The sequence below is a fragment of the Mesorhizobium sp. dw_380 genome (assembly GCF_018588885.1).
GTDB lineage: Bacteria > Pseudomonadota > Alphaproteobacteria > Rhizobiales > Rhizobiaceae > Mesorhizobium.
In genome coordinates this window covers 113,310-228,652 of record NZ_JAFFIW010000002.1, presented here as the reverse complement: position 1 = coordinate 228,652, position 115,343 = coordinate 113,310, and the positions used below count along the sequence as shown (strand labels likewise).

General features: G+C 63.7%; 102 protein-coding genes and 1 pseudogene (2 of these 103 cut by a window edge). 66 read left to right on the top strand and 37 right to left on the bottom strand.

From position 1 onward, the window contains the following. The 9 genes from JT360_RS02715 to JT360_RS02675 all read left to right on the top strand — a co-directional run. Window positions 1–357, top strand: the 3' end of a protein-coding gene (locus JT360_RS02715) for a Gfo/Idh/MocA family protein (protein ID WP_214469965.1). It extends 732 nt beyond the left edge of the window; 357 of the gene's 1,089 nt are visible here — the last part of the coding sequence; the start codon falls outside the window, past its left edge; it ends in the stop codon at window positions 355–357. Window positions 358–393: 36 nt separating this feature from the next. Then, the gene (locus tag JT360_RS02710; RefSeq protein WP_214469964.1) at window positions 394–1,308 is read left to right on the top strand and encodes a sugar phosphate isomerase/epimerase family protein; all 915 of its coding nucleotides are present in this window, start codon (window positions 394–396) and stop codon (window positions 1,306–1,308) included. A gap of 55 nt (window positions 1,309–1,363) precedes the next feature. Then, window positions 1,364–2,308 (top strand): sugar ABC transporter substrate-binding protein, encoded by a 945-nt coding sequence (locus JT360_RS02705; protein ID WP_214469962.1) that lies wholly within the window; start codon window positions 1,364–1,366, stop codon window positions 2,306–2,308. Between the two features lie 84 nt (window positions 2,309–2,392). After that, window positions 2,393–3,373: an ABC transporter permease gene (locus tag JT360_RS02700; protein WP_250888575.1), complete on the top strand. Its 981-nt coding sequence runs from the start codon at window positions 2,393–2,395 to the stop codon at window positions 3,371–3,373. Continuing rightward, on the top strand, window positions 3,370–4,152 hold the full coding sequence (locus JT360_RS02695) for an ATP-binding cassette domain-containing protein (protein ID WP_214470109.1): 783 nt from the start codon (window positions 3,370–3,372) through the stop codon (window positions 4,150–4,152). The genes JT360_RS02700 and JT360_RS02695 overlap by 4 nt, the downstream gene beginning before the upstream one ends. 10 nt (window positions 4,153–4,162) lie before the next feature. Next, window positions 4,163–5,338 (top strand): aldose 1-epimerase family protein, encoded by a 1,176-nt coding sequence (locus JT360_RS02690; protein ID WP_214469958.1) that lies wholly within the window; start codon window positions 4,163–4,165, stop codon window positions 5,336–5,338. A 10-nt stretch (window positions 5,339–5,348) separates the two neighbouring features. Then, window positions 5,349–6,470, top strand: coding sequence for a fatty acid desaturase family protein (locus JT360_RS02685; protein ID WP_250888574.1), 1,122 nt, complete (start codon window positions 5,349–5,351; stop codon window positions 6,468–6,470). 28 nt (window positions 6,471–6,498) lie between these two features. Beyond that, complete coding sequence (locus JT360_RS02680) at window positions 6,499–6,810, top strand: MocE family 2Fe-2S type ferredoxin (RefSeq protein ID WP_214469957.1); 312 nt, start codon at window positions 6,499–6,501, stop codon at window positions 6,808–6,810. Window positions 6,811–6,857: 47 nt separating this feature from the next. After that, entirely contained in the window at window positions 6,858–7,658 is an 801-nt protein-coding gene (locus JT360_RS02675; RefSeq protein ID WP_214469956.1) for a 3-methyl-2-oxobutanoate hydroxymethyltransferase, read from the top strand. Here JT360_RS02675 and JT360_RS02670 read toward each other — a convergent pair. Together JT360_RS02670 and JT360_RS02665 are read right to left on the bottom strand one after the other, a co-directional pair. Then, window positions 7,623–9,146: an HAL/PAL/TAL family ammonia-lyase gene (locus JT360_RS02670; protein WP_214469955.1), complete on the bottom strand. Its 1,524-nt coding sequence runs from the start codon at window positions 9,144–9,146 to the stop codon at window positions 7,623–7,625. The two genes, JT360_RS02675 and JT360_RS02670, sit on opposite strands and share 36 nt — an antisense overlap. Next, the gene (locus tag JT360_RS02665; RefSeq protein ID WP_214469953.1) at window positions 9,143–10,144 is read right to left on the bottom strand and encodes an ornithine cyclodeaminase family protein; all 1,002 of its coding nucleotides are present in this window, start codon (window positions 10,142–10,144) and stop codon (window positions 9,143–9,145) included. The genes JT360_RS02670 and JT360_RS02665 overlap by 4 nt, the downstream gene beginning before the upstream one ends. Window positions 10,145–10,266: 122 nt before the next feature. Here JT360_RS02665 and JT360_RS02660 point away from each other — a divergent pair, with 122 nt between their 5' ends. The 7 genes from JT360_RS02660 to JT360_RS02630 all read left to right on the top strand — a co-directional run bounded on the left by JT360_RS02660 (window position 10,267) and on the right by JT360_RS02630 (window position 19,409). After that, window positions 10,267–11,721, top strand: a complete 1,455-nt coding sequence (locus JT360_RS02660) for a DHA2 family efflux MFS transporter permease subunit (protein WP_214469951.1) — start codon at window positions 10,267–10,269, stop codon at window positions 11,719–11,721. A 249-nt stretch (window positions 11,722–11,970) separates the two neighbouring features. Then, window positions 11,971–12,957 (top strand): ABC transporter permease, encoded by a 987-nt coding sequence (locus JT360_RS02655; RefSeq protein ID WP_214469949.1) that lies wholly within the window; start codon window positions 11,971–11,973, stop codon window positions 12,955–12,957. 60 nt (window positions 12,958–13,017) lie between these two features. Then, window positions 13,018–14,043: a sugar ABC transporter substrate-binding protein gene (locus JT360_RS02650; protein WP_214469948.1), complete on the top strand. Its 1,026-nt coding sequence runs from the start codon at window positions 13,018–13,020 to the stop codon at window positions 14,041–14,043. 74 nt (window positions 14,044–14,117) lie between these two features. Beyond that, window positions 14,118–16,241, top strand: a complete 2,124-nt coding sequence (locus JT360_RS02645) for an ABC transporter permease (protein WP_214469946.1) — start codon at window positions 14,118–14,120, stop codon at window positions 16,239–16,241. Further along, window positions 16,238–17,287, top strand: coding sequence for an SMP-30/gluconolactonase/LRE family protein (locus JT360_RS02640; RefSeq protein ID WP_214469945.1), 1,050 nt, complete (start codon window positions 16,238–16,240; stop codon window positions 17,285–17,287). The genes JT360_RS02645 and JT360_RS02640 overlap by 4 nt, the downstream gene beginning before the upstream one ends. Further along, a complete protein-coding gene (locus JT360_RS02635; RefSeq protein ID WP_214469942.1) occupies window positions 17,287–18,783 on the top strand; it encodes a sugar ABC transporter ATP-binding protein in 1,497 nt (498 codons plus the stop codon). The genes JT360_RS02640 and JT360_RS02635 overlap by 1 nt, the downstream gene beginning before the upstream one ends. Before the next feature lie 218 nt (window positions 18,784–19,001). Beyond that, the gene (locus JT360_RS02630) at window positions 19,002–19,409 is read left to right on the top strand and encodes a carboxymuconolactone decarboxylase family protein (protein ID WP_214469940.1); all 408 of its coding nucleotides are present in this window, start codon (window positions 19,002–19,004) and stop codon (window positions 19,407–19,409) included. 15 nt (window positions 19,410–19,424) lie between these two features. Here JT360_RS02630 and JT360_RS02625 read toward each other — a convergent pair whose 3' ends face one another. The 11 genes from JT360_RS02625 to JT360_RS02575 form a co-directional block, all read right to left on the bottom strand. Then, window positions 19,425–20,312 carry an amidohydrolase family protein gene (locus tag JT360_RS02625; RefSeq protein ID WP_214470106.1) on the bottom strand — a complete coding sequence of 296 codons (888 nt, stop codon included), beginning with the start codon at window positions 20,310–20,312 and terminating at the stop codon, window positions 19,425–19,427. Next, on the bottom strand, window positions 20,312–21,430 hold the full coding sequence (locus JT360_RS02620; RefSeq protein ID WP_502845453.1) for a vWA domain-containing protein: 1,119 nt from the start codon (window positions 21,428–21,430) through the stop codon (window positions 20,312–20,314). The genes JT360_RS02625 and JT360_RS02620 overlap by 1 nt, the downstream gene beginning before the upstream one ends. A 182-nt stretch (window positions 21,431–21,612) precedes the next feature. Beyond that, window positions 21,613–22,494 (bottom strand): AAA family ATPase, encoded by an 882-nt coding sequence (locus JT360_RS02615; protein ID WP_214469939.1) that lies wholly within the window; start codon window positions 22,492–22,494, stop codon window positions 21,613–21,615. Between the two features lies 1 nt (window position 22,495). After that, window positions 22,496–23,500, bottom strand: coding sequence for a xanthine dehydrogenase family protein molybdopterin-binding subunit (locus tag JT360_RS02610; protein WP_214469937.1), 1,005 nt, complete (start codon window positions 23,498–23,500; stop codon window positions 22,496–22,498). 1 nt (window position 23,501) lies between these two features. After that, window positions 23,502–24,869 carry a xanthine dehydrogenase family protein molybdopterin-binding subunit gene (locus JT360_RS02605; RefSeq protein ID WP_214469935.1) on the bottom strand — a complete coding sequence of 456 codons (1,368 nt, stop codon included), beginning with the start codon at window positions 24,867–24,869 and terminating at the stop codon, window positions 23,502–23,504. A gap of 13 nt (window positions 24,870–24,882) precedes the next feature. Next, window positions 24,883–25,365, bottom strand: a complete 483-nt coding sequence (locus tag JT360_RS02600; RefSeq protein ID WP_214469933.1) for a (2Fe-2S)-binding protein — start codon at window positions 25,363–25,365, stop codon at window positions 24,883–24,885. 112 nt (window positions 25,366–25,477) lie between these two features. Continuing rightward, window positions 25,478–26,272: an FAD binding domain-containing protein gene (locus JT360_RS02595; protein WP_214469931.1), complete on the bottom strand. Its 795-nt coding sequence runs from the start codon at window positions 26,270–26,272 to the stop codon at window positions 25,478–25,480. A gap of 11 nt (window positions 26,273–26,283) precedes the next feature. Continuing rightward, window positions 26,284–26,727: an SRPBCC family protein gene (locus JT360_RS02590; RefSeq protein WP_214469929.1), complete on the bottom strand. Its 444-nt coding sequence runs from the start codon at window positions 26,725–26,727 to the stop codon at window positions 26,284–26,286. Between the two features lie 121 nt (window positions 26,728–26,848). Continuing rightward, window positions 26,849–27,676, bottom strand: coding sequence for an AraC family transcriptional regulator (locus tag JT360_RS02585; RefSeq protein WP_214469928.1), 828 nt, complete (start codon window positions 27,674–27,676; stop codon window positions 26,849–26,851). 179 nt (window positions 27,677–27,855) lie between these two features. Continuing rightward, entirely contained in the window at window positions 27,856–28,854 is a 999-nt protein-coding gene (locus JT360_RS02580) for an ABC transporter permease (protein ID WP_214469926.1), read from the bottom strand. Between the two features lie 58 nt (window positions 28,855–28,912). Then, window positions 28,913–29,656, bottom strand: coding sequence for an ATP-binding cassette domain-containing protein (locus JT360_RS02575; protein ID WP_214469924.1), 744 nt, complete (start codon window positions 29,654–29,656; stop codon window positions 28,913–28,915). Between the two features lie 472 nt (window positions 29,657–30,128). On the opposite strand from JT360_RS02575, the gene JT360_RS02570 reads away from it, so the two are divergent. Beyond that, window positions 30,129–31,118, top strand: coding sequence for a sugar-binding protein (locus JT360_RS02570; RefSeq protein WP_214469923.1), 990 nt, complete (start codon window positions 30,129–30,131; stop codon window positions 31,116–31,118). A 181-nt stretch (window positions 31,119–31,299) separates the two neighbouring features. Next, window positions 31,300–32,097 carry a FadR/GntR family transcriptional regulator gene (locus JT360_RS02565; RefSeq protein WP_214469921.1) on the top strand — a complete coding sequence of 266 codons (798 nt, stop codon included), beginning with the start codon at window positions 31,300–31,302 and terminating at the stop codon, window positions 32,095–32,097. 355 nt (window positions 32,098–32,452) lie between these two features. Here JT360_RS02565 and JT360_RS02560 read toward each other — a convergent pair whose 3' ends face one another. Beyond that, window positions 32,453–33,391 (bottom strand): NAD(P)-dependent oxidoreductase, encoded by a 939-nt coding sequence (locus JT360_RS02560; protein ID WP_214469920.1) that lies wholly within the window; start codon window positions 33,389–33,391, stop codon window positions 32,453–32,455. Between the two features lie 120 nt (window positions 33,392–33,511). On the opposite strand from JT360_RS02560, the gene JT360_RS02555 reads away from it, so the two are divergent. Both JT360_RS02555 and JT360_RS02550 read left to right on the top strand, forming a co-directional pair. Then, window positions 33,512–34,408, top strand: a complete 897-nt coding sequence (locus tag JT360_RS02555) for an NAD-dependent epimerase/dehydratase family protein (protein ID WP_214469917.1) — start codon at window positions 33,512–33,514, stop codon at window positions 34,406–34,408. A 102-nt stretch (window positions 34,409–34,510) separates the two neighbouring features. Then, window positions 34,511–35,287: a FadR/GntR family transcriptional regulator gene (locus tag JT360_RS02550; protein WP_214469915.1), complete on the top strand. Its 777-nt coding sequence runs from the start codon at window positions 34,511–34,513 to the stop codon at window positions 35,285–35,287. Window positions 35,288–35,350: 63 nt separating this feature from the next. On the opposite strand, the gene JT360_RS02545 is transcribed toward JT360_RS02550, so the two are convergent. After that, window positions 35,351–35,641, bottom strand: coding sequence for a DUF3175 domain-containing protein (locus tag JT360_RS02545; RefSeq protein WP_214469913.1), 291 nt, complete (start codon window positions 35,639–35,641; stop codon window positions 35,351–35,353). Between the two features lie 180 nt (window positions 35,642–35,821). Between JT360_RS02545 and JT360_RS02540 the strand changes: the two genes are divergently transcribed. From JT360_RS02540 to JT360_RS02510, 7 genes are all read left to right on the top strand, one after another. Then, entirely contained in the window at window positions 35,822–37,051 is a 1,230-nt protein-coding gene (locus tag JT360_RS02540) for an MFS transporter (RefSeq protein ID WP_214469911.1), read from the top strand. Between the two features lie 163 nt (window positions 37,052–37,214). Continuing rightward, a complete protein-coding gene (gene gntR, locus JT360_RS02535; RefSeq protein ID WP_214469910.1) occupies window positions 37,215–38,243 on the top strand; it encodes an HTH-type transcriptional regulator GntR in 1,029 nt (342 codons plus the stop codon). A gap of 301 nt (window positions 38,244–38,544) precedes the next feature. Further along, the gene (locus JT360_RS02530; protein ID WP_214469909.1) at window positions 38,545–39,672 is read left to right on the top strand and encodes a sugar ABC transporter substrate-binding protein; all 1,128 of its coding nucleotides are present in this window, start codon (window positions 38,545–38,547) and stop codon (window positions 39,670–39,672) included. Between the two features lie 79 nt (window positions 39,673–39,751). After that, the gene (locus JT360_RS02525) at window positions 39,752–41,299 is read left to right on the top strand and encodes a sugar ABC transporter ATP-binding protein (protein WP_214469908.1); all 1,548 of its coding nucleotides are present in this window, start codon (window positions 39,752–39,754) and stop codon (window positions 41,297–41,299) included. Then, entirely contained in the window at window positions 41,296–42,276 is a 981-nt protein-coding gene (locus tag JT360_RS02520; RefSeq protein WP_214469907.1) for an ABC transporter permease, read from the top strand. The genes JT360_RS02525 and JT360_RS02520 overlap by 4 nt, the downstream gene beginning before the upstream one ends. Then, window positions 42,273–43,259: an ABC transporter permease gene (locus tag JT360_RS02515; protein WP_214469906.1), complete on the top strand. Its 987-nt coding sequence runs from the start codon at window positions 42,273–42,275 to the stop codon at window positions 43,257–43,259. The genes JT360_RS02520 and JT360_RS02515 overlap by 4 nt, the downstream gene beginning before the upstream one ends. Window positions 43,260–43,261: 2 nt before the next feature. Next, a complete protein-coding gene (locus JT360_RS02510) occupies window positions 43,262–43,810 on the top strand; it encodes a gluconokinase (RefSeq protein ID WP_214469905.1) in 549 nt (182 codons plus the stop codon). Here JT360_RS02510 and JT360_RS02505 read toward each other — a convergent pair. The 3 genes from JT360_RS02505 to JT360_RS02495 all read right to left on the bottom strand — a co-directional run bounded on the left by JT360_RS02505 (window position 43,805) and on the right by JT360_RS02495 (window position 46,717). Then, window positions 43,805–44,950, bottom strand: coding sequence for a hypothetical protein (locus tag JT360_RS02505; protein ID WP_214469904.1), 1,146 nt, complete (start codon window positions 44,948–44,950; stop codon window positions 43,805–43,807). The two genes, JT360_RS02510 and JT360_RS02505, sit on opposite strands and share 6 nt — an antisense overlap. Window positions 44,951–45,032: 82 nt before the next feature. Beyond that, entirely contained in the window at window positions 45,033–45,482 is a 450-nt protein-coding gene (locus JT360_RS02500; protein ID WP_023768256.1) for an RrF2 family transcriptional regulator, read from the bottom strand. Between the two features lie 248 nt (window positions 45,483–45,730). Beyond that, window positions 45,731–46,717: a sulfate ABC transporter substrate-binding protein gene (locus JT360_RS02495; RefSeq protein WP_214469903.1), complete on the bottom strand. Its 987-nt coding sequence runs from the start codon at window positions 46,715–46,717 to the stop codon at window positions 45,731–45,733. Between the two features lie 259 nt (window positions 46,718–46,976). Between JT360_RS02495 and JT360_RS02490 the strand changes: the two genes are divergently transcribed. From JT360_RS02490 to JT360_RS02475, 4 genes are all read left to right on the top strand, one after another. After that, a complete protein-coding gene (locus JT360_RS02490; RefSeq protein WP_214469902.1) occupies window positions 46,977–47,258 on the top strand; it encodes a type II toxin-antitoxin system TacA family antitoxin in 282 nt (93 codons plus the stop codon). Further along, complete coding sequence (locus tag JT360_RS02485; protein ID WP_214469901.1) at window positions 47,258–47,743, top strand: GNAT family N-acetyltransferase; 486 nt, start codon at window positions 47,258–47,260, stop codon at window positions 47,741–47,743. The genes JT360_RS02490 and JT360_RS02485 overlap by 1 nt, the downstream gene beginning before the upstream one ends. Window positions 47,744–47,858: 115 nt before the next feature. Beyond that, window positions 47,859–48,131: an antitoxin gene (locus JT360_RS02480; RefSeq protein ID WP_214469900.1), complete on the top strand. Its 273-nt coding sequence runs from the start codon at window positions 47,859–47,861 to the stop codon at window positions 48,129–48,131. An 8-nt stretch (window positions 48,132–48,139) separates the two neighbouring features. Further along, entirely contained in the window at window positions 48,140–48,529 is a 390-nt protein-coding gene (locus JT360_RS02475; RefSeq protein ID WP_214469899.1) for a type II toxin-antitoxin system VapC family toxin, read from the top strand. Between the two features lie 15 nt (window positions 48,530–48,544). Here JT360_RS02475 and JT360_RS02470 read toward each other — a convergent pair whose 3' ends face one another. From JT360_RS02470 to JT360_RS02440, 7 genes are all read right to left on the bottom strand, one after another. Beyond that, a complete protein-coding gene (locus JT360_RS02470) occupies window positions 48,545–49,585 on the bottom strand; it encodes a sulfate/molybdate ABC transporter ATP-binding protein (protein ID WP_214469898.1) in 1,041 nt (346 codons plus the stop codon). 12 nt (window positions 49,586–49,597) lie between these two features. After that, window positions 49,598–50,482: a sulfate ABC transporter permease subunit CysW gene (gene cysW / locus JT360_RS02465; protein WP_214469897.1), complete on the bottom strand. Its 885-nt coding sequence runs from the start codon at window positions 50,480–50,482 to the stop codon at window positions 49,598–49,600. Next, window positions 50,475–51,326: a sulfate ABC transporter permease subunit CysT gene (cysT, locus tag JT360_RS02460; protein WP_214469896.1), complete on the bottom strand. Its 852-nt coding sequence runs from the start codon at window positions 51,324–51,326 to the stop codon at window positions 50,475–50,477. Before cysT ends, cysW begins: the two co-directional genes overlap by 8 nt. 21 nt (window positions 51,327–51,347) lie before the next feature. After that, window positions 51,348–52,376: a sulfate ABC transporter substrate-binding protein gene (locus JT360_RS02455; RefSeq protein WP_214469895.1), complete on the bottom strand. Its 1,029-nt coding sequence runs from the start codon at window positions 52,374–52,376 to the stop codon at window positions 51,348–51,350. A 225-nt stretch (window positions 52,377–52,601) separates the two neighbouring features. Continuing rightward, entirely contained in the window at window positions 52,602–53,327 is a 726-nt protein-coding gene (locus JT360_RS02450) for a M15 family metallopeptidase (protein WP_352126983.1), read from the bottom strand. A gap of 236 nt (window positions 53,328–53,563) precedes the next feature. Further along, complete coding sequence (pbpC, locus tag JT360_RS02445) at window positions 53,564–55,654, bottom strand: penicillin-binding protein 1C (protein WP_250888573.1); 2,091 nt, start codon at window positions 55,652–55,654, stop codon at window positions 53,564–53,566. 212 nt (window positions 55,655–55,866) lie between these two features. Beyond that, a complete protein-coding gene (locus JT360_RS02440; protein ID WP_214469892.1) occupies window positions 55,867–61,347 on the bottom strand; it encodes an alpha-2-macroglobulin family protein in 5,481 nt (1,826 codons plus the stop codon). A 280-nt stretch (window positions 61,348–61,627) separates the two neighbouring features. On the opposite strand from JT360_RS02440, the gene JT360_RS02435 reads away from it, so the two are divergent. The 7 genes and pseudogenes from JT360_RS02435 (at window position 61,628) to JT360_RS34200 (ending at window position 76,663) form a co-directional block, all read left to right on the top strand. Continuing rightward, entirely contained in the window at window positions 61,628–63,556 is a 1,929-nt protein-coding gene (locus tag JT360_RS02435; RefSeq protein ID WP_214469891.1) for an autotransporter assembly complex protein TamA, read from the top strand. Between the two features lie 2 nt (window positions 63,557–63,558). Beyond that, entirely contained in the window at window positions 63,559–69,612 is a 6,054-nt protein-coding gene (locus JT360_RS02430) for a translocation/assembly module TamB domain-containing protein (RefSeq protein WP_214469890.1), read from the top strand. Window positions 69,613–69,864: 252 nt separating this feature from the next. Next, on the top strand, window positions 69,865–71,523 hold the full coding sequence (locus JT360_RS02425; RefSeq protein WP_214469889.1) for an ABC transporter substrate-binding protein: 1,659 nt from the start codon (window positions 69,865–69,867) through the stop codon (window positions 71,521–71,523). 148 nt (window positions 71,524–71,671) lie between these two features. Then, entirely contained in the window at window positions 71,672–72,706 is a 1,035-nt protein-coding gene (locus JT360_RS02420; protein ID WP_214469888.1) for an ABC transporter permease, read from the top strand. Window positions 72,707–72,717: 11 nt separating this feature from the next. Continuing rightward, complete coding sequence (locus JT360_RS02415) at window positions 72,718–73,875, top strand: ABC transporter permease (RefSeq protein WP_214469887.1); 1,158 nt, start codon at window positions 72,718–72,720, stop codon at window positions 73,873–73,875. Window positions 73,876–73,924: 49 nt separating this feature from the next. Then, a pseudogene (locus JT360_RS02410) lies at window positions 73,925–76,129 on the top strand (dipeptide ABC transporter ATP-binding protein); the annotation flags it as partial. A 24-nt stretch (window positions 76,130–76,153) separates the two neighbouring features. Next, window positions 76,154–76,663, top strand: a complete 510-nt coding sequence (locus tag JT360_RS34200; RefSeq protein WP_502845452.1) for a helix-hairpin-helix domain-containing protein — start codon at window positions 76,154–76,156, stop codon at window positions 76,661–76,663. Between the two features lie 299 nt (window positions 76,664–76,962). Here the strand turns inward: JT360_RS34200 and JT360_RS02405 are convergent, their stop codons facing one another. After that, window positions 76,963–77,553 carry a transglycosylase SLT domain-containing protein gene (locus JT360_RS02405; RefSeq protein ID WP_214469885.1) on the bottom strand — a complete coding sequence of 197 codons (591 nt, stop codon included), beginning with the start codon at window positions 77,551–77,553 and terminating at the stop codon, window positions 76,963–76,965. Between the two features lie 211 nt (window positions 77,554–77,764). Here JT360_RS02405 and JT360_RS02400 point away from each other — a divergent pair, with 211 nt between their 5' ends. Continuing rightward, window positions 77,765–79,303 (top strand): trimethylamine methyltransferase family protein, encoded by a 1,539-nt coding sequence (locus JT360_RS02400; RefSeq protein WP_214469884.1) that lies wholly within the window; start codon window positions 77,765–77,767, stop codon window positions 79,301–79,303. Between the two features lie 57 nt (window positions 79,304–79,360). Continuing rightward, entirely contained in the window at window positions 79,361–81,787 is a 2,427-nt protein-coding gene (locus JT360_RS02395; RefSeq protein ID WP_214469883.1) for a GcvT family protein, read from the top strand. 16 nt (window positions 81,788–81,803) lie between these two features. Here JT360_RS02395 and JT360_RS02390 read toward each other — a convergent pair whose 3' ends face one another. Beyond that, window positions 81,804–82,196, bottom strand: a complete 393-nt coding sequence (locus JT360_RS02390) for a DoxX family protein (RefSeq protein WP_214469882.1) — start codon at window positions 82,194–82,196, stop codon at window positions 81,804–81,806. Between the two features lie 202 nt (window positions 82,197–82,398). Between JT360_RS02390 and JT360_RS02385 the strand changes: the two genes are divergently transcribed. Next, complete coding sequence (locus JT360_RS02385; RefSeq protein WP_214469881.1) at window positions 82,399–82,887, top strand: hypothetical protein; 489 nt, start codon at window positions 82,399–82,401, stop codon at window positions 82,885–82,887. A gap of 85 nt (window positions 82,888–82,972) precedes the next feature. Here JT360_RS02385 and JT360_RS02380 read toward each other — a convergent pair whose 3' ends face one another. Further along, complete coding sequence (locus JT360_RS02380) at window positions 82,973–83,749, bottom strand: VOC family protein (RefSeq protein ID WP_214469880.1); 777 nt, start codon at window positions 83,747–83,749, stop codon at window positions 82,973–82,975. A 177-nt stretch (window positions 83,750–83,926) separates the two neighbouring features. Here JT360_RS02380 and JT360_RS02375 point away from each other — a divergent pair, with 177 nt between their 5' ends. From JT360_RS02375 to JT360_RS02345, 7 genes are all read left to right on the top strand, one after another. Continuing rightward, entirely contained in the window at window positions 83,927–84,664 is a 738-nt protein-coding gene (locus JT360_RS02375; protein ID WP_214469879.1) for a gamma-glutamylcyclotransferase, read from the top strand. Window positions 84,665–84,786: 122 nt separating this feature from the next. Beyond that, on the top strand, window positions 84,787–86,142 hold the full coding sequence (locus JT360_RS02370) for an NAD(P)-dependent oxidoreductase (RefSeq protein ID WP_214469878.1): 1,356 nt from the start codon (window positions 84,787–84,789) through the stop codon (window positions 86,140–86,142). A gap of 5 nt (window positions 86,143–86,147) precedes the next feature. Beyond that, window positions 86,148–86,990 (top strand): class I SAM-dependent methyltransferase, encoded by an 843-nt coding sequence (locus tag JT360_RS02365; RefSeq protein ID WP_214469877.1) that lies wholly within the window; start codon window positions 86,148–86,150, stop codon window positions 86,988–86,990. Window positions 86,991–87,002: 12 nt separating this feature from the next. After that, complete coding sequence (preA, locus tag JT360_RS02360; protein ID WP_214469876.1) at window positions 87,003–88,316, top strand: NAD-dependent dihydropyrimidine dehydrogenase subunit PreA; 1,314 nt, start codon at window positions 87,003–87,005, stop codon at window positions 88,314–88,316. A gap of 112 nt (window positions 88,317–88,428) precedes the next feature. After that, window positions 88,429–88,947, top strand: coding sequence for an RrF2 family transcriptional regulator (locus tag JT360_RS02355; protein ID WP_214469875.1), 519 nt, complete (start codon window positions 88,429–88,431; stop codon window positions 88,945–88,947). Between the two features lie 28 nt (window positions 88,948–88,975). Further along, entirely contained in the window at window positions 88,976–89,434 is a 459-nt protein-coding gene (locus JT360_RS02350; protein WP_214469874.1) for a carboxymuconolactone decarboxylase family protein, read from the top strand. Window positions 89,435–89,502: 68 nt separating this feature from the next. Continuing rightward, window positions 89,503–89,880, top strand: a complete 378-nt coding sequence (locus JT360_RS02345; RefSeq protein WP_214469873.1) for a DoxX family protein — start codon at window positions 89,503–89,505, stop codon at window positions 89,878–89,880. Between the two features lie 10 nt (window positions 89,881–89,890). On the opposite strand, the gene JT360_RS02340 is transcribed toward JT360_RS02345, so the two are convergent. Together JT360_RS02340 and JT360_RS02335 are read right to left on the bottom strand one after the other, a co-directional pair. Beyond that, the gene (locus JT360_RS02340) at window positions 89,891–90,613 is read right to left on the bottom strand and encodes an SDR family oxidoreductase (RefSeq protein WP_214469872.1); all 723 of its coding nucleotides are present in this window, start codon (window positions 90,611–90,613) and stop codon (window positions 89,891–89,893) included. Beyond that, complete coding sequence (locus JT360_RS02335) at window positions 90,610–91,455, bottom strand: SDR family NAD(P)-dependent oxidoreductase (RefSeq protein ID WP_214469871.1); 846 nt, start codon at window positions 91,453–91,455, stop codon at window positions 90,610–90,612. The genes JT360_RS02340 and JT360_RS02335 overlap by 4 nt, the downstream gene beginning before the upstream one ends. Window positions 91,456–91,559: 104 nt before the next feature. On the opposite strand from JT360_RS02335, the gene JT360_RS02330 reads away from it, so the two are divergent. Next, window positions 91,560–92,432: a helix-turn-helix transcriptional regulator gene (locus JT360_RS02330; RefSeq protein WP_214469870.1), complete on the top strand. Its 873-nt coding sequence runs from the start codon at window positions 91,560–91,562 to the stop codon at window positions 92,430–92,432. Between the two features lie 11 nt (window positions 92,433–92,443). Here JT360_RS02330 and JT360_RS02325 read toward each other — a convergent pair whose 3' ends face one another. Further along, window positions 92,444–93,079 (bottom strand): TetR family transcriptional regulator C-terminal domain-containing protein, encoded by a 636-nt coding sequence (locus tag JT360_RS02325; RefSeq protein ID WP_214469869.1) that lies wholly within the window; start codon window positions 93,077–93,079, stop codon window positions 92,444–92,446. A gap of 242 nt (window positions 93,080–93,321) precedes the next feature. Between JT360_RS02325 and aptA the strand changes: the two genes are divergently transcribed. The 6 genes from aptA (at window position 93,322) to JT360_RS02295 (ending at window position 98,889) form a co-directional block, all read left to right on the top strand. Next, window positions 93,322–94,650: an omega-aminotransferase AptA gene (gene aptA, locus JT360_RS02320; RefSeq protein WP_214469868.1), complete on the top strand. Its 1,329-nt coding sequence runs from the start codon at window positions 93,322–93,324 to the stop codon at window positions 94,648–94,650. A gap of 112 nt (window positions 94,651–94,762) precedes the next feature. After that, on the top strand, window positions 94,763–95,203 hold the full coding sequence (locus JT360_RS02315; RefSeq protein WP_214469867.1) for an endonuclease domain-containing protein: 441 nt from the start codon (window positions 94,763–94,765) through the stop codon (window positions 95,201–95,203). Continuing rightward, window positions 95,204–96,454, top strand: coding sequence for a Zn-dependent hydrolase (locus JT360_RS02310; protein WP_214469866.1), 1,251 nt, complete (start codon window positions 95,204–95,206; stop codon window positions 96,452–96,454). A 159-nt stretch (window positions 96,455–96,613) separates the two neighbouring features. Continuing rightward, window positions 96,614–96,979, top strand: coding sequence for an endonuclease domain-containing protein (locus JT360_RS02305; protein WP_214469865.1), 366 nt, complete (start codon window positions 96,614–96,616; stop codon window positions 96,977–96,979). Between the two features lie 78 nt (window positions 96,980–97,057). Then, window positions 97,058–98,509 carry a dihydropyrimidinase gene (gene hydA / locus JT360_RS02300; protein WP_214469864.1) on the top strand — a complete coding sequence of 484 codons (1,452 nt, stop codon included), beginning with the start codon at window positions 97,058–97,060 and terminating at the stop codon, window positions 98,507–98,509. 2 nt (window positions 98,510–98,511) lie between these two features. Beyond that, on the top strand, window positions 98,512–98,889 hold the full coding sequence (locus JT360_RS02295; RefSeq protein ID WP_214469863.1) for a hypothetical protein: 378 nt from the start codon (window positions 98,512–98,514) through the stop codon (window positions 98,887–98,889). Between the two features lie 26 nt (window positions 98,890–98,915). Here the strand turns inward: JT360_RS02295 and JT360_RS02290 are convergent, their stop codons facing one another. Next, the gene (locus JT360_RS02290) at window positions 98,916–99,320 is read right to left on the bottom strand and encodes a cupin domain-containing protein (RefSeq protein ID WP_015317160.1); all 405 of its coding nucleotides are present in this window, start codon (window positions 99,318–99,320) and stop codon (window positions 98,916–98,918) included. Window positions 99,321–99,450: 130 nt separating this feature from the next. On the opposite strand from JT360_RS02290, the gene JT360_RS02285 reads away from it, so the two are divergent. The 4 genes from JT360_RS02285 to JT360_RS02270 all read left to right on the top strand — a co-directional run bounded on the left by JT360_RS02285 (window position 99,451) and on the right by JT360_RS02270 (window position 103,346). Then, window positions 99,451–100,242: an ABC transporter ATP-binding protein gene (locus JT360_RS02285; RefSeq protein WP_214469862.1), complete on the top strand. Its 792-nt coding sequence runs from the start codon at window positions 99,451–99,453 to the stop codon at window positions 100,240–100,242. Between the two features lie 61 nt (window positions 100,243–100,303). Further along, entirely contained in the window at window positions 100,304–101,182 is an 879-nt protein-coding gene (locus JT360_RS02280; protein ID WP_214469861.1) for an ABC transporter permease, read from the top strand. Beyond that, window positions 101,179–102,333 (top strand): ABC transporter permease, encoded by a 1,155-nt coding sequence (locus JT360_RS02275; protein ID WP_214469860.1) that lies wholly within the window; start codon window positions 101,179–101,181, stop codon window positions 102,331–102,333. The genes JT360_RS02280 and JT360_RS02275 overlap by 4 nt, the downstream gene beginning before the upstream one ends. A gap of 41 nt (window positions 102,334–102,374) precedes the next feature. Beyond that, the gene (locus JT360_RS02270) at window positions 102,375–103,346 is read left to right on the top strand and encodes an ABC transporter substrate-binding protein (RefSeq protein ID WP_214469859.1); all 972 of its coding nucleotides are present in this window, start codon (window positions 102,375–102,377) and stop codon (window positions 103,344–103,346) included. Window positions 103,347–103,383: 37 nt separating this feature from the next. On the opposite strand, the gene JT360_RS02265 is transcribed toward JT360_RS02270, so the two are convergent. Further along, on the bottom strand, window positions 103,384–103,842 hold the full coding sequence (locus tag JT360_RS02265) for an Lrp/AsnC family transcriptional regulator (RefSeq protein ID WP_214470105.1): 459 nt from the start codon (window positions 103,840–103,842) through the stop codon (window positions 103,384–103,386). A 122-nt stretch (window positions 103,843–103,964) separates the two neighbouring features. Between JT360_RS02265 and JT360_RS02260 the strand changes: the two genes are divergently transcribed. Next, window positions 103,965–105,248, top strand: a complete 1,284-nt coding sequence (locus JT360_RS02260) for a cystathionine gamma-synthase family protein (RefSeq protein WP_214469858.1) — start codon at window positions 103,965–103,967, stop codon at window positions 105,246–105,248. A 160-nt stretch (window positions 105,249–105,408) separates the two neighbouring features. After that, a complete protein-coding gene (locus JT360_RS02255) occupies window positions 105,409–105,852 on the top strand; it encodes a CHRD domain-containing protein (protein ID WP_214469857.1) in 444 nt (147 codons plus the stop codon). Window positions 105,853–105,887: 35 nt separating this feature from the next. Here JT360_RS02255 and JT360_RS02250 read toward each other — a convergent pair whose 3' ends face one another. The 3 genes from JT360_RS02250 to JT360_RS02240 form a co-directional block, all read right to left on the bottom strand. Further along, window positions 105,888–107,537, bottom strand: coding sequence for a thiamine pyrophosphate-binding protein (locus tag JT360_RS02250; RefSeq protein ID WP_214469856.1), 1,650 nt, complete (start codon window positions 107,535–107,537; stop codon window positions 105,888–105,890). Further along, window positions 107,534–108,709 carry a CaiB/BaiF CoA transferase family protein gene (locus JT360_RS02245; RefSeq protein WP_214469855.1) on the bottom strand — a complete coding sequence of 392 codons (1,176 nt, stop codon included), beginning with the start codon at window positions 108,707–108,709 and terminating at the stop codon, window positions 107,534–107,536. The genes JT360_RS02250 and JT360_RS02245 overlap by 4 nt, the downstream gene beginning before the upstream one ends. A gap of 100 nt (window positions 108,710–108,809) precedes the next feature. Next, entirely contained in the window at window positions 108,810–109,742 is a 933-nt protein-coding gene (locus JT360_RS02240; protein ID WP_214469854.1) for an alpha/beta fold hydrolase, read from the bottom strand. A 187-nt stretch (window positions 109,743–109,929) separates the two neighbouring features. On the opposite strand from JT360_RS02240, the gene JT360_RS02235 reads away from it, so the two are divergent. Next, window positions 109,930–110,937, top strand: a complete 1,008-nt coding sequence (locus JT360_RS02235; RefSeq protein ID WP_214469853.1) for a ribonuclease T2 family protein — start codon at window positions 109,930–109,932, stop codon at window positions 110,935–110,937. A gap of 46 nt (window positions 110,938–110,983) precedes the next feature. Here the strand turns inward: JT360_RS02235 and JT360_RS02230 are convergent, their stop codons facing one another. Continuing rightward, entirely contained in the window at window positions 110,984–111,190 is a 207-nt protein-coding gene (locus JT360_RS02230) for a hypothetical protein (protein WP_250888571.1), read from the bottom strand. Window positions 111,191–111,310: 120 nt separating this feature from the next. On the opposite strand from JT360_RS02230, the gene ettA reads away from it, so the two are divergent. The 4 genes from ettA to JT360_RS02210 all read left to right on the top strand — a co-directional run. Next, on the top strand, window positions 111,311–112,960 hold the full coding sequence (gene ettA / locus JT360_RS02225; protein WP_214469852.1) for an energy-dependent translational throttle protein EttA: 1,650 nt from the start codon (window positions 111,311–111,313) through the stop codon (window positions 112,958–112,960). Between the two features lie 66 nt (window positions 112,961–113,026). Then, window positions 113,027–113,797 (top strand): trans-aconitate 2-methyltransferase, encoded by a 771-nt coding sequence (gene tam / locus JT360_RS02220; protein WP_214469851.1) that lies wholly within the window; start codon window positions 113,027–113,029, stop codon window positions 113,795–113,797. A gap of 107 nt (window positions 113,798–113,904) precedes the next feature. Beyond that, the gene (locus tag JT360_RS02215; RefSeq protein WP_214469850.1) at window positions 113,905–114,240 is read left to right on the top strand and encodes a hypothetical protein; all 336 of its coding nucleotides are present in this window, start codon (window positions 113,905–113,907) and stop codon (window positions 114,238–114,240) included. A 125-nt stretch (window positions 114,241–114,365) separates the two neighbouring features. Beyond that, window positions 114,366–115,343, top strand: the 5' portion of a protein-coding gene (locus JT360_RS02210; RefSeq protein WP_214469849.1) for a beta-ketoacyl-ACP synthase III. The gene runs 144 nt beyond the window's last position; only the first 978 of its 1,122 coding nucleotides appear in the window; the start codon lies at window positions 114,366–114,368; its stop codon lies beyond the right edge, outside the window.

Here is a 115,343-nt window from a genome sequence, read left to right as displayed (position 1 = left end):
TGGTCCGGTCCGCGGCAGGACGGCTACAAGGACGACCAGCATATCAACTGGCGCGTCGACGGCACTAAGGGCGTCGCCAAGGGCACGATCGGCTGGCCGACAGGCGCCGCCTCGACGCTGACCTACGCCTCGACCGAGACCACTGGCGGCGAGTGGGTCAGCCCGAGCTGGAACACGATGTGGTTCCCGCATGCCTTCATCGGCGTCATGGAACAGCTGCAGCACGCGGTGAAGACAGGCACGCCGCCGGCGCTGTCGGTCGCCGACAACGTCAAGACCATGGCGCTGGTCGAGGCGGGCTACCGCTCGATCGACGAGGGCCGCACGGTCAAGCTTTCCGAAATCGCGACAAACTGAATCAACTGAATCGCTTACAGGGAGGAATTCAAGATCATGATGCAGGCTGGTATTTTCACGGGCTATTTCCCGTACGGTCTCGAAGAGACGGCGAAGAAGATCCGCGGGCTTGGTTTCAACACGGTGCAGCTCGACCTGCACTTCAGGGATGTCGACCTGTCGTCCGGCCAGATCACCAAGGACAAGGCGAAGACGGTGCGCGACGTCTTCCGCGACCACAACCTGCCGGTCTGCTGCGTGTCGGGCTACACCAACATCATCCATCCCGACAAGGCCGAGCGCGACAAGCGCGTCGGCTATCTCAAGGAGATCATCCGCAACGCCCGCCATTTCGGCTCGCCTTACGTGATCTCGGAAACCGGCACCTACAACACCGAATCCGACTGGGTGCACCACCCCAAGAACAAGACCGAGGAAGGTTTTGAGGAATGCCGCAAGGTCATCGCCGACCTCGCGCAGACAGCCTATGACCACGGCGCGGTCTTCCTGCTTGAAACCTATGTCAACAACGTCGTCGGCTCGGTCGAGGAGACGGTGAGGATGTTCGCGCAGGTCGACCATCCCGGCCTTGGCCTTTTGATGGACCCGACCAACTATTTCGAGACGCACAACATCGACCGTATGGATCAGATCCTGAACCAGGTGTTCGACACGCTGACCGACAAAATCAAGATCGCCCACGCCAAGGACGTCAAGCGCTCGGGCAGCGACAAGTCGGAGAAGCATGCCGATATCGGTGATGAGGACGCGATGGAAAGCCACACTTTCCGCGGCGTCGGCGAAATCGAACTGCCGGCGCCCGGTCTCGGCTCGCTCAACTACGATCTCTATCTGCAGCGGCTGGCGGAAAAGCATCCGAACATTCCGGTCATCATCGAGCATTTGTCGGAAGATGACGTGCCGCGCGCCAAGAAGTTCCTCGACGGGAAGTTCCGCGCCAACGGCCTGTGATGGCCGGCCACGCCGCCGCTGCATGGCGGCGCGGCTCCAAACAAGGGAGGAAAGAATGTTGAAATTCGCTGGGAAATTGGCGGCCGCCGCGACAGTGCTCGCCGGCGTCGCCTTCGGTACGACCGCGCAGGCGCAGGATGGCCAGAAGACCTTCTATCTCTTGTCGCATGGTGGCCCGTCGGATGCGTTCTGGATCGACTGGAACGCCGGCGCGACCAAGGCTTGCGACCAGCTCAAGGTGACCTGCAAGATCTCCTTCAGCGGCGGCGACATGGCGGCACAGAAGGAGGCCTTCAACTCGGCCCTTGCCGCCAAGCCCGATGGCATCGCCACCACATCGGCGCAGCCCGGCCTGTGGACCGAGGAGGTGAAGGCCGCCAAGGCGGCCGGCATCCCGATCGTGTTCTTCAACACCGATGATCCGGCGACGGGACGCCAGGCCTATGTCGGGGCCGACCTCAAGGAGGCCGGCGCGGTCTGGGCCAAATATCTCGTCGACCACAAGATGGTGAAGCAGGGCGACAAGGTGTTCCTGCCAGTCGAGGTTCCCGGCGCCAGCTATCAGCAACTGGAAACCGAAGGCATCGCCAGCGTGTTCGACCCGCTCGGCATCAAATATGACGTGGTCGATTGCGGCACCGATCCGGCCGGCATCATCGCCAAGATGACCGATTACATGGTCGCCAACAATCCGCCGGCGATCATCGCGCTCGGCGATTCCGTGGCGGCCAGCGTCAAGCGGGTCTTCGACGGCGCCGGCATCGCGGCCGGCAAGATCCCGGTCGTCGGCTGGGGCAACTCCAAGGAGACGGCGCAGGGGGTCAAGGACGGCTTCGTCAATGCAGCCGCCTGGCAATACCCGTCTGCGCAGGGCTTCATGCCGGTGGCGCTGCTCGGGCTCGCCGCCTCGGGCGAACCGATCGGCTACGACATCCACACTTTCGGTCTCTACGACGCCTCAAGCGTCGACCCGATCCTGAAGCTCTACGACAAGAAATGAGAAAGGCAGCGCCCGCCGCCTAGTGCAGCGGGCGCCATTTCAAGCATGGTTCAAACAGTCTTGACGATCGCCGCGGAAGACGAAATGCCTGTCGGGAAACGCAGATCGAGTTTGATACGCTCGCCGCAATTCTCCTCCTTCATCATCCTCGTCGTATTGCTGGCGGTGTTCGCGGTCGCCGACGCCAATTTCCTGTCGCCGCTCAACATCTCCAACATGATGGCGTTCCTGCCCGAGCTCGGCATCATCGCTCTCGGCATGACGCTGCTCTTGACGGCGGGCGAGTTCGACCTGTCAGTCGGCGCCGTGTTCGGGCTGGCGCCGGTGGTGGTGATGCTCCTGGTGCAGAATGGCGGCGTGGATATCGGCGTCGCCCTTATGGCCGGGCTTGTGCTCTGCATCGCGATCGGCGCGATCAACGGGCTGATCGTCACCAAGATCGGCATCTCGTCCTTCCTCGTGACGCTGTCGATGCTGCTCGTCGTGCGCGGCGCAGCGCTTTACATCACGCAGGGCTTTCCGCTGAAATCGTGGGACCAGCCCGGCTTCTTCGTGACGCTGCTTGCCGGCAGCTTCAACATCGGCTCGTTCCGCTTCTACACCTCGCTGTGGTGGTTCATCGGCCTGTCGCTGTTTGCCATCTACATCCTGCGTTACGCCAAGCTCGGCAACTGGATCAGCGCCATCGGGTCCAACCGCAACGCGGCGGTGGCGCGCGGCGTGCCCGCGGACGCCGTCAAGATCTGGCTGTTCATCGCGACCTCGGTGCTGGCCGGTCTTGCCGGCATGATCAGCGCCTTCCGCATCTCGGCCGCCTCGCCGGTGGCCGGCACCGGCTATGAATTGGAAGTGATCGCCATGGTGGTGGTCGGCGGCACGGCCCTGACCGGCGGGCGTGGCACTATCCTGGGCACCATCGTCGGCGCGCTGATGCTGCGCGCCATCCGCAACGGCATCGTGCTGGTCGGCGTACCGGGGCTCGCCTACAACATTTTCGTCGGCCTCATCATCCTCGCCATGCTCATCCTGCACGCTCTGCTGCAGAAGAACGCCGCAAGGAGCTGACGATGGAAGTGCTTCGGCTGCAGAATCTGCAAAAATCCTTCGGCAGCGTACGCGCGCTGAAGAATGCCTCGCTGACGCTGAGGGAGGGCGAGGTGGTGGCGCTGCTCGGCGACAATGGCGCCGGCAAATCGACGCTGATCAAGGCGATCTCGGGCGTGTTCCCGGTCGACCGCGGCGACATCTTCGTGCGCGGCGAAAAGGTTTCGATCCGCTCGACCCGCGATGCGATGGACCTCGGCATCGAGACCATCCACCAGGACACCTCGCTGGCGCCGGATCTCAGTATCGCGCGCAATCTTTTCCTCGGCCGCGAGCCGGTCAGTTTCGGGTGGCTCGGCGTGTTCGCGCCGCTCGATCTTGCGAAGTTGCGCAAGGCCGCTTCCGAACTGCTCAAGCGTGTCGGTATCTCGAAGAAGCTCGACGCCGATGCGCTGGTCTCGACGCTGTCGGGCGGCGAACGGCAATCGATCGCCATCTCACGCGCCATGCAGTTCGCCGCCAAGGTGATCATCCTGGACGAGCCGACCAACAATCTCGGCGTCGAGGAGACTCATGGTGTGCTGCGCTTCGTCAAGGAGGTGCGCGATGCCGGCCATTCGGTGCTGCTCATCACCCACAATATCCACCATGTGTTCCAGGTCGCCGACCGCATCGTCGTCATGCGGCGCGGCGAGATCGTCGCCGAACAGACGGTCGCCGACACCGACCTTTTGACCGTGGAAAGCATCATCACCGGCGCCGACATGTCGGCCTTGCTCAAGGAGGCGAGGGCAAAGTGAAGGACGTCGCATGGTAGAGCTCTACGGCAAGACGCTGTCGCGAAGGCAAGTCGCCGAGCGGTCCGGCATGCTGTCGCAGTTCGCAGGCGTGCGGCTGATGACGCTCGGCGACGGGGTGGAGCGCGGCATCCGAATGCTGGAGTTCCGCACCGGCTCGGGCCTGCGTTTCACCGCGCTGGTCGACCGGGCGCTCGACATCGCCGATTGCGACTTCAAGGGCCAGGCGATCGGCTGGCATTCGCCGAGCGGTTTTCGCAACCCTGGTCTTCACGACTATGAAGGGGAGAGCGGGCTGGCCTGGGCGCGTTCCTTTTCCGGCCTGCTTGTCACTTGCGGCCTCGACCACATATTGGGCCGGGAAGAGGTGCCGGCAGAGAGCTACAATTACCCCGGCAAGAAGACCGTGATCCATTCGCTGCATGGCCGCATCGGCACGATCCCGGCGCGGCTGACCGGTTACGGCGAGGCGTGGGATGGCGACCGCTGCGTGTTGTGGGCCGAAGGCGTCGTTCAGCAATCGACGGTGTTCGGCGAGGATTTGCATCTCATCCGGCGCATCGAGGCCGATGTCGGCGGCAACGAGATCCGGCTCTCCGACCGTGTCGTCAATCACGGCTTCAACCGCACGCCGCACATGTATTTCTACCACGTCAATGTCAGCCATCCCCTGCTCGATGGGGGTTCGCGCTATCTGGCGCCGATCCGCGACGTGGTGTGGGCCGGCCATGCCGGCGAGCGCTACGAGGCGCAAGAGGTCGGCTACCGCACCGTGCCGGAACCGCAAATGGGGTTCAGCGAGCAGGTCTGGCAGCACGAAATGGACGCTGACGGAAACGGCGAAGTGCCGGTGGCGGTGGTCAACGACCGGCTCGGTCTCGGTTTCGAAATGGTGACGCGCAAGGACCAACTGCCTTGCGCCTATCAATGGCAGAATTTCCAGGCCGGGCAGTATGCGCTGGGCATCGAGCCCTCGACCCATCACGTGCTCGGCGATCTCGCCGCGCGGGAACGCGGCGAGATGATCTGGCTGGAGCATGGGGAAAGCCGGGTCTACGATGCGGTGTTTCGGGTCCTCGATGGCGCCGGTGAGATTGCCGCGGCGCAAGAGAGGATCGCCGCGATCGTCGCGCAGCCGCAGCAGGATTTTCCGCGGCCATCAGGCAATTTTCCGAGATTGGGGGCATGATGAGAGATGAATGCTCCGGCTGGCGGGCCGGAAACCGGAGGTCGGCGTGATGGGCAAAAAACGCGACTACAGCCTGGTCGGCGAAAGCACCCGGCTCGCGATCGAGACCGGCCTGGCCTCGGCCGAGTGGTACCACACCGACGTGCCGCGCAAGGCGATGAAGGAGTTGATGCAGCGCTTGGACGGTCCGGCGATCCGCGACACGGTGATCTGGATATCAGCCATTCTGGGCTCGGCCGCCGGCATCGTCTGGTTCTGGGGCTCGTGGTGGGTGGTGCCGTTCCTGTTCGTCTATGGCGTGCTCTACGGTTCGTCGAGCGACTCACGCTGGCATGAATGCGGCCACGGCACGGCCTTCCGCACGCGCTGGATGAACGACGTCGTCTACCACATCGCCTCCTTCATGCTGATGCGCAATCCCGTGCAATGGCGCTGGAGCCATGCCCGCCACCACACCGACACCATCATCGTCGGCCGCGACGCCGAGATCGCCGTCATGCGTCCGCCGGACCTGTTGAAGGCGGCGCTCGCCTTCACTGGCATTCTCGACTTCCGCTATTCGCTGCCGACGTTGGTGCGTCAGGCCTTTGGCACGCTATCGGACGAAGAAAAGAGCTATGTCCCCGAGATGGAGCAGCACAAGGCCGTGGTTGCCGCCCGCTGGCATGTCGCCATCTATGTCGCGACGATCGCTCTTGCGATCGCACTGAAATCATGGCTTCCGCTGGTGCTGATCGGCCTGCCGCGTCTCTACGGCACCTGGCACATGGTGACGACCGGCCTGCTGCAGCATATCGGCCTTGCCGACAATGTCGTCGACCACCGGCTCAACAGCCGCACGGTCTACATGAACCCGATCAGCCGGTTCATCTATTGGAACATGAACTACCATGTGGAGCACCACATGTTCCCGATGGTGCCTTATCACGCGCTGCCCAGGCTGCACGAACTGATCAAGCACGACCTGCCCGAACCGAACCCGTCGATGTGGCATGCCTATCGCGAGGTCTGGCCGGTCCTGCTCAGGCAGCTGAAATACGAGGACTATTACCTCAAGCGCGAATTGCCGCCGACGGCCAGGCCCTATCGCGGCGAGTTCCATGAGGTCGATATGTCGGCGGCGGCCGAATAGCGATCGCGAATGTCCTAAGGAGACCGAGATGGCCGACTGGGTTGAAGCATGCGCGGTGGACGACATCGAAGAAGAGGATGTCATCCGCTTCGATCATGGCGGCCGCACCTTTGCGGTCTACCGCTCGCCGGATGACGAGTTCTTCGCCACCGACGGCTATTGCACGCACGAGAAGGCGCATCTGGCCGATGGGCTGGTGATGGACGACATCATCGAATGCCCCAAGCACAATGGCCGCTTCAATTACAAGACCGGCCAGGCCAAGGGCGCGCCGGTCTGCGTCAATCTCGCGACCTATCCGGTGAAGGTCGAGGCCGGTAAGGTGATGATCCAGATCTGAGGCGCGGCAAGCGATCCGCGGCAAGCAAGCAACAGAGGGACGTTTTAATGAGCCGAAAGAGACCGACCGTCGCCGATCTGCGTGCGATGAAGGGCAAGCGGCAGCTGACCATGCTGCGCGTGCTGACCCTGGACGAGGCGGAGGCCGCCGAACGGGCAGGGGTCGACATCGTCTCGGTGCCGCCCGAACTGGTGCTCAACCCGCAATACCGCGATGCAGCACCCAGTCTGTTCACCATGCCGGGCGAGAATTTCTTCGAGGTCGGCACGGCGGATGATTTCGTCCGCTGGGCCTTCCGGCTCTACAAGGCAAGCGCCGACGCGGTCTATTGCAGCGCCGGCTACGCCACGATCAAGCGGATGGCGGACGACGCCATTCCCGTCATCGGCCATGTCGGCCTCATTCCCTCCCGCGCGACCTGGACCGGCGGCTTCAAGGCGGTCGGCAAGACCGCCGATACCGCCATCCAGGTGTTCGAAGCGGTGAAGCAACTGGAGGCGGCCGGTGCCATCGGCGCCGAGATCGAAGTGGTGCCGGTCGAGGTGGCCAAGGCGATTTCGGAACGCACCTCGCTGATCATGCTGTCAATGGGCGCGGGTACGGGCTGCGACGCGCAATATCTGTTCGCCGACGATATTCTTGGCCAGAACCGGGGCCACATGCCGCGTCATTCCAAGGTCTATCGCAACTTTGCCGCCGAATATGACCGGCTGCAGGCGGAGCGAGTGGCGGCATTCTCCGAATATGTCGCCGACGTCAACACCGGCGCCTATCCCGAGGACAGGCACGTCGTGCACATGGATCCGACCGAGCTACGCCTGTTCCTGGACAAGGTTGGCCGGGGCTAGACCCGGCTGCCAATGCCCGCCGGCGAGCGCGGCATGGAGGGCTTCGGCGTCGATGCCGAGCGGCCGGTCTTCCCTAAGGGCAGGGACGAGCGTGCGTATCGCAGCATGCACAGCGGCGGCGTGTGGCCCCGGCGTGAACCCGTCGCGCAGGTCTATTGCCTGCGCAGCTGCCATTAATTCGAAAGCGATCAGCCGCCGCCACAGCGCGATCATGGCGGCGCATTTCGAAACGGCGAGGGGTGACTGGGTCGCGTGATCCTCGACGCCTTCCGAAACCGGGAGAAAATCGAGCATCACCGGATTGGCTTTGTGGCGGATGGCGGCCAGGATCGATGTCGCCGTCTTCTGCAGCGGCACGAAGCCAGCCGACGCGCCGCCGATGGGCGACAGATATTTGGGCAAGCCGTTGCGGCCCGAACCGGTGAGCTGGATGAAGCGGGCGACGCTCGCCGCGGCGCATTGCGCGACCGCCAGGCCGAGCGTCTCGAAGGCGAGCGAGAGCCCAGCTGTGTGGAAATTGCCGGTCGACATCACCACGCCGTCTTCACCCAGCACCAGCGGGTTGTCAGCGGCGGCGTTGAGCTCGATCTCGACGGCGCGCTTTGCCTGGCCGATCGCCTCGATCAGCGCGCCATGGATCGACGGCATGCAACGGATCGACAGTGGGTCCTGTATAGTGGTCGGTGCCGGTGCCTCATCGCGGGCGAGCAGATCGTGCAGCGCCTTGGCAGCCTCCTGCTGACCGGCGGCCGGGCGCGCCATATGCAGGCGCGGATCGAGAATGGTGCGGTTGGCGCCGATGCCTTCCATGGTCAGCGCGCCCGCCTGCTGCTGTTGGGCCAGCGCCGACAGCGCATCCGTCACCGCAAGCGCGCCGCTGCCGGCCGATGCCGCCGAGGCGTTGATCAGCGACAGGCCGTCCTTGGGGGCCAGGCTGACCGGCGCAAGGCGCGCCATCATCAGCGCCTTGGCCGCCGGCATGCGCCGGCCCTGATAGTCGGCCTCGCCTTCACCGATCAGCAGACGCGCGAGCCCCGTCATCAGCACCAGGTCGCCGGCGCCGATCGAGCCGAGCGACGGCATCACCGGATGGACGCCGGCGTTGAGCGCGTCGACCAAAGCGACATACACGACAGGCGAAAGGCCGGAGCCGCCGGTGGACAGCATCGCCGCGCGGGCGAGCATGGTTGCACGCACGGTCTCGACCGGCAGCGCTTCGCCGACGGCGCCGCTGCGGCCCTCAAGCAACTGACGCTGGAAAGCGCTGGCATCGCCCTCGACCGATGTGCCGAGATTGGCGCCGAGACCGGTGTTGAGGCCATAGATGTGCTGGCCGGAGGCGGCGGCCTGGTCGAGCACCTTCCGCGCCTTCTCCAGCCTGCCGATGACATCGGGTCCGATTTCCACCTTGCGTGCCTGGCGGGCAACGGCGGCGACATCGCCGACGCAGACGCCGGCTCCGGCTCCTGTGAGGACCAGCGCGCTCATGCGAAACGCAGCCTCTGGCCGATGCCTTTTTCCCCTGCCTTGGCCAGCATCGCCTTGCCCAAGGCAATGTCGGACAGCGACAAGCCGCGGTGCCAGAACAGGATCGTTTCGTCGTCGCTCTCACGCCCATCCTTGAGGCCGGCGGCGATCTGGCCGAGCTCGGCATGCAGTGTCGTCTCGCTCAGCCGCCCGGCCTCGACATGGGCGCGCAGCGAGCCGAACTTGCCGCCCTTGCACTGGCCCCAATCGTCGACGACCATTTTCTGCATGATGTCGGTCAGCGACAGCTCGACCGCGCTCATCGTGCCATAGGGTACGACCAGTGCACCGGGCTTGATCCATTCGGTCTTCAACAATGGTTGCGGCTCTGGCAGCCGCGAAGCCTCGACGACAATGTCGGCGCCCTCGACGCAGCTCTTCCAGTCGGCGACCGCCGTGACCTTCTTGCCGAGGTCGGCGGAGAGTTTGGCGGCAAAACCGTCGCGGCTTTCGGGGCGGCGCGAATGGACGCGGATCTCGTCGAAGTCGAAGAGATGGTCGAGCAGGCGCACGTTCCAGTACGCAGTGCCGCGCGCGCCGATATGGGCCAGCACCTTGGAGGTCTTCCTTGCCAGATGTTTGGCGCCGATGGCGGTGACGGCGCCGGTGCGCATGTCGGTGATGACCGTGGCGTCGAGAATGGCGCGCGGCGTGCCGGTGCGCGGATCGAACAAATTGAGGATGCCGAATTCCGAAGGCAGACCGTGCAGGTAATTGTCGACATAATCGCCGACGATCTTCACGCCCGCCGTGTCGAGCGGCGCCACATAACCGCGCAAGACATTGAAATGGCCATGGAAAGATGGATCCGGTTCGAGATGGACGCGGGGCTCGATCACCGTCTGGCCCTTGCCCTGCGCGACAAGGCCAGCCTCGACGGCGGCAATGATTTCGCCATCGGTCATGGCAAGCGCTTCGATGTCGAGGGCGTTGAGGTAATCGATATAGATGGGTCTCATGCTGCTGCGCGCACTTTCCTCGGTCGCCCCTTCCATCCCATAGCAGGCCGCGGCGCGACACGAAAGTTTGTTGCACCGTGTCTGGACGCAGCCGGCCAAATGCTGTTCAAACCCGTACCGTCATGACTGCCATTCCCGAGACTGAAGCCTTACCCGATGCGGCCACCAATGCGCGGCGCGTGGCGCTGATCGTCGCCATCGCCTTTTTCATGCAGCTGCTGGATTCGACGATCATCTCGACGTCGCTGCCGCAGATGGGTGCTTCCTTCGGCGTGCCGGCGGTGGCGATGAGCATCGGCATCACCGTCTACATGCTGACCATGGCGGTGTTCGTGCCGCTGTCGGGCTGGCTTGCCGACCGGTTCGGCGCGCGCAACATCTTTCTCGTGGCGATCGCGCTGTTCACACTGGCCTCGCTCGCCTGCGGCTTCTCTAGGAACCTGACCGAGTTTGTCGCCGCTCGCGCCGTGCAAGGGCTGGGCAGCGCGCTGATGACGCCGGTCGGCCGCATTCTCGTACTGCGCAACGCGTCGAAGTCCGAACTGCTCAACGCCACCGCGCTGATCACCTGGCCAGCGCTGTTCGCGCCCGTGGTCGGGCCGGTGCTTGGCGGCTTCATCACCACCTATCTGTCCTGGCACTGGAATTTCTTCATCAACATACCGCTTGGGCTCATTGGGCTGGCGCTGGTCGCGCGCTTCATTCCCGGCGATCGCGAGGCCGACCCGAAGCCGCTCGACTGGCCGGGGTTTTTCCTGACCTCGCTGGGGCTCGCCTGCCTGCTCTACGGCCTCGAGCGCATCGCTCATCCCAGGGATGGCGTGCTGCCGACGGTGCTTTTGATCGCGGCTGGCATCGTCATTGGCTGGCTGGCGGTACGGCATCTCAGGCGCGCGCCGCATCCGCTGCTCGATTTGTCGTCGTTCAGGGTGCTGACCTTTGCCATCTCGACGCTTGCCGCCGGCACCATTTTCCGGGTGGCGATCAACGCCACGCCGTTCCTGCTGCCGCTTTTGTTCCAGGTCGGCTTCGGCCTCTCGCCTGTCGATGCCGGCTTGATGATCCTGGCCTATTTCCTCGGCAATCTCGGCATGAAGACGGTGACGACGCCAACGCTGCGGCGCTTCGGTTTCCGCTCGGTGATGGTCGTCAACGGCATCATCGCCTCGGTCTCGATCATGGCTTGCGGCGCGATCTCGCCGCAGACGCCGCAGGCGTTGGTTGTTGTGCTGATGCTGATCGCCGGCCTGTCTCGCTCGATGCAGTTCACGGCACTGAACACTCTGGCTTTCGCCGATATCGATGCGACGCAGCGCAGCTCGGCGGCGACGCTGTCCTCGATGCTGCAGCAGGTGGCAATGCTGTTCGGCGTCGCGATAGCGGCGGCGATCCTCAATCTGTCGCAGATCGCCCGGGACCGACCGGCGCTCGACCTTGTCGATTTTCGAATCGCCTTCCTGGTGATTGGCGCCATCGGACTGGTCGCCGCACTGCGCTTTCTCGTGCTGCCGCCCGGTGCGGGCGCCGAGGTTTCCGGCCACGCACCGGGAAAACTGAAATCGGATTTTCTCGCCTGAGGCGGAGATAAATTCCGCCTCATCCTTTCGCCTTGACGCGGCGCTTTCGCGAAGCGCTGCGATGGCGCAACCAATTGCCAAAAATGCAGGAGTTTCCGGGCATTGCGCCAGCTTCGGCAATCAATGCGTCCACTTGGCGAATATCGACGCCAACGCTTGTTCTGAACGCGGATTCATTTGACGAACCGGCGCCGAGCCGATTAGCTTTTGCTTTCGGGATGGCAGCGCTGCCATCGGGGCAAAACAGACATGAACGCGATCGGCTGGCGGAACCTCAGGAGCCTGAATCAGGAAGGCATTGTCTTTGCCATCGCCGTGGTGCTGTTCGTTGCTGCGGCAATCGGGCTGCCGGGCTTCATCGACCCCAACAATCTGGTCGCCATCGTCCGCTCGGTGTCGGTGCTGGGCATATTGGCGCTCGGCATGGCCGTCGTCATCATCGGCCGCGGCATCGACCTGTCGGCGGTGGCGATCATGGCGATGTCGGTCGCCTGGTACCTGCAATTGCTCAACACCGGCACCTCGGACGGGTTGGCTTTCGCCTATGTGCTGGCCGGCGTGCTCGCCATCGGGCTGCTCAACGGCTTTCTCGTCGCCTATGCCGACGTGCCGGCGATCTTCGTGACGCTGGCGACCGGCTCCTTCGTCTTCGGCTATGTGCGCTCGCAATTGATCACGCAGGATGCCGTGCCGGTGCCGCAGGGCCACTGGGTCGAACTGCTCGGCGGACTGCGCTTCCTCGACATTCCGATCGAGGTGTTCGTCTTTGCGGGCCTCGCCTTCCTGTTCTTTCTGTTCCTGCGCTACACCAAATGGGGCCGCTACATCTATTTCGCCGGCGACAATCCGATCGCGGCCCGCAACATCGGCATTCCTGTGCGGCCGATGCTGGTGCTGCGCTACGTGCTGTCCGCTTTCGTGGCGCTGATCGCCGGCCTGCTGACGGCGGCCAGCCTGCATTCGATCAACACCCGCGTCGTCAATTCGACACTCCTTTACGACATCGTGCTGGTGGCGGTGATCGGCGGCATCGGCCTGTCGGGCGGGCGCGGCGGGGTGCGCAACGTGCTGGTCGGTGCGGCGCTGATCGGCATTCTCTTGAATGCCATGACCATCATCGACATCCCGCTGCTCTACCAGAACCTCATCAAGGCGGCGATCCTGCTCGGCGCCATCATCGTCGACGGCATTATCAATCCGCGCGACGAACAGACCGCGCAACAGGGTGACATTTAGACCGGAAGCGGACGGTTGGGGCCGGCCGCTGATAACAACGACCAAACCAGAGGATGTGACATGAAACTGATCAAGACACTGATGGCCGCGGCAACGGCGCTTGCCGTTACCGCCTTCGTGGCGCCGACCTTCGCCGCCGACGATCCCGGCCCGGCCGCCTATGCGCAGGCGCTGAAGGGAAAGCGCGTCATGCTGGTGCCGCTGGCGATGGGCTTCGACCTGGCGCAGGGCTGGGCGCACTATTTGAAGAAGGAAGTCGAGGCCTGGGGCGGCACTTTCGAGACGCGCGATCCGAACTGGGTCGTCGATGCCGGCGCGCAGGCGATCACTGACGCCATTTCATCCGACACCAGGCCTGACGTGCTGATCATCCACGCACCGGACCTCAACTCCTATTCCAAGCTGATGAAGAAGGCGCAGGCCGCCGGCACCTATGTGCTTTTGGTCGACAATCCGGCCAACTTCCCGGCCGATGCCTTTGTCGGCAGCGACTGGGACCGGCTTGGCCAGCTCGAGGCCGAAGCGGCGATCAAGGGCTGTGGCGAGAATTCGTCAAAGAAGATCGGGCTGGTGCAGGGCGACCAGGCGAACTCTTCCAGCCTTTATCAGTATGCCGGCATCATGAAGGTGCTGGACAAGCATCCCGACTTCAAGGTCGTGGCCAAGCCGGACTCCAACTGGGATGCGACGACCTCACGCAATGTGACGACGACGATGCTGCAGCAGAACTCGGATATCTGCTCGATCATCGACTTCTGGGATGGTGATGCCACCGGCGCATCGGCAGCGATCCGCGACGCCAAGCTCGACGGCAAGGTGTTTCTGGTCACCACCGGTGGCGGCGAGAAGGCGGCCGATTGCGACAAGCTGCAGGACGGTACTTACGGCGCCGTGGTGATGACTGAACTTGCCCGCCAGTCGGGCGACATGAACGCCATCATCAAGTTCCTGCTGCAGAGCGGCCAGCCGGCCGGCACCTCGCACACCTTCATCTACACGCTGGAGAAGGCGACGACCAAGGCCGACCTCAAGCCCGACAGCTGCTGGGATCTGAAGGCACTGCAGGCCGAAGCGGCGGCGAAGTAAGCCACGCCGTCGAATAGAATCCCGAGGTGGCCGGATCAGTTCGGCCACCTCTTTCTCTTGAGCAGCAGCAGCCAATGTCCTTTCGCGAACGCCTCCAGTCCTGGCGCTACAATCTCGTGCCCGACCATCTGGTCGGCGAGATCCTGACCAAACGCTGGACCGATAACGCCATTCCGTTCCTGGCGCTGGTGGCAACGCTCGGCGTGTTCGGCTCGGTCATTCCGGGTTTCTTCAGGCTGACCTCGCTGCAGGAATCGACCCGCCAGCTCGGCGAGTTCTCCATGGTGGTCACCGGCATGACCGTGGTGATGCTGGGCGGCGGCATTGATCTCTCGGTCGGCTCGATCTTCGCGCTGTCCTGCTTTTCCGCCGTCTATGTCTTCTTCATCCTCGAACAGTCGATCTGGCTGGCGCTGGCCGCATCGCTCGCCACCGGCCTCGTCTTCGGTGCCATCAACGGTTATCTCGTCGGCTATCTCCGCCTGCGCGCCTTCCTCACCACGCTGGTGACCTTCATTTTCGGGCGGGCGCTGTTCGACATCCTGGTCACCACCTATGCAGCCGATGTGCAGCTTTCGACCGCCACCTCGGATGTGCTCGACTTCATCGGCGACAGCACCTTCTGGGGGCTGTCTGTCTCGGTGTGGCTGGCGATCATCCTGGCCATCGTCACCCATGTCGCGCTGACACGTTCGCGGCCCGGCTGGCATGTGCTGGCGGTCGGCGGCTCCAGGCGCTCGGCGCACAATGCCGGCATCCGCGTGCGCCGCACGGTGTTCATGACCTATGTCTTTTCCGGCTTCTGCGCCTCGATCGGCGGTTTCCTCATCGCCTGCCGGCTGAGCGGGGCAGGGCCGGGCACCGGCCTCAACCTCGAGATCATGGCGCTGACGGCGGCGGTGGTCGGCGGCGTCAGCCTCGGCGGCGGTCGCGGCTCGGTGATCAAGGGGCTGATGGGCGCCATCATCGTCTTGACCATGACCAACGGCCTGATCCGGCTGGGCTACGGCACCGGCACCAACCAGATGGTGCTCGGTATCATGCTGGCGGTGGCCGTCACCATCGACATCCGCTGGCTGAAGAACCGCCATAAGGTGCTGAACGAAGTCTATGTCGCGCCGGTCTATCTCAAGATGGGCCAAACGCAGTCGGCGGTCCCCGGCTCGGGCACATCATACGAACTCGACAACCGGCTGTCGGCCGCCGACCATATCGGGCTCGGCGAGCTGGAAGGACCCGAGGACGTCATCATCGACCGCGACGACAATCTCTATTGCGGAACGCGCCATGGCGAGATCGTCCGTTTCTTCGCACCGGATTATCTCAGATCGGAAGTGTTTGCCCATATTGGCGGCTTTCCGCTGGGCCTGGCCTTCGACAAGGTAGGCAATTTGATCAGCTGCGTCGGCGCCATGGGACTCTATTCCGTGTCGCCGGAGCGGGAAGTGAAACGCCTGTCGGCCGAGACGTCGCGCTCCTGGACCTCGATCGTCGACGATGCGCGGCTGCGCGACCCCAATGACTGCGACATCGCACCTGACGGCCGCATCTATTTCACGGATTCAACCAAGCGCTATGACGCCCATGACTGGGCGCTGGATTCGATCGAGAACCGCGCCACCGGCCGCCTGCTGGTCTACGACCCGAAGGATGGTTCGACCAGGACGCTGCTCGACGGCTACCGCTACACCAACGGTGTGTGCGTGGCGCATGACGGCAAGTCGCTGTTCTTTGCCGAAAGCTGGGCCTGCCGCGTGCATCGCTACTGGCTGGAAGGGCCGAAGGCCGGCACCGCCGAATGCGTCATCCGCGACATGCCTGGATATCCCGACAACATCAACCGGGCGTCGGACGGCAATTACTGGATGGCGTGGCTCGGCATGCGCACGCCAAGCTTCGACCTGTCGCTGCGCCATCCCGACATGCGCAAGCGCATGACGCGGCGCCTGCCGCAGGACGAATGGCTGTTCCCCAACATCAACACGGGCGGCGTGGTGAAATTCAACGAGAAGGGCGGCATCGTTGAGGCGATGGGCGACCTCACGGGCGGCGCGCATCCGATGGTCACCTCGATGCGCGAGCACAAGGGATATCTCTTCGTCGGCGGCATCCTCAACAACCGCATCGGGCGGTACAAGATCGCGGGAGCCGACCCGAACTGGACCAGCCCCGCTTCCTATTGGGGAGCGCAGCCATGATCCTCGATCCGATCCTGGACATGTTTCGCGGCAAGGCGGTGACCATCCCGCCGCTCGATGGCGCCTTCCGGCCCAACACGCGGCTGGACGATGCGCCGGCGTTTGCCGAACTGACCGAGCCGGACAATCTGCTGGTCTCCGGTGACAGGCTGCTCGTCTCCGGCGGCAATACAGTCCTTTCGATTGCTGCCGAAACCGAGCCCAAGGTGGTGGAGACCTTTCCGTCCCCGATCACGGCGTCGGCTCTGTCGCCATCGGGGGACCTGACGGTGGCGCTTGAAAGCGGCAAGCTGCTGATATCAGGCAAGGAGGTTTCGCTGCCGGCTGGTGTCAGCTGCATCACCGCGCTTGCCTATGCCGAGGACGGCACGCTGTGGCTGGCCAATGGTTCGACGGAGCACTTGGCGTCACAATGGGCCGTCGATCTGATGAAAAAGGGCGCCTCCGGTTCGCTTTGGAAACGGGCCGCGGCCGGCGGCGACTTCCGCAAAGTGGCCGGCGATCTCGCTTTCCCCTATGGGCTGCTTCCCGTCGGCGGTCATGTTCTGGTCAGTGAAAGCTGGCGGCATCAGCTCATCCGCCTCGATGGCGCGACCGGCAACCGCTCGACGGTGCTGACACATCTGCCCGGCTATCCCTCCCGCCTGTCGCCATCCGCCGATGGCGGCGCATGGCTGAGCTTGTTCGCACCGCGCAACCGGCTGATCGAATTCGTGCTGCAGGAAACCCACTATCGTCAGGACATGATCGACCAGGTGCCGCCGCCCTATTGGATTGCGCCGGCGCTGGCCTCTAACCGCAGCTTCCTCGAGCCGCTGCAATGCGGTGGCATCCGCACCATGGGCATCCACAAGCCGTGGTCGCCGAGCCGTTCCTATGGGCTGGTGGTCAAGCTCGACCAAGGGATGCAACCGCAATTCAGCCTGCACAGCCGCGCCAACGGCACACGTCATGGCATCTGCAGCGTAACGGAAGAGGACGGCCGGCTGTTCATCGCCTCAAGGGGTGGCGACTGCGTGCTGGCTGTCGACGCGGGAGGTTTTTGATGGAACCGATCGTCCGTCTCGAAAACGTCACCAAAAATTATCGCGGCGTGCCGGCGGTGAAGAATGTCAGCTTCGAACTGCGCAAGGGCGAGGTCCACGCGTTGCTCGGCGAGAACGGCGCGGGAAAGTCAACGCTGACCAAGATCATCGCCGGCGTTGTCGATGCCACTTCGGGCAAGATGTTCCACAAGGGCCAAGAGATCGCCTACGCCTCGCCACATGCAGCGCTCGAGGCCGGCATTGCCATGGTGTTCCAGGAAACCAGCCTGGTGCCGTCAATGACGGTGGCGCAGAACCTTTATCTCGGCACCGAAAAATTCCTCAACCGGCTGCGCGGCACCTACATCTCGGCCCAACAATTCCTGCAGTCGCTGAACTTCCCGGTCGATCCGAACGCCATGGTGGCGACGCTGGGGGCGGCCAAGCGGCAGATGGTCGAGATCGCGCGCGCCGTCCACCACAATGCCGAGATCATCATCTTCGACGAGCCGACGGCGACGCTGACGCCGGAGGAGAAGCGGCACTTCTTCGCGCTGATCCGGCGGCTGAAGGCGAGCGGCGTGTCGATCGTCTTCATCAGCCACGCGCTGGAAGAGGCGCTTGCCATTGCCGACCGCATCACCATTTTGCGCGACGGCGAACTGGTGGTCACCGACGACACGTCAGCCTTCGACCGCGACAGAATTGTCGCTGCCATGGTCGGGCGCACCTTGTCGGGACAGATCTATCGCCAGCGCGACGAGGCCAAGCTGCGCAAGGCCGGCAAGAAGGTGCTGTCGGTGCAAGACATCTCGATGAGCAATGTCGTGCGCAACAATTCCTTCTCGATCTTCGAGGGGCAGATCACCGGCGTGTTCGGGCTGATCGGCTCGGGCCGCACCGAGACGTTCAAGATCGTCTCCGGCATCTACAAGCGCGACTTTTTGCGCGGCGGTGCCATCGAGCTAGACGACAAGCCCGTGCGCTACCTCGTGCCGAGCGAAGCGGTGGCCGACGGCATCGTCTATGTCACCGAGGACCGCAAGAGCGAAGGCATCTTCGAGACGATGGGCATTGCCGAGAACCTGTTCGGCGGGCTGCTGGCGGCCGGCCGTGACAAGGCATGGGTGATCAACGCGCAGGAAATGCGGGCGCTGTCAGCGGAGTGGACGAAGACGCTCAACATCAAGGCAATCAACGACAATGCACGTGTCGTCGAGCTCTCAGGCGGCAACCAGCAGAAGGTGGTGATCGGCAAGGGGCTGGTGCAGCAGCCGCGCATCGTCATCTTCGACGAGCCGACGCGCGGCGTCGATGTCGGCGCCATCGCCGAGATCCACCAGATCATCAACCGGTTGGCCGACGAGGGCCTGGCCGTGGTCGTCATATCGTCCTACCTGCCTGAGATCATGAACCTGTCCGACCGCATCCTGGTCTGCCGGCAAGGCCGCATCGTCGAAGAGTTTTCGCCGGCGGAAGCCACGGAGGAGAAGATCATGTACGCGGCCGTGCATTAGATTCAGGTGAGGCCGGCCTGCAAATGGCGGCTTCCTGCGCTTCCGGTGCTCACGTACTTCAGTACGCTCCGCTCCGGTTCTCGGAGGCCACCATTTTCGACTCGGCCTGACCTGAATCTCAGCGTCGCCGCCGAAAAAGTGAATCAGGCGAATGGATTGGCCGCGATTGCTCAACACCTGATCCAATTCACGCGACGATCCGAATGAAAGGAAACACCATGGCCACCACAAAACTTCTTAGCGATGCCGAGGTGGAGAATATCCCGGCGGTGAAGGCGGTATTCGATGATATCAGGGCGACGCGCAAATCCGATTTCGTCAACAATTTCTGGCGCGGGCTGGCCAATGATCCCGTATCGCTGAAGCGGATCTGGGCACAGCTGAAGGTGGTGATGGTTGCCGACAGCGCCATCGATCCGCTGACCAAGGAAATGATCTACATCGCTGTCTCGACCGCCAATGGCTGCTCCTACTGCGTCCACTCACACACGGCGGCGGCACGGGCCAAGGGCATGACCGAGGCACAGCATGGCGAACTTGTCTCGATCATCGGGCTCGCCGGCCAGACCAACCATCTGGTGACGGCGATGCAGATCCCGGTCGATCCGCAGTTCGAGGTGAAGTGAGGGGAACGACGTGCGTTAGACCGGCCGATACACCTTCTGCGCCGTGTTCCAGAAGATCTCCGCCTCTGCGACCGCGCCGTGTTTCGCCACCGCATCGCGGTGCGCCTTGATCAGTTCGGCGTGGCTGGTCCACAATTTCTCGATCGGAAAGTTCGAGCCGAACATCAGGTGGTCGGCCCCAAGAATATCGATCGCGTTATCGACGATATAGGCGATCAGCAGGGGATCGTTGCGGTGGAGGAAGGTGCCGAGGCCAGACAGCTTGGCGTAGAGATTGGGCGCGGCCGAGAGCGTGCGCAGGCCGGCCTTCCAGGCTTCGGTGGTTTCGGGCTCCATGCCGGTCAGCATACCGGCATGAGTGAGGATGAAGTTGGTTTGCGGGTTCTCGCCGACCAGCGTCAGCCCGTCCTTCATCTGGGCGGGAAAGAGCTGCAGGTCGAAGGACAGGCCGTAGTCCTTGAGCCGCGCCACATTGGCGCGCACTTTGGGGTCGATGACCTGGTCGGCCGAGGCGGCGAAGCGGAAGGCCGGGGTCTCGTGCCAGTGCAACTGCATGCGCACGCCGCGCAGCAGTCTGTATTTCATCAGCCGGCCGATCTGCGGCCTGACATCGTCCACCGTCATGTCGGCATAGCCAACGATGGCGTGCGGCCAGCCGGTCTCGTCCGCGGTCTTCTGCAGGAAGGCGACTTCCTTCTCGAAATCCTCCCTGGCCCAGTTGGTCTGGACATAGACGGCCTTCTCGACGCCGGAACCCTTTTGGTCGGCCAGGAATTCCTCGATCGGGTAATCGCGGCGGATCGGCTCGTAGGGCCCGAAGATGCGCGGCACCATCGGCCCGACCAGCCAGGGCTGGTCCTGTTGGCGCCAGATGTGGAAATGCGCGTCGATGGCTTTCTGCATCACGACACCCTCCTCCAGATGGTCTCGGCCGCCGGGGCGGGGCGGGCGAGCGACAGGATGAAATCGGTCAGGCTTTTCACTGATGAGCCGTCGACCAGGTCGTCGAGGTCAGGCAGGATGGCGCGGAGTGCCGCCGTTGCCGGGCGGAAGCGCGGATCGCCGGCCAAAGGTGTGGCCAACGACAGCCGGAAGGCGCGGGCGCTCAGCCGGCGCATCGCCGTCTCCAGTTCTGCATGGTTGCCGCGCTCCAGCGCGTCGGAGAGGATGACGATGGCGGCACCGCGCGCGAAGGCCGAGAAGCGCGGCACCGAGAGGAAAGCGAGCAGTGTCGGCCCCATTCGGGTGCCGCCGTCCCAATCATCGACCTGGGCGGCCGCACGCGCCAGCGCCTGGTTGCGGTCGCGGATGCGCAATGCCGTGGTGATGCGGGTCAGCCTTGTGCCGAAAGTGAAGATTTCGGCGCGGTCAGCACCCTGCACTGCGGCATGCGCCAGCTTGAGATAGTCCGCCGTGTGCAGCTTCATCGAGCCGGAGACATCGATCAGCAGCAGCAGCTTGCGCGGCACGGTCTGGCGTCGGCGCAGCAGCGGCGAGGGGATATCGCCATCGGCGCTGACGATTTCGCTGAGCGAACGGCGCAAATCGAGCTTGCCGCGCGAATGGGTGCGCACGGTGCGGAAGGAGCGGCGGGCGGGCAGGGCGGAAGAGAGCTTGCGTTGAAAAGCGGTCAGCCTGCCGTCGTCGTGCTGGAAATCCCGCGTGCTCAACTGCTCCAGGGCCGAGGACAGTTCGCCGCCTTCCTGCTTGTGCTCGGCCTCGACCCGCTGGTCGTCCTTGCCACCGTCGTCCTTGATGCGGGTCTCCTCATCGGCGTCGCCTTCGACCACGGCTGAAGTATTGCCATAGAAGTGGCTCTGGAAATGCGCCTCGAATTCGTCGTGGCGGTCGGGCGGCGGCGCCAGCGTGGCAAGCGCCGCCTCGCGGATGTCGGCCATCGAGCGTGGGCCGAGCAACGTCACCGCCTGCATGAAGCTGGAGACTTGTTCGGGTGCGACGGCGAAGCCGTAGCGGCGCAGCAGCCGGGCGAAGCCGAGCAACGGTTGGGCGGCGCAAGGCAAGCTCTCCTCGCCCCGTTTACGGGGGTCCGAAGGACGGGTCGAGACAAGCGGCTCGACCCCTGATGCCGGCAGGCAGGTGAGGGGCGGCGCCGCCTTTTGCCAATCATGGCGCTGCCCCTCATCCGCCCCTTCGGGGCACCTTCTCCCCGTGAACGGGGAGAAGGGGTCGTTGACGTCACGCGTCACGCCAGCGCCTCCTCGACGATGCGGCCGAGCTCCGGTACGATGTAGGAGAGGTCCTCCTCGTCCTTGATCAGCACGCCGATGGCGCGGCGGAAGGCTTCCGGCCACGGGCTGCCGCCCTTTTCGAGAATGGTCGCGGCATTGGCCCATTCGACTGCTTCGGCGATACCGGGCGGCTTGGCGAGCGGGCGGGCACGAATGGTCTGCACCGCTGCCGCCACGGCGCGGGCGGTGGCCTGCGCGACGTCGCCGGCGCGCAGCATGATGATGGCGGCTTCGCGCTCGGCGTCGGGATAGCCGATCCAGTGGTAGACGCAGCGGCGGCGCAATGCTTCGGCAAGTTCGCGGGTGCGGTTCGAGGTCAGGATGACGATCGGCTGTGCTGCGGCGCGGATGGTGCCGCGCTCGGGAATGCTGATCTGGAAATCGGAGAGGAATTCCAGCAGCAGCGCCTCGAACTCATGGTCGGAACGATCGATCTCGTCGACCAGCAGCACCCGCTGTTCGGGCGCCTTCAGCACCTGCAGCAGCGGGCGGGCGATCAGGAAGCGGTCGTCATAGATGTCGATCTCGTGCTCGCCGGCGTGGCGGATGGCGAGCAACTGGCGCTGGTAGTTCCACTCGTAGAGCGCGTGCGCGGCGTCGATGCCTTCATAGCATTGCAGCCGCACCAGGTCGCGGCCGAGCAATTCGGCGATCGCCTTGGCCGCTTCCGTCTTGCCGACGCCCGGCGCGCCTTCGAGCAGCAGCGGCTTGCCCAACCGGATCGCCAGGAAGATCGCTGTCGCAAGGCTGTCATCGGCCAGATAGCGCGAGGCGGCCAGCCGCTCGGCCACCGCCTCCGGCGAGGTCGCTGATGTCTCGGCGTTCACCTCAGGCATGTCAGTTCGCCGCTTGCGCCTTGAGCGCGCGCAGGATGCGCTCCGGCGTGATCGGCAGCGTGTCGATGCGCACGCCGACCGCGTCGAAGACGGCATTGGCGACCGCCGGGATTTGCGGGTTCGCGCACATTTCGCCCGGTCCTTTGGCGCCATAGGGGCCATCGGCGGAAGGACGCTCCAGAACGATGATCTTGGTCTCAGCGAGGTCGCCGGGCCCGGGCATCAGATACTGATTGAAGTCGGTGCCGCCATGGTCGCGGTTGGGATAATAGGGCTCGGTCGTTTCGTAGAGCGCGTGGCTGATGCCCATCCATGAGCCGCCGACGAGCTGCTGCTCGACCATTTTCGGATTCAGCGCGCGGCCGATCTCGAAGACGTTCTTCACCGTCAGCACGGTGACCTCGCCGGTCTCGTCATCGACCTCGACCTCGGCCACGGTGCAGGCATGGGCGTAGCAGGTCGACGGCTTCATCGCGCCGGTTTCTTTCTCCGGATAAGAGCGCGGGATCAGGAACATACCGCGACCGGAGATCGAGCGGCCACGCTTGAAATGCGCCGACAGCGCGACGTCGAAGATCGAGATCGATTTCTGCGGCGCGCCTTTGACGAGGATGTTGCCCTGGCCGTCGGTCTCGAGGTCCGACGCATTCACTTCCAGCTCTTCCGCCGCCACTTCCAGCATCACCTGGCGGGCTTCCCTGGCGGCCTGGATGACGGCATTGCCGGCACGGTGCGTGCCGCGCGAGGCGAAGGTGCCCATGCAGTGCGGGCCCGTGTCGGTGTCGGCGGTGTCGACGACGACGCGGTCGGTCGGCACGCCGATCGTCTCGGCGCAGATCTGCGCCATGATCTGCTTCATGCCCTGGCCAAGATCGACCGACGACAGCGTCACCATGAAATTGCCGGTCGGTGTCGAATGCACCAGCGCCTGGGTCGGGTCGCCGCCGAGGTTCATGCCCGTGGGATAATTGATCGCGGCGACGCCGCGTCCGCGCCGGATCGCCATCTCAAGCTCCCTTCGCGTAGGAGGACATCGCCATGTATTTCTCCGCCACCGGCCAGTTGGCGACGCGCGATGCTTCCTGCATGCATTCGATAAGTGCTGCCCCCTCCGTCGGTTGGCGATGCGCCTTCATGTCGCCGTCGCGATAGGCGTTGATGAAGCGGAATTCGAGCGGATCCATGCCGATCAGCCGCGCCAGCTTGTCCATCTGCACCTCCAGGGCGAAGTCGCCGATGGTGACGCCGAAGCCGCGCATGGCCGAGGACGGCGTGCGGTTGGTGTAGACGCAGTAGGTGTCGATCCAGACATTGGGGATGGTGTAGGGCCCGGGATAATGCCCCGCACCCTTCTGTGCGCCATAGGGGGAGTGGCGCGAATAGGCGCCGGCGTCGGTGTAGCCGGTGACTTTGCGCGCAACGATGCGGCCATCCGTCATGACGCCGTCCTTGATGACGACCTTTTCGGCGGCGCGGGGCGAGGAGATCTGCATCTCCTCTTCGCGGCTGTAGATAAAACAGACCGGTCGTCCGGTTAGTTTTGCGCCGAGGATGGCGATCGGCTCGACGATGACATCGACCTTGCCGCCAAAACCGCCGCCGACGGTGCCGCCGACGAAGTGCAGCTTGCTGCCCGGCATCTGCAGGATGATCGAGGTGTTGTCGAGGGTGAAGAACATCGCCTGCGTGTTGGTGTAGCAGGTGAAGCGGTCATTGCCCTCGGGCGCCACCACGCAGCCAGTGGTCTCGGTCGGCGCATGCTCGATCGGCGAGGACTGGTAGCTCTGTTCCAGTATGTGGTCGGCGCCGGCGAAGCCCGCCTCGACATCGCCGAAGCGCACCTTGCGGCATTCGCCGCTGTCATAGAGGTAATAGTTCTGGCCATGATATTCGTTGACCAGCGGCGCGCCGGGCTTCAGCGCTTCTTCCATGTCGAAGACGGCCGGCAGCACCTCGTAGTCGATCCTAACCTTGGCGGCGGCCTCTTGCGCGGCGCGTTCGGTCTCGGCCAGCACCGCCACCACGGCCTCGCCCTTCCAGCGCACCTTGCCATCGGCCAGCACGGTCTCGTCCTCCGGCCCGATCTGGATCAGGATCAGGATGGTGTAGACATTGTGCGGCACATCCTTGGCGGTCAGCACTCGCACTACGCCTGGATGTTTTTCGGCCTCCGATGTGTCGATCGAGCGGATGCGGGCGTGGTGGTGCGGGCTGCGCACCATCTTCAGGTGCAGCATGCCGGGAAAGCTGCGGTCGGCGAAGTAGGCGGTCTTGCCGGTGACATGGCCGGGCGAATCCGAACGTGGCCTCGGCTGGCCGATCTCGTGCAGATCGTCCTTGCGGACATCGGCGAAATAGTTCTTGCGCAGTTCCATTCTTCTGGTCCCCTCAGGCCGCATTCTGCGAATTGGCGCGGGCCGCCCGCAGCACCGCCTGGATGATCGGCTCGTAGCCGGTGCAGCGGCAGATGTTGCCCGACAGAGCCTCGATAACCTCGTCGCGGCTGGGGTTGGGCGTGTGGTCGAGCAGCACCTTGGCCGCCATGATCATGCCCGGGGTGCAGAAGCCGCATTGCGTGGCGAAGGTGTCGAGAAAGGCGCGCTGCAGGGGATGCATCACGCCGCCTTCGGCGAGGCCCAATGTCGTGGTGATGGCCGCGCCATCGCAGGTTTCGGCGAGCGTCAGACAGGAGAGACGGAGCTCGCCGTCGATGATGACGGAGCAGGCGCCGCAAGTGCCCTGATGGCAGCCGCCTTTCGGCGAGGTGTCACCGATTTTGTCGCGCAAGGCGTTGAGCAGCGTCGTGCCGCTGTCGATGAATTCGGCCTTTTCAGAGCCGTTGAGCGTGAATTGAACCGGGACTTTCGCCATGTTTCCTCCTTGCGCGCCTGCCCGATGGATTGGACAGGCGCGCGCCCCCGACGGACTTATTTTTGTGCTTGTCGTTCTCCCAAAACCGCTTCGCACTTTTGGGCGACAAGCATTAGCTGAGCAGCAGCCGGCCGAGATGGACCGGCAGAACTTCGTTGCGGTACCAGGCGGTGGCGATCGGATCGGTGATGGGCGAGGTGCCTTCGCCTGCGGCGGCCAGGGCCGGTGCGATGCCGTCCTTGGTCAGGCTTCGGCCAAGCAGCGCCTTCTCCGCCGTCTTGGCGCGCATCGGCCGGTCCGCCATGCAGCCGAGCGCGATCCGCGCCGAGGAGACGGTGCCGTCGGCGGCTTGCCCCAGAACGGCGGCGATGCTGAGCACCGAGACGCCCTTGGGCTTGACCCGCGACACTTTTAGGAAGCGGAAGCCATCAGCCTTTGGAGGCGTGAAACTGACCGAGGTGACGATGGCACGGCTGCCGTCCCGCCCGGCCAGGAAGGTTTCTATGGGCAATTCACCGTCATCGGTGCCGACCATGGCATCGAGCGCCAGCAAGGCGACCGCGAAGTCGCCATAGGGCGCCGGCGCAAACAGATTGCCGCCGACGGTCGCCATGTTGCGGACCGCCGGACCACCGACGGCGCGCGCGGCCTTGGCGAGGATGCCGAGCTCAGGATGGCGGGCGATCGCCGCCATGGTCACGGAAGCGCCGATACTGACCTTGCCGCCGGCAATCGCAATAGCCGACAGGGCCGGGTCGATCGACCTGATAAGGCCGGAGACCGAGACGTCGCCTTCATTGGCAGCGCGGATAACCAGCGTGCCACCACCGAGATAGCGGGTGCCGGCCGCCTTCAGCGCCGCGTTGGCGTCCTTCACCGTTGCGAAAGTGTGCAGTGCCAGCGCCATGGCCCGTTCCTTCAGCTCTGGCCGGCGAAATGGCTCTTCAGGGCGTTGAAACCGCCCTGGAAGACGTTGGCGCCCATGCCCTCGGCCAGCTTGTCGGCGTCCTCTGGGGCGGCGTCGAAGCTGGCGGTCCATTCGGCGTAGGTGCGGTCGCCATCGGTGACGCGCCTGAGATGCAGCGTTGCCTTGTGATTGGTGAGCGGCTGCGGCGTTTCCAGGATGGAATAGCTGACGAGGAAATCGTCATCTGAGAAATCGAGCAGTTTTTCGCGCAGCCGCGCGCCGCTGGCGAGCTGGAAGTTGCGGACGCAGCCGATCGTGGTGGCGTCCTTGCCGTCCTCGATATGGCTTTCGACCATGCGGGGATGCCAGCCCGGCAGGCCGTTGAAGTCGCGTATGCGCGCCCAGACCTTTTCGACAGGCGCATCGATGACGCTGGAGATGGTGACCTTGGCCATATGATGTTCCCTTGCGGATGATCGTTGCGGCAAGGGTAGGGCGCTGGTTCGGGCGACGCTTATCAAAGCGTCTTGAGCGCGTATCAAGGAGTCTGAAAAAGCGAGATCGACAAGACGGCCCTCAGGCCGTTGCCCGCGCGGCCTCGCGGTAGAGCGTCGGCGGGACGCCGACATGGTCGCGGAAGAAGCGCGAGAAATTGCCTTGCGTGGTGAAACCGAGATTGCAGGCGACCGAAATCAGCGGCTCCTGCGACCACTGCAGCTGCCGCACCGCTTCTTCCATGCGCAGCGTGTTCCAGTAGACGTTGGGCGTCAGATTGGTCTGTTCCTTGAACAGAGCGAAGAAATGCGGCCGCGACAGGCCGACGCTGCGCGCAACATCGTCGAAGGAGATGCGTTCGCAGATATTGGCCTTCATCAGCTGGATCGCCTTGCGGACACGGAAATCCTGCATGGTGTTGATGCGGGCGCGCGCCTCGTGCGGCGCCGATGCGTCGGCGGCATCGAGCACACTGTCGATGAAGCGCTCGATCTCGTAATTGGCGACGTCGTCGACGCTTTCATTGTCGGTCAGATGGTCGAGCAGGCTGGCGGCGGCCTGGTGCAGCCAGGGCTCCAGCGTGATTGCCGCCTGCGAAAACAGCGGCGCCGACGAGGGCAGGTCGCGCCGACGGCGGGCCCAGTCTGGATCGATGTAGAAGGCGAGGAACAGGCCTGGCCTGCCGTTGTGCGACAGCACGTGGCTGTGCGGCTGGAAAGAATTGATGCCGGCGGCGGTGCAGGGCCCAAGCCGGACCGTCTCGCGGCCGATGGTCATCTCGCCGGCCGTGCCTTCAAGCCAGATGATCAGGTGTGCCTCGACATGGGCATGGGTGACGAAGTCGCTTGCGACATTCAGGACAGAAACATGTCCGAACCGGCCCCAGTAGAGCCTGATCGCTTCCGTCATGGGTATATCCTCCCGCAGGCGACTGGCCTCCCTTCGCCTGCATGGGGATTGTGCGGCCCGTTTCCAGGTTCCGTCAAGGCATCGGCTCTTGGCCGGTGCCTGCGAGGCGCCACTTCGGCCGATTTTCAGACTGACCGATAGGAACCGGAACGAACAGCGCTTCGGCGGCGATCAGGCTCTCAGTCGCTGCGGCGGAAGTTGCGGATGCGGTCGAACAGCACCGCCATCAGGATGGCGCCGCCGATGAATGTACCTTGCCAAAACGCGTTGATGCCGAGCAGGCCGAGACTGTTGCGGATCACCTCGATGAGGGCCGCACCGACAATGGCACCGAAAGCGGTGCCGACGCCGCCGGCCAGATTGGCGCCGCCGATGACGGTGGCCGCGATCACCTGCAGTTCCATGCCGGTGCCGAGATTGGTGGTGACCGCACCCAGCCATCCGGTCTGTATGATGCCGGCAATGCCCGCCGACAGCGCCGAGATCATGTAGACGGCGACCTTGATCTGACGCACGGGCACGCCGGTCAGCGTCGCCGCGTGCTCATTGCCGCCAATGGCGAAGATATGGCGGCCGAACTTGGTCCAGCGCAGGGTGAAACCGGTGATCAGCGCCAGCAGGATCATGTAGAGCACCGGATTGGCGATGCCGAAGACCCAGGCGCCGCCGCCGAGCGCCAGCAGCTTGTCGTGGTCAGGCCCAAACTGGAAGACAACGGTGTTGTTGGAGGCGACCATGGCAAGGCTGCGGGCAATCGACAGCATGCCGAGCGTCACCACGAAGGGCGGGAAGCCGAGATAGGCGATCAATATGCCGTTGAAACCGCCAATGACGAGCGCGGTGGCGATGGTGGCCAGGATGCCGACCTCGATCGAAAACCCCGCATGCATGGTGACGGCCAGCACCATTGAGCACAGGCACAGCACCGAGCCGACCGACAGGTCGATGCCGCCGGTGATGATGACGAAGGTCATGCCGAGCGCGACGATGGCGACGAAGGTGATGTTGCGGGTGATATTGTAGAGGTTCTTCGACGTGGCGAAGGCGTCGGTGGCGAACGACAGGAAAATACAGGCCAGGATGACGGCGATCACCACCCAGAAGGTCTGGCTGGAGAACAGGCGCGACAGCAAGGTGTGCTGTTTCTGTGCGATCGTCTGGTCAAGGGTGACTGCCATTATCGACCTTTCCTGCCGGCGATGCGAGCCAGCCTGGTGAAATCCGGGTTAGCCGCGCTCACGAGACCTGCTCTATGGCGCCGGTGATCAGCCCGGTGACTTCCTCGGGCGAGCTCAAGGCGATCTTCTTGTCGGCCACCTTCCTGCCGCGTCGCATGACGATGACGCGATCGGCGACGTCGAAGACGTCGGGCATGCGATGGCTGATCAGCACGACAGCGATGCCCTGATCGCGCAGATGGCGGATCAGGTTCAGCACTTCGGCGACCTGCCTGACCGAGATCGCCGCGGTCGGCTCGTCCATCAGCACGATCTTGGCCTGCGACAGCATGGTGCGAGCGATCGCTACCGCCTGGCGCTGGCCGCCCGACATCTGCTTGACGAGATCGCGCGGTCGGGTTTCGGACTTCAACTCGGCGAAGAGCTGGCCGGCGCGCTTGTACATCGTGGCATAGTCGAGGATGCGGAACGGACCGACGCCGCGGCGCAATTCGCGGCCGAGATAGACATTCGCCGCCGCGGTCAGATTGTTGCAAAGCGCCAGGTCCTGATGGACGATCTCGATGCCGTGTTGGCGGGCTTCCGCCGGCTTGTGCAGGATCAACTCCCTGTCGTCCATCTTCATGGTGCCGTGGCTGGGCGGGAAGTTGCCGGCGATCATCTTGACCAGCGTCGACTTGCCGGCACCATTGTCGCCCATCAGGCCGACGACCTGGCCTGGCTCGATCGACAGCGACACGTCGTTGACGGCCTGGATGGCGCCGAAATGCTTAGAGATATTGGTGAGTTCGAGAACCGCCACCAGCCTTTTGCCTCCCTGTGCCTTACGACCCTGCCGCTGTTCCCGGCGTTAATGCCGGCGCTGCTTTGGCCTCGCTCTTCCCGGCTCCTCCCGGAAGCAGCGTCAGCGTTCTTTTACGCAAAAGCCGGCGCGCGTCAATCAATTGTCGGATGTATTAGAGCCTTATTATTCTAAAAATCAGTTTTGTAGGACAAATAGCATTGACGTTGGCGGCGAGCCGATATTAGCTAAGCGTCGGAGGAGATTATGCCGATCCCCACTGGCGGTTCGCCGAGTGGAATTCGGCGGAGGTTTATCGGTCGACGCTCCGGAGGCACCTGTGTGTGTGAGCCGGATCCGAAGCCGCATCTGGAAATGCTTATCGGCCTGGCCCGACGTCAAGAGCGCTCGCATAACGATCCTCTGTCGTCCCGCACCGGGCTGGTTTGTGTGGCGGGCACGCCGTGTCCGTTTGTTTCAAGGGAGGACTGACATGAGGAAATCACTTCTGCTCGCCGCCGTCGCCATGATGGCGCTTGGCGCTGGGCCGGCTTTGGCCAAGAAACAACTCGTCATCGTGGTGAAAGGTCTCGACAATCCATTCTTCGAGGCCATCCATCAGGGTTGCGAGAAGTGGAACAAGGAAAACGCCAGCTCGGAATATGCATGCTTCTACACGGGCCCGGCATCGACCTCGGATGAGGCCGGTGAAGCGCAGATCGTGCAGGACATGCTGAGCAAGCCCGACACGGTGGCGATGGCGATTTCGCCGTCCAACGCGCCGCTGATCGCGCAGACCATCAAGAGCGCCAATCCGACGATCCCGATCATGACCGTCGACGCCGACCTTGCCAAGGAGGACGCAGCACTTCGCAAGACCTATCTCGGCACCGACAACTATCTGATGGGCAAGAAGATCGGCGAATACATCAAGAAGGCCAAGCCGAAAGGCGGCACGATCTGCACGATCGAGGGCAATCCGGCGGCGGACAATATCCTGCGCCGCGCGCAAGGCATGCGTGACGCGCTGTCGGGCAAGGATGGGCTCGCGGCACTTGCCGGCGAAGGTGGCTGGACGGAAGTCGCCGGCTGCCCGGTGTTCACCAATGACGACGGCGCCAAGGGCGTGCAGGCGATGACCGACATCCTCGCCGCCAATCCCAAGCTCGATGCGTTCGGCATCATGGGCGGCTGGCCGCTGTTCGGCGCGCCGCAGCCCTATCGCGACTTGTTCGGCCCGCTGAAGGACCGGCTGGCCAAGAACGACTTCGTCGTCGGCGCCGCCGACACGATCGGCGACGAGGTGGCGATCGCCAGGGATGGCCTTGTCACCGCGCTGGTCGGCCAGCGGCCTTTCGAAATGGGCTACAAGGCGCCGTCGGTGATGATCGACCTGGTCGAAGGCAAGAAGGTCGCGGATCCGGTGTTCACCGGCCTCGACGAATGCACCAAGGACACGGTCGACACCTGCATCCAGAAGTAGGCTCGTGATTTCGGGGCGCTCGGCAGCGGGCGCCCCGTTCCATCGAATCTTCGAGAAGACGCGGTAGCCGGGGCAATTGGCTCCAGCTTTGACGCGTCCGGAGTTTGAATTTCGGCAGCGGGATCGGCACTCAGGTCCGGATCAATCCGGGCGACGGACGGCCGAACCAATTGGAACATGGATGCCCGTCGAGAAGGCAAAGAAACAAGCCAGCCGGGCCAAGGCGCAAGCCAAGCGCGATCCGGCCAACCGCGCTCCGGCGGTCGTGCGAAGGGCGGACGCGGCGCACTTTCCCGGGTCAAGCGTCCATGCCTCGCTCGCCAGCGAAATTGGCCTCAGGATCGTGCGCGGCGACTATCCGCCCGGCAGTATCCTGCCCAACGAGGCCAAATGGGCCGAGACCTTCAATGTCAGCCGCTCGGCGGTGCGCGAGGCGATCAAGATGCTGATGGCCAAGAGCCTTTTGGCATCACGCCCCAAGATCGGCAGCTGGGTCGAGCCGAAGGAGCGCTGGAACCTGCTCGACCGCGACGTACTTGCCTGGTACGCGACCGCACCCGACCGCGAAGCGTTCCTGCGCACCGTGCAGGAGTTCCGCCACATCATCGAACCGGAAGCGTGCGCCTTTGCCGCCATACGGCGCAGCGACGAGCAGATGGCCGAGATCAGCCTCGCCTGCCGCGAGATGGGCGAGGCGGCGAACCTGCCGGAACGCATCCGCGCCGACACGCGCTTTCACCTCGCCATCCTGCGCGCCTCGGGCAACGACCTGCTGGTGCCGCTTGGCGTGCTGATCGAGTCCGCACTCGACCATCTCTTCGTCTTCACCACGCGGCAGGTCGCCGATCAGCGGCGGGCACAGAAACTTCACGAAGCGATCGAGAAAAGCATTCGCCTGCAGCGCCCGGCGGCGGCGCGCAACGCCGTGCACAAGCTGCTCGCCGACACCGATGAGGGGATCGGAAGCCGGCGGCGGTAGTTTTATCCTAAGGGCTGCGCCTTTCTTGCAACGACGATGATTGGCGAAACCATCGGCGAGAGCGTCTTTCTCCCCGTCACTATACGGGGAGAAATGTCCGGCAGGACAATGAGGGGCGGCGCCGACGGGCGCTGATGATGCGGGACCATGCACCAACCCGTGCTGTTACCTATCTATCCGGTTCGCGGGCGGGACCGATTGAACAGGCCGTGCCTGCTCAATCACCTCCTAACGCCGGCGCTGCCCCTCATCGCCCTGCCGGGCACTTCTCCCCGTATAGTGACGGGGAGAAGGGGCTGGCCGCGATGCTGGCGTCCGTACGTTGCCAATTGGCGAAACCATCGGCGGGTGCGTTTCAAATCGTCTGCTTCTTGCCGTCCTTCATCGGCATCAGGTCGACGCCGTTCACCTTGCCGATATGGGTGGCCAGCATCGGCACGAACTGTTCGGCCGGGCCGGTGGCATGAGCGCCGGCGAATGAATTCTTGGTGGCATTGCCGAGCGGGTTGGCGATGCCGGCGGCGCCCGCCATCGATTCCAGATAGGTCAGGTCCTTGAAGGCGTTGGCGATGGTGAATTTGTGGGCGTCACGATCGCCTTCCAGCGTCCAGCGCATGAAAGTCTGGTAGAAGCCGCAGTCCATGCGGCCGTTGCGGATGACGCTGTCGAAGCGCGGCGGCGAGATGCCGACCTTTTCGGCCAGGGCAAGCGCCTCGGAATAGATGGCGGCATAGCCCAGCGAGATGAAATTGTTGAGCAGTTTCATGCGGTGGCCGTCGCCGGTGTCGCCAATGTGCACAATGCGGCCAGCCCAGGTTTCGATCACCGGCTTCACCCTGGCAAAGACGGCGTCGGGCGCACCGACCATGGCGTCGAGCGTGCCTTCCCAAGCTTCTTTGGGGGTGCGGCTCAGCGGCGCGTCGACATAGTCGATCCCGAGCGCGTTGAGCTCGGCCGCGAGCGCCACGGTGGAGACCGGGTCCGAGGTCGAGCAATCGATGACGACCGAGCCTTTTTTCAAGCCTTCCTTGAGGCCGCCGGGGCCGCGGATGATGGCTTCCACTTCGCGCGAACCGGTGACGCAGATGAAGACGATACCAGATGCCGCCGCGACATCGCGTGAGGTCGCCGCCTCCTTGGCGCCACGACCAAGAAGGTCTTCCGCCGGTTTGCGGTTCTTGCGGCCAAGGAATGTCAGGGGATAGCCCTTGTCGACGATGTTCTTGGCGATCCCGTGTCCCATCAGGCCAAGGCCGATGAAGCCGATCGTTTCGCGCGCGGCAGTCGTGTTCATGTTATCAGTCCTATTTCGGGATTATCGATAATGTCGCCGCCGTTTTAGCCATATGCGGTTGCAGAAAGCAATATTGTCTGACAATACACGGGAATTCCAGAGCCTGTTATGGAGACCAGAATGACGAAGCGGATCATGTTCACCGGCGGCAGCGGCAAAGCTGGGCGCCATGTCGTGCAATATCTGGTGGAGCAGGGCTGCCAGGTGCTCAACATCGACACCAAGCCGCTCGACAATCCCAAGGTGCGCACGCTGATCACCGATATCACCGACAGCGGGCAGGTGTTCAACGCGCTGTCGAGCTATATGGGCCTGCACGAATTCGACCCGTCGCTGCGCCCGCAGCCGGTGGATGCGGTGGTGCATTTCGCTGCCATCCCGCGCATCATGATCACGCCCGACAACGAGGTGTTCCGCATCAATGCGATGGGCACCTACAATGTCATCGAGGCCGCGGTGAAGCTCGGCATCCGCAAGGTGATCGTCGCCTCCAGCGAGACGACTTATGGCCTGGTGTTCGCCAACGAGCCGCGCGATCCCAAATATTTCCCGCTCGACGAGGAGTATGACGTCGACCCGATGGACAGCTATGCGCTGTCGAAGATCGTCAACGAGAAGACGGCGCGTGCCTTCGCGCAGCGCAATGGCACCGACATCTATGCATTGCGCATCGGCAACGTCATCGAGCCGCATGAGTATTCCCTGTTCCCGAAATGGTTCGCCGACCCGGGTTTCCGCAAGCGCATTGCCTGGAGCTATGTCGATGCGCGCGACCTTGGCCAGATCACGCTGCGCGCCATCGAAAAGGACGGTCTGGGCTACCAGGTGTTCAACGCCGCCAATGACGACACCTCGTCGGACCTGCCGACGGCGGAACTCTTGAAGCGCTTCTATCCCAACGTGCCGGTCAAGGCCGAACTCGGCGAATACGAGACTTTGCTGTCGAACCGTAAGGCGCGGGACATGCTCGGTTTTCGCCCGGAGCATAGCTGGCGTAAATATGTAAAGACGACCTGAGCGAGCGGGCAAACGGAGTTGGGCTGTGCATAGCGACGCGCTTTGCACCCCAACCGTTCGCTGGTGCTTGACAGCTTCGGCAAACCGGCCTTTCTGAAGCCTATGCGGGACGCGAAGCCGGACAAGGAAGAATCGCCGAAAAAGGTGGCAGCCGCCAAGCGACCGGATGGTGTTCGCCGGCCCGACGCGGCACGCATTCCCGGCGCTAGCGTTCACACGTCGCTGGCGAGCGAAATCGGCCTCAGGATCGTGCGTGGCGATTATCCGCCCGGCACCATCCTGCCCAATGAGGCCAAATGGTCGGAAACTTTCAGCGTCAGCCGCTCGGCGGTGCGCGAGGCGATCAAGATGCTGATGGCCAAGAGCCTTTTGGCATCACGTCCCAAGATCGGCAGCTGGGTCGAGCCCCGGGAGCGGTGGAACCTGCTCGACCGCGATGTGCTCGCCTGGTACGCGACGTCGCCGGACCGCGAGGTGTTTCTGAAGACCGTGCAGGAATTCCGCCACATCATCGAGCCGGAGGCGACCGCCTTTGCCGCCATGCGGCGGACCGACGAGCAGATGGCCGAGATCAGCCAGGCCTGCCGCGAGATGGGGGAGGCGACCAGCCTGCAGGAGCGCACGCGCGCCGACACGCGTTTCCACCTCGCAATCCTGCGTGCTTCCGGCAACGACCTGCTGGTGCCGCTCGGCGTGCTGATCGAATCCGCTTTCGACCATCTCTTCACCTATACGACGCGGGCGGTCGACGATCTCAACCATGCGCAGAAGCTGCATGAGGCGATCGAGAAGAACATCCGCCTGCAGCGGCCGGATGCGGCGCGCGCCGCGGTGCGGAAGTTGCTGGCCAACACCGACCACGTGATCAAGTCGCGCTAAGCTGCGTCAATATTCGGCCGGCCTACAAACGGCTCCGCCTGACCTGAATCTTAACACAGCTGACTAGTCCTGTTTCTCGCGGCCGAAGGCCACCCGCAACTCGTCCTTGGCGCGCTCAAGCACTTTTTTGCGCGCGGCGGGAAGGTTCTTGCCGGCCCGGTTGATGTAGAAATTCAGCATCGACATTGCGGACTGGAAGGGTTCGGCCTTGCGGCGATGGCTGTGTTCGGCTGACCGTTTGAGCGAGGCGGCGATCTTTTTGGCGTCGTCGGATTCGAAGATGTGATTCTCGAGATCCAGCGCGTCGCTGTGTTCGGTCACCTCGGCCGACCATTTTTGCTTGGCGGCGGTCATGGCTGGGCCTCCTTTGCAGGTTTGCTGACCGGAAAACTCCAGACATTGGCGTCGGTTCCCGCCTTGCTGCCTGCCCTGGAGCCACGGATTTGCCCACCGTGGCGCTGCTGCGGGCTGAAAATGCATCGATAGTGGGAGCGAACGGCAGCCGGTTTTTTGAGACGCCGACAGGAAACGCCTTTGACCCGAACCGACTTGAGCCGGCCAAGCCCCGGCATCGACAGCCCCTACGCCTGGATGCGGCTGGCCATCTCGATGCTGCTGGCGACGATCGGTGCGGTCGGCATGTGGGCCGTCGTCGTGGTGCTGCCAGCCGTGCAGGCCGAGTTCGGCGTCGACCGCGCCGCAGCATCGATGCCCTACACCGCGACCATGGTGGGCTTCGCCGCCGGCAATGTGCTGGTTGGCCGTGCCATAGATCGCATGGGTTACTGGATCCCGGCGCTGCTCTCTTCGATCGCGCTCTCCGCCGGCCTGCTGCTCGCGGCGCTGTCGACCTCGATCCTGCAATTCATCCTTGCCCAGGGGGTGCTGATCGGTATCGGCACTTCGGTGATCTTTGGACCGCTGATCGCCGACATCTCACACTGGTTCAACCGCCGGCGCGGCGTCGCGGTGACAGCGGCGGCGGCCGGCAATTACCTTGCCGGAGCGATCTGGCCGACCATCATGCCGACGCTGATGAAGGCGGAAGGCTGGCGCTTCACCTACGCGGCCATCGGCATCTTCTGCCTGGTCACCATGGTGCCGCTGGTTCTGATGCTGCGGCGCGGCGCCCCGCAGGCTGCTGCAGCCGGCTCACCCGGAAGCCGGCAGGTGCAGTCGATTTCGATGTCGCCGGCGGCGATGCAGGTGCTGCTGGTCATAGCCGGGCTCGGCTGCTGTGTGGCGATGTCGATGCCCCAGGTGCACATCGTCGCCTATTGCATGGATCTTGGCTACGGCATGGCGCACGGCGCCGACATGCTGTCGATCATGATGGCGGCGGGCGTGGTCAGCCGGCTTGCGTCCGGCTTTGTCGCCGATCGCATCGGCGGCGCGAAAACCTTGCTGATCGGTTCGGTGCTGCAATGCCTGTCGCTGCTATTTTACATTCCGTTCGACGGGCTCGCCTCGCTCTATGTGGTGTCGCTGGTGTTCGGCTTATCGCAAGGCGGCATCGTGCCCTGCTACGCGATCATCGTGCGCGAATATCTGCCTGCCAAGGAGGCCGGTCAGCGCATCGGCATCGTCATGATGGCGACGATCTTCGGCATGGCGATCGGCGGCTGGATGTCGGGCTGGATCTACGACTTGACCGGTTCCTATGCCGCCGCCTTCCTCAACGGCATAGCCTGGAATTTGCTGAACATACTGGCCATCGGCCTGTTCATGTGGAAGGCAAAGCACAGGGCCGTCGTAGCCGCCTGAGCTAAAGGGGTGTGGCACAGCCCCTGGGCCCTCGGCTTGACAACGGACAGGCACTGCGCGACGCCAGGGGCCGAGGGGTGCGGCAATGGGCCGGTGAGATGGCGACAGCTCAGATAATCGTATTGCGGGCGCGCTTCGGCGGCCCTGCGCACGGGCGGTGGCCTTGATCAAGCCGCGATCGCGCCGGGGCGGTGGCCGCCCGACCATATCCGACGTCGCGCGCAAGGCCGGCGTCGGCGCCATCACCGTGTCGCGCGCGCTGCGAGAACCCGAGCGCGTCAGCCAGGATTTGCGCCGCCAGATCCAGGCCGCGGTCGATGAGCTTGGCTATGTGCCGGACCCGAATGCCCGCGCGCTGGCCTCGGCGCGCGCAGAGGTGTTCGGCGTGCTGGTCCCGTCGCTCACCAACAACGTCTTTGCCGAGGTGGTGCGCGGCATCTATGACAGCCTGTCCGACAGCCCGTTCCGCATCCAGCTCGGCAACACGCACTATTCCGGTCTGGAGGAAGAGCGGCTGCTGCAGGTGTTCGGCTCGCAACGGCCCGCCGCGCTGATCGTGGCCGGCATCGATCAGACGCCAGCCTCGCGAAAACTGCTGGAGAATGCCGGCTGCCCGGTGGTGCAGGTGATGGAGACCGGGCCCGATCCCGTCGACATGATGGTCGGCTTTTCGCATCTCGATGGCGGCAGGACGGCGACCGAGCACCTGATCGAGATGGGATATCGCCGCATCGGCTTCATCGGCGCCCGCATGGATCCGCGCTCGCAGCGGCGGCTGGCCGGCTACCGTATCGCTATGGAAAAAGCCGGCCTGTTCGATCCGCGCCTGATCACCACCACGCCGGTGCCGTCCAGCGTGTCGCTTGGCCGTGAACTGTTCCGCGATGCCCTTGCCAAGGTTCCGACGCTCGACGGCGTGTTCTGCAATAATGACGATATCGCGCTCGGGGTGCTGTTCGAATGCCACCGCGCCGCGATCGATGTGCCGAAGACGATCGGCATCGTCGGCTTCAACGATCTCGACATGATGCAGGTGGCCTTTCCCTCGATCACCAGCATCCGCACTTACCGATACGAAATCGGCAGGCGCGCGGTCGCCATGGCGCTGGCGGCGATCGCCGGAGACAGGCCGCAGGAGCGGGTCGTCGATCTCGGCTTCGAACTCAAGCGCCGCGAAAGCACGGCCCGCTGAGTATCTTAGAGTCCGCTGAAATGAGACTTTACAGGCTTTGTTGGTAGCGCTACCATCCCGCGCTCGCGAAAACTCACGACGAGAGCAATTCTGTTTATTATACATAAGCGACAGAATGTTTCTTGTTTATTATGGATAATATGATAGTTTTCGTAGCCGCTTCAGGGAGCGACAAGGGAGGGGATCAGGTCGGCGTTAGCCGCCTGAAATCGCGGCGGCCAAGGCGGGAGGTGCTTGGGCAAACGCGTCAACTGTACTGCAGCCAACAAACAAATCAGAACTGCAACTGGGAGGAATATCGATGATCAAGTCACTCGTTGGTGGCATCGTTGCCGCCGCTGCATTCGTCATGTTGAGCTCGACGGCGATGGCCGCGGGCCCTGAAATCGTCAAGGGACCGGCCGCCGAGCCGGATTGCTTTGCGCCCTGGGCCGCCGATACCCAATTCTTCAAATTCCCCAAGAAGGACGGCCCATACCGCATTGCGCTGGCCAACGGCTATATCGCCAACACCTGGCGTATCCAGATGGTGCAGACCGCCAAGGCCTATGCCGCACAGCCGGACGTCGCCAAGAAGCTGAAGGAATTCAAGGTCGTCTCGACCGGTGAGGACGTTCCGGCGCAGATCTCCGCGATCAACAACTTCATCGATTCCGGTTTTGACGCGATCGTCGTCAATGCGCAAAATCCGACCGCCTTCGGACCGGTCATCAAGCGTGCCAAGGAAGCGGGGGTGGTGCTGGTCGCCTTCGACAACATTCTCGACACCAAGGATGCCATCAACGTCAATGTCGACCAGAAGGGCCTTGGGGAATTGTGGGGCAAGTGGCTGGTCTCGCACGTGCCGAACGGCGGCAAGGTGCTCGAGGTTCGCGGTGTTGCCGGCACCTCCGTCGACACGGACCGTCATGCTGGCATCCACGAGGTGCTCGACGGTTCCGGCAAGAAGTGGGCAGTCACCGAGGTTGTCGGCAAGTGGGACGACGGCGTGGCCCAGAAAGCAACGGCTGACGCGATCGCCACCAATGGCCCCTTCGACGGCATCACCGGGCAAGGCGGCGATACCGGCATCGTGCAAGCGATGATGGATGCCAAGCATCCATTCGTCCCGTTCGGTGGCGAGACGGAGAATGGCTTCCGCAAGTTATGCGCGGCGCATGCGGCGGATGGGCTCAAATGCTCGTCAGCCGGCACCGGTCCAGCCCAGGTGGCGGTCGCCATCAAGACGGCGATAGCAGCCCTCGAAGGCAATGTCGTGCCGCAGTCGGTCAAGCTGCCGTTGGCAATCGTCGAGGATCCCAACTTCAAGGCAGGCCAGGATTTCTTCCCCGACCAGTCCGACAATTTCTTCGTCGGCAATTCCTTCCCGACCTGCGGCATCAATTTCACGGCCCAGGAGATCATGGGCCAAACCAAGGAAAACAAATAGCCTGACCGGCCGATGCCGCGGGAAGAAATCCCGCGGCATCGGCCTCTTGTTCCAATCGCAAATACCTTGGGGAGGGCTGATGGACGGCGCGATTCCGCTCTTGCGCGTGGAAGGCATATCCAAGCGCTATGGCGGCGTACGGGCGCTGGAGAAGGCTGATCTGTCGGTTTTTGCCGGCAGCATCCACGCCATCCTCGGTGAAAACGGCGCCGGCAAATCCACGCTGATCAAGGTCATGGCCGGTGTCGTGGCGCCGGACGAGGGCCGCATGATGTTGGACGGGCGCGAGGTGACCTTCGGTTCGCCGGGTGCGGCGAACAAGGCCGGCATCGTCTGCATCTTCCAGGAATTGTCGCTGATCCCCGAGCTCAGCGTCGCCGACAACATCGTCATTTCCGACCCGCCCAAACGCTTCGGCATGATCGACCGCAAGGCGCAGCGTCGTATCGCGGAAGATGCGCTGGCCCGCGCGGGGGCCGCCGATATCCACCCGCTGGCGCTGGTCAAGGACCTGCCGCTGTCGCGCCGGCAGATGGTCGAGATCGCCAAGGCATTGGCGCGTAAGCCACGCATCCTCATCCTCGATGAGGCGACCTCGGCGCTGACGGCGGCTGACGTATCGAGGATTTTCGAGGTGCTCAAGCGGCTGCGTTTGGAAGGTCTAGCACTGCTCTACATCTCACATCGCATGAACGAGATCGCCGAACTTGCCGACCAGTGCACGGTGTTTCGCAATGGCCGCAATGTCGCCAGCTACAAGGCCGGGTCGAAGAGCGACAATGAGGTGGTCGAGCTGATGATCGGCCGCGAATACAGCCACATCTTTCCGCCCAAGCCAGTGGCGGTGCCTGCCACGGCCGCCCCCAGGCTCGAAGCGCGCAAGCTTTCCTGGGCGGACCGGCTGGACAACATCTCACTGACCGTCAGGGCGGGCGAGGTGGTCGGCCTCGGCGGTCTCGATGGCCAGGGCCAGCGCGAATTGCTGCTCGCCTTCTTCGGCGTGCTGCGCGGCCTTGCCGGCGAGGTGCTGATCGACGGCAAGCCGGTGACGATCGCCAGCCCGGCCGCGGCCCGCGACGACCGCATCGGCATGGCGCTTATTCCCGAAGACCGAAAGACCGAGGGATTGATGCTGCCGATGACGGTGCGTGAGAACCTGTCCTTCGCCGCGCTCGACCGGCTGTCCAAGGGCGGCATCATCGATCGCGCCGCCGAGCAGCGGCTGATCGATGATATGGTAGGCCTTCTGGCGATCAAGACGGCCGGCCTCGACATTCCGGTCGGCGCGCTGTCGGGCGGCAACCAGCAGAAGGTGGTCATCGCCAAATGGCTGATGCGCCAGCCGCGCATCATCCTGCTCAACGACCCGACACGCGGCATCGATGTCGGTACCAAGCAGGAGCTCTATCAGCTGATGCGCAAGCTGGCGGATGCTGGTGCCGCCATCCTGTTCTATTCGACCGATTATGACGAGCTGATCGGCTGCTGCGACCGGGTGCTGGTGCTCTATGATGGAGCGATCAAGCGCGAGCTGGTCGGCGCCGAGATCACCGAGCGGGCGCTGATATCGAGCGCGCTCAACATCCATGGCGAGGAGAGCCCGGTGGGCCTGGGAGCAAGTGCGTGAAAGATTGGCGCTACTGGCTGGCCGAGCAGCGCGGAACATTGCTGGCGCTCGGCATCTTCATCGTCATGTTCGCCATCTACAGCGCGAACCATCCGGCCGGCTTCAGCGCCAATGTCGTGCAGACGGCGGCGAACAAGGGCGTGCTGCTCGCGTTTGTCGCCATGGCGCAGACTCTGGTGGTGATCACCGCCGGCATCGACCTGTCTGTCGGCATGATCTTCCTGCTCACCAATTGCCTGGCGTCCTGGCTGGTGGTGGGCACGCCGATGCAGACGACGCTCGGCCTCATCGCGGTGCTAGCGGCCGGCCTTTTGTGCGGCGCCATCAACGGCGCCATCGTCATCTACGGGCGGCTGCAGCCGATCGTCGCCACAATTGCCACCGGCGCCGTCTATTACGGCATTGGCCTTCTGTTGCGGCCCTTCCCGGGCGGTTCGGTCAATGAGGATCTCGCCGATGCGCTGACGGGCCGTGTCTTCGGCGTGGTGCCGGCAAGCCTCGTCGTGCTGCTGGCCGTCGTGCTGGTGATCTGGGTGCCGTTCAGCCGTTCAGTGCTCGGCCGGGCAGCGTACGCGGCCGGATCGTCGGAGACGGCGGCCTACATGTCCGGCGTGCCGATAAGGCGCGGCAAGTTCGCTGCCTACGCGCTGGGCGGGCTGCTGGCAGCGATTGGCGGCCTGTTCCTCACCTTCTTCACCTATACTGGCGAAGCGGCCTATGCCAGCGGCAACGCCTACACGCTATTTTCGATCGCCGCCGTGGTGCTGGGTGGCGTCTCGCTGTTCGGCGGCAAGGGCAGCGCCATCGGCGCCATTTTCGGCGCGCTAGCCTTCCGCACCATCGGTGACCTGCTGTTCGTGTTCGATTTCGATCCGCTCTGGCAGCCTTTGTTCCAGGGCGTTATCCTGCTGATCGCCGTCAGCCTCGGCGCCTTCGCCCTGTTTCGGGTCCGCAACCGGCTGGAGTGGTTCCTGTGAGCGAGACGACATTGGGCGGCATTGCCGGCCGCATGCCGAAATTCATCCGCCGCGCCGACCCGGCGGTGCTGACGGCTTTTGCCTGCATCGTGGTGCTGCTGTTGCTAGGCAGCCTTTATTCGCGCAGCTTCCTGTCGCCTGAATATCTGCTGCAGCAGCTGAAAGTGGCATCATTCCTCGGCGTCATCGCCACCGGCATGATGCTGGTCATCCTGCTCGGCCAGATCGACCTGTCGGTGCCCTGGGCGGTAGCGGCAGGCGCGATGATGGCCTGCGCGGCGGCTGCTTACGGTCCGGCCGGCGTGGCGTTGGCCATTCCGTTCGGCATTTTCTGCGGCGTGCTGATCGGCATCGTCAATGGCATTGGCGTCGCCTATCTGCGCATTCCCTCGATGATCATCACGCTCGCCACCAACGCCGTCGCGCAAGGGCTGATGGTCGTCTACACCGGCGGCTTCTCGCCCCAGGATTCGGCCACGGGCGCCATGCGCTACCTGGCCACCGGTTTCGCCATTCCGGGCGTGCCCAATGCGGTCATCATCTGGGCGCTGATCGGCGCTGCCATGGTGTTCGTGCTGACCCGCACCGGCTTTGGCCGCACCGTCTACGGCATCGGCAACCGCGAGCGCGCCGCCTATCTCTCCGGCATCGACACGAGGCGTGTGGTGATGATCGCGTTTGCCGTCTCCGGCGGGCTCTCCGCCTTTGGCGGTGTGCTTCTGGCCGGCTATGCCTCCAAGGCGGCACAGTCGATGGGTGACGCCTATCTCTTGCCGTCGATCGCGGCCGTGGTGCTTGGCGGCACCTCGATCCTGGGCGGCCGCGGTTCGTATCTCGGCACCGTCGCCGGCGTCATCCTGATCACGTTGCTGCAATCCATCCTGTCGGTCATGCAGATGCCGGAGGCGGGGCGGCAGATCATCTATGGCGTCGTCATCGTCGCCATGCTGCTGCTCTACGGCCGCGCGCCGGCAAGCCGCTAGTCGTGGACGAAGAAGCAGCGCAGGCGCCGAAGGGCGCTCCCGGCTCGGCGCCTCCGGCCATCGTGGTGATGGGCGTGGCGGGTTGCGGCAAGTCGGCCGTCGGCGCCGCGCTGGCAGCGTCGTTGGGGGCCGTCTTCATCGAAGGGGATCGGCTGCACCCACCGGAGAACGTGGCGCGCATGGCAAGCGGCGAGCCGCTTACCGACCAGTTGCGTGAAGGCTGGCTCGATGCGATCGGCGAACGCATGGCGGCATCGGCCGGCGCGCGGCAGGGCGTGGTCGCCGCCTGCTCGTCGCTGAAGCGCGGCTATCGCGAACGACTGCGCGGTTTTTGCCCTGACATCGTCTTCCTCTACCTGGAGATCGACCCGGCGACGGCGAGTGAGCGGGTCGCCAGCCGCAAGGGCCATTTCATGCCGGCAAGCCTGGTCGACAGCCAGTTCGCCATCCTGGAGCCGCCGGGGACGGATGAGCGGGCATTGACGCTCGATGCGACGCGCCCGGTCGCCGAACTCGTCACGGATGCAATCCGCTTGATGCGTCGGTCATGAGCCTTCATCGGCACCGATGCCGATGCTGTCCTGGCCCTCGGTCAGCCGTTGGCGACGGGACCACGACATCATCTGTTCGGGGCAATGCTTGAGTGCCTGCAGCAGACAATCACGCTTGAGCAGGATGTAGCTCGCCTGCACGACCATGTTCTTGGCTCCGTCCCTGGCCATGCCCGTTGCCGGCGCGGCCGGTGCCGCCGGCAGCAGCTCGGGGCTGATGACAGCGCGGTAGTCGCGAAAGGGAACCGTTTCAAAGGTCGACATGGCAAACAGCGCCGTCTTGCCCCTGGCGGCGAAATTCGACGGGGCCGAGGCAAGATGTGTCCAGCCGCTTTCGCCCAAAGAGGCCTCGGTGAAGGTTGAGCCGGCATAGATGTTGTTGGTCATCATCACCACGCCATTCTCCTTCAAAGTCTTCTGGATGCGGATGGTGACCTGATAGACGTCGTCGCGATCGAAAACGAGGCGGCTCTTCAAATAGCGGTTCTCGACATTGACAAGCGGCGGGTTCAGGAAACGCAGGCCGAATGCGGATTCGGAAACACCATGGGTATTGGCGCTCACCTGATGCGCCGCGATGCCGGCCTCGTGCAGTGCGCGCTTGCCGAAGATGGTCTGCGACGTGAACTGATCGCACCAGATGATGGCGCCATGGCCGCGCTGCAAGGCAGCCTGCAGCCCCTCGAGCCCTTCCAGCCGGATCGCCGGTGACCAGCGTCTGGCGGCCAGATGAGCGGCGAGCTGCAGGCGGCGGCGATGGCATGCCGCGAGCAACGCCTCGAACAGGCTGCGCGCATCGACATCCTCGCCCAGCACTGCGTGTACGGCTTCGGCGTAGGCTGGGAACTCCTTGCGCAGATGGCGCTTCAGACGGACCCTGGACACGCGCCGGCAGATCGGCGCCCACCAGCGTACGGGCAAAACCGCCGCGACCACGAGATAAAAGACGGCCAGCAGGCTTTCGCGACGGTCCCTGTTGGAGAAACGGCGAAATCTGCCGGGGCGGATCAGCTTGCGGCTGAAAAAGCGCACATCCTCCGCCCGTTCCGGAACAAGAACGTCCGCGATGATTTCAGTGCGGAAGCTGGCCGCGGAAGGCGGCTTGCGGTTGCGGGATTTTGCGAACCACGACAGCCTCATCGGTCCAGCCTGTTGTCCAAGACCGCTTTACTGCGTTGGCATGGACCGCGCAACCTTGCGACGCCGAGCGCCACGCAGGGGCTCAGATCTGCGACGTCAGCTCGACCGGGAAATCATCATTGTCGGCATCGCGCATGGCGGCGAGGCTGCGGTTGTCCAACACCTCGGCGATTGCCTGACGCACCTCCAGCATCATGTGCCGGACCTGGCAGGTCGCTTCGTCGCAGTCCTCGCAGCGCTGATATTGCGTGCGGCTGGCGCAGGGTATCGGTGCCAGCGGCCCGTCGAGGACACGCACGACATGGCCGATCTTGATCTCGGAGGCCGGGCGGGCGAGGCGATAGCCGCCTTCCTTGCCCTTGCGGCTCTGGACGAAGCCGGCATTGCGCAATTCGCCCAGGATGGCATCGAGGAATTTCTTCGGGATATTGTTGGCGACCGCGATGTCGTTGACGAAGGCCAATTGGCCGACCGGAAGACTGGAAAGATGCACGAGGGCCTTGAGGCCGTATTTGCCTTTTTTTGTCAGCATGCCCTGATCAACCCGTTAAAGCCCCAACCACCCGCATCTGGCGGCTGTTTGTGTGCAAATAATGACGCTCTTGCCGCACAATGCGGTTTTGCAAGCCGCCAGAACGCACGTTAGGCACAAACGCGTTGATTCTTTGTAACGTTTTGCACGAAGGCACCGATATCGCGCCGGAAACCGACTTGCCGGTGCACAAACGAAAAAGCCGGCAAGGCGCCGGCTCCTCCCATCGCATTCAAATCCTGCAACCGTCAGCGGCTGCCATAGGCCTGGTCGAGCAGGCCGCCAGCGGCGAAATGCTCTTTCTGGATCTTGTCCCAGCCGCCGAGTACGTCTTCCACGGTCAGTAGCCGGATCTCGGGGAAATCGGGCTTGTATTTCGCGGCCACGGCGGCATCGCGGACCCGCAGGCCATTGCGTGCGGCGATATCCTGGCCTTCGGGCGTGTAGAGGAAATCGAGATAGGTCTTGGCCAGATCCCGCGTGCCGTGCTCGTCGGCGACCTTGTCCACGATCGCCACCGGGAATTCCGCCAGCAGACTGACCGAGGGCGTGACCTGTTCGAACCTGTCGTCGCCATACTCCTTGCGGATGCCGCGCGTCTCGGATTCGAAGGTGATGAGCACGTCGCCGATTTCGCGCTGCACGAAGGTGGTGGTCGCGGCACGCCCGCCGGTGTCGAAGATCGGCACATTGTTGAACAGCTTGGTGATGAACTCCTTCACCTTGGCATCGTCGCCTTTGAAGGCTTCCTTGGCATAGGCGGTTGCCGCCAGATAGGTGTAGCGCGCATTGCCCGAAGTCTTCGGGTTGGGGAAGATCACCTGCACGTCGTCGCGAACCAGATCGTTCCAGTCCTTGATGTGCTTGGGGTTGCCGGCGCGCACGAGGAACGAGGGCAGCGAATAGAAGGGCGAAGCGTTGTCGGGAAAGTCCTTCTGCCAGTCGGCTGTGACGAGACCCTTCTTGACCAGGAAGTCCACGTCGGTGACCTGATTGAAGGTGACGACATCGGCACCAAGCCCTTCGGCAATGGCGCGCGCCTGCGCAGACGTGCCGGCATGCGACTGGTCGACAGCCACGCCCGGATGTTTTTCGATAAAGGCCTTGTTGACCTGAACAAACAGTTCGCGGCCGACGTCATAGGAGGCATTGAGCAGCCTGTCGGCCGACCAGGCTTGGGAGGATGCGAGGACCAGGCCGGCGACGGCGGCAACGCCAAGGAAAAATCGCTTCATGAAAAGAGCTCCGATGCAATGCGTTAATGGCCGACCATAGCCGTGGGACACGGTGCGCGGCGAGGCACGGAGCGGGAAGTTCGGGGCTGGCCGCTAGAAAAATGGTTGCCGAAACAGGCCAACTCGTAGGATTTTCTTTCGAGAAAAGCTGCCGGCGGTGCTTGGGAAGCCGACTTTTCCAATCCCCTTCTTGGTCTCCCCAATGAGATAGATACACATTGTGTATGCGGAGTGCTAGGCTAGCAGAAAGGAGTCTTCCATGACAAAGACCACACAAGAAACTCGTGCCAAGCCTGTCAACCTGCGCATTCGGGAAGATGTGCGCACGCTTATCGACCGTGCTGCGAAAATACGCGGGAAAACCCGTTCCGACTTTATGATCGATGCTGCTTACCGTGCTGCCGAGGATACGCTGCTCGACCAAGCACTGATCAAGGTGGATTCCGAGAGTTACCGGCATTATCTCGACATTCTTGACGAACCGCCGAGCGGTGAAGGTTTTGCACGCCTTATGAATGCGCCTAAGCCGTGGCAGGACTGATGCTTTCAGCGCCTGTGCCTTTGGGCGAAAACCACGATCTCGAACTCTCCCAAAGCGGGACGGAAAGCCTCGACCAATGGCTTCGCCTGAGAGCTCGGGCCAACCAGGTCAGTGGCGCGTCGCGTACTTACGTGGTGGCGGAAGGCGCGCGTGTTGTCGGCTACTACTGTCTCTCTTCGGGCGGGCTTGATCTCGTCGCAGCGCCCGGCTCCATTCGTCGCAATATGCCGGATCCCATTCCAATGGTTGTGCTCGGGCGACTCGCCGTGGACGCAGGTTGGCAAGGGAAGGATCTGGGTGCGGCGCTGTTGCAAGACGCCGTGCTGCGCGCCGGTCACGCCGCGACGATCCTAGGCATTCGCGGCATCTTTGTTCATGCCATATCGGATGAGGCGAAAGCCTTTTATGAGCGCTACGGCTTTGCGGCTTCCCCAAAAAATCCGATGACCTTGGTGTTGTCGTTGAAAGGCCTGCCAAAAAAGTAGCCGCGCGGCGTGTGCGAATTCGATCCCACGCGATGGCCTCAGCACCGCCTTTTCCGCCCTTGCATCGTAATGTTATAAGGCATATACAATTGGCATATACAAAGGATCGTATGCCATGCCCCAGCGCCGTCATTCAACAACGCCGCCGAAGGAGGCGAAGCTGTTCCGCAACAACCGCAGCCAGGCGGTGCGTATTCCTGTCGAGTTCGAGCTTTCGGGGGACAAGGTGTTGATCAGCCGCGAAGGCGACCGCCTGATCATCGAGCCGGTCCGTAAACCCGGCCTTACCGCGCTGCTCGTCCAATGGGCGAAAGAGCCGCCGCTCGGTCTTGAAGACGACTTTCCCGAGATTGATGATACGCCAGTCAAATCGGAGGACATTTTCTAGTGCGGTTCATGCTGGATACGAACATCATCAGTGACATGATCCGGAACCCGGCCGGCAAGGCCGCAAGTGCAATGGTGCGCGAGGGAGACGCCGCTGTGTGCACCAGCATCGTCGTCGCCTCGGAATTGCGATATGGCTGCGCCAGGAAGGGATCGGCCAAACTGCTCAAGAAGCTAGAGGAACTGCTGGCCGAGATCCCTGTCTTGCCGCTCGATGTGCCGGTGGATTCAGAGTACGGCGCACTTCGCGCCGAGCTGGAGGCCAGAGGCCAGATCATTGGCCAAAATGACCTTTTCATTGCTGCCCACGCTTGCGCACTGGGCACGACACTGGTGACCGCCAACACCGGTGAGTTCAACCGGATCAAGGGGCTAAAGGTCGAGAACTGGCTGGAATAAAGCCCGACCCGAGGATCAGGCGGCCGGAAACAGCTTCCAACGCCCCGGCCGGAAGGCTACCCGGCTTTTCTGTGCCGCCGGATGGTCGACCGGCAGCTCGATCTCGACCCGCTGGCGCTCGCCGCCGATCTCGAGTTCCACGCGGCGCGTGCCGGCGACGCGGCGGCTGGCTGCCACGGTGCCGGCGATGCAGCCGCTGCAGCCGTCGAGCAGTTCGACGTCGTGAGGCCGGAAGTAGAGCATCGCATCGCCCTCGGGTGCGTGCGGCGCCTGAAGCCCGATCGGGCGGTCGGCGAGCCAGATTTCGCCATTCTCGACCTTGACGGGAAGGGAGCTCGATTCACCGATGAAGCCGTAGACGAAGGGAGAATTCGGCGTGTCGTATATGTCGTCGGCGGTGCCGACCTGTTCGATGCGGCCCTGACTCATCACCACGACGCGGTCGGCAAGTTCCAGCGCCTCTTCCTGGTCGTGGGTGACGAAGACGGTGGTGTGGCCGGTGGCGTCATGGATTTCGCGCAGCCAGCGGCGCAATTCGCGGCGCACCTGCGCATCGAGGGCGCCGAACGGTTCGTCGAGCAAGAGCACCCTGGGTTCGATCGCCATGGCGCGCGCCAGCGCGACACGCTGGCGCTGGCCGCCGGAGAGCTGGGCCGGATAGCGTTTTTCCAGCCCGGAAAGCTGGACGAGATCGAGAAGCTCGGAAGCGCGGCGGCGGATTTCCTGTGCCGGCGGCCGCGACGGGCCGTGCCGGACCTTCAGACCGAAGCCGATATTGTCGGCCACCGTCATGTGCCGGAACAGCGCATAGTGCTGGAAGACGAAGCCGACATTGCGCTCCTGGATCGATTTCTGCGAGGCGTCCTCGTCACCGAAGAAGATCTTGCCGCGCGTCGGCCGCTCGAGCCCGGCGATCAGCCTGAGCAATGTCGTCTTGCCGGAGCCGGACGGCCCCAGCAAAGCGATCAGCTCGCCCGACTTGATGTCGAGCGACACGTCATGGAGCGCCGGAAACCGCTCGAACTCCTTGCGCACGTTGGCAACGCGAACTTCCATCAACAGAACCTTCTAATGTCCGCGCGTCGCGGCGAGTTCGGCGCCGTAGCGCATCTCAAGCAATGTTTTCAAGACCAGCGTCACGAGCGCCAGCCCGGCAAGCAACGAGGCGACGGCAAAGGCGCCCACCGCATTGTACTCGTTGTAGAGGATTTCGACATGCAGCGGCATGGTATTGGTCAGGCCGCGTATATGGCCCGACACCACCGACACCGCGCCGAATTCGCCCATGGCGCGCGCGTTGCACAGGAGCACGCCGTAGAGCAGCCCCCATTTGATGTTGGGCAGCGTCACATGCCAGAAGGTCTGCCAGCCATTGGCGCCGAGCGAGAGTGCCGCTTCCTCGTCGCCATTGCCCTGTTCCTGCATCAGCGGAATCAGCTCGCGGGCGACGAAAGGGAAGGTGACGAAGACGGTGGCCAGCACGATGCCCGGGACGGCGAACAGGATGACGATGCCGTGCGCCTTCAGCCAGGCGCCGAGCAGGCCCTGGGCGCCGAACAGAAGCACATAGACAAGGCCCGATATGACCGGCGAGACGGAGAAGGGCAGGTCGATCAGCGTGGTCAGGAAGGCCTTGCCCTTGAATTCGAACTTGGCGATCGCCCAGGCGGCGGAAATGCCGAAGACGAGGTTGAGCGGCACGGAGATCGCTGCGACGAGCAACGTCAGCCGGATCGCCGAGCGCGTGTCCGGACTGCCGAGCGCTTCGGTGTAGGCACCGATGCCCTTGGCGAAGGCTTCCTTGAAGACGATGATCAGCGGCAAGAGCAGGAAGATGCCGAGGAAGGCGAAGACGATGACCATCAGCACGGCCCGCGCCGGGCGGCTTTCGGTCACCGCCGCCGATTGGCTCTCGTGATGCGGCTCGTAGGATTTGATTTCGGGATCAGCCATAGCGCTTGCGGCTCCATGTCTGCACCAGATTGACGACCAGCAGCATGACGAAGGACAGCGCGAGCATGATGGCCGCGATCGCGGTTGCCGCCGGATAGTTGTATTCCTCGAGCCGGATGACGATCAGCAGCGGCGCGATCTCGGATTTATAGGGCAAATTGCCGGCGATGAAGATGACCGATCCGTATTCACCGACGCCGCGGGCGAAGGCCAGCGCGAAGCCGGTGACGATAGCCGGCGCCAGGCCCGGGAACAGAACGCGGGTGACGATCTGGAAGCGGCTGGCGCCAAGCGTGGCGGCGGCTTCCTCCACTTCCTTGTCGATCTCTTCCATGATCGGCTGCACGGTTCGCACGACGAAGGGCAGGCCGATGAAAACCAGGGCAATGATGATGCCGAGCGGCGTGTAGGCGACCTTGATGCCGAGAGGCATCAGCAATTTGCCGATCCAGCCATTCGGCGCATAGAGCGTGGTGAGCGCGATGCCGGCCACCGCGGTCGGCAGCGCGAACGGCAGGTCGACCATGGCGTCGACGATGCGGCGGCCCGGAAAGCGGTAGCGCACCAGCACCCAGGCGACCAGCGTGCCGAAGACGACGTTGACGGCCGCCGCGACGAAGGCGGTGCCGAAGCTGATTTCCAGTGTGTTGACGGTGCGGCGGTCGGTGGCGATCGCCCAGAATTCGGTCCAGCCGAGGGCGGCCGAGCGCCAGATCAGCCCGGACAACGGAATGAGGATGATGAGGGTGAGGTAGGCAAGCGAGAAGCCGAGCGTCAATCCGAAACCCGGAATGACGCTCGGCTGTCTGAACCGCCACCCCGCCTGCGCGGGTGCTGTGGTCATATCGTCCGATCTAGATTTGGCTCACTGGGCCGGCTTATAGATCTGGTCGAATATACCACCATCGCCGAAATGATAAGGCTGTGCCTTCTTCCATCCGCCGAAAAGCGGATCGTCGATGGTCACAAGCTTGATCGGCGGCAGCTTGGCGAGGTCTTCGGCCGGCACTAGGTCGGGCTTGGCCGGCCGATAATGGTTCTTGGCGATGATCGTCTGCGCTTCCTTGGAGTAGAGCCAGCTCAGATAGGCCTCGGCGACCTTGCGCGTGCCCTTGGCGTCGACATTGGCGTCGACCACCGCCACCGGCGGCTCGGCCAGGATCGAAGTCGGCGGATAGACGATGTCGAAATTGTCGGCGCCGAATTCGTCGAGCGCCAGATAGGCTTCGTTTTCCCACGCAATCAGCACATCGCCGAGACCCTTTTGCGCGAAAGTCACGGTCGAGCCGCGCGCGCCGGTGTCGAGCACGGGAGCGTTGGCATAGAGCTTGCCGACGAATTCCTTGGTCTTTGCCTCGTCACCGCCATCGTTGGCGTTGGCGTAGGCCCAGGCGGCCAGATAGTTCCAGCGCGCGCCGCCGGATGTCTTGGGGTTGGGTGTGATCACCTGGACGCCGTCCTTGACCAGGTCGTTCCAATCGTGGATGCCCTTGGGATTGCCCTTGCGGACCAGGAAGATGATGGTCGAGGTGTAAGGCGCTGAATTGTTTTCGAATTTGGTGCGCCAGTCGGGATTGATCTTCTTCGATTTGGAGACGATGGCATTGATGTCGCCTTCAAGCGCAAGCGTCACCACATCGGCATCGAGCCCGTCGATCACGGCCCGAGCCTGGGCGCCCGATCCGCCATGCGACTGCTGGACGGTGACCGTCTCGCCGGTCTCGGCCTTCCAGTGCGCGGCAAAGGCCTCGTCATAGGCCTTGTAGAGCTCGCGTGTCGGATCGTAGGACACGTTGAGGATGGTGGTGTCGGCGAACGCGAAACCGAGCGTGCCGAACTGGACAGATGTGGCGACCAGTGCGCCGAGCAGTTTCTTGAAATGAGGTTTGGTCATTTCTGCCTCCGTTGAACCCGCGCCAAATCTAGCGAGTTGGTAGAAATTAGATGCATTGAATGTTTGCCTTTTTTGCCCTCCTGAAGAAAATATCGGACGAGATTTCCTGCCGCGAAGAAATATTTTCCTCGCAGACGCCAGCCCGCCTAACCCGGTGATCGCCACCCCTGCCTATGTAGAGATACGCGGTGCCGAGGCAAGACGGCTTTGGGTCGGTACGGCGCGTTACCCGGCTGCCACCGGGAAATCGAAGCGCCGGGTCGGGTACGGCTCGTGCACGAGGGTAAAATGCCACCATTCGCAGGCATGGTTCTTGAAGCCGCCGGCGCGCATGGCATCGAGGAGCAGCTTGCGGTTTGCCGCCGCTTCGCGGCCGAGCGGGCGGTGCGCGGTCTCGCTCATCGGGTCGAAACAGTCGAAGCCGGCGCCGAAATCGAGCGTGTCGGCATCGATGGCGCCGCAGGCCGGTTTTGTGCTGGACGGACGATCGGTTCGGAGAATGGCGACATCGACAGTCGAGCCGCGCGAATGCGCCGACAGGCTGGCGACATAGCCCCTGGCGATGAGGTCGCCGCGCTTGACCTTCGGATGCCATTGCGGGTCGGGTGGTCCGCCCCCGGTCGTCCATTTGCCCATGTCGGCAACGGAACGGGTAGGGCGGTAGCAGTCGAACACGACCAGCGTCAGGCCTTTCGCGGCGATCGCCTTCTGGACGCCCGAAAGCGCCTTCGCGGCCTGTTCGGTGAGAATGCAGATCGGCGCCTCATAGCCGCTCACCTTGCGGTGCAGGAAATTGTTGGAGCCGGCGTAGCGGATGTCCTGGCGGATCGAGGGATCGATATCGGCGAGGCGAACGAAGCCGGCGGGGAGGGGATCGGCAAAAGCGGGGAGGGTGGCTGCCGACAACGCGATGAGGATAGCGGCAATCTTGCTCGACGTTTGGTTCGGCACGCCCCCCTCTGCCCTGCCGGGCATCTCCCCCTCAAGGGGGGAGATCGGCAGTTCCGCCGCTCTGCCTATTCTCCAACGTTGGCGTTTGGCGAAAGCGGTGACCACATCCAATCTCCCCCCTTGAGGGGGAGATGCCCGGCAGGGCAGAGGGGGGCGCCTTGGAACAGACATAAAGAGAACTACCTCGCTAGCGGCCGGGCGCCGGAAAGCCAATTCCATGAATCGCTTGCATCGGTCTATTCAACGAACACCTTCACACTCGCCGCGCGGCCAGCCGCGTCGATCACGGTCAGCGTCGAATAACCGGCGCCGTCGGGCTGCCAGGTCGCGGTGCGGCGGCGGTCGATGCCGGTGAGCGGCTTGCCGTTGGCAAGCCAGCGGAACGGCGCACGGCCGCCTTGCAGCTTCAGCACCAGCGGCGAGGCATCGGCCGAGTTGGTGGCGAGATCGACACGCGCACCGTCCGGCGGGAAGATGATGGTCGGCGCGGGCTCTGTCGGTGTCGCCTGCACCAGGCCGTCGGCGCCGGCGCCGAGGCGGGCGAGTGTCACCGGCAGATCCCCGCGCTTGGGGGTGAAGGCGCCTGGCGGCTTGCCCGGCAGCGGTACGGTGGCAAGTCCCGAGCGGACAAATCCCTCGAACAGGATGGGGGCGGCCGAGACGTAGCCGGAAAGGCCCGGCACCGCGCCGGCATCGGGGCGGCCTACCCAGACGCCCAGCACATAGCGGCCGTCGAAGCCGACCGACCACGCATCGCGGTAGCCATAGGACGTGCCGGTCTTGTAGGCGATGCCGCGCTGCAAGGCCCCTTCCGGCGGTTTTACCCCCGAGAGGATGTCGATGATCTGCCAGTTCGCCTGATCGTTGAGGATGGTGGCTGTGGTGCGCTCGGCGTTGGCCGGCTCGGTGCCGTCATGCAGCGTGTGCGTCTTGCCGCCATTGGCGAGCCCCGTGTAGAGCTGGACGAGGTCGCGCAATGTGATGCCAACGCCACCAAGGCCGATGGCCAGGCCAGGGGCTTCGTTGACCGGCAGGATCGGGTTGACGCCCGCCTGGCGGAAGCGCGCCGTCAGCCGCGCCGGGCCGACCGCGTCGAGCACGCGGATTGCCGGCACGTTGAGCGACAGCTGCAGCGCCTGGCGGATGCTGACATCGCCCTGGTAGCCCATGTCGAAATTCTTCGGCCGGTAGCCGCCGAAATCGACCGGGCTGTCCTCGATCAGCGTTTCCTGCGCCACCAGCCCCTGCTCGAAGGCAAGGCCATAGATGAACGGCTTCAGCGTCGAGCCGGGCGAGCGCACGATTTTGGTCATGTCGATCCAGCCGGAGCGGCTTGCATCGAAGAAATTGGCTGAGCCGACTTCACCCAGAATGTCGCCGGTGCGGGAGTCGGCCAGCACCATGGCGACGGAGAGACGCGGCCCGAGCTTGGTGGCGGCGTCGCGCGCCACCTGTTCCAGCCCCTGCTGGACGCTTTTGCGGATCGTCAGTTTGAGCGGCTGTCCGGGCACCGCCTTGGGCAGCATCGCATAGGCGGCATGCGCGGCGAGCGCCGGCAAAGTGCGGCGCAGGCCCGACACATCGTCAAGTGCTGCACGCGCGGCCTCGCGTTCGCCGATCAGGCCGGACGAGACCATGCGGGTCAGCACCCGGTCGCGGGCGGCGTGGGCGATTTCGAGGTTGCGATCGGGCCGGCGCTTTTCCGGCAATTGGGGCAAAGCGACGAGCAGGGCGGCTTCCGAGACGGTGAGCCGCTTCGGCTCCTTGCCGAAATAGGCGAGCGAGGCGGCGCGAACGCCTTCGAGGTTGCCGCCATAGGGCGCCAGCGTCAGGTAGCGCTCGAGGATCTCGCGCTTGGACAGCCGCCGCTCGATCTGGATGGCGCGCAGCATCTGCTTGATCTTGGAGCCAAGGCTGCGGCTTTCGCGCGGCTCGATCAGGCGCGCAAGCTGCATCGACAGGGTCGAGCCGCCGGAGACGATATGGCCGCTGGTGGCGAACTGGCCGGCGGCGCGCGCTAGCGCCAGCACGTCGACGCCCTCATGGTCCCAGAAGCGCTTGTCCTCATAGGTGACCAGCATGTCGACGAACTGCTTGTCGACCTGGTCGAGCCGGGTTTCGAGGCGCCAGTAGCCGTCGGGCGTGGCGAAGGCGCGCAGAAGCTGGCCGTCGCGGTCCTGGACTTCGGTCGAGACGGTGAGTTCCGCCGGAAGTGGTGGCGGGAAGGCTCGGTCGAGCTGCCAGAGGGTGGCTGCGGAAAGGGCGAAGAGGCCTGCGCAGGAAGCTGCGGCTATGGCTGTGCGGCGAAGGAATTTCTTGGAGAGCATGGCGCTGCCCCTCATCCGCCTGCCGGCCCCTTCTCCCCGTATGGTGACGGGGAGAAGGGAGCTGTGGCATGCATCGGCGCCTTTTCTGTAACGTTCAAAGCTGGCGAAAGCTTTGGTGCAGGCCTCTTTCTCCCCGTCACTATACGGGGAGAAATGCCCGGCAGGCGGATGAGGGGCAGCGCAAGCCTCATGTCCATATCCGCCAAGGCACCTTACGGCGCCTTGATCTCCATCATGCCGGTCGCGGTGCGGGCCGAATATTGCGGCCGGTACATGTCCTCCACCGATGCCGCTGGGTGCGCATAGGTGCCGGGCGTTACGGCGCGCACGACATAGGCGAGTGTCAGATTGTGGTCGTGATCGCCGTCGGCCGGGTTGAATGCCGCGACGAAACGGTCGTCGCGGAATTCGAGATGGGCGGCGTCGGTCTGGGCCAGCCAGGAGAAGTTGGACAATTGCGCGCTGGAAACCAGGCCGGGATTGTCGATCTCGAAGCCGGCCGGCAAAAGGTCGGTGACCAGCAGGCGCGACGGCCAGCTGTTCTGCTCGGTGACCTTGAGCACGACGACATAGCGTTCGTTCTGGGTCGCCTCCGTGACATTGGCTTCGGTGCCATCGAGCTTGTAGTAGGTGCGGCTGATGGTGAAGCCGTCGCCGTCGGCCGGCAGGGGCTGGACCGGCGACGCCACGGTGGTGACGACGGCCTGCAGCGGGGTCTTGCCGGTGTTGGCGATTTCGAGCGGACTGTCGGCCAGTTCACTGCCGTTGACCTGGTTGGAATAGCCGCCGGAATGTGGCGCGCCATTGACGGTCAGCGTGATCGAATCATTGCCTTCCCTGAGCGCGCGGGCCGCCAGCAGCATCCAGGAATCGTCCTGGGTGCTGGTCCAGCGGGCTTGGGCGCGTTCCCTCGTCACCAGCTTGATCAGCTCGGGCACGATGGTCGACACCGGCTTCGATTCCGCCGCCAGCGCAAGCATCGCCGCGCCATCGCGCAGCGGCGAGCCGTAGTCGGAGCGGTAATAGTCGTACTCGGTGCTAGACTTGGCGAGCTGCAGCGCGGTCTTGAACGTCGCCTCCGAGCGCTGGGTGTCGCCGTAGAGCGCCAGGCTCGCCGCCAACTGGGCAACGGCCATCGGGCTCGAAAAGGCTTCGAGCTGGGTGTCGGCGTAGTAGCGCAGGTCGCCGATCGAGGCCTTCTTGTTGCGGGCGAGCACGTAGAGCGCGTAGGCGATCTCGGTGCCGCGGTCCTGTACGCTCTGGTCGTAGCCGAGCGAGTTCTGCAAATTGCTCAGCGCCTGGTTCATGGCAGGCGCCGGAACGTCGTATTTCTGCTCCCGCGCCCTGGTCAGGAATTCGCTGACATAGGCGTCGAGCCACAGGTCGCCGGAGCCCGGGCCCCACAGGCCGAAGCTGCCGGACGAGGACTGGTAGCTCAGGACCTTGTAGATGGCGTCCTGGATACGGCCATGAAGCTCGGGGTCGCTTTCCATGCCGATGCCGGACGCCATGTCATTGACATAGAGAAGAGGCATCGCCCGGCTGGTGGTCTGCTCGGCGCAGCCATAGGGGTAGCGGTCGAGCTTCATCAAGAGCGATGGGACGTCGAAGGCGGCCGCCTGCGATACGCCGACGCTGACGGAGGCGCCGTCAAGCAGGCTTGCCGCCAGCAGTTCCTTGTCGACGCGCAACGCGCCGCCATTGCCCTTGAGGTCGACCACAAGGCGCGTGGTGACCGGCAACTGCGCCGGGCGCACCGGCACGTAGAGCGTCTGCTCGACCTTGGTGCCGTCGGCGTGGGCAAGCTTGATGGTGAGCGACGCATTGCCCGCCGTCCTTGCGATCAGCGGCACGGTCAGCGTCTGGCGTTTGCCCTGGGCGAGCGTCAGCTTCTGGGGCAGGGGTTTGTCGCCGGTCGACAGGTCGCCCGTCGTGTCGATCGACAGCGCATAGTCGCCGGCCGGGCCGTCAGTGTCGGCGACATCGAGGCGCATGACGGCGGCATCACCAGGTGCCAGGAAGCGTGGCAGGCCGGCGGTGATGACCACCGGGTCGCGCACGATCACATCGGACTGGGCATGGCCGACCGCGTCCTTGGTCCAAGCGACAGCCATCACGCGCACGGTGCCGTTGAATTGCGGGATGTCGAAGTCGATCCGTGCCTTGCCGTCGGCGTCGAGCTGGACCGGGCCGGAGAAGAAGGCGACCAGCTTTTCGGTGGGCGGGCTGCCTTGCGCCTGCATGTTGGCGCCGTCACCGCCGGTCCTGAGCTTGCCGGTGGTGCCCAGCGACCCATCGATCAGGCGGCCATAGATGTCGCGGATCTCCATGCCCAGCATGCGCTGGCCGAAGAACCAGTTCTCCGGGTCCGGCGCCTTGTAGTTGGTCAGGTTGAGGATGCCGACATCGACGGCGGCCACCATGACATAGGCGTTGCTGCCCGGCTGCACGCCGGCCACGGAAACCGGGATCGACAGCTGCCGGCGCGGCATGGTCTTGTCCGGCGGCGTCAGGGTGACGGCGAGCTTCTTCGAGCCCGCGTCGACCTTCAGCCATTTCACCCCGATGGCGCGAGCCGGCATGCGCGTTTCCTGCACATCGCCCGGCCGGAACAAGGTTGCCGTGACATAGGCGCCGGCGCCCCAATCGTCGCCGACCGGAATGTCGACGGTGCTGCCGCCGGCCGGCACTGATGCCGTGATGGTCTTCAACAGCTTGTCGGAGCCGATATTGATCAGAAGCTCGCCGGCAAAATGCGGCGAGATTTTCAGCTTGGCCACTTCGCCGGCGGCATAATTGTCCTTGTCGAGGGCGATCTCGAGGCCGTCAGGCGTCTCGGTGGTGGTCGAGGCGACATACCAGCCGGCGTCGAACTCGTAGCTGGTGGCAGGACCCTCGGGGTCAGATGTCTCGACCTCGAGCCTGTACTGGCCCCAGTCGACCGGTACGGAGACAGTAGCGTCGCCATCGGCGCCGAGGTCGACCTGGCCGTTGGCGATCGACTTGGTGAAGGCGACCGGCTCGTAGTTCCACGAATTGTTGGAGCGGTACCACTGATAATTGCGTTCGACCTTGACCAGCGTCCACTGCGCGCCTTTCAGCGCCTCGCGCTTGCCGTCGGGATCGACGGCGATCAGGCTGAACTTGGCCGTGCCGCCCTGCGGCACTTCACCGTCGGCGAAGTCCGGCCGGATGCCGATCATATGGCCTTGCGGGCGGATGCCGATGTTGAGCGAACGCTCGATGGCGCGGCCGCCGGTTTCGCGCATGCGCACCGTCACCTTGCCGTCGACCAGCTTGGTGGTCGATGGCAACTGGTCGACGGAGACCGGGAAGGTTGCCTTGCCGTCATCGCCGACCACGGGCAGGTTGGTCAGTGGCGTGACGGTGGGCTCGGCCGACTGCTCGTCGGCGAGGCCGAAGGCAAAGTTGGGGAAGCGGTCCCAGTCGCGCGAGGTCGACAGCGTCAATTCGCCTTCCAGCGCCAGGCCCGCCGCCGGCGCGCCATAGAGGAAGCGGCCGTCAATGTTGATGTTGGCGGTTTCGCCCCGCGCGATTTCCTGCTTGTCGGCCTTCATGTCGAATTCGATGCGATCCGGCACGAAATCCTCGACCAGGAACATCTGGCTGGCCACCGCCGGCTGCTTCGGATCGGTGTGGATCGACACCGACCATGTGCCGCGCATGGCGTTGGGTTCGAGCGGCAGGTCGACGGCATGGCCGCCGGCCGAGGCGCCGTCGCTGACGATGCGGCGGTCCTCGACGCCATCGGGGCGCGAGAAGATGAAGGTCAGCGGCAGGTTCTCGACCGCCTTGGCCGCACCGTCGCGGGCAAGGGCGGCGACATGGACGTCCTCGCCGGCGCGGTAGATGCCGCGCTCGGTCCAGGCATAGACGTCGAGCGCGCCGGGCGCGGCGCGTCCGGTGACGCCGCGGTCGGACAGGTCGAAGCCGGCCTTGGACATGTCGAGGAAGACGAAATCATTGTCGCCCTGCTTTGCCATCAGCACGGCGGGCACCATGCCGCCGTCGCCGCGCGTCAGGCCGGGATTGAACACGGCGTGGCCTTCGGCATCCGATGTCGCGGTGCCGAGAACCTCGTTGTTACGGGCAACCAGCGTCAGTTCGGCGCCGGCTATCGGCTTGGCGGTGCCCAGCGAACGGGCAAAGACATTGAGCCCGTCCTGGCCGGTATAGGTCGACAGGCCGATGTCGGAGACGACGAACCACTGCGTGGCCAACGAACCATAGTCGTCGCTCTTGTCGTTGACGGCCCGGGCGGTCAGCACATAGACGCCGGGCTTGCGCTGCGGCAGCGCTTCGTCGACCGGAAAGGAGGTGGTGACCTCCTTGTTGAGGTCATTGACGATGTCGAGCTGGCCCTGCCAGACCGGCGCGCCCATCTGCTCGGAAATGTTGGAGATGTCATAGCCGTCGAGCTGATGCAGGAACTGGTAACCCGACAGAAGCTGCGCCAGCGATCGGTCGCCGATGCGATAGAGCTTCATCTCGGCGGCGTTCATGTTGACGGTGACGACCGGAATGCCGCGGCGCGCGCCGGCCGGCAGCACGAAGCTGTCGCCGGTGAAGCGGGCGGACGGCGCGCGGTCCTGCACATAGATCGACAGCACCACGGGGGCCGCGGTCACTTCGCCGATGGCCGCCGGCAGGCCGGCGCGGAAGGTGACGTCGTAGTGCTGGCCGTGCTCAAGGCCTTCCACGCAGATCTGCTTGTCCTTGGCCTCGACGCCCTTGGGCGGCGCGTTGTCGACAGTCACGAACTGCGCGTAGTCGATGCCGGTCTTGACCAGATCCTCGGAGAATTGCGCGCAGATGCGCGGCGCGCTGGTGTCGGCATCGACGCTGTGATCGATGACACGGAAACCCTTGCGGGCCTTCAGATCGGCATAATCGGCCTGAACCGCCGGCGAAGGCACGAGCGCAAGGCTCGCCTCATAGGCCTGCAGGGCCGGCCGGTAGAGATCGCGCTTGTCGAGGCCGGCGCCGAGCAGCGCCAGCGCGTCGGCGCGCGTCTTCGTCGTGCGCAAAAGCTTGTAGGCGTTGAAAGCGGCCGAGGTGCCGTTTGTCGGCAAAGTAGACGCTTCGGAGGTGTTGGTGGCCGGCTGCACGGCCAGTGTTTCGCGGGCCAGGTTGAGCCAGAGCTGGCCATCGTCGGGCATCACCGAGACCGCGGCTTCGTATTTCTGCATGGCGGAGCGATGGTCGCCGGTCAGCACGGCCTGCGCGGCTGCGTTGGTCAGCGCGGCCATGCCCTCGGTCGGCCTGTCATAGGCCGGACCGAGCAGCTTGTTGCGGTATTGCTGGGCCTGGTCGGCCATCCAGTTGGGGAAGAAGGCGAGTTCCGGCGGGGCGCCGATGTCGGGATCGCCGTCGACGTTGACGATCTTGCCGGCGACCGCGCCGCTGAAGGGTTTCAGCTGGTTGTAGTCGGATTTGAGAAAGCACCATTTGGCTTTGGTGTTGTAGGTGAAGGCGCGGCAGGCGGGATCGCCGAGGCAAGTCGTCTTGCACTGGTCGAGGGTGACATTCTGGTCGGATCTGAGGTCGAAACCGAAATAGTCGGAATTGTCGGTGGTTGCAATTCTTCGCGCCTCGGCCGCTTGCGCGGCAGTGCCCCAGGCGAAAAAGAGAAGGAGAAGAATCGACAGACCACGAGCCGCGCGCATTGCCATAACACCCTCCAGACAATTGCAGACGTCCGGGCATGTTCAAGCTTCAGTCAGGCTTGTCAACGCGCGGACGCGGCAGGTTCCGCCTGCCAACGGTTTATTTTCCGGCCAAGGACCGGTATGCGGACAGTAACCTCCATAGGACAGGGGATCACGCTTTCTTGCGGAAACGCAGAAGGTGTGAATTCCAAGCCCGTCCTATTTCAGACAATTGGATTGTGGCCCCTTTACGAGCGCTTCAGAACTTCATTCCAATTTTAGTTTTGTAGCCTAGGTTGTCTTAATGCCGGCGCATGAAAAGCAGATGTCAGGAAGGACCGCGCCAGGGCACGTGCTTCCGCGCGCCCTGCTTTTTGCGTTGATGTGCTCGACCGTGCTGGCCGCCTATACAAGGCCTGCTGCCGCATTCGAGCTTTTCGGCATCAAGCTGTGGGGATCCTCCAGCGACGAGGACGCCGACATTGTCGATCCTCTGCGCTATGCCGTGACCATCACGGCACCCGACGCCGACAAGGACCTCCTCAAGAAGCTCGAAAACGCCTCGGCGCTGAAAGGCGACGAGGACCGGCCCGTCTCGGGCTCGCTCGGGCTGATGGCCAAGGCGCGCAGCGACCGGGAACAGCTGGTCGCGGCGCTTTATGCCGATGCCCGCTACGAAGGCGTGGTGACCGTCACCATCGACGGCAAGCCGCTCGACGAATTGCCGCCGGACGCCGAATTCAAGGGCCCGCAGCCCATTCCGGTGGCGATCAACATATCTGCCGGTCCTAAATTCACCCTCGGCAATATCAGGCTGGAAGGCGATGCGGCGGGGCTGATGAGTGCCGATTATGGGCTGATATCGGGCGGCGATGCCGGGTCCGGCGCGGTGCTGAAGGCCGAGGCGCTGATCGTGCGGACGCTGAAGGAGCAGGGCAGGCCGCTCGCTGAGGTGACCGACCGGCGGATCGTCGCCGACCACGCCACCTCGACGCTCGACGTGACGCTGACGGTCGCCGCCGGACCGGTCGCCGGCTATGGCGCGACCACGGTTGAAGGCACCGAGAAGGTCGACCGCGACTTCACCGAATACATGACCGGCTTGAAGCGCGGCAAGCAGTACTCGCCGCAAGAGATCAGCGATGCGCGCGACAGGCTGCTGGCGCTGGAGGTCTTCAACAGCGTGACCTTCAAGGAGGCCGACAAGCTCGATGCCGACGGCAACATTCCAATCGGCGTCCAGGTCAGCGAGCGCAAGCCGCGCTATTTCGGCCTCGGCGGCACCTTCTCGAACACCGAAGGGCTGGGCCTGGAGGGCTATTGGGGGCACCGCAACCTGTTTGGCCGGGCCGAGAAGCTGCGCATCGACGGCGCCATCAGCGGCATCGGCAACAACGATCTGTCCGAACTGAATTACAATGCCGGCATCATGTTCGAAAAACCCGGCGTGGTCGGACCGGCGTCGAAGTTCTTCGCCGGCATCAAGACCGTGCTCGAACATCCCGATGCCTATGACCATTTCTCCGTCAAGGGCAGCACCGGCCTGTCCTATGAACTGACCAAGCAGCAGACGGTTTCGGCCGAGGTCGCGCTCGACTACTCACGCATCCATGATGCCTTCGGCAAGCACAAATACCTGATCGCCAGCATCCCGCTGCAGTACGTCTACGACAACAGGGACAACCGGCTGAACCCGACCAAGGGCTTCCGGGTGCTGGCCTACGCCGAGCCGAGCTACGATATCCTGAGCGGGGCGGCCTTCCTCAAGCTTAAGGGCGAGGGGTCGGCCTACCAGTCGCTGGATACGGCCTCGAAGTTCGTGCTGGCCGAGCGCGTCGCCCTCGGCTCGATCGTCGGCACGGGGCTTCAGAACGTCCCGGCCGACCGGCGCTTCTATTCCGGCGGTGGCGGCTCGGTGCGCGGCTACGCCTATCAGGGCATCGGCCCGAAGGACTTCACCGGCCAGCCGATCGGCGGCCTGTCCTTCTTCGAAACCTCGGTCGAGATGCGCATTGCCGTCACCGACACGATCGGCATCGTGCCGTTCATCGATGCCGGCACGGTGTCGACGAGGTCGGTTCCCAATTTTTCCGACGTCAAGGTCGGCGCCGGCGTCGGCCTGCGCTATGTCACGCCGTTCGGGCCATTGCGCATCGACGCCGCCGTGCCGCTCAACCGCGACCCCAGCGATCCGCATTTCGGCATCTATGCCGGCATCGGACAGGCGTTCTGAAGATGAAAACGGTCTGGCGCATTCTTCGCATTGTCCTCTACACGCTCCTGATCGTGGTCGCGGGTGCGATCGGCGCGCTTGTCGTGCTGACCAAGACCGAGCGCGGGCGCGACAATCTCGCCGGCATCATTTCGCGGCTCGCCTCGAGCGACGACCGCAAGATCACCATCAGCGGCATCGACGGCATCTGGTCGGGCGCGCTCAGCGTCGACCATGTCGTGCTGGAAGACCGCGAGGGCGCCTGGCTGGTGGCGCGCAAGGTGGCGGTCGACTGGTCGCCGCTGGCGTTGCTGTCGAAGAGTTTCAGTGCCGACCGCATCGCGGCCGGGCGCATCGAACTGGCACGGCTGCCGGTGGCCGGTACGCAGCCGCCGGCGCAGGGCGGCACGACGACGCTGCCGGTCTCCATCGACATCAAGCAGATCGACCTTCCGGAAATCGCGCTTGGCCAGCAACTGGCCGGCAGCGGCATCGCCGAACTTGCCGCCAAGGGGATGCTCAAGGCAGATGCCGCTCCGCTGGCGGTCGAGACGTTGCTCAACGTCACCCGTCATGACGGCAAGCAAGGCAATGTCGACGCCAAAGTCCATTTCGCGCCGGCCGACAACAAGCTCGACCTCGACCTGAAGGCATCCGAGCCGGCCGGCGGCATCATCGCCAACCTGCTCAACCTGCCGGATGCGCCGCCGGTCAACATCGTCGTTTCGGGCACGGGGCCGCTGGCCAACTGGAGCGGTGTTGGTACCTTCCTCGTCGATCACCAGATCGTCACCCAGCTCACCGGCCGCCACCAACTGACCGACAAGGGCAACCACCTGGAAGCCAAGGGTGACGGCGACTTCGCTCACTTCCTGCCGGAAAACCTGAAGCCGCTGTTTGCCGGCAAGACCAGCTTCGATGTCGCGGGTACCGCCACATCAGCCGGCGGTGTCAGCATTGACCGGGCCAGCATCGACAGCGATGCCATGCACGGCACCGCGACCGGCATCGTCGATCCTGCCGGTGCCAGCGATCTTTCGGTCGCGCTGGCCGCCAAGGGACCGCCAGTGGTGATCAGCGTCGGCAGCAAGGCGCAGCCGATCACGCTGGCGATCAAGAATGCCACCGCTCGGGCGTTCGGCGACGGCAAGGCACCGATCATCGACATCGGCGTCTCGTTCGTTTCGATCGTGGCCGGCGGCACGCGGCTGGACGATCTGGTGGCGCAGATCCATTCCGATGGCTTCGACATTCAGAACCGCTCCGGCCCGGTAGCCGTCAAGCTTGAGGCCGGCGGCCTCAACACCGACGTCGCGACGCTGGCGCCGCTGGTCACCGGCAAGGTCGATGTCGGCCTGGATGGTTCCGTCAGCAAGGACGCGATCGTCATCGATCGGGGCACGCTACGGTCCGATGCGGTCAATGCCTCGCTGACGGCGTCGGTTGCTCTCGCCGATCTGTCGATGCAGCTCAAGATGAATGCCGATGCCGTGGCGACGGCCTTCCCGCCGCAGATCGCCTCGGTGCTCGGCGGGCGAGTGAAGTTCGCGGCCACCGCAACGCGCGATCCGCAGGGTTCTTTCGCCGCCAATTCGATCTCATTCACGTCCGGCTCGCTCAGCGCCAGCGGCACCGCCAGCATGCAAGGCACCGATATCCAGGCCGATATCAAAGGCAAACTGGGCAATGTTTCGGTGCTGTCGCCGACGGTCGGCGTGCCGGTTGCCGGCGGCGTCGATTTCGCCCTGTCGGCAAGCGGCGCCCTGACGGCGCCCGATTTCACCGTCTCCGCCGACAGCGACAGCCTGACGGCCTCGGGGCGCACGGTGAAGGCGATCAAGCTGACGGCTAGCGGCAAGGCGGATATCGACAATCCTGCCGCCAATGTCTCGCTGACCGGTTCCGTCAACGACCAGCCGCTCGATCTCAAGGCGGCGCTGGTGACGAGCGGCGGCAAGCGGTCGATCAACGGCTTCCTCATCTCGCTGGGCGACAACAAGGTCTCGGGCGATCTGGCGCTCGACGACAAGTTCATGCCCTTGGGCACGCTGACGCTCGCCGCTCCGGCAATCGACCAACTGGCCGCACTTGCCGGGCAGGCGGTGACCGGCGACATCAACGGCACCATCAACTTCGCCAAGGACGGTGACGCACCCTCCGTCGCCATCGATGCCAAGAGCATGTCGATCGCGCGCGGCGAGGTGACGGCCAAGACGATCGCCGTCAACGCGCTGATCGCCAATTATCTCAAAGCGCCGGCGATCTCTGGCACGATCAAAGCCGACACGGTCACTTCGGGCGCCACCGAAATCAGCGGCATCGGCGTCGACCTGAAGCGCGACGGCGACTGGACCAATTTCACCGGCGGCGCGACGATAGCAGGCATTCCGGCCACCGCCGCAGGCCGTGTCAAGATCGCCGGCGGAGTCACCAGCGTCGAGATCGCCTCGGGTGAAGCCACGGTTCGCGGCATCAAGGCGGCGATCGCTCAGCCTGCGGCGCTGACCATCGCTGGTGGCACGGCCAGCATCGAAAGCCTGGCGCTCGATATCGGCGGCGGCTCGGTGACCCTGTCGGGCAGCGCCGGCCAGACGCTCGATCTCGCGGCAAAGGTCTCAGCGCTGCCGGCAGCGCTGGCCAATGATTTCGCCCCCGGCCTCGATGCCGTGGGTGCGCTGAGTGGCACAGCGCAGGTGACCGGAACGCCGGCTGCTCCGGAGGTTCGGTTCAACGCGCAGCTCGCCGGCGTCGAAACCAGCCAGACCCGCCAGGCAGGGCTTGGGCCGCTCGCTGTCGATGCGGCCGGCAGCTACACCACGGCCGGCGGCGTCGCCCTCGACCATGCCACGCTTTCCGGCGACAAGATTTCCGGCCAGGCCGCCGGCACCATCAATCCGAACGGAGCCAGCGATTTCGCGCTCGATCTCACCTCATCCGGCCCCAGCCTGCCGCTGACCGTCGGAAGCGCCGAGAGCCCGGTCAAGATCGAGGTCCGGTCGTTGTCGGCCAAAATCGCGGGCGATAGCACGCATGCCCGGCTGGACCTTTCCGCTATCCTGCCTTCAATCACCACCAGCCCGGCGAAGGTGGACGGGCTTGCCGTGGCCCTGCACTCGGATGCGTTCGATCTTAGAAACCGAGCCGGGCCGGTTTCCGGCACGGTGTCGGTGGACAAGGTCGGGCTCGACAACCCCACCATCGCGCCGCTGATCGCCGGCAAGGTCACAGCCGCTCTCAGAGGACGCCTGACAGCAGACGCCGTCGCCATCGACAGCGGCTCACTCAAGAGCGATGCGTTGAACAGCCATGTCGCCGGCCTTGTGTCGCTGCGCGACGGCGCCGTCGACCTCAACCTCAAGGCGGATGCCCCGTCATCGGCCTTGCCGGCGGCGGCGCGCGGCGTGCTTGGTGAGCGGGCCCAGCTGGGCGCCACGCTGAAACGCGCGCCCAACGGCAATATCAATATAGACGCATTGACGCTGACCTCGGGCGCGCTGAGCGCAAAGGGGCAGGCGAGCATTGCCGACAACAAGGTGGCCGCCGACATCACCGGCGCTCTCACCGATATCTCGCTTTTGTCGAAGGACGCCAGGGGCGCCATAGCCTTCTCGCTGAGTGCCCAGGGGCCGGCCGCCGCGTCGGACCTGTCGCTGACCGTCGATAGCGACAAGCTTTCGGTGGCGTCGCGCGAGATCACCGGGCTGAAGCTCACGGCCACCGGCAAGGCTGATGCCGCAAACCCGGCGGCGAATGTTCAACTGACCGGCAATGTCGCTGGACAAGCCTTGCAAGGCAGCGCCGTGCTGGCGACGGCGGACGGCAAGAGCGCCATCAACGGCCTGCTGCTGTCGCTGGGCAAGAACCGGATTTCCGGTGATCTGGCGTTGGACGACAAGTTCGTGCCTGAAGGCACCATCTCGCTCGATCTGCCCGATATCGGACCGCTCGCCGCGCTTGCGCTGGAGAAGGCCGAAGGCGACGTGCGCGGCACCATCGCCTTCTCCAGGAATGGCGCGGCACCCCAGGTCGCCATCAAGGCGGCTACGGGCTCAATCACGCGCGGCGACCTCCAGGCGAAGGCTGTTTCCATCGACGCGCTGATCGCCAATTACCTCGCGGCTCCGGTGATCTCCGGCAAGATCCACGCCGATACCGTCACATCCGGCGGTACCGTGATCAATGGCGTCGATATCGACCTGAAGCGCGACGGCGACTGGACCGGCTTTTCCGGCGGCGCCACGGTCAAGGGCATTCCGGCCAAGGCCGCCGGCCGGGTGAAAGCGGCCAACGGCACGACGACTATCGAACTCGCTTCCGGCCAGGCCACGGTCCAAGGCATCAAGGTGGCCATCGCCCAGGCTTCGACCGTCAGCATCGCCAATGGCACGACGACGCTGGACCGGCTGGTGCTCAGCCTTGGCGGCGGCACGGCGACGGTGACCGGCAAGGTCGGGCAGGCGCTCGACATCAACGCGGCGCTGGCACGGGTGCCGATGTCGCTCGCCAACAGTTTCTCGCCGGGTCTCGATGCCGCCGGTTCGATTTCGGGCACGGTCAAGGTGACCGGCGCGCCCGCCAGTCCGGCCGTTGCCTTCAACATAGACGCGGCCGGCGTGCAGACGTCGCAGACCCGCGGCGCGGGTGTCGGCGCGGTGAGCGTTTCCTCGTCCGGCACCTTTGCCGGCAACAAGCTGACCTTCAATGCCAATGTCAGCGACGGAGCCGGCCTTGGCCTCAAGGGCGGCGGCACGGTGACGACATCAGGCACGCCGGCGCTGGCGCTCGACTTCAATGGTGCGGTGCCGTTCGGCATCCTCAGCCAGAAGCTTGCGGCGCAGGGCCTATCGCTGACGGGAACGGCCAACGTCAATGTGCAGGTGCGCGGTCCGGCGACATCTCCTGTCATCGGCGGTTCGGTGAGCGCGTCCGGCGCGCGGCTGGTGGATGCCAAGTCCGGCCTTGCGGTCAACAACATCGCCCTCGACGTCTCGATCGGCGGCGGCGTCGCCAGGATCAACCGGCTGACCGGTACATTGTCGACGCGCGGCAGCCTGTCGGCGAGCGGCACGGTCGGCATCAATCCGGCGCAGGGTTTCCCGGCCGACCTGTCGATCAAGCTCACCGACGGCCGCTATACGGACGGGCGCGTGGTGACCGCCAATCTCGGCGGCGACCTGACGATCAAGGGGCCGCTGACATCGGCACCGGCGATAGCCGGCACGGTCAATCTCGCCAAGACCGTCATCACGGTTCCAGACAAATTGCCGGGCTCGCTGTCGGCGCTCGACGTCAAGCACAAGAACGCCCCTGGCGCTGTCAGGGCGCAGGACAAGGCGCTGCGCCCGGCAACGACCAGCGGCAAGAGCGGCGGCAGCGGTCTTGCGCTCGATGTCACGGTCAACGCGCCGAACCAGATCTTCATCCAGGGCAGGGGGGTCGATGCCGAATTCGGCGGCTCGCTCAGGCTGACAGGGCCGGCCTCGGCGCCGCAGGCGGTCGGTACCTTCACCCTGCAGCGCGGCCGGCTGTCGATCCTCGGCAAGCGGCTGACCTTCACCGACGGCACGGTCGGTTTCTCCGGCTCGCTGGTGCCCTATCTCAACCTGACGGCGACAACGACGACGGCCAGCGCCACCGTCACCATCGTTGTGTCGGGCGAGGCGACCGATCCGAAATTCACCTTCTCCTCGGTGCCGGCGCTGCCCGAGGACGAGGTGCTGGCGCAGCTGATCTTCGGGCGCTCGATGTCGAACCTGTCGCCGCTGCAGATCGCACAGCTGGCCGAAGCGGCCGGTCAGCTTGCCGGTGTCGGCGGCTCGACGTCGCTGCTGGAGAATCTGCGCAGCGCCATCGGCGTCGACGATCTCGACGTCACCACCGATGAGAAGGGCGGCACGGCGGTCTCGGCCGGCAAATACCTGAACGACCGTACCTATGTGACCATCCAGAAGGGCGACAAGCCGGGCTCGGGCAAGGCGACCATCGACCTCAATGTCGGGCGCGGCGTCAAATTGCGCGGCGAGGCGACGGACGCCGGCGAGGCCAAGGGCGGCATCTTCTACGAGAGGGAATATTGAGGGGCTGGCCTGCACCATGGCCGGAACTGGCGCTGTCGTAACCTGTGCAAATGTCTCAGTTTAATCGCCCAAAGGGATTTTGGCGGAATCTGGGCAGACTAGCATTTTTGCGCCAAGACTGTCGTTATCACGCGAACCGCTCCCCTTCCAAAGTTGCACATTCGCTAACATGTTCCCAATCCATGCCGTCTTTGACATCATGGCCCGGATGCGGAATGTTAATCGGCGGAAAGCCAACAATGGGAGTTAGTCATGACAATCTACAAAAGCAACGGCGATAGCGTTCCGGATCACATCCTGGCCATGGCTGAGGAAGCCAAGGCAGGAACCGTGGATCGCCGCGAATTCCTGGCGCTCGCCAGCATCTTCGGCGCGTCGACGGCCATGGCTTACGGCCTGCTCGGCCTTGCCGCTCCGACCCCGGCCAAGGCCGAAGACGTTCAGGGCAAGAAGGGCGGCGTGCTGAAGGTCGCCATGTCCATCAAGGATCCCAAGGATCCCCGCACCGCCGACTGGTCGGAGATTGCCAATGCCGAGCGTCAGGCGCTCGAGCCGCTGGTGAAGTACACACATCAGTACACCTTCGCGCCGTATCTCCTGGAAAGCTGGGACATCAACGACGACGCCACCGAATACACGCTGCATGTGCGGCCGGGCGTCGAGTGGAACAATGGCGACAAGTTCACCGCCGACGACGTCATCCACAATTTCACGCGCTGGGCGGACAAGAACGCGGCAGGCAATTCGATGCCCGGCCGCCTTGGCAGCCTCGTCGACGAGAAGACCAAGAAGTTGAGCGAAGGATCGATCGTCAAGGTCGACGACATGACGGTCAAGCTGAAGCTCACCAAGCCCGACATCGCCCTCATCGCCAACCTCACCGACTATCCGGCCCTGGTGGTCCACAAGACCTTCGACGAGAAGGGTGCGAACTTCAAGAACTGCCCGATCGGTACCGGTCCGTTCGAACTCGTCTCCTACGACGTTGGCCAGAAAGTGGTCTACAAACGCCGCACGACCGGCAAGTGGTGGCAGGGCGAAGCCTTCCTCGACGGCGTCGAGTTCATCGACTACGGCACCGATCCGGCGGCGACGGTTTCGGCCTTCGAATCGGGCGAGGTTCAAACCAACCACGAGACGACCGCCGACTATGTGAAGATCATCGAAGGCGTCGGCGCTCCGGTCTCGGAAGTGGTGACCGCGGCGACAGTGGTCTCGCGCTTCAACGTCAACGCCAAGCCCTACGGCGACCAGAAGGTGCGTCAGGCGATGTGCCTGGCCGTCGACAACTCGGTGGTGCTGCAGCTCGGCTACGGCAATGCCGGAACGGCGGCTGAGAACCACCACGTCGCGCCGATCCATCCGGAATATGTCAAGCTGCCGGAGGTCAAACGCGACATGGCCAAGGCCAAGCAGATGCTGACGGAAGCCGGCGTGATCGATTTCGAGCACGAGCTGATCAGCAACGACGAGGACTATCACAAGAACACCACGGACGCGATCGCGGCCCAGCTGCGCGAGGCCGGCATCAAGGTGAAGCGCACCGTGCTGCCGAGCTCGACGTTCTGGAACGATTGGACGAAATACCCGTTCTCGGAAACCAACTGGAACATGCGTCCGCTTGGCATCCAGGTCATCGCCATCGCCTACCGCTCGGGTGAAGCCTGGAACGAGACGGCCTACGCCAATCCGGACTTCGACAAGAAGGTCAACGAGGCGCTCGGGATCGCCGATGCGGAGAAGCGCAAGGTGGTGATGAAGGACATCGAGCAGACGCTGCAGGATTCCGGCATCATCATCCAGCCGTACTGGCGCAAGCTCTACATCAACATCAAGCCCGAAGTGAAGAACCACTCGATGCACCCCACCTACGAGCACGATTTCGGCAAGGTCTGGCTCGATCAGGCGTGACCCGCGGCTTGAAAAATGCGAAGGGCGCGCGCCCTTCGCATTCGCAGGATCGCCGCCGTTGCATTGGATGCAGCGGCGGCGTGACGTCACAAGGTTTTCGTCACAGGGTTGACCATATCTGACCCCAACCCGGCCGGCAGGGGGCACAATGTTCTCATTCATCATCAGACGCGTCGGCACGATCATGCTCACGATGCTGTGCCTGACGCTGGTCGTCTTCTTCCTCGTCAATCTCGAACCCAATCTGAAGAAGCTGGCGATCAGCCAGACCGAAATGCACACATCGGCCGAGCAGCTCGAAAGCTGGCTTGCCAATCACGGCTATCGGCAGAACTTCTTCCAGCGCTATGGCCAATGGCTCGGCGTCCTGCCCGAGCAGCCAATCACGGATCCGGCGACCGGGAACACGACGCAGCGTTTCTCCTTCTGCAACGACCCGACGGTGCCGACATTCTCCGGCGTCCTCGAGGGCGATTTCGGCTGCTCGACCAAGTTCAAGACCACGGTCGCGGCCAAGCTGTTCCCGGCACTCGGCGCCACCGGCATCCTGATGCTCTGCGTGCTGGCGGTGATGGTGCCGGTTTCGCTGCTGATCGGGGTTCTCGCCGGCATGCGCGAGGGTTCGCGCACCGATCGCGTGCTGTCGGTCGCCTCGATCGCGTCGACGGCGACGCCTGAATATGTGTCGGGCGTCATCTTCACCGTCATCTTCGCATCCTGGCTCGGGTGGCTGAACGGCTCGGCCGCGTCGGCGAGCCAGGGCATCACCTTCTACAATTTCACCTTGCCGGTGATCACGCTGGCGATCTACGGCATAGGCTACATCGCGCGCATGACGCGCGCCTCGATGGTCGAGGTGATGACGCAGCAATATATCCGCACCGCGCGCTTGAAGGGGCTTTCCTTCAAAAGCGTGGTGGTCAAGCACGCGCTGCGAAACGCGCTGATCGCGCCCTTCACCGTCATCATGCTGCAGTTCCCGTGGCTGCTCACCGGCGTCGTCATCGTCGAGGTGATGTTCCGCTACCAGGGTTTCGGCTACACGCTGGTCGAAGCCGCCGGCAATAACGACATCGATCTTCTGCTCGGCTGTTCGCTGGTGTCGGTGTTCATTGTGCTGATCACGCAGCTCATTTCGGACGTCGGTTACGCATTCCTCAACCCGCGCATCCGGGTTCAGTAGGGAGAAGGCGCATGCAAGCTCAATATATCGGCGCCTCCACCATCATCCTCGAAGTGCTGTGGCGCTTCTGGCCGGTCTGGGTCGCGCTCGCCATCGTCATGGGCGCGAGCTTCCTCTACAAGAAGAAGCTCGCCCTCTATGGCCAGCTGTTCGACAGCGGCGTCGGCATAGCGGGTGTCTTCATCTGCCTGTTCTGGCTGTTCACGGCGATCTTCGCCTCGACCGTCTCGCCTTTCGATCCGCTCGGCCAGATCCCGATCATGAAGGACACGCTGCCCGGCGCCATCGAACCGCAGTCGGGGCTTGTCTACCTGTTCGGCGGCGACAAGCTCGCACGCGACGTCTTTTCGCGCATGGTCTATGGCAGCCAGATCGTGCTGATCATCGCACCTGCAGCAACCGGCTTCGCGCTCATGGTCGGCATCACGCTCGGCCTGCCGGCCGGCTATTACGGCGGCAAGATCGATTCCATCCTGTCGTTCCTGGCCAATCTGGTGCTGGCCTTCCCGGTGATCCTGCTGTTCTACCTGCTGGTGACGCCGGGGATCATGGACACGCCGATCCCCTATGCGCTGGCCGGCGTCTTCTTCCTGTTTCCGATCATCTTCTTCTGCGTGCTGTTCTGGACACGCTTCAAGAACCGGCCGGACCGGATCTACATCCTGCTCGGCCTGACGCTTGTGATAGGCGGCTGGATCTACCTAGGCCTTGTCTTCGACAGGGACCCGCTGCACATCGTCCATATCGATCCCAACCAGCTCAACATCTTCGTGGCGGTGGTGTTCGCCTCCAGCCCCGGCGTGTTCCGCATCGTGCGCGGCCTGACCATGGACATCAAGACGCGCGACTATGTGGCGGCGGCGCAGACGCGCGGTGAATCGCCCTGGTACATCATGCTGTGGGAGATCCTGCCCAATGCACGCGGACCGCTGATCGTCGACGCCTGCCTGCGGATCGGCTACACTACGATCCTGCTCGGCACGCTCGGCTATTTCGGCCTCGGTCTTGCACCCGAGAGCCCAGACTGGGGCACGGCGATCAAGGATGCCAGCCGGCTGCTGCGCTCCTTCATCCACCCCGCGCTGCCGCCGACGATCGCGCTGATGAGTTTCGTGCTGGGGCTGAACCTGCTCGCCGATTCCCTGCGTGAGCAATCGATGAAAGACTGATCCGCGGGTTTCGACCCGATGGCTGAAAGAACAAGGATTGGAGCGACCCATGAACGAGGCAGTTCGAAATCCCGGCAAGCCGACCAATGGGCCGACCAATGGGCCGATCATCGAAATCGAAAACCTGTCGATCTCCTTCTTCACCCGCAAGGGCGAGATACCGGCCGTCATGGACTTTTCCTGCACGGTCATGCCCGGCGAGGCGATGGGCATCGTCGGTGAATCCGGCTGCGGCAAGTCGACCGTGTCGCTCGGCATCATGCGCGACCTCTCCAACATCGGCAAGATCGTCGGCGGCAAGATCAAGTTTCAGGGCAAGGACATGGGCGAGCTCTCCGAGGAGGAGCTGCGCGCCATCCGCGGCAACAAGATCGCCATGATCTACCAGGAGCCGATGGCCAGTCTCAATCCGGCGATGAAGATCGGCCAGCAATTGATGGAAGTGCCGCTGATCCACGACAAGGTGTCGAAGGAAGAGGCCCATAAGCGCGCGCTCGAAATGGTGCGCTCGGTCAAGCTTCCCGACCCCGAGCGCATGATGCGCTCCTATCCGCACCAGCTCTCCGGCGGCCAGCAGCAGCGCATCGTCATCGCCATGGCGCTGCTGTCGAAGCCGGCGCTGCTTCTGCTCGACGAGCCGACGACGGCGCTCGACGTGACAGTGGAGGCGGGCATCGTCGAACTGGTCAAGGGGCTCGGTGAGAAGTTCGGCACCTCGATGATCTTCGTGTCGCACAATCTTGGCCTGATCCTCGAAACCTGCGACCGCATCACGGTGATGTATTCGGGCGAGGCGGTGGAGACCGGCAAGATCAAGGACGTGTTCGACCGCATGCGTCATCCCTATACGCAAGGGCTGTTCCGTTCGATCCCGCTGCCGGGCGCCGACAAGAATTCGCGGCCGCTGATCTCGATTCCCGGGCAGTTGCCGTTGCCACATGAGCGGCCGAAGGGCTGCAATTTTGGCCCGCGCTGCCACCATTTCGTCGAGGGCGTCTGCAACGCCGCCGAAATCCCGATGATCGAGGTCGCGGGACACGAAGGTCATTTCTCGCGCTGCGTGCGCTTCAACGAGATCGACTGGGAAGCCCTGCCGCCTGGCGCCAAGAAGGTCAAAGAGCGCGTCGTGCCCGGCGCGCCGGTGCTCAAGATCGAGGACCTGAGGAAATACTACAAGGTCGGCGGCAGCGAGGTGTTCGGGTCGAGCGAGGGCCGCGTCGTCAAGGCTAACGAGACCATCTCCTTCATAGCGCGCGAATCCGAGACGGTCGCCATTGTCGGCGAATCCGGCTGCGGAAAGTCGACGCTGGCCAAGGTGCTGCTCGGGCTCGAGACGGCCAGCTCAGGCAGCGTGAAGCTGGGCAACAAGGAAATCCAGTCGACCGGTATCGAGAGCCGGAGCGTCGACACGGTGTCGTCGATCCAGATGGTGTTCCAGAATCCGTTCGACACGCTGAACCCCAGCCATTCGGTCGGTTCGCAGATCATCCGCACGCTGGAAAAATTCAATGTCGGCAAGACGGTCGCCGACCGGCGCAAGCGCATGCTGGAACTGCTCGACCTGGTGAAGCTGCCGCGCGCCTTCGAGACCCGCAAGCCGCGCCAGCTCTCCGGCGGCCAGAAGCAGCGCATCGGTGTGGCGCGCGCCTTTGCCGGCGACGCCAAGGTGGTGGTGGCGGACGAGCCGGTGTCGGCGCTCGACGTGTCGGTGCAGGCGGCGGTGACCGAGCTGCTGATGGACATCCAGCGCAAGAACAAGACGACGATGCTGTTCATCAGCCACGACCTGTCGGTCGTGCGCTATATCGCCGACCGCGTCGTCGTCATGTATCTCGGCTACATCGTCGAGCAAGGCACGACCGATCAGATCTTCGCACCGCCCTATCACCCCTATACCGAGGCGCTGCTGTCGGCGATCCCGATCGCCGACACCAGCGTGGTGAAGAAGCACATCGTGCTCGAAGGCGACATCCCGTCGGCGATGAACCCGCCAACCGGCTGTCCATTCCAGACGCGCTGCGGCTACAAGAAGCTTGTGCCGGACAATCTGTGCGAGACCAAGGTTCCACCGGTCAAGAACCTCGGCGACGGCCATATGAGCCTGTGCTGGCTTTCCGACGACGTGCTGGCGACGATGGAGCCGGTGATCAAGTTCGACAAGGAGCATGCCGCCCAGGAGGGCGTGCCGGATGATGCGCCGCACGGCGCCGGCCCGGGCTTTGCCGGTACACCGCCCAGCCGGCCGCATGGCAAGACCGCCAGTGCGGAAGCCAGCGCGGTGGGAGAGGACGCCGAGGAATCGGAAGCCGTTTCGCGAGCCCGCCGTCACGAGGTGCGTGACGAGGTTTCGGAGACCGGCGCACCGGCCACCGATGCCAATGCGACCTCCGCGCCGTTCACGCCGAGAACGCTTGGCGACGGCCGTCAGGCCGAGAATGCGCGTGTTGCACCGCTTGGTGACCGCACGGCGAGGTCGGCCAAGTCAAGCAAGGCGGCTGAAGGCGCGGCGGACAGGAACCGTCCTGCCGGCATCTCCAGGCCCGCCAAGCCTGATAACCTCAAGCTGATATCCGGCGTCGGTCCGAAGACCGAAGGCACCCTCAACGGCCTCGGCATCTTCACCTATGCCCAGGTCGCCGCATGGAAGAAGGCGGAGCGCGAGTGGGTCGACGATCATCTGAGATTCCACGGCCGCATCGAGCGCGAGGACTGGGTCAAGCAGGCCAAGGCGCTCGCCAGGGGCGGCGAAGCGGAATACATCAAGGTGTTCGGCAAGAAGCCGCGCTGACGGTGAGTCATCGAGGCCGATAAGGTGCCGCAAACCGACGCGCCTTCTTGCAACGGTGATAATTGGCGAAACCATCGATGACAGCCTCTTTCTCCCCGTCACTATACGGGGAGAAATGTCCGGCAGGACAATGAGGGGCGGCGTCGACGGCTGAACAGCGAGGCTTGCCGAGCGTCAGCCTCCAGTCACAAAGCTCCTTCCGATTCATGGCTGGGCTGGAGGCGGCCAACTATCAATCCCGGCGCTGCCCCTCATCCCCCTGCCGGGACCTTCTCCCCGTAAACAGGGAGAAGGGAGCGTCAGTTACCGCACTGGCTCAGTTGCTGGGCATAGTCCCGCGCCATCTTTTCGGTCGCCCGGGCGTAGCTCTGGACGCCGGCGTCGCCACGGCTGCCGCGGCCGTAGGCGGTCCAGCCGAGATAGTAGGCGAGATAGAGATTGTAGGTGTCGTTGCGGGCGACGCCATATGTGTCCGCGGTCTTGGAATGATACCACCCGACGAAATCGACCGCGTCGGCGAATTTCGTGCGCCGCGCCGCCCAATTGCCGGTTTCGCTCTGATATTGCGACCAGGTGCCGTCCAGCGCCTGCGAGAAGCCGGTGGCCGACGAGACATGCGTCCAAGGGATGAAGCCGAGCAGCTTGGTGCGCGGCGGCCGGGCGTTGCTCTTGAAGCCGGATTCCTTGCGCACCGTCGCCATCAGCACGGGGACCGGCACACCGTATTTCTGCTCGGTCCGTTCGGCGGCCGACTGCCAATTGTCGAACCAGCCGTCATTCTGGTCGAAGACGGCGCAGACATTGTTGATATGGCTCGGCGCCGTCGCGCAGGCCGAAAGTGCCAGCAGCATGCCAATCGCTACAATTTTACTAAAACTCGACCTACGCATCGGATGAGCAATAGGCCGAAATCATAAAGGGAATCTTGCTGCCAGCGTTAACGCTGCGCCGGTTCCTGAGAAAATGTCATGTTGGTATTTCGACGCTTCTTGTCGCCTCAAATAAAACGGAACTGCGGAAATGCCGCCTTGGCTAAAATCACGCCCGCAAACGGCGCATTTCTGACAGCTCGCCCGGTTTGCCGAGGCTTTGATGCCTGGCATGAACGAGCCAAGACGCAAGCGCGGCGCCGAGCGCACCAGCAACAGGGGGCCAGCGCCCATCCCGCAGCTGCCACACAGGCGGGTGACGAACCCCTATCCGCCGATGGCGTTGCTGTCATCAGATCAGATCGAGGCGATCCATCAGGCCTCGATGCATATATTGGAGAATTTCGGCATCGAAGTGATGAGCCCGCGGGCGCTGTCGCTGTTCGAGAAAGCCGGCGCCAGGGTTGATCACGCCTCGGCCAATGTCCGCATCGATCGCGGCATGGTCGAGGAGGCGCTGAAGACGACGCGGTCCAACTACCGCCTGACACCGCGCAACCCGGCCAAGTCAATCCATCTCGGCGGCAACACCATCAATTTCACACTCGTCGCAGGGCCGCCCAATGTGCACGACATGGAGCGTGGCCGCCGCGCCGGCAATCTGCGCGACTATGCGGACCTGACCCGGCTGGCGCAGCATTTCAACTGCGTCCATATGCTCGGCAACCAGGTCTGCGCGCCGGTCGAGCTGCCGTCCAATTCACGCCACCTCGACACCTATTTCACCAATCTGACGCTGACCGACAAGAGTTTCCATGTCTCGGCGATCGGCCGGGGCAGGGCGCTGGACGGCATCGAGATGATGGCGATCGCGCGCGGGCTGACGCTGGACCAGATGCGCGATGATCCCGGCATCGCCACCATCATCTCGGTCAACTCGCCACGCCGTTTCGACGAGATGATGGCGGAAGGGCTGATGACCATGGCCGAGTTCGGCCAGTCTGTCGCTGTGACGCCGTTCACGCTGATGGGGGCGATGAGCCCGGTGACGCTCGCCGGCGCGCTGGCGCAGCAGAATGCCGAAGCGCTGTTCGGCGTCGTGCTGACGCAGCTGGTACGGCCGGGCGCACCGGTGATGTATGGCGCCTTCACGTCCAATGTCGACATGAAGTCCGGCGCGCCGGCCTTCGGCACGCCCGAGAATACCAAGGCCAACATTGCATCGGGGCAATTGGCGCGGCGCTATGGGCTGCCGTACCGCACGACGCCCGGCTCGGCCTCCAACGCCGCCGACGCGCAAGGCGCTTATGAGACGCTGATGGCGCTGTGGGGCGCCGTGCTTGGCCACGGCAACCTCGTCTATCACGCCGCCGGCTGGCAGGAGGGCGGGCTGACGGCATCGTTCGAAAAATTCATCATCGATGTCGAGATGATCCAGCACATGATGGAGTTCCTGCGCCCGATCGTGGTCGATGAGGCGGAGCTTGCCGTCGAGGCGCTGGGCGCGGTGCCGACCGGCGGCCATTTCTTCGGCGAACCGCACACGCTGGAGCGCTACGCCACGGCCTTCTACCAGCCGATCCTGTCCAACTGGCAGAATTTTGAAGCCTGGCAGGAAGCCGGCGGCCTCGACGCAACCGCGCGCGCGACCCGGCTGTGGAAGAAGGCGCTGGAAGATTATGTCGAGCCGGCGATGGACGTCGCCGTGCGCGAGGCGCTGGAGGCCTATGTGGCGAAGCGCAAGGAAGCGATCGGGCAGGGCGAGCCGTGATGCCTCCCGTCTCGATTCATCTCCCCATCCAACTCATTGATAGCAGAGAAGAAACCCATGAAATCGCATGCAAAGGTCGTGGTCATTGGCGGTGGCGTCGTCGGCTGCTCGGTGCTGTTCCATCTTGCTCGCCATGGCTGGACCGACGTCGTGCTTCTGGAGCGTGACGAACTGACCTCCGGCTCGACCTGGCACGCAGCCGGCGGCATGCACACGATCAATGGCGATCCGAACGTCGCCAAACTGCAGAAATACACGATCAACCTCTACAAGGAGATCGAGGAGCTTTCCGGCCAGGCGACCGGGGTGCACCTGACCGGTGGCGTGCTGCTCGCCGCGACGGAAGCGCGGCTCGACTGGCTGCGCGGCGTCGTCGCCAAAGGCCGCTATCTCGGCATCGATCTCGAAGAAATCTCGCCTAAAGAGGCGGCCGAACTGATGCCGCTGCTCGACCCCAAGCAGTTCGTCGGCGCGGTGCGCAACAAGGAGGACGGCCATCTCGATCCCTCGGGCGTCACCCATGCCTATGCCAAGGCCGCACGCAAGCTCGGCGCCGAGGTCGAGCGTTTCACCAAGGTCGAGGACATCGTGCGGCGGCCCGACGGGATGTGGCGCGTCATCACCAACAAGGGCGAGGTGGTGGCCGAGCATGTCGTCAATGCCGGCGGCCTGTGGGCGCGCGAGGTCGGCCGAATGGTCGGTCTCGAACTTCCGGTGCTGGCCATGGAGCACATGTACCTGATCACCGAGGACATGCCGGAGGTCGCCGCCTGGAACCAGAAAACCGGAACCGAGATCATCCACGCCGTCGATTTCGACGGTGAGCTCTATCTGCGCCAGGAGCGCGGCGGCATGCTGATGGGGACCTATGAGAAGGCCAACAAGCCGTGGTCCGAATATCAGACGCCTTGGACTTTCGGCCACGAACTGCTGGCCCCCGACATCGACCGCATCGCGCCGTCGCTTGAGGTCGGCTTCCGGCATTTCCCCGCCTTCCAGAACACCGGCATCAAGCAGATCATCAACGGGCCCTTCACCTTCGCGCCCGACGGCAATCCGCTGGTCGGGCCGGTGCGCGGGCTGCCGGGCTTCTGGGTCGCCTGCGGCGTGATGGCCGGCTTCAGCCAGGGCGGCGGCGTCGGCCTGGCACTATCCAACTGGATGATCGAGGGCGATCCCGGCGCCGATATCTGGGCCATGGATGTGGCGCGCTACGGCGACTGGGCGACGATGGCCTACACCAACGCCAAGGTGCGCGAGAACTATTCCAGGCGCTTTTCGATCCGCTTCACCAATGAGGAACTGCCCGCCGGACGGCCGCTGAAGACGACGCCGGTCTACGACCTGCTGTCGGCCAAGGGCGCCCAGTTCGGCGTCGCCTATGGGCTGGAAGTGCCGCTCTGGTACGCGCCCGAGGGCGTCAAGGACGAGTTCTCCTGGCGGCGTTCCAGCGATTTCACCCATGTCGCCACGGAGGTCGAGACAGTGCGCGGCGGCGTCGGCCTGTCGGAGATTTCGAGCTTCGCCAAATACAAGGTGACGGGTGAGGGAGCGGCGGCCTGGCTCGACCGCATGCTCGCCTGCAAGCTGCCGAAGCCCGGCCGTATGACGCTGGCGCCGATGCTGAAGCAGGATGGCAGGCTGATCGGCGATTTCACGCTGGCCAATCTGGGCAGCGATGGCTGGTTTCTCGCCGGCTCCGGCATCGCCGAGCAATACCATATGCGCTGGTTCGAGGGACATTTGCCCGATGACGGCTCTGTTCGCGTCGAGGCGCTGGGAGCCAAGCTCACTGGCCTCGCTATCGCCGGTCCAAAGGCGCGGGAAGTGCTGGCCAAGGTCAGCCGAGCGGATATCTCCAACGCGGCGTTTCCCTTCATGGCGGTGGCCAAGATGGATATCGGCATGGCGCCGTGCCTGGTCGGCCGCGTCAGCTACACCGGCGATCTCGGCTACGAGATCTGGGTGGCGCCGGAATACCAGCGCGCGGCGTTCAACGCGTTGATGGTCGCGGGCGAGGAGTTCGGCATCGGCCTGTTCGGCTCGCGCGCACTCAACGCGCTGCGGCTGGAGAAGAACTATGGCTCGTGGGGCCGCGAATACCGGCCGATCTATGGGCCGCTGGAAGCCGGGCTCGACCGCTTCGTCGCCTATGGCAAGGAGGCGGATTTCATCGGCAAGGCGGCGGCATTGGCAGAACGCAAGCAGGGCGGCAAATTGCGGCTGCGCAGCTTCATCGTCGATGCCGACGATGCCGATGTCATCGGCGACGAGCCGATCTGGTTCGGCGGCGCGGTGCGCGGCTGGGTGACGTCGGGCGGCTATGCCCATCATTCGAAAAAGTCTGTCGCCGTCGGCTATGTGCCGAAGGAGATTGCCGACGAGAGCGACGGCTTCGAAATCGAGCTTTTGGGCAAGCGCCATGCGGCGCGCATGCAAGCCGCGCCGCTGTTCGATGCGAATTTCGAACGGATGCGGGGGTGAAGCGCCCGCATGGGGATCATGCCTTGTATCGGTTGTCGAGTGCGAAGGCGCCGGCGCCGGCAAACACCAGATAGAGGAAGATGAAGCAGAAGGAGATCGCCGAATCGCCGCCATTGTTGACGGGGAAGAAGTCGCGCGGCATGTGCGCCATGAAATAGGCGATCGCCATTTCGCCGGCCAGCAGGAACGCGACCGGGCGGGTGAGCAGGCCGAGCGCCAAGAGAATGCCGCCGGCGAATTCGAGGATGGCGGCTGTCAGCGTCAGTCCGCCGAGGGCATGGGGTTCGGCGCTTACCGGGAAATTGAATAGCTTCTGGCTGCCATGCTCGATGAATTGCAGGGCGGTGATGATGCGCAGCACGCCGAGCGCCTGCGGCTGGTATCGGGCGAGGTTTTCGAAAAGCTTCATCTGAAACTCCGTTTCACCCTCCCGGCCCGGCCATAAATTGTCGCCCGGCAATGGACCATTCACATCCCCTGGCAAGCCATCAACAATCGGTGATTGGAAATGTTCCCCAGTTTGACCTTTGATATTGTTCTCGTCAAGGTTGCATTAGTATCGCTATGGTTGTATTGATATGGACACTCAAAAAAATGTGGATTCCTTCGCCATGAAAAAAGTCGCCGTCAGCCTATTCGCAATCCTTGCAGGCACCAGCTTCGCCTTAGCCGAGGACGCCGGCTGCGAGGCCTTCAAATGGCCGGTAACGCGGGAACAGGCGCTGTTTGCCGCGCCACCGGCGGCACCTGCAGGGGCGTCCCTGGCGGTCGGTGCTGCCGCAGACCTGGCGCTGGTGCCGTTCGAGAAAGCCGGATTCGCGGTGCCGCCCGAACATGCCCCGGCAGCGGGCACGTTTGGCGCCGTCGCCAGCGTGGCGGTGCCGCCGGAAGGCACCATCCAGATCAGCCTGTCGGGCGAGGCCTGGATCGATGTGATCCAGGACGGCCACGTCGTCAAATCGTCCGGCTACAGCGGCGTGAAGACCTGCCCAGGTATCCGCAAGAGCGTGCGCTTCAAGCTTGCGCCTGGCCAAGCCACGGTCCAGTTCAGCGGCGCGAAAAAGGCGGATCTGAAGGTCGCGGTGCTGACGCCGGAATAGTTGGCGCGCCAAATAGTTGAAACGGCCTTTCATCGGCGCTGCGATGAAAGGCCGGTTCGTTATTGCCGCGAGGTGTCGATTCCCGTCAGCGTACCGGCGCCATCAAGGCGAAATGCGCGCCTTGCGGATCCTGGCATTGCACGATCCAGCTGCCGCCGGGGACCTCCATCGGCCCCATCAGGATCTTGCCGCCATTGTCGGTGACGCGTTTGGCTGCGTCGTCGATGCCGGTGACGTTGAAATAGAACTGCCAGACCGGGACGGGGATCTGGGCGGGCTTGTTCATGATGCCGCCGCCGGATTCGGGACCGGCCGTGAAGGTCTGGTAGGTGCCCATCGGGCCCATGTCGAAATCACCGGCGTTGGCCCAGCCGAACTGTCCGGAATAGAAATCGAACGCGGCCTTCCAATCGGTCGTGTAAAGCTCGTGCCAGCCGATATGGCCAGGCGTGCTGGCCGGCACGACGGGCTGGTCCGGGCCGTTCGGCTGCAGGAACATGAAGGTCGCGCCTTGCGGGTCGGCGACGACGGCAAAGCGGCCGACGCCCGGAATGTCCTCGGGCCGGCGGTGGACAGACCCGCCGGCTTTCTCAAGGGATGCCGTGGCAGCATCGACATCCCTAGTGTGGATATAGCCGAGCCAGGCGGGCGGCATGCCCATCTTGGCGGCATCCTTGGGCATCGTCATCAGGCCGCCGACGCCGCGCTCGCCGACATTCATGACGATGTAGCGCGGCATGCCGGGGGCCTTGTCGAAGGGCTGCGCGGTCCAGCCGACAACCTTGGTATAGAAGGCCTCGGCAGCATCGAGGTCTGATGTCATCAGCTCGTACCAGAAGAAAGGCATCGGGGTTTTTGGCATGGTCGGTCTCCTCACCGTTCAGGCATCGATCGTGGTCCGATCCATCATAGGACGATCTTCGAGACGAAAATCCGACAGCCGAACCAGAAAATGGCAACGAGAGGGGACCAAGCGGTTTCCCGGCTTGCGTGCCTCGCGGTTTTCGATTTCTCTGCGACAACGAGGGGTTGCCGTTTCATGCGCCAGATGTCGCTCACGCCCGAGCTTGTCGCCATGTGCCATCGGCCGGAGGCCGATCCCGGCCCGGACCTCAGCTGGACGCAGTTGAACGACGAGGATTTCCGGGCGCTTGCCATGCGGCTTTCCGGTGAAGCCGACGAGGGGCCGCTCTGGGTGTTCGCCTACGGATCGCTGATCTGGAAGCCGGAATTCGAGTCCGTCGAGCAACGGCTCGCGACTGCCTTCGGCTGGCACCGCTCGTTCTGTCTCGACATGGTGCGTTGGCGCGGCAGCGCCGAGCAGCCGGGATTGATGATGGCGCTCGAACGGGGCGGCCGATGCAACGGCGTGATCTGCCGCTTGCCGGAGGGTGAGAAACCGGCCCAGGTCGAAAGGCTGCTGCGGCGAGAGATCAGTGACCACGAGAGTGTCAGTTCGGTCAGATGGCTGCCGGTGCATACGGCGCAAGGCGCGCTGCGGGCGCTCGGTTTCTGGGCGGGCGTCAAGGGCCGTGGAACGTCACTGGGCCAGCCGCTGGACAAAGTGGCAAGCGTATTGGCCAGGGCTTGCGGCCATATCGGGTCCGGTGCCGAATATCTCTACAACACGGTCAGCCACCTCGAAGCGTTCGGCATTCATGACCGCAATCTGTGGCGGTTGCAGGAACTGGTCGCTGACGAGGTTCGGTCGATCCATGACCGGGCCCTCGATCCCGGCCATTCGTCGGTGTTGCCAGAAGCATCGCCCGCACCATAACATGAGTAAAAAAATCATCTTTTTACCATGGCTTTTCAGAGGCTTGGCTAGAAAATTGACCAATTGATAAAAAAATAAAACGTGCTAGCCTTCCCCAAAACGAAAAAGAAGGGGAACTGAGAATGCCAGAAGGTCAGTTCAAAGAGGGCATTGTCGGTGGCCGGCTTGCGGCCGACCAGTACGCGGATAATTTTTCCGACCTGCATCCGCCGCTCGATCATCACGAGGCGCTGGTCGAATCCGACCGCTGCTATTTCTGCTACGACGCGCCGTGCATGAACGCATGCCCGACCTCGATCGACATCCCGTTGTTCATCCGCCAGATATCGACCGGCAATCCGATCGGCTCGGCAAAGACCATCTTCGACCAGAACATACTGGGCGGCATGTGCGCCCGCGTCTGCCCGACCGAGACGCTGTGCGAAGAGGTCTGCGTGCGCGAGGTGGCGGAAGGCAAGCCGGTGCAGATCGGCCGGCTGCAGCGCTACGCCACCGACGTGGCGATGAGCGAGAACAAGCAGTTTTACCCGCGCGCCACGCCGACCGGCAAGACGGTCGCCGTGGTCGGTGCCGGCCCGGCCGGCCTTGCCGCCGCGCACCGGCTCGCCCGTCACGGCCATGACGTGACCATCCTGGAAGCGCGCCCGAAGGCCGGCGGCCTCAACGAATACGGCATCGCCGCCTATAAGAGCGTCGACAATTTCGCCCAGGCCGAGGTCGACTATGTCACCGCGATCGGCGGCATCGACATCCAGAACGGCAAGACGCTCGGCCGCGACTATCAGCTCTCCGACCTGATCCGCAATTACGATGCGGTGTTTCTCGGCATGGGGCTGGGCGGCATCAACGCGCTGCGCGCCGATGGCGAGGACGCCGACGGCGTCACCAATGCGGTGGAATTCATTGCCGAACTGCGCCAGGCCAGCGATCTCTCCAGCCTGCCGGTCGGCCGCCGCGTCGTCGTCATCGGCGGCGGCATGACGGCGATCGACGCCGCCGTGCAGTCGAAATTGCTTGGCGCCGAGGAGGTGACCATCTGCTACCGGCGCGGCCAGGAGCATATGAACGCCTCCGAGTTCGAGCAGGATTTGGCGGCCGCCAACGGCGTCACCATCCGCCACTGGCTGCAGCCGAGGCGGGTGATCGCCGAAGGCGGCAAGGTCAGCGCCATCGAACTCGAATATACCGCGCTCAGCGGCGACAGGCTTGCCGGCACCGGCGAGACGCTGACGCTGGTTGCCGACCAGGTGTTCAAGGCCATCGGCCAGAGTTTTGTCCCGGCCGCCCTCAACGGCAGCGGGGCGTCGATCGAACTGGAGGCCGGCCGCATCAAGGTCGATGCGGAGGGGCGCACCTCGCTGGCGAAAGTCTGGGCCGGCGGCGACTGCATCCTTGGCGGCGACGACCTCACCGTCTCGGCCGTGGCGCAGGGGCGCGACGCGGCGGAAAGCATCCACAGGAGTCTGACGCAGGGATAAGGACCATGGCCACGGTGGAACCGGGCATCGCCCGTCACTACGACATATCGGGTCTCGAGGAGCGGATCCTTGCCGCGCTCGCCGATACAGGCGTGGACGTTGCCCATCTGCGCGTCAGCGATCTCGAAGCGGTTGACGAATTCCACATTGGTGGCGTGGCCGCCACCAGGGAACTCGTCGATCAGATGGGTTTGAAGCCGGCCGGTAGGCTTCTTGACATCGGATCGGGTATAGGTGGTCCGGCCCGCTTTGTCGCCAACAGTACAGATGCCGATGTCACCGGCATTGATCTCACACAGAGCTATGTCGATGTCGCGACCAGCCTGTCGAAGCGCACGGGGATGGCCGACAGGACGCACTTCGTGCAGGGCAGCGCGCTGGACATGCCGTTCGGCGACGCCAGCTTTGATGCGGCAATGATCCTGCATGTCGGCATGAACCTTTCCGACAAGCCGAAGCTGATGAGCGAGGCCGCGCGCGTGCTGCGGCCGGGCGGCGTGTTTGCCGTCTATGATGTGATGCGGCTGAAGGCCGGCGCGCTGACTTATCCGCTGCCATGGGCATTTGATAAAACCATGTCCTTCGTCGCCACGCCCGACGACTATCGATCGGCCGCCACCGCCGCGGGCTTCTCCGTCACATCGGAGCGGCCGCGCGGGGCCTTCGCCATCGAATTCTTCGCCACGATGCGTGCGCGAATGGCCGCCGCACAAGCGGACGGCAAGAAGCCGCCGCCCGGCGTCGGCCTCGTCATGGGCGAGGACGCCCACACCAAGATCGCCAATCTCACCGCCGCGCTTGAAGGCGGCATTCTTGCACCCGTGGAAATGCTCCTTCGTCTCGGTTGAAAGGGACCTGTCATGGCTGACATCCGCAACAATTTCGTCGGCATCAAATCGCCCAATCCGTTCTGGCTGGCCTCGGCGCCGCCGACCGACAAGGCCTACAACGTCGTCCGCGCCTTCAAGGCAGGGTGGGGCGGTGTGGTGTGGAAGACGCTGGGCGAGGAAGGGCCGCCGGTCGTCAACGTCAACGGTCCGCGCTACGGCGCGATCTGGGGCGCCGACCGGCGCCTGCTCGGTCTCAACAACATCGAGCTGATCACCGACCGCGACTTGCAGGTCAATCTGCGTGAGATCAAGCAGGTCAAGAAGGATTGGCCTGACCGCGCCATCGTCGTCTCGCTGATGGTGCCCTGCGTCGAGGAGGCCTGGAAGGCGATCCTGCCGGTGGTCGAGGAGACCGGCGCCGACGGCATCGAGCTCAATTTCGGCTGCCCGCACGGCATGTCGGAGCGCGGCATGGGTGCGGCCGTCGGCCAAGTGCCGGAATACATCGAGATGGTCGTGCGCTGGTGCAAGCAGAACACCCGCATGCCGGTCATCACCAAGCTGACGCCCAACATCACCGACGTGCGCAAGCCGGCGCGCGCGGCGCATGCCGGCGGCACCGACGCGGTGTCGCTGATCAACACCATCAACTCGATCACCGGCGTCGATCTCGACAGTTTCGCGCCGCAGCCGACCATCGACGGCAAGGGCTCGCATGGCGGCTATTGCGGCCCGGCGGTGAAGCCGATCGCCATGAACATGGTGGCCGAAATCGCGCGCGATCCCGAAACAAGCGGCCTGCCGATCTCGGGCATTGGCGGCATCACCACATGGCGCGACGCCGCCGAATTCATGGCGCTTGGCGCCGGCAATGTGCAGGTCTGCACGGCGGCGATGACCTACGGCTTCAAGATCGTGCAGGAGATGATCGCGGGTCTCGAAAACTGGATGGACGAGAAGGGGCACGCCACACTCGACGACATCATCGGCCGCGCCACGCCCAACGTCACCGACTGGCAGTATCTCAACCTCAACTATGTCGCCAAGGCGCGTATCGACCAGGATGCCTGCATCAAATGCGGCCGCTGCCACATCGCCTGCGAGGACACTTCGCACCAGGCGATCACCAGCATGGTCGATGGCGTCAGGCATTTCGAGGTCATCGAGGCCGAGTGTGTCGGCTGCAATCTGTGCGTCAATGTCTGCCCGGTCGACAATTGCATCACCATGGAGCCGCTGGCCGCCGGCGTGATGGACCAGCGCACCGGCAAGCCGGTGTCGCCGATCTACGCCAACTGGACCACGCATCCGAACAACCCGATGGCCAAAGTGGCTGCGGAGTAGGGGCAGAGATAATCGACAAAAAACGGCGCCTTCGGGTGCCGTTTTTTAATTTTCCTATTGCAGATAAAATCTATCCACGATAAAACTTATCCATAAATAGGAGATCGGCATCATGAAACTCGGCGAGGGCGTCGAAGCGGCCATCCATTGCGCGGCCACGCTGGCCAGCGTCGAGGGTAACAGCACCATGCCGGGCGCTGCTCTTGCGGAGTCCTTTGGACTGTCGCCGAGTTACCTGCTGAAGCATCTCAACATGCTGACCGCGGCGCGTATCCTGGAGTCGGTGCCGGGTCCGGCGGGCGGCTACCGGCTGGCGCGGGCGGCGGAACGCATCACGCTGCTCGACATCGTGCTGGCGGTCGAAGGACGCGAACCGGCATTTCGCTGTGGCGAAATCCGCCGCAACGGTCCGGTCAAGCTCGATGCCTCGGCCTATGTCAAACCGTGCGGCATCAATGCAGCGATGCTGAAGGCCGAGGCCGCCTATCGGGCAGCGCTTGCCGAGACCAAGCTGTCCGACATCGTGGCGACTTACGCGGCAGAGGGCGATCCGAGATCGCTTGCGGCGAGCTGCGCCTTCGTCGAGCGCCATCAGCGGCCGCAGAAACCCAATCCAACAACCAAAGTCTAAACCCCAACGACGTGAAAGGAACGAGATAATGAAACAGAGGCTGCAATTTTTCGCCAAGGCGCCCGAGATCATGAAGGCGGTGTCGGCGCTCAACAAAGCGGTCGACGAATGCGGGCTCGAGGTGAGCCTGCTGCACCTGATCAAGCTCAGGGCCTCGCAGATCAATGGCTGTTCCTTCTGCGTCGAGATGCACAGCCGCGAGGCCAGGCGCGACGGCGAGACCGAACCGCGGCTTTATCTGGTGTCGGCCTGGAAGGAATCGCCGCTGTTCTCCGAGCGCGAACGCGCCGCCTTCGCCTGGACCGAGGCCGTGACCCTGATCGCCAACGATGGTGTGTCGGACGAACTCTATGCACGCACGCTGGAGTATTTCTCGGAAGAGGAACTGGTCAAGCTCTCCGTCGCGCTCGGCATGATCAACACCTGGAACCGGCTTTGCATCCCGTTCCAGGCCATTCATCCGATGCCGGCCGCCAAGGCTGCCTGAATGTCCGATTGTGTTTGGGAGCGCCGCCGAGGAGGCGGCGCTCCCGATTGTTTTCAAGGGACCGTTTGATGCCCGCCGATTTGCCTTCGATCTTGCTGTTGCTCGGCCGCCTGTTGCTCGGCGGCGGCTTTGTCTTCGCCGGCCTACGCAACATCCAGAACGCCGCCTTCCTCACGGGGCTTATGGCCACACGCGGCGTGCCGCAGGCGCGGCTGGCGCTGTGGGCCGGCATCGTCCTGCAGATCATTGCCGGGGTGCTGGTGATGGCCGGGCTCTGCACCGCGCTCGCCTGCGCGGTGCTGGTGCTGTTCCTGATCGTCGCCACACCGATGTTCCACAATTTCTGGGACCATCAGGGCCCCGACCGGGCAGCGCGCATCAACGGCTTCGTCGGCAATGTCGCGCTGAGCGGCGGTTTTCTGACGCTGATCGCGCAGTTGCTCTGAAGCGCTGAGGTCACGCCGCGAACCGCAGGCCGCCGTCGCAGGTCAGCACCTGGCCAGTCACGAAGCCGTTGGAGACGAGAAAGGCTATCGCCGAGGCGACGTCCTCGGCGCGTCCGATCCTGCCCACGGGCGTCTTGCCGGCATATTCGGTAAAGACCGCCTGCCGCTGCTCGTCGGGCAGAAAATCCCACCACGGCGTGTCGATGACGCCGGGAGCGACGACGTTGACGCGCAGCGGCTTCAGCTCGATCGCCAGGATCGGTGCAACGGTCAGCAGCATGCCATTGATGGCGCCAATGCCGGCGACACCAGGCGTGGCGAGCTGAGCCGAGACCGCCGAGATGAAGGTGACAGACCCCGATTTGTTCAGCGTCGGCAAGGCGGCCTGCAGACACGAGAGCTGCGGCCGCACCTTTTCATCGACGCCGCTGCCGATGTCGGCAAGGTCGAGGGCGTGGAACGGGCCAAGGCCCTTGCCGCCGCTCGCCGCCAGGACGAGATGATCGAACGGGCCGAGGCGCTCGAAGAACTGACGGACCTCGTCCGGGTTCGCCGCATCGAAAGCAGCCTTGTCGGCCGCGCCGCCGAGGCTTTTCCAGGCACTGACGAGCTTGTCCTGGTTTCGCCCGGTGATGGTCACCTTCATTCCCGGGCCAAGCAGTTTTCGCGCGGTCGCCAGGCCGATGCCAGACGAGCCGCCGATGATGACTGTGTGTTCGATCCTATCGGTCATGAATGCTGCTCCTTCGATTTTGAGCGAGCCTGGCCGACAAGGTCGAGGCTCAGGCTTCGCAACTGTTGCCGTGCCTTGGCGTCATAGGCCTGGGCGTCGGCGCGCGATTCGCGCAGGCCATCGAAATAGAGGCCGCTGCGCCCTTCGAGCGCGGATGAGGTGGCAAGATTGACGATGGCGTCGGCGCCGGTCTCGACCGAACTCCATGGCGTGACACCTGCCTGCCGGACCATGGTGGTGTTCATGTAGCTCGCCGGATGCAGCGCGTTGACGGTGACGCCGCTGCCTTTGAGCTGCTCGGCCAGATCGACGGTGAACAGGATCTGCGCCAGCTTGCTCTGGCAATAGGCGCGCACGCCGCTATAGCCATGGGTCAGCATGACATCGCCGAAGTCGATCGCCTGCTGGCCGGCCGAGGCGACATTGACGATGCGCGCCGGCGCGCTCGCCTTGAGCAGCGGCAGAAGCTCCGAGGTCAGCAGAAAGCCGGCGAGATAATTGACCGCGAAACGCAGCTCGTAGCCGTCGGCGCTGACCTGTCGCTTCGCGCCCTCGCCGGCTGTGCCGATGCCGGCATTGTTGATGAGGATATCGAGCCGGCCGGTTTTTTCACGCACGGCCTCGGCAAGGCGGCGAACCTCGGCCAGCGAGGCAAGGTCGGCGGCGAAGAACTCGGCCTTGCCGCCAGCGGCTTCGATTTCGCCGACCGCCGCCTTGCCGCGCGCGGCATCCCGGCCGTGCACCAGGATGCGGGCGCCGGCGGCACCCAGCTTTTGCGCCACGACGCGGCCGACGCCGTCGGTCGAGCCGGTGATGAGGATTGTCTTGTCTTTCAAGTCCATGTTCGGAGCCTCCATTTCGTTGCTCCGCATAGAAGATGGGGCAGCAGGCAAGCGTCAAACAGTTCAAACTTTATCCTGGTATCAATACTGCTATAATAGCGGCCATGGATGCTCCCACACATTCCGCTGAAGACAGCCGCCGGCGTGAGCTTGGCGCTTTCCTGCGTTCACGGCGCGAGAGACTCTCGCCTCAGACCGCAGGCATTGCCTGCGGTGCGCGGCGGCGCACGCCAGGCCTGCGCCGCGAGGAGGTAGCGCTGATCGCCGGCGTCGGCACGACCTGGTACACCTGGCTGGAGCAGGGCAGGGACGTCAGGCCCTCGGCGGAGGTGCTGACGGCGCTCTCGGAGGCATTGCGCCTCGACGCCATCGAGAGACGGCATCTGTTCATCCTTGCCGGCCGTCAACAGCCGGAGCGCCGCGTGGCCGCGCCGGAAAAGGTCGACGGCCCCTTGCTGCACATGCTGCAGAGCCTTGTCCTGCAGCCCGCCTATGTCGTCGGCCGGCGCTGGGACGTGCTCGCCTGGAACCCGGCGGCAGTCGCGGTGTTCGGCGATTATGGCCTGCTGGAGGGCGATGCCCGCAACATCGTCCATATGGTCTTCACCAATCCGCACCACCGCCGCTTGCTGGTCGACTGGGAGGAGCTTGCCCGCGTGGTGCTCGCGTCGTTTCGCGCCGAAAGCGCCAAATATGTCGGCGACCCGGATTTCGATCGGCTGATCGCGCTGATGATGCGCTCGAGCCCGGAGTTCCGCGACTGGTGGCCCCGACGGGACGTGGCGCGACGGCTGACCGGCCTGAAGCACGTCCGGCACCCCACGGCCGGCGCGATGGCCTTCGAACATATGACCCTGTCGATCGACGATGGTTCCGACATGCGGGTGATCGTCTACACGCCGCTCGCCGAGCAGAACTCGATTGCCAAATTGCAGACATTGCTGGACGCGCTGCCGGCTGAGCGGCGCAGCGCCTGAACCGCCGAGCGTCAGGCCTTCGGCTTCAGTCCTTCGAGGAACAATTGCTCCAGGAACCTTGCGGCATCCTCGAAGCGGCCGTCGCCGCCACGGTTCGGTCCAAGCACGGCGCGGACCTGGACGTCGAAATCGGCATAGTGCTGCGTCGTTGCCCAGATCGAGAAGATCAGGTGCCAGGGGTCGGTCCTGGCGATCTTGCCGGCACGCATCCAGCCCTTGATGACGCCGGCCTTCTCGTCGACCAGCGTTTTCAACTCACCGGCCAGGAGCGGCATGATGCGCGGCGCGCCCTGCAGGATTTCGTTGGCGAACAGGCGGCTCTCGCGCGGGAAATCGCGCGCCATTTCGAGCTTGCGCCTGATGTAGCTCCTGAGTTCGGTCATGGGATCGCCGATGTCGTCAAGCTCGCGCAGCGGCGCCAGCCAGGTGTCGAGCAGGCGCTGCATCAGCGTCTCGTGAATGTCCTCCTTGCGGCGGAAATAATAGAGCAGGTTCGGCTTCGACATGCCGGCTGCTTCGGCGATCTGGTCGATGGTCGAGCCGCGGAAGCCGTTGGTGGAGAACACCTCGAGGGCGGCCTCCAGGATCAGTTCGCGCTTCTCCTGCTGGATGCGGGTGCGGCGAGGGGCTTCCGTGCCGGTGTTCACCGTTGCCGACCCTCGCGTTGCCAAATCTCGCGTTCAAGGTCATCTGGACCAATTCTCTGGACCAGTTTTTCCCCGGGCTGTGGAACGCACTTCAGGAGCCGCATTTCCGCTAGTAATCCCTTGACCGCCGACAGGGCGGTGCTAACGTTTGTCCAATCGGTCAAAAATTTGCGTAGCATGAAAACGCCGCAAAGACCAAGCGTTGGACGCACCGAAACAGGTTACAAGGGGAAGTCTTGGTCATGTCCAACCGGCTGAAAGTCACGCCGAACGATCTCAGCGCATTCTGGATGCCGTTCACGGCAAACCGGCAGTTCAAGCAGGCGCCGCGCATGTTCGTGTCCGCCAAGGACATGCATTACACGACCAGCGATGGCCGCAAGGTGCTGGACGGCACCGCCGGGCTCTGGTGCGTCAATGCCGGCCACTGCCGGCCCAAGATCACCGAGGCGATCCAGCACCAGGCCGCCGAGCTCGATTACGCGCCCGCCTTTCAGATGGGCCACCCGATCGTTTTCGAACTCGCCAACCGCCTGGTCGACATCGCGCCCAAGGGCATGGACCACGTGTTCTTCACCAATTCCGGTTCGGAATCGGTCGAGACCGCGCTGAAGATGGCGATCGCCTACCACCGTGTGAAGGGTGAGGGTTCGCGCACCCGCCTGATTGGCCGGGAGCGCGGCTATCACGGCGTCAATTTCGGCGGCATCTCGGTCGGCGGCATCGTCACCAACCGCAAGATGTTCGGCACGCTGCTCGGCGGTGTTGACCACATGCCTCACACGCACCTGCCGGAAAAGAACGCCTTCTCGAAGGGCGTGCCGGAATATGGCGCGGAGCTCGCCAACGAGCTGGAGCGAATCGTCGCCCTGCATGACGCCTCGACCATCGCCGCCGTCATCGTCGAGCCGGTCGCCGGTTCCACCGGCGTCATCCTGCCGCCGAAGGGCTATCTCGAGAAGCTGCGCGAAATCTGCACCAAGCACGGCATCCTGTTGATCTTCGACGAGGTCATCACCGGTTTCGGCCGTCTCGGCGCACCATTCGCCGCCGACTATTTCGGCGTCACGCCCGATATCATGACCACCGCCAAGGGCGTCTCGAACGGTGTCATCCCGATGGGCGCGGTGTTCGTGAAGAAGGAGATCCACGACGCCTTCATGACCGGCCCCGAGCATATGATCGAGTTCTTCCACGGCTACACCTATTCGGGCAATCCGGTCGCGTGTGCGGCCGCACTCGGCACGCTCGACACCTACAAGGAAGAGGGCCTGCTGACCCGTGGCGAGGAACTGGCTCCCTATTGGGAAGACGCTTTGCATTCGCTGAAGGGCGAGCCGCATGTCATCGACATCAGGAACATCGGCCTGATCGGCGCGATCGAACTGGCGCCGATCGCCGGCAGCCCGACCAAGCGTGCCTTCTCGGCCTTCGTCAAGGCCTTCGAGCGCGGCGCGCTGATCCGCACCACCGGCGACATCATCGCATTGTCGCCACCGCTGATCATCACCAAGGGCCAGATCAACGAGCTGATCGACCACGTGCGCGAAGTGCTGAGGTCGATCGATTGAAGAACTGGGCGCGGATATCCCTCCCCCTCGAGGGGAGGGTGGCCGCGAAGCGGTCGGGTGGGGTCGGTACGACCGGGCGCCGACCTGACCTCTTGCCGCGAGGCTGCCGCTGATGCCCCGTACCCGCGTGAGCTTCGAAATGCGCCAGAAGGCGCGCGCGCTTCGAGTTCACGCGACCAAGGGCGAATCTCTGCTCTGGTATGAACTGCGCGAGCTGAAATCGGCCGGCATCAAATTCCGCCGCCAGTGCCCGATCGGGCCTTATATCGTCGATTTTGCCTGCTTCGGTGTGAAGCTGGTGGTCGAGGTGGATGGCGATCTGCACGAGTATGAAAGGGGCAAGCGGCACGACGCCGTGCGCGATGCCTATCTGCGTTCGCTCGGGTTCGATATCTTCCGCGTTGACGAGCCCGATGTCATAAACAGCGCCTGGCATGTCGCGCAGGTGGTCAAAGGGAAGGTCGAGCTTATGTCAGGCGACCCCACCCGACCGCTTCGCGGCCACCCTCCCCTCGAGGGGGAGGGGGACGCCGCGCAATTGGAGAGGTTTTGAATGGCCGCACCCGGCGAGAATCTGCGAATCAATTCAGACCGTTTGTGGGATTCGATCATGGAGATGGCGAAGATCGGGCCCGGCATTGCCGGCGGCAACAATCGCCAGACGGTGACCGACGAGGACGGCGAGGGCCGGCGCCTGTTCAAGCGCTGGTGCGATGCCGCCGGGCTGGAAATGGGCGTCGACGAGATGGGCACCATGTTTGCGCGCAGGGAAGGCACCGATCCCAGCCTGCCACCGGTCTATGTCGGCAGCCATCTCGACACGCAGCCGACCGGCGGCAAGTATGACGGCGTGCTCGGCGTGCTCGGCGGGCTGGAAGTCGTGCGTTCGCTCAACGATCTCGGCATCAAGACCAAGCATCCGATCGTCGTCACCAACTGGACCAACGAGGAGGGCGCCCGCTTCGCGCCGGCCATGATGGCGTCCGGCGTGTTCGCCGGCGTGCTCGACCAGGCCGATGTCTATGAGCACACCGACAAGAACGGCAAGAAATTCGGCGAGGAACTGGAGCGCATCGGCTGGAAAGGCACCGAGAAGGTCGGCGATCGCAAGATCCACGCCTTCTTCGAACTGCATATCGAGCAGGGGCCTATCCTGGAAGACGAAGGCATCGACATCGGCGTCGTCACCCACGGCCAGGGCCTGAAATGGCTGCAGGTGACGCTGACCGGCAAGGAGGCGCATACCGGCTCGACACCGATGCCCAAACGCCGCAACGCCGGGCTCGGCATGGCGCGCGTCATCGAACTGGTGCACGAGATCGCCATGGACTACCAGCCCGACGCCGTCGGTGCGGTCGGCCACATGGAGGTCTATCCTAACTCGCGCAACATCATTGCCGGGCGCACCGTGTTCACCATCGACATCCGTTCGCCCGAGAAGGAAGTGCTCGACGCCATGGATGGCCGCACCCGCGAAGGCATCGACACGATCTGCGATGCGCTCGACATCCAATACAAGATCGAGCAGGTCGGCCATTTCGATCCGGTGACCTTCGATGCCGGCTGCGTCAAGGCAATCCGCGACGCCGCCGAACGGCTTGGCTACACCCATCGCAACATCGTCTCCGGCGCCGGCCACGATGCCTGCTGGATCAACCGCGTCGCACCGACCGCCATGGTGATGTGCCCTTGCGTCGATGGGCTCAGCCACAACGAGGCGGAGGAGATCACCAAGGAATGGGCCTCGGCGGGCGCCGACGTGCTGTTCCATGCGGTGGTGGAGACGGCGGGGATCGAAGCTTGAGATGTCAGCGCCGTACCCCCACCCCTAACCCTCCCCACAAGGGGGAGGGAGACCAGCTATGCCGGCGCCTATGGCGAAAACTTTGTAGGGTTCAGCTGTGATAGCGCGACGCCAAGCCTCCCTCCCCCTTGTGGGGAGGGATTGAGGGTGGGGGTACTCTTGGCACCAACCGGAATTGATCCTGCCGCCATCAAACGTGCAAGAGTCTTGCGCCGGAACATGACGGAGGGCGAGCGCAAGCTCTGGTCCGAGTTGAAAGAGTTCCGCCGACTCTACGGTTTACATGCCAGAAAGCAGGCGCCCATCGGCCCTTACGTTGCTGACTTTGTTCTGCATGGGAAGAGCCTCGTTATCGAGGTGGATGGAGAGCATCACTTCACACCGGAGCAAATGGAGAAGGATCGGATACGCGATGCATGGTTTGGCCGACAGGGTTATCGTGTGTTGCGGTTTTCGACCGGAGATCTGGCGAACTCTTTCGATGGGTGCATCGAGGAGATATTGAGAGAAGTTGGAGTAATGTAGAGACGGCTTTTCGGTCCTGAACCGATCTGAATCGAGCAAGCGCTCGCAAGAAGCGCGACAGCACAAGGGAACAACAAAATGACCAAAGTCATCAAGAACGGCACCATCGTCACCGCCGACCGCACCTGGAAGGCCGACGTGCTGTTCAGCCAGGGCAAGATCGTCGCTATTGGCTCGGACCTGGGTGGCGACCATGAATTCGACGCCACCGGCTGCTATGTCATGCCGGGCGGCATCGACCCGCACACCCATCTCGAGATGCCGTTCATGGGCACCTATTCGGCCGACGATTTCGAATCCGGCACGCGCGCCGCCCTTGCCGGCGGCACCACCATGGTGGTCGATTTCTGCCTGCCGGCGCCGCAGCAATCGCTGCTCGAAGCCTTGCAGATGTGGGACAACAAGACCTCCAAGGCTGCCTGCGATTATTCCTTCCACATGGCCATCACCTGGTGGAGCAAACAGGTGTTCGACGAGATGGCCACCGTGGTCGACAAGGGCATCACCTCGTTCAAGCACTTCATGGCCTACAAGGGCGCATTGATGGTGGACGACGATGAGATGTATGCGTCGTTCCAGCGCTGCGCCGACCTTGGCGCGCTGCCGCTGGTGCATGCCGAGAATGGCGATGTGGTCGCGGCCCTTTCGCAGAAGCTGCTGGCCGCCGGCAATAACGGTCCCGAGGGCCACGCCTATTCGCGGCCGCCGGAAGTGGAAGGCGAGGCGACCAACCGCGCCATCATGATCGCCGATATGGCGGGCGTGCCGCTCTATGTCGTGCATGTCTCCTGCGAGCAGAGCCACGAGGCGATCCGCCGGGCGCGCCAGAAGGGCATGCGGGTGTTCGGCGAGCCGCTGATCCAGCACCTGACGCTGGACGAGAGCGAGTATTTCGACAAGGACTGGGACCATGCGGCCCGCCGCGTGATGAGCCCGCCTTTCCGCAACAAATTGCACCAGGATTCGCTGTGGGCAGGCCTGCAGGCGGGATCGCTGCAAGTGGTGGCGACAGACCACTGCGCCTTCACCACCAAGCAGAAGCGCAACGGCATCGGCGATTTCACCAAGATCCCGAACGGCACCGGCGGCCTCGAGGATCGCATGCCGGTGCTGTGGACCAAGGGCGTCAACACCGGGCGGCTGACGATGAACGAGTTCGTCGCGGTGACCTCGACCAACATCGCCAAGATCCTCAACATGTATCCGAAAAAGGGCGCCATCGTCGAAGGTGCTGACGCCGACATCATCGTTTGGGACCCGAAACGCAAAAAGACGATCTCCTCGAAGAAGCAGCAATCGGTCATCGACTACAACGTCTTCGAAGGCGTCGAGGTGACCGGCCTGCCGCGCTTCGTCTTCTCGCGCGGCGAACTGTCGATCGAGGAAGCAGAGGTGAAGGCCAAGCCCGGCCATGGCCAGTTCGTCGGCCGTGAGCCCAACGCGGCGGTCAACCGGGCGCTGTCGACCTGGAAGGAGATCACCGCGCCGCGCAAGGTGGAACGGTCAGGCATCCCGGCGACGGGGGTCTGAGTATGCCCGCCGTTCGTCTCGTCATTGCGGCGGCCGCGCTGCTCGCCGCCGGCCAGGCCTTGGCGGCCGGCATCGACCTCTCAAAGCCTTATGGCAACAAGTCTGGCTGCATCAACAAGAACGGCCAGGAAGTCTATGCCGAGGACATGCTGCTCCTCACCGGCGAGGAATTCATCACGATAGCCAGCGCCTGCACCTTCACTGACAAGCAGGTGCAGGCCGACGGTTCGCTGGTGGTGAAGGCGCAGTGCGAAGCCGAAGGCGAAGACGGCAAGTCGCCAATCCAGTTCACGATCAAGCGCAGCGCGAAGAACACCAAGAAACTGGTCATCGCGGATGAGGACGGCACGGTCTACGGGGAAGTGTCCCGGTGCCGATGACGGCTAATCTTTCACGTTCGACGATCTCAGGCGACCAGCGCATCCAGTTCCGGCAGCAGGACGACGCTTTCCTGTTCGTTGGGGTCGGTGCGGGCAATGACGGCCGAAGACGGGGCGTTGCTGAGATTGGCCGGCAAATGCGGCACGCCGGCTGGGATGTAGAAAAGGTCGCCGGCCTTGACGACGATGTGATGCTCCAGCCGGTCGCCATACCAGGTATGGACCTCGCCGGAGAGCACGTAGATCGCCGTTTCATGGTTCTCATGCAGATGCGCCTTGGCGCGGGCACCGGGCGGCATGGTGAGCACGTGCATGCAGATGCCGGAGGAGCCGACCGATTCGGTGGCGATGCCGGCGAAATAGGTCAGACCCTGCTTGCCTTCATAAGTGCTTTCAGGGCGGATAAGATGACAAGTGGGTTTGGGCGACATCGGGGAAACTCCGGGCGCTGATCGAGTGGGACTAGACCAATGGGACTGGGTGAGTGGAAAACAACATCGCGATAAAAGCAATCGGAATCCGGCCGGCGCCCCAGTGGCGGGAACGGGCAGGCCACAGCCGATGACAGGAATTTCGCCAGCCGTCGTTGCGGCAAGCAAACTCGGATTGACCTTCCAGACCAATGACGGGCCGGTGCAGGCGCTGTCCAATGTCGACCTGACCATCGGCAAGGGCGAGTTCGTCTCCTTCATCGGGCCGTCGGGCTGCGGCAAGACCACGCTGCTGCGCGTCATCGCCGACCTGGAGAAGCCGACCTCGGGGACGATTTCGGTCAACGGCATGACAGCAGAGCAGGCGCGCGAGAAACGCGCCTATGGCTATGTCTTCCAGGCCGCGGCGCTGTTTCCGTGGCGCACGATCGAGCGCAATGTCGCCCTGCCGCTGGAGATCATGGGCCTGTCCAGGGCGGCGCAGGCGGAGCGCATCAAGCGCACGCTCGACCTCGTCAACCTCTCGGGCTTCGAGAAGAAATATCCCTGGCAGCTTTCCGGCGGCATGCAGCAGCGCGCCTCGATCGCGCGTGCGCTAGCCTTCGACGCGGATCTCCTCTTGATGGACGAGCCGTTCGGCGCGCTGGACGAGATCGTGCGCGACCATCTCAACGAGCAATTGCTGGAACTGTGGAGCCGCACCAACAAGACCATCTGCTTCGTCACCCATTCCATTCCGGAAGCCGTGTATCTCTCGACGCGCATCGTCGTCATGTCGCCGCGTCCGGGCCGCGTCAGCGACATCATCGAATCGACGCTGCCGAGAGAGCGGCCGCTCGGCATCCGCGAAACGCCGGAGTTTTTGGCGATCGCGGCCCGTGTGCGCGATGGCCTGAGGGCAGGGCACAGCTATGATGATTGAGGGGGCTGAGAATGAGGCTCGTCCTCTCCCCAACGGGGAGAGGAGAAGGGGAGCGCTCCTGATGGACACCTTCCGCGACAAGCTCATCCCGGTGACCTCGATCCTGGCCGGCGTGGTCGTGCTCTGGTACGTCTGCGCCATCATCCTCAACGCGCCGTTCCAGCGCGATCTCGATACCCGCGCCAATGAAACGCCTGAGATAATCGAATTCATCGGCAAGACGCTGGTGCAGCCAAAACCGACGCTGCCGGCGCCGCATCAGGTGGCGGTGAACTTCTTCGAGAACACTTTCCTGCGGCCCATCACCTCGAACCGCAGTCTCGTCTACAATGCGTGGGTGACGCTGTCGTCGACGCTGCTCGGCTTCGCCTTTGGCACCGCGCTTGGTATCATCATTGCGGTGGGGATCGTGCATGTGGCGACGCTCGACCGCAGCCTGATGCCGTGGATCATCGCCTCGCAGACCATCCCGATCCTGGCGGTGGCGCCAATGATCATCGTCGTGCTGGCGGCGGTCGGCATCACCGGGTTGATTCCGAAGGCGATGATCTCGACCTATCTGTCGTTCTTCCCGGTGACGGTCGGCATGGTGAAGGGACTGCGCTCGCCCGAGATCATGTATCTCGACCTGATGCACACCTATAATGCCAGCGCCTCGCAAACGTTCTGGAAGCTGCGCGTGCCGGCCTCGGTGCCATTCCTGTTCACCTCGATGAAGGTGGCGGTGGCGGCAAGCCTGGTCGGCGCCATTGTCGGCGAACTGCCGACCGGTGCGGTTGCCGGGATCGGCGCCAAGCTGCTCGCCGGCGCCTATTACAGCCAGTCCATCGACATCTGGTCGGCGTTGGTCGCCGGTTCCATTGTGGCCGCACTGCTGGTCATGGTGGTCGGCATCGCCGGACGCCTGGTCGATCGCGCCATGGGCGGGAGGCCGGCATGAACTGGCTGAAACCGTCCTGGCAAGCGGTACTGGCGATTGTCCTGTGCCTGATCGCGGTCGCGCTCGGCGCGATCGCCGCGCCAAAAGTGGATCCGCTGGCGCAGTCGGCAGGGACGTTGATCTATCCCTATGCGGCGACAAGCTGGCTGATCTTCGGCGCGCTGCTTCTTGCTGCGTTGATCTCAATGGCCAGAATGCCGTCCATAGTCGAGGCTGTCGTGCTTTTCATCGGCGCGCATCTGGTGGCCTGGCTGCTGATTGGCGGCATTGCCGGCTTCGAAGGCCTGGCGCGGGCGCCGTATTTCTTGCAGCTCGCGGCTGCCTGGCTGCTTGGATGGCGTTGCGTGGCGGGGCTTTCATCACTGCGCGCCACCGCCAAGTGGGAACGGACCGCGCTGCGCCTGATCATCCCTGCCATCTTCGGCGCCTGGATCCTGATCATCTGGGAAGCGGTGACGCGCGGCGCCGGCATCCCCTTTATCCTGTTGCCGCCGCCGAGCGCCATCGGCGCGCGCATCGCCGGTTCGCTGCCGGTGCTCGGCGCCGACGTCCGGCAGACCATCTTCAAGGCGGTGATCTTCGGCTATGTCGTCGGCAGCGCCGCCGGCTTCATCACCGCGATCCTCGCCGACCGCGTGCCGTTCCTGCGGCGCGGGCTCCTGCCGATCGGCAATATGGTCTCGGCGCTGCCGATCATCGGCGTCGCGCCGATCATGGTCATGTGGTTCGGCTTCGACTGGCAGTCCAAGGCAGCGGTGGTCATCATCATGACCTTCTTCCCGATGCTGGTGAATACGGTCGCCGGTCTCGCCGCTTCAGGCCATATGGAGCGCGACCTGATGCGCACCTATGCCTCGGGCTATTTGCCGACGTTGATCAAGCTCAGACTGCCGGCCGCGGCGCCCTTCATCTTCAACGCACTGAAGATCAACTCGACGCTGGCGCTGATCGGCGCCATCGTCGCCGAGTTCTTCGGCACGCCCGTCGTCGGCATGGGCTTCCGCATCTCGACCGAAGTCGGGCGGATGAACATCGACATGGTCTGGGCCGAAATCGCAGTTGCAGCACTTGCGGGTTCGGTCTTTTATGGCGTGGTCGCTCTTGTCGAAAGAGCCGTCACGTTTTGGCATCCCTCTGTCCGTGGTGGATAGGGGCGGTGGGTTTTAGGGCACTAACTTCAGAGGGTAAAAAAATGAAAAGACTGATTATTCCCGTTCTGGCCGGCGCGATGTCGCTTGCCGCGTTCCAGGCAATGGCCGCCGACAAGGTGACGTTGCAGCTGAAATGGGTCACGCAGGCCCAGTTTGCCGGCTACTATGTCGCCAAGGCCAAGGGTTTCTATGACGCCGAGGGTCTCGACGTCGACATCAAGCCGGGCGGCCCGGATATCGCTCCGGAGCAGGTGATCGCCGGCGGCGGCGCCGATGTCATCGTCGACTGGATGGGCGGCGCGCTGGCCGCCCGCGAAAAGGGCGTGCCGTTGGTCAACATCGCCCAGCCGTTCAAGAAGGCCGGCATGGAACTGGTCTGCCCGAAGGACGGCCCGATCAAGACCGAAGCCGACTTCAAGGGCCACACGCTCGGCGTCTGGTTCTTCGGCAACGAATATCCATTCTACGCCTGGATGAACAAGCTCGGCCTGAAGACCGATGGCGGCCCTGACGGCGTCACCGTTCTCAAGCAGAGCTTTGACGTGCAGCCGCTGATCCAGAAGCAGGCGGACTGCATCTCGGTCATGACCTACAACGAGTACTGGCAGCTCATCGACGCCGGCTACAAGCCGGAACAGCTGACCGTGTTCAACTACTCGGCTATGGGCAACGACCTGCTCGAGGATGGGCTCTATGCCTCGGAAGACAAGCTCAAGGACCCGGCCTTCGCGGACAAGATGGTGCGTTTCGTGCGCGCCTCGATGAAGGGCTGGAAATATGCCATCGACCACAATGACGAAGCGGCAAGCATCGTCATGGACGGCGGCGGCCAGGACGAGAACCACCAGAAGCGGATGATGAGCGAAGTCGCCAAGCTGATCGACAATGCCGACGGCAAGCTCGACCCGGCGACCTACGAGCGCACCGCCAAGGCGCTGCTCGACCAGAAGATCATCACCAAGGAGCCGAAAGGCGCCTACACCACCGCCATCACCGACAAGGCGGTCAAGTAAACCTGGTCGATCCCGACCTTGAGAACGGCGCCTCGGCCTAGAGGCGCCGTTCCTTTATGGTGTTCATGACGAAGCTGGTTTCGATCGAGGCCACGCATTTCAGTCGCGCGATCTTTTCCTTGATGAAGCGCTCATACTGCTCGAGGCTGCCTGTCACCACCTTGAGCACATAGTCGCGCGATCCGGTGACGAGGTGGCATTCCAGCACCTCGTCCCAGCCGCGGATCGCGTCCTCGAACATGACGATCTCGTCCTCATTCTGGCGGCCGAGCCGGATGGTGGCGATGGCAACCATGCTCCAGCCGAAAGCGGCCGGATCAACCAGCGTGGTGTAGCCTCTGATCACACCGGTTTCCTCGAGGCGCCGCACGCGCCTCAGGCAAGGCGACGGCGACAGGCCGATCCGCTCGGCAAGCTCATTGTTGGTGATGCGCGCATCCCTTCGCAGTTCACGCAGAATCCTCAGGTCAAAATCGTCGGCTATCTTCTGCTGCACTTTTTCCATCTTCAGCTGATTTATTGCTGACATGCAGCCATGCGCACCCAAGAATAGCAAGGACTGGCGGATCGGGATCGCATAAATTGCTGCGCGACACCCTCTAAAAAGGCAGGAAAACCATGACCGCGCCACGCCCGTCGAAAACCCATATCGGCAACCACAAGCTCCATCCGGAGACACTTATGCTGAGCTATGGCTTCGATCCGCAACTCTCTGAGGGCGCCGTCAAGCCACCGGTGTTCCTGACCTCGACCTTCGTATTCAAGTCGGCCGAAGAGGGACGCGACTTCTTCGATTACACCTCCGGCCGAAAGGAACCGCCGAGCGGCACGGCCTCCGGGCTGGTCTATTCGCGCTTCAACCACCCCAACAGCGAGATCGTCGAGGACCGGCTGGCGATCTATGAGGGGACGGATGCCTGCATCCTGTTTTCTTCAGGCATGTCGGCGATCGCCACGACTCTACTCGCCTATGCCCGCCCGGGCGACGTCATCCTGCACTCGCAGCCGCTCTACGGCGGCACCGAGACGCTCCTGACACGCACTCTTTCCGGCTTCGGCATCGGCGCTGCCGGCTTCGCAGATGGTGTCGATGAGACAGCGGTGCGCGCCGCGGCCGATGCCGCGGTGGCGAAGGGGCGCGTTTCGGTCATCCTGATCGAGACACCGTCAAATCCGACCAATAGCCTGGTCGACATCGCGCTAATGCGGACAATCGCCGACGAGATCGGTGCCAGGCAAGGCGCGGCACCCATCATCGTCTGCGACAACACGCTGCTCGGCCCAGTGTTTCAGCGGCCGATCGAGCACGGTGCAGATGTGTCGGTCTATTCGCTGACCAAATATGTCGGCGGCCATTCCGACCTGATCGCGGGAGCCGCCATGGGCAGCAAGGCGGTCACCAAGCCGATCAAGGCGCTGCGCGGTGCGATCGGTACACAGCTCGACCCGCATTCCTGCTGGATGCTCGGCCGTTCGCTGGAGACGCTGTCGATCCGCATGGAGCGAGCGAATGAGAATGCGCGCCTTGTCGCCGAATTCCTGCATGATCATGCCAAGGTCGAGAAGGTGCATTATCTGCCTTTCCTGGGCGAGGACACGCCAGCGGGCCGTACCTACAGGGCACAATGCAGTGGCGCCGGTTCGACCTTCTCCTTCGACATCAGAGGCGGACAGAAGGCTGCTTTCGCATTTCTCAATGCCCTCCAGATATTCAAGCTGGCGGTAAGCCTCGGAGGCACGGAGTCGCTTGCCAGTCATCCGGCGGCCATGACTCATTCGGGCATTCCGTTCGACGTGCGCCAACGCATCGGCGTGCTGGAGACCACGGTCAGGCTGTCTATCGGTGTCGAGCACCCGGACGATCTGATCGCCGATCTTACTCAGGCGCTGGCGGCGGTCTGACGGCTGCTCATTTGGAGACTGGAAAAGGGCGAGCGCCCCCTTTTTGCTTTCCCAGTCACAAAAACGTGTACAGGGATACATTCCGTCGCCCAACCGTTGGTTGAGGCATGCGCGCGCCTGGGGAGGTGCGAGGCATGCGACAGCCAACGGAGGTTCTTCAATGCGCAGACAATCCTTCCTGCCGGTGCTTTCAGCGCTGGCCATTTCGACCGCTTTCTTGTTCGCGTCGCCGGCCATGGCAGAGATGGTGAAGTACAAGGCGACGCTCGACGGTGGCCAGTCGAGCCCACCCGTCACCACCAAGGGCAAAGGCACCGCGACGCTGACGTTTGATACGACCAAGAAGAAGCTCAGCTGGAACGTCAAATATTCCGGGCTCAGCGGGCCGGCTTCGGCCGCGCACATTCATGGCCCGGCGGCGATGGGTGCGAACGCAGACCCCGTCATCCCGTTCAAAGGCAAGCTCAAGAGCCCGATCAAGGGGTCGGCGACGCTCACCGATGCGCAGGCGGCCGATCTGGAGGCTGGCAAATATTATGTCAATGTCCACACCAAGGCGAATCCGGACGGCGAGATCCGCGGCCAGATCGAAAAGGCGATGTAACGTAGTCGGCGAAAGGCATTAGGCTGCCTTTCGCCTTAGCTCTTGTCGCGGATTTGCGTCATCGTCCGGGTCGGCGTGATGGCTTCGGGGTCGAGCCTGATTTCGACGATTGATGGCTTGCCGCTGGCGCGGGCACGCTCGAAGGCGGCCGCGAAATCCGCCGTCTTCTCGACCGTCTCGCCATGGCCGCCATAGGCGCGGGCCAAGGCTGCGAAGTCCGGGTTCTTGAGATCGGTCGCGACGACGCGGCCGGGATATTCGCGCTCCTGGTGCATGCGGATGGTGCCGTAGATGCCGTTGTTGACGACGACGACGACGATCGGCAGATCATACTGCACGGCGGTGGCGAATTCCTGCCCGTTCATCAGGAAGCAGCCGTCGCCGGCGAAGGCGACCACGGTGCGATCGGGGAACAGCTCCTTGGCTGCGACGGCTGCCGGGGTGCCATAGCCCATCGAACCCGATGTCGGCGCTGCCTGCGTGGCGAAGCGGCGGAAGCGGTGGAAACGGTGCACCCAGGTGGCGTAATTGCCGGCGCCGTTGGTGAGGATGGCGTCGTCAGGCAGCATCTTTTCCAGATAGGTCATGATCGGCCCCATCTGGACCGGGCCAGGACCGCTTTCCGGCGGTGTCGACCAGTCGAGATAGGCGGCGTGCAGTTTGGTTGTTTCGTCCGCCCATCCCGGCGCAGCAGCCGGCTTGCGCTTGGCAAAAGCTTCGACAAAGGCGGACGGCGAGGCATTGATCGCCAGTGTCGGCCGATAGACACGGCCGAGTTCGCTGGCGTCTGCATGGACATGCACCAGCGGTTGGTCGGGGTAGGGGCTTTTCAGCAGCGTGTAGTCTGAGGACGGCATTTCGCCCATCCGGCCGCCGATGAGCAGCACGAGGTCGGCCTGCTTGATCGTGGTGGCCAACTTTGGATTGATGCCGATGCCGACGTCGCCGGCATAGTTCGGGTGCAGATGGTCGAACAGCATCTGGCGGCGAAAGGAGCAGCCGACAGGCAGCGACCACGCCTCGGCGATCGCCCGCATCCGCGCCACGGTCTCCGCGTCCCAGCGCGTGCCGCCGAGGATGACAAAGGGGCGCTTGGCCTGGGCCAGCAGCTTTTCCAGCGCATCGAGTTCGGCTTCGCCCGGCCAGGTTTCGACCGGCGTGTACGGCAAGGCGATCGGCGCTTCGACGACGCTGGTCAGCATGTCCTCGGGCAGCGAGATGACGACCGGGCCGGGGCGGCCCGATGTCGCCACCGCGAAGGCGCGGGTGACGAATTCGGGGACGCGCGCGGCGTCGTCGATCTCGACCACCCATTTGGCGATGTCGCCAAAAAACCTCTTGTAATCCACCTCCTGGAACGCCTCGCGCTCCTTGGCGTGGCTGGCGACCTGACCGATGAACAGAATGAGCGGCACCGAATCCTGCATGGCGATGTGGATGCCGGCAGAGGCATTGGTGGCGCCGGGGCCGCGGGTAACGAAGCAGATGCCGGGCTTGCCGGTCAGGCGGCCGTGGCAGTCGGCCATCATCGCCGCACCGCCTTCCTGGCGGCAGACGATGGTGCGGATCGTGGAATCGTGCAGCGCATCGAGCACCGCCAGATAGGATTCGCCGGGCACGCAATAGATGCGGTCGGTGCCGTTGGCTTCGAGCGCGTCGACGATCAGTTGTCCGCCGGTCTTCATTTCCCAGATCTCTCCAGTTCGGCAAGGATTTCTTGCGTGTGCTCGCCCAGGCGCGGCGAGGGGCGCTCATAGACGAGCGGGGTGCCGGACATCACCATCGGCGCGCGCACCGAGGGCAGAAAATTGCCATGGCCATCGTCGAGGTCGAGCCGCATGCCGCGCGCGATCGTCTGCGGATCGGCAAACATCTGGCCAATCGTGTTGATCGGGCTCGCCGGCACACCAGCCGCTTCCAGCTTCGCCAGCAGCGGATCGCGATCCAAGGTCTTCAGCGCCTCGATCATGCGTTCGCGCAGCTTGACCCGGTTGGCGACGCGAGCTGGATTGGTGGCGAAATCTGGATTTGCAGGCAAATCGTCCAACCCGACGGCCGCACAGAATCTGGCGAACTGGCCGTCATTGCCGACCGCCAGGATGATGTGGCCGTCCCGGACCGGCACCACCTCGTAAGGGGCGATGTTCATGTGCGCGTTGCCCATCTGCACCGGCGACTTGCCGGAGACGAGATAGTTGAGGTTCTGGTTGCCGAGCGCCGAGATCTGGGTGTCGAACAGCGCCATGTCGATGTGCTGACCTTCGCCGGTCTGCTCGGCGTGGCGCAAGGCTGCCTGGATGGCAATGACGGAATAGAGGCCGGTGAAAATGTCCGAGATGGCGACGCCGGCCTTTTGCGGTTCGCGCCCGACCTCACCGGTGATCGACATCATGCCGGCCATGGCCTGGATGATGAAATCGTAGCCGGCGCGCGGCGCATACGGCCCATCCTGGCCAAACCCTGTGATGGAGCAATAGACGAGACGCGGGTTGATCTCTCGCAGGCTGTCGTAATCCAGGCCGTACTTTTTGAGGCCACCGAGCTTGAAGTTCTCGATCAGCACATCCGAGGTGGCGACCAGCCGGCGCACTGTCTCGGCGCCCTCGGGCGTTGAAAAATCGATGGCGATCGAGCGCTTGCCGCGGTTGCAGGAATGGTAATAGGCGGCCGACAGGTTCTCGCCGTCCTTACCCATGACGAAGGGCGGACCCCATTTGCGGGTGTCGTCGCCGCCATCAGGGCTTTCGACCTTGATGACATCGGCGCCGAGATCGGCAAGCAACTGCCCGGCCCAGGGCCCCGCAAGGATGCGGGCGAGTTCGACGACGCGGACGCCTTTCAGGGGTGGTTCGGCCATAAATCACCGTGGTTGCCGCAATCACTGTGATTGCTGCGAAAGCAGAGCCTCTATCAAGCCCGGCATCGGCTGTCACGGTCCTTGCAATGGGCCAATCCCTTCATTTCCCGAGCACGGCTTCGGTCCAGGCGGCGAAATCGTCCATGATGACGTCCCGGTTCACCTCGTTCAGGCTTTCGTGGCGAGTGTCGGCGTAAACCTTTGAAACGAGATTCGAAAAGCCCATCTTGCGCATGCGTTTGGCGAGATGGGTGATGCCTTTGCCATAATCCGAAGCCGGATCCTTCTCGCCGCCAACGACGCTGACGGGAAGGTCGCGCCGTATACCGGCAAAGCCGGCATCTTTGCCGCCGTTGAGCGCCATCGAGACCACGTCCCGCCACATCGACACCGAAGCGTCCCAGCCGCACAGCGGGTCGGCGATGTATTTCGCCACCTCCGCCTCGTCGCGCGACAGCCAGTCGAACAGTGTGCGGTGGTTGGGCACAGCCTTGCCCCAGGCCTGGAAGGTGAGCTTCGGCAGCAGGCGCGACGGGACGTCGGAACCCAGCCGCATGCGTTCCCAGGCAAGAATGCCGAGTGCCACCTGTCCGAGCAGGCCAGCTGAAAAGTTGCCGTTCCAGATCGCGGCGGCATGGATGCGGGATGAGTGAGCCCGGAGGTAGTTGAGCGCTACGGAGGCGCCCATCGAATGGCCGAAGAGGATGACCGGCAGGTTCGGCTGTTCGCTGGCGATGAGGTCGTGGACGGCGTCGACGTCGGCGATCACCTTGGCCGGGCCATTCCGGTCGGCGAATCTGCCGAGCGGCGCGTCCGGCGCCTTGGTCGCACCGTGGCCGCGATGGTCGTGGACATAGACATGGAAGCCGCGTTGGGCGAGGAAATCGGCGAAACGGGCATAGCGCGCGGCATGCTCGGCCAATCCGTGATTGATCTGGACGACCGCGCGTGGCTTGCCGTCAGCCTGCCTGATGAGGAGATTGAGGTTGGCGCCCGTCGGCGAACGAACCGAGCGCTGCTGATTGAATGACATGGCCGCCCGGTTCCCCGCCGTGTTCTGTCTGATAGGGGTTTTGTTTGCGCCGATGCCGGTTTTGCGTCAATCCACAGCAACGGCTTTTGCGCGCGGATGTTTCTTGCGTTTGGCCTGCAAAATATCGCAATTCTGACATGGAGACAGCTTCAGTCTGTCGCCCACTTTCTTCAGCCGGGGATTTCATATGCGCATTGGTGTTGTTTTCGGATTGGCCATGCTGGCGGCCTCGCTGGCCGGTGCCGCGAATGCCGACGTCAAGCTGAGCGGCACCTTCGTCGCCGACGCCGCCTGTCCGGCAACGCAGGCCATCAAGAACGGCAAGAACCCTGGCAATGTCTCCACCGATGCCGGGCAAAGCTATCAACTGCTGGCCGGCAACAAGGATGCGCCGACGCACTACCTCATCCTGGTGCCGGGCGCCGATCCGGAACGCCGCTGGGTGAAGGTCAGCTGCGGCCACCTGTCGGGCAGCAGTGCCGCGACGGTGCCGGCAGCACCTGGCGGACAAGGCAAGCCGGCGGCCTCGGGAAAGCCCGAATATGTCTTCGCGCTGAGCTGGCAGCCGGCTTTCTGCGAGACCAAGTCGAACAAGACCGAATGCAAGGCGCAGAACCCGAACGAATTCGATGCCACCAACTTCACGTTGCACGGCCTGTGGCCACAGCCGAACGGCAATTTCTATTGCCAGGCCTCGGCGAACGACAAGGCCAACGACAATCCGGCTCACTGGAAGGACCTGCCGCCGGTCAATCTGGACGCCGGCACGCGCAAGGAACTCGATCAGGTGATGCCGGGCACGGCCTCCCAGCTCGAGCGGCATGAATGGATCAAGCACGGCACCTGCTACGGCAAAAGCCAGCAGGAATACTTCTCCGACGCGCTCAGCCTGATGCGACAGGTGAACAACTCGCCGGTGCGCGAACTCTTCGCCAAGAATATTGCCGGCAAGCTGACGGCTGACCAGATCCGCGGCGCTTTCGATCAGGCCTTCGGCGCGGGGGCGGGGGATCGCGTGCGGGTGTCCTGCGTCATCGATCCTTCGAACGGCCGGCGGCTGATCGGCGAACTGACGCTCGGCCTCGCCGGCCCGATCGGCCCGAACAGCTCGCTCAAGGATTTGCTGCTGGCCTCGGTGCCGACCAACAAGGCCGGTTGTCCGACCGGCACGGTCGACGCGATCGGGTTCCAGTAACGGGCTGTCGCTACGCCAGCCCCAGCTAAAGTCGTAACGAACAGAACTAGATCCGCGCGGAGCTGGTCCAGGCAACCGCGGTATCGGCCTCGTGGCCGCCCGGCTCGCCGACGGCGCGGTCACGTCCGGTCGACTTGGCCTTGTAGAGGCGCTGGTCGGCGAGAGCGAACAGGTCGGCAAGGCAGGTCGTTGTTTCGCTGATCGGAGATTTCCGCGCACCAGCGACCGGTTGAAAACCCGACGGTCGGTGCACACTTGTCCGTGTGGCGGCTTGATGTGGTGAAAGCGATTGCCGTTCGCCGCCGCATCGCCTACATAGCGGCCAACCTCCATTCAAATCGACAATCAAGTCAGTTTTTCAGGGAAAGCGCGCGTGGCACGCCAGTTCATCTATCACATGGCCGGCCTCAACAAGGCCTACGGCACCAAGAAGGTGCTCGAGAACATTCATCTGTCCTTCTATCCCGATGCCAAGATCGGCATTCTGGGCCCCAACGGCGCCGGCAAGTCGACGATCCTCAAGATCATGGCCGGCATCGACAAGGAGTGGAGCGGCGAAGCCTGGCTCGCCGAAGGCGCCACAGTCGGCTACCTGGCGCAGGAGCCGGCGCTCGACCCGAAGAAGACGGTGTTCGAGAACGTCATGGAAGGCGTCGCCGCCAAGACCGCCATCATCGAACGCTACAACGAATTGATGATGAACTACTCCGACGAGACGGCCGACGAGTCGGCCAAGCTCCAGGACGAGATGGACCGGCTGAACCTTTGGGATCTCGAACAGCAGGTCGAGATGGCGATGGAAGCGCTGGGCTGCCCGCCCAAGGATGCCGACGTCACCAAGCTTTCCGGCGGTGAACGCCGCCGCGTCGCGCTTTGCCAGCTTCTGCTGCGCCAGCCCGACCTTCTGCTGCTCGACGAACCGACCAACCATCTCGACGCCGAAACCACGGCGTGGCTGGAAAAGCATCTGCGCGCCTATCCGGGCGCGGTGATGATCATCACCCACGATCGCTACTTCCTCGACAATGTCACCGGCTGGATCCTCGAGCTCGATCGCGGCCGCGGCATTCCCTATGAGGGCAACTACACCAAATATCTCGAAGCCAAGGCCAAGCGCCTCAAGCAGGAAGGCCGTGAGGACGACGCCCGCCAGCGCGCCATCGGCCGCGAGCGCGAGTGGATCCAGTCGAGCCCGAAGGCCCGCCAGACCAAGTCCAAGGCGCGTATTCAGGCTTTCCAGGACCTGCTGGATGCAGCCGACAGCCGCCGCCCGACCGACACCCAGATCGTCATTCCGCATGGCGAACGGCTCGGCAATGTGGTGATCGAGGTCGACGGCCTGTCGAAGGGCTTTGGCGACACGCTGCTGATCGAAGGCCTGGAGTTCAAGCTGCCGCCGGGCGGTATCGTCGGCGTCATCGGTCCGAACGGCGCCGGCAAGACGACGCTGTTCCGCATGATCACGGGCCAGGAAAAGCCGGATGCCGGCACGATCCGCGTCGGCGAGACGGTCAAGCTTGGCTATGTCGACCAGAGCCGTGATGCGCTCGATCCGTCAAAGACCGTCTGGGAAGAGATTTCGGGCGGCGCCGAAGTGGTCAAGCTCGGCAAGTTCGAGGCCAACACGCGTGCCTATTGCGCATCGTTCAACTTCCGTGGCGGCGACCAGCAGCAGAAGGTCGGCAACCTCTCCGGCGGCCAGCGCAACCGTGTGCACCTGGCCAAGATGCTGAAGACCGGCGGCAATGTGCTGCTGCTCGACGAACCGACCAACGATCTGGATACGGAAACGCTGGCGGCACTCGAAGACGCGCTGGAAAATTTCGCCGGCTGCGCCGTCATCATCTCGCACGATCGCATGTTCCTCGACCGACTGGCGACGCACATCCTCGCCTTCGAGGGTGACAGCCATGTCGAATGGTTCGAGGGCAATTTCGAGGATTACGAGCAAGATAAGATCCGCCGCCTCGGCCCCGAAGCGGTCAACCCGCACAGGATGACGTATAAGAGGCTGACGCGGTAAGGGGATCACACCGAAGCGGTAAGGGCATTGGGGCGGCGCATTCTCAAGGCGATATGAGGAGCTCGAATGGCTGACTGGTCCGCCGCCCAATATCTGAAATTCGAGGACGAGCGCACGCGCCCGGCGCGGGATCTGGTGGCCCAGGTGCCGGTCGACTTCCCGCGCCGGGTGGTCGACATCGGCTGCGGGCCGGGCAATTCGACCGAATTGCTGGTCGAGCGCTGGCCGGATGCCGAGGTGAGGGGCTTCGACACCTCTCCCGACATGATCGAAAAGGCGAGGGCGCGCCTGCCTGAGGTCAGCTTCGATCTCGCCGATGCCTCGACATGGCAGCCGGCTGCGGCGGTCAACGTGATTTTTGCTAACGCGGTGTTCCAGTGGCTGCCCACGCATCCTGATGTGTTCCAGCGGCTGATGGGCTTTCTCGCACCCGGCGGCGCGCTGGCTATCCAGATGCCCGACAATATGGCCGAGGATTCGCATCGTCTGATGCAGGAGACCGCCGCCGAGATGCCTTTCGCGGCAAAGATGATGGGCGCGGCGCGTGCGCCGCTGCCGCCGGTGTCGTTCTACTACGACCTTCTGTCGCCGCTCTCCGGTCGGCTGGACATCTGGCACACCATCTACAACCATCCGCTGGCCAATGCCGAGGCGATTGTCGAATGGGTGAAGTCGACGGGACTAAAACCCTTCCTCGATCCGCTGGAGGCGGATGAGCGCAAGATGTTCCTCGACAGCTACACCGCAAGGATCGCCAAGGCCTATCCGAAGACGGCTGACGGCAAGGTGCTGCTGCGCTTCCCGCGCATTTTCATCGTTGCCAAGCGGGCCGGCTAGAAAAGAATTATCCGCATCGCCGCGGTCGATTGCACCGCTTGACCCGGTTTCGCCGTCATGCGCAATTCATCGCCTTGGGATCATGATCGATTGGCTTGGGGTGGACGATGACACTGAAAAAGTTGCTTTACGGCGGCAGCGTGTGCGTGGCGGCATTTCTGACGTTCTCGGTTTCGGCCGAGGCCAAGCGGGCGCGGTGCTTCACCAGTGATGACGGGTATTTTTCGTGCAGCTACCGCATGATCGACGATGCGGGCAGCTTCCGCATCTCGGCACCGGGCCGTCCGACTTATGTGCTCGAGATCGACGGGCCAGGTTTTGCCTATGGCTATGTCAATCTCGGCCGCCGCAACGTGCCGTTGCCGGGACAGTATGTGCGCAGCCGCGATGACGGCGCCTGCTGGAACAACCCGCAGACCAACACCAAGCTGTGCGCCTGGTGAAATCGAGCCGGCCTAAACCTTTGGTTTAAGCCGGCGTAAACCGGCCGAGTGAGAAAAGGGTTGCGCCGAAGTGTTTCGGCGCCCACATGGAACCCGCAACGGCTGCGGATGGGACGGACTGAAACATGCATCGCGTCATCATCAGCGGCATCGGCGCTGAAATTCCTGAAGCTGTCATCACGAATGAAGAACTGGTCGAAAGCTTCAACAGCTGGGTCGACACCGAGAATGCGCGGCGCGAGCTCACCGGTGAGACCTTGCTGCAGAAATCCGACAGCGATTTCATCGTCCATGCCTCGGGTGTGAAATCCCGGCACGTGATCGAGCGTGAAGGCATTCTCGATCCAACCCGCATGACGCCGCGTATTCCGGCGCGCCCTGATGGTGCGTTGTCGCTGGAAGCCGAGTTCGGCATCGCTTCGGCCAGGAAGGCGCTCGACCATGCCGGGCTCGAACCGTCCCAGATCGACCTGATCATCTGCTCGGCCTCGCACCACCAGCGGCCCTATCCGGCGATCGCCATCGAAATGCAGGAGGCGTTGGGCACGACAGGCGCCGGCTTCGACATGGGGCTTGGCTGTTCGTCCGCCGCGGCCGCCCTTCACATGGCCGTCAATCTGGTGCGCTCGGGCGCGCACAAGCGCATTCTGGTGACCACGCCGGAGATCATCACGGGCCACCTCAATTTCCGCGACCGGCAGACGCATTTCATCTTCGGCGACGCCTCGGTGTCGATGGTGGTGGAGGGGCTCGCCCAGGGCGAGAAGCGGCCGGGCCGCTTCGAGGTGCTGGACACGCGCATCTGGACGCAGATGTCGAACAACATCCGCACTAATCTCGGCTACCACACCCGCACCGCCCAGGACGATCCCTATATGATCAACCTGGAAGGCAACCTCATCAAGCAGGTCGGCAACAAGGTGTTCAAGGAAGTCACCGTCGCCGGGCAAAAGTTCATCGTCGAATTCCTGGCCGAGCACGGGCTGACGCCGCAGGCGATCAGGCGCTTCTGGCTGCACCAGGCCAATGCGCGCATGAATGCGATGATCCTGAAACTGTCGTTCGGCCACGAGGTCGATCACGATCGTGCGCCGATGGTGCTG

What these genes read in the sequence shown, in the direction of transcription:
- JT360_RS02710 (WP_214469964.1), top strand. Translation starts at nt 394, where the DNA reads ATGATGCAGGCTGGTATTTTCACGGGCTATTTCCCGTACGGTCTCGAA.
- JT360_RS02705 (WP_214469962.1), top strand. Translation starts at nt 1,364, where the DNA reads ATGTTGAAATTCGCTGGGAAATTGGCGGCCGCCGCGACAGTGCTCGCC.
- JT360_RS02700 (WP_250888575.1), top strand. Translation starts at nt 2,393, where the DNA reads ATGCCTGTCGGGAAACGCAGATCGAGTTTGATACGCTCGCCGCAATTC.
- JT360_RS02690 (WP_214469958.1), top strand. Translation starts at nt 4,163, where the DNA reads ATGGTAGAGCTCTACGGCAAGACGCTGTCGCGAAGGCAAGTCGCCGAG.
- JT360_RS02685 (WP_250888574.1), top strand. Translation starts at nt 5,349, where the DNA reads ATGCTCCGGCTGGCGGGCCGGAAACCGGAGGTCGGCGTGATGGGCAAA.
- JT360_RS02680 (WP_214469957.1), top strand. Translation starts at nt 6,499, where the DNA reads ATGGCCGACTGGGTTGAAGCATGCGCGGTGGACGACATCGAAGAAGAG.
- JT360_RS02675 (WP_214469956.1), top strand. Translation starts at nt 6,858, where the DNA reads ATGAGCCGAAAGAGACCGACCGTCGCCGATCTGCGTGCGATGAAGGGC.
- JT360_RS02670 (WP_214469955.1), bottom strand. Translation starts at nt 9,146, where the DNA reads ATGAGCGCGCTGGTCCTCACAGGAGCCGGAGCCGGCGTCTGCGTCGGC.
- JT360_RS02665 (WP_214469953.1), bottom strand. Translation starts at nt 10,144, where the DNA reads ATGAGACCCATCTATATCGATTACCTCAACGCCCTCGACATCGAAGCG.
- JT360_RS02660 (WP_214469951.1), top strand. Translation starts at nt 10,267, where the DNA reads ATGACTGCCATTCCCGAGACTGAAGCCTTACCCGATGCGGCCACCAAT.
- JT360_RS02655 (WP_214469949.1), top strand. Translation starts at nt 11,971, where the DNA reads ATGAACGCGATCGGCTGGCGGAACCTCAGGAGCCTGAATCAGGAAGGC.
- JT360_RS02650 (WP_214469948.1), top strand. Translation starts at nt 13,018, where the DNA reads ATGAAACTGATCAAGACACTGATGGCCGCGGCAACGGCGCTTGCCGTT.
- JT360_RS02645 (WP_214469946.1), top strand. Translation starts at nt 14,118, where the DNA reads ATGTCCTTTCGCGAACGCCTCCAGTCCTGGCGCTACAATCTCGTGCCC.
- JT360_RS02640 (WP_214469945.1), top strand. Translation starts at nt 16,238, where the DNA reads ATGATCCTCGATCCGATCCTGGACATGTTTCGCGGCAAGGCGGTGACC.
- JT360_RS02635 (WP_214469942.1), top strand. Translation starts at nt 17,287, where the DNA reads ATGGAACCGATCGTCCGTCTCGAAAACGTCACCAAAAATTATCGCGGC.
- JT360_RS02630 (WP_214469940.1), top strand. Translation starts at nt 19,002, where the DNA reads ATGGCCACCACAAAACTTCTTAGCGATGCCGAGGTGGAGAATATCCCG.
- JT360_RS02625 (WP_214470106.1), bottom strand. Translation starts at nt 20,312, where the DNA reads ATGCAGAAAGCCATCGACGCGCATTTCCACATCTGGCGCCAACAGGAC.
- JT360_RS02615 (WP_214469939.1), bottom strand. Translation starts at nt 22,494, where the DNA reads ATGCCTGAGGTGAACGCCGAGACATCAGCGACCTCGCCGGAGGCGGTG.
- JT360_RS02610 (WP_214469937.1), bottom strand. Translation starts at nt 23,500, where the DNA reads ATGGCGATCCGGCGCGGACGCGGCGTCGCCGCGATCAATTATCCCACG.
- JT360_RS02605 (WP_214469935.1), bottom strand. Translation starts at nt 24,869, where the DNA reads ATGGAACTGCGCAAGAACTATTTCGCCGATGTCCGCAAGGACGATCTG.
- JT360_RS02600 (WP_214469933.1), bottom strand. Translation starts at nt 25,365, where the DNA reads ATGGCGAAAGTCCCGGTTCAATTCACGCTCAACGGCTCTGAAAAGGCC.
- JT360_RS02595 (WP_214469931.1), bottom strand. Translation starts at nt 26,272, where the DNA reads ATGGCGCTGGCACTGCACACTTTCGCAACGGTGAAGGACGCCAACGCG.
- JT360_RS02590 (WP_214469929.1), bottom strand. Translation starts at nt 26,727, where the DNA reads ATGGCCAAGGTCACCATCTCCAGCGTCATCGATGCGCCTGTCGAAAAG.
- JT360_RS02585 (WP_214469928.1), bottom strand. Translation starts at nt 27,676, where the DNA reads ATGACGGAAGCGATCAGGCTCTACTGGGGCCGGTTCGGACATGTTTCT.
- JT360_RS02580 (WP_214469926.1), bottom strand. Translation starts at nt 28,854, where the DNA reads ATGGCAGTCACCCTTGACCAGACGATCGCACAGAAACAGCACACCTTG.
- JT360_RS02570 (WP_214469923.1), top strand. Translation starts at nt 30,129, where the DNA reads ATGAGGAAATCACTTCTGCTCGCCGCCGTCGCCATGATGGCGCTTGGC.
- JT360_RS02565 (WP_214469921.1), top strand. Translation starts at nt 31,300, where the DNA reads ATGCCCGTCGAGAAGGCAAAGAAACAAGCCAGCCGGGCCAAGGCGCAA.
- JT360_RS02560 (WP_214469920.1), bottom strand. Translation starts at nt 33,391, where the DNA reads ATGAACACGACTGCCGCGCGCGAAACGATCGGCTTCATCGGCCTTGGC.
- JT360_RS02555 (WP_214469917.1), top strand. Translation starts at nt 33,512, where the DNA reads ATGACGAAGCGGATCATGTTCACCGGCGGCAGCGGCAAAGCTGGGCGC.
- JT360_RS02550 (WP_214469915.1), top strand. Translation starts at nt 34,511, where the DNA reads ATGCGGGACGCGAAGCCGGACAAGGAAGAATCGCCGAAAAAGGTGGCA.
- JT360_RS02545 (WP_214469913.1), bottom strand. Translation starts at nt 35,641, where the DNA reads ATGACCGCCGCCAAGCAAAAATGGTCGGCCGAGGTGACCGAACACAGC.
- JT360_RS02530 (WP_214469909.1), top strand. Translation starts at nt 38,545, where the DNA reads ATGATCAAGTCACTCGTTGGTGGCATCGTTGCCGCCGCTGCATTCGTC.
- JT360_RS02525 (WP_214469908.1), top strand. Translation starts at nt 39,752, where the DNA reads ATGGACGGCGCGATTCCGCTCTTGCGCGTGGAAGGCATATCCAAGCGC.
- JT360_RS02505 (WP_214469904.1), bottom strand. Translation starts at nt 44,950, where the DNA reads ATGAGGCTGTCGTGGTTCGCAAAATCCCGCAACCGCAAGCCGCCTTCC.
- JT360_RS02500 (WP_023768256.1), bottom strand. Translation starts at nt 45,482, where the DNA reads ATGCTGACAAAAAAAGGCAAATACGGCCTCAAGGCCCTCGTGCATCTT.
- JT360_RS02495 (WP_214469903.1), bottom strand. Translation starts at nt 46,717, where the DNA reads ATGAAGCGATTTTTCCTTGGCGTTGCCGCCGTCGCCGGCCTGGTCCTC.
- JT360_RS02490 (WP_214469902.1), top strand. Translation starts at nt 46,977, where the DNA reads ATGACAAAGACCACACAAGAAACTCGTGCCAAGCCTGTCAACCTGCGC.
- JT360_RS02485 (WP_214469901.1), top strand. Translation starts at nt 47,258, where the DNA reads ATGCTTTCAGCGCCTGTGCCTTTGGGCGAAAACCACGATCTCGAACTC.
- JT360_RS02480 (WP_214469900.1), top strand. Translation starts at nt 47,859, where the DNA reads ATGCCCCAGCGCCGTCATTCAACAACGCCGCCGAAGGAGGCGAAGCTG.
- JT360_RS02475 (WP_214469899.1), top strand. Translation starts at nt 48,140, where the DNA reads ATGCTGGATACGAACATCATCAGTGACATGATCCGGAACCCGGCCGGC.
- JT360_RS02470 (WP_214469898.1), bottom strand. Translation starts at nt 49,585, where the DNA reads ATGGAAGTTCGCGTTGCCAACGTGCGCAAGGAGTTCGAGCGGTTTCCG.
- cysW (WP_214469897.1), bottom strand. Translation starts at nt 50,482, where the DNA reads ATGGCTGATCCCGAAATCAAATCCTACGAGCCGCATCACGAGAGCCAA.
- cysT (WP_214469896.1), bottom strand. Translation starts at nt 51,326, where the DNA reads ATGACCACAGCACCCGCGCAGGCGGGGTGGCGGTTCAGACAGCCGAGC.
- JT360_RS02455 (WP_214469895.1), bottom strand. Translation starts at nt 52,376, where the DNA reads ATGACCAAACCTCATTTCAAGAAACTGCTCGGCGCACTGGTCGCCACA.
- pbpC (WP_250888573.1), bottom strand. Translation starts at nt 55,654, where the DNA reads ATGCTCTCCAAGAAATTCCTTCGCCGCACAGCCATAGCCGCAGCTTCC.
- JT360_RS02440 (WP_214469892.1), bottom strand. Translation starts at nt 61,347, where the DNA reads ATGGCAATGCGCGCGGCTCGTGGTCTGTCGATTCTTCTCCTTCTCTTT.
- JT360_RS02435 (WP_214469891.1), top strand. Translation starts at nt 61,628, where the DNA reads ATGCCGGCGCATGAAAAGCAGATGTCAGGAAGGACCGCGCCAGGGCAC.
- JT360_RS02430 (WP_214469890.1), top strand. Translation starts at nt 63,559, where the DNA reads ATGAAAACGGTCTGGCGCATTCTTCGCATTGTCCTCTACACGCTCCTG.
- JT360_RS02425 (WP_214469889.1), top strand. Translation starts at nt 69,865, where the DNA reads ATGACAATCTACAAAAGCAACGGCGATAGCGTTCCGGATCACATCCTG.
- JT360_RS02420 (WP_214469888.1), top strand. Translation starts at nt 71,672, where the DNA reads ATGTTCTCATTCATCATCAGACGCGTCGGCACGATCATGCTCACGATG.
- JT360_RS02415 (WP_214469887.1), top strand. Translation starts at nt 72,718, where the DNA reads ATGCAAGCTCAATATATCGGCGCCTCCACCATCATCCTCGAAGTGCTG.
- JT360_RS02405 (WP_214469885.1), bottom strand. Translation starts at nt 77,553, where the DNA reads ATGCGTAGGTCGAGTTTTAGTAAAATTGTAGCGATTGGCATGCTGCTG.
- JT360_RS02400 (WP_214469884.1), top strand. Translation starts at nt 77,765, where the DNA reads ATGAACGAGCCAAGACGCAAGCGCGGCGCCGAGCGCACCAGCAACAGG.
- JT360_RS02395 (WP_214469883.1), top strand. Translation starts at nt 79,361, where the DNA reads ATGAAATCGCATGCAAAGGTCGTGGTCATTGGCGGTGGCGTCGTCGGC.
- JT360_RS02390 (WP_214469882.1), bottom strand. Translation starts at nt 82,196, where the DNA reads ATGAAGCTTTTCGAAAACCTCGCCCGATACCAGCCGCAGGCGCTCGGC.
- JT360_RS02385 (WP_214469881.1), top strand. Translation starts at nt 82,399, where the DNA reads ATGAAAAAAGTCGCCGTCAGCCTATTCGCAATCCTTGCAGGCACCAGC.
- JT360_RS02380 (WP_214469880.1), bottom strand. Translation starts at nt 83,749, where the DNA reads ATGCCAAAAACCCCGATGCCTTTCTTCTGGTACGAGCTGATGACATCA.
- JT360_RS02375 (WP_214469879.1), top strand. Translation starts at nt 83,927, where the DNA reads ATGCGCCAGATGTCGCTCACGCCCGAGCTTGTCGCCATGTGCCATCGG.
- JT360_RS02370 (WP_214469878.1), top strand. Translation starts at nt 84,787, where the DNA reads ATGCCAGAAGGTCAGTTCAAAGAGGGCATTGTCGGTGGCCGGCTTGCG.
- JT360_RS02365 (WP_214469877.1), top strand. Translation starts at nt 86,148, where the DNA reads ATGGCCACGGTGGAACCGGGCATCGCCCGTCACTACGACATATCGGGT.
- preA (WP_214469876.1), top strand. Translation starts at nt 87,003, where the DNA reads ATGGCTGACATCCGCAACAATTTCGTCGGCATCAAATCGCCCAATCCG.
- JT360_RS02355 (WP_214469875.1), top strand. Translation starts at nt 88,429, where the DNA reads ATGAAACTCGGCGAGGGCGTCGAAGCGGCCATCCATTGCGCGGCCACG.
- JT360_RS02350 (WP_214469874.1), top strand. Translation starts at nt 88,976, where the DNA reads ATGAAACAGAGGCTGCAATTTTTCGCCAAGGCGCCCGAGATCATGAAG.
- JT360_RS02345 (WP_214469873.1), top strand. Translation starts at nt 89,503, where the DNA reads ATGCCCGCCGATTTGCCTTCGATCTTGCTGTTGCTCGGCCGCCTGTTG.
- JT360_RS02340 (WP_214469872.1), bottom strand. Translation starts at nt 90,613, where the DNA reads ATGACCGATAGGATCGAACACACAGTCATCATCGGCGGCTCGTCTGGC.
- JT360_RS02335 (WP_214469871.1), bottom strand. Translation starts at nt 91,455, where the DNA reads ATGGACTTGAAAGACAAGACAATCCTCATCACCGGCTCGACCGACGGC.
- JT360_RS02330 (WP_214469870.1), top strand. Translation starts at nt 91,560, where the DNA reads ATGGATGCTCCCACACATTCCGCTGAAGACAGCCGCCGGCGTGAGCTT.
- aptA (WP_214469868.1), top strand. Translation starts at nt 93,322, where the DNA reads ATGTCCAACCGGCTGAAAGTCACGCCGAACGATCTCAGCGCATTCTGG.
- JT360_RS02315 (WP_214469867.1), top strand. Translation starts at nt 94,763, where the DNA reads ATGCCCCGTACCCGCGTGAGCTTCGAAATGCGCCAGAAGGCGCGCGCG.
- JT360_RS02310 (WP_214469866.1), top strand. Translation starts at nt 95,204, where the DNA reads ATGGCCGCACCCGGCGAGAATCTGCGAATCAATTCAGACCGTTTGTGG.
- hydA (WP_214469864.1), top strand. Translation starts at nt 97,058, where the DNA reads ATGACCAAAGTCATCAAGAACGGCACCATCGTCACCGCCGACCGCACC.
- JT360_RS02295 (WP_214469863.1), top strand. Translation starts at nt 98,512, where the DNA reads ATGCCCGCCGTTCGTCTCGTCATTGCGGCGGCCGCGCTGCTCGCCGCC.
- JT360_RS02290 (WP_015317160.1), bottom strand. Translation starts at nt 99,320, where the DNA reads ATGTCGCCCAAACCCACTTGTCATCTTATCCGCCCTGAAAGCACTTAT.
- JT360_RS02285 (WP_214469862.1), top strand. Translation starts at nt 99,451, where the DNA reads ATGACAGGAATTTCGCCAGCCGTCGTTGCGGCAAGCAAACTCGGATTG.
- JT360_RS02280 (WP_214469861.1), top strand. Translation starts at nt 100,304, where the DNA reads ATGGACACCTTCCGCGACAAGCTCATCCCGGTGACCTCGATCCTGGCC.
- JT360_RS02275 (WP_214469860.1), top strand. Translation starts at nt 101,179, where the DNA reads ATGAACTGGCTGAAACCGTCCTGGCAAGCGGTACTGGCGATTGTCCTG.
- JT360_RS02270 (WP_214469859.1), top strand. Translation starts at nt 102,375, where the DNA reads ATGAAAAGACTGATTATTCCCGTTCTGGCCGGCGCGATGTCGCTTGCC.
- JT360_RS02260 (WP_214469858.1), top strand. Translation starts at nt 103,965, where the DNA reads ATGACCGCGCCACGCCCGTCGAAAACCCATATCGGCAACCACAAGCTC.
- JT360_RS02255 (WP_214469857.1), top strand. Translation starts at nt 105,409, where the DNA reads ATGCGCAGACAATCCTTCCTGCCGGTGCTTTCAGCGCTGGCCATTTCG.
- JT360_RS02250 (WP_214469856.1), bottom strand. Translation starts at nt 107,537, where the DNA reads ATGAAGACCGGCGGACAACTGATCGTCGACGCGCTCGAAGCCAACGGC.
- JT360_RS02245 (WP_214469855.1), bottom strand. Translation starts at nt 108,709, where the DNA reads ATGGCCGAACCACCCCTGAAAGGCGTCCGCGTCGTCGAACTCGCCCGC.
- JT360_RS02240 (WP_214469854.1), bottom strand. Translation starts at nt 109,742, where the DNA reads ATGTCATTCAATCAGCAGCGCTCGGTTCGTTCGCCGACGGGCGCCAAC.
- JT360_RS02235 (WP_214469853.1), top strand. Translation starts at nt 109,930, where the DNA reads ATGCGCATTGGTGTTGTTTTCGGATTGGCCATGCTGGCGGCCTCGCTG.
- tam (WP_214469851.1), top strand. Translation starts at nt 113,027, where the DNA reads ATGGCTGACTGGTCCGCCGCCCAATATCTGAAATTCGAGGACGAGCGC.
- JT360_RS02215 (WP_214469850.1), top strand. Translation starts at nt 113,905, where the DNA reads ATGACACTGAAAAAGTTGCTTTACGGCGGCAGCGTGTGCGTGGCGGCA.